Origin of the sequence: Providencia sp. PROV252 (assembly GCF_033676005.1) — a bacterium.
GTDB lineage: Bacteria > Pseudomonadota > Gammaproteobacteria > Enterobacterales > Enterobacteriaceae > Providencia > Providencia vermicola.
The window spans coordinates 4,029,195-4,144,537 of record NZ_CP096294.1; the positions used below are offsets into that span (position 1 = coordinate 4,029,195).

A 115,343-nucleotide genomic window follows, 5' to 3' on the forward strand; every position below is an offset into this window, starting at 1 on the left:
TCACTCAAAACCACTTTCATATGCACAATATCTTGGCGCTCAAATCCCGCGTCCTTCATGATGTTTAAACAGTTTTCGATAGCCAGTTTTGATTGTGCAATAATGCCGCCATCAATCACTTCACCATCAACCATCGGTGTTTGGCCTGACACATATAACCAGCCGTCCGCTAGCACAGCTTTCGAAAAAGGTAATGATTGCCCACCAGTCCCTTTTGAACCTTCAACGCCAAATCGTTTAATCATTATTATTTCTCTCTTTTATTTATTTCTTTCTAAGAATTTACCTGCTCTATCCCCAGTCATTTCTTTTGCGGTATAGGTCAGAACACCATTAACAAAAACATATTCAATGCCATCTGCTTTCTGCTTTGGATCTTGGAACGTCGAGGTTTCATTAATTTTTATTGGGTCAAATAAGACGATATCTGCAAAAAAGTTTTCTTTGATAAGCCCTCTATCCTTCAAAGAAAAACGCTGAGCCGACATGCCCGTCATCTTGTAAATTGCGGTGGTCATTGGGAACAGTTTCTCATCACGGCTGTAGTGACTAATTACGCGTGGAAAGGTGCCCCATAAACGTGGGTGCGGATTAGGGTCGCGGGGTAAGCCATCTGAACCAACCATGCTGCTTGGGTGCTGCAATACACGGCGAACATCGTCTTCATGCATTTGAAAATAAATAGCGCCCGCAGGGACAATTTTTTCCGCCACTTGGTAAATATCGATATTCCACATTATGGCGATATCTTTTAGTGTCTTACCTGCAACATCAGGGAATGGCATTGACCAAGTCACTAGGATGTCATAATCCTCAGTGACTTGCGTGATATCTAAGTTTGAAGAGCCCGCTCTATAGGGGTAGCAATCACAGTTAATATCTTGCATTGCTTGATATTTTTCGATTAACGCAAGCGTCTCTTTAGTACGTCCCCAGTTTTTTGCCCCAGCACACTTATGGTGAGAAATTTGCACAGGTACTTTTGCATGGCGGCCAATATGAAAAGCTTCATGCATTGCATCGATGATTCCATCATATTCAGTACGCATATGCGTGGTGTAAATGCCCTGATGCTCTGCTAATAATTCGGCCAGCTCACAGATTTCTTCCGTGGATGAGTTAATGGCATTACCGTAAGACAGCCCTGTGCTTAGCCCTAAAGCACCTTCATTTAATGCAGATTCTAAAACCCGCTTCATCTGTGCAATATTGCTCTGGGTTGCAGGTTTTAATAAATCCGAAACACAGTTATTTCTTAATGTGGTATGGCCAATCAATGTCGCTACATTAACGGTCGGCGTAATTTCATTAATTTTCTGCTTATAGCTAGCCAAATCTACGAAATTAAATTCATTTAATTCCCCCAGCAAATTAATTGGGTCAGGAACTTCATCTTTTAATGTGGCGCATGCAGCACTGATCCCACAGTTACCAACAATAATGGTGGTAACACCCTGTGATGTTTTTTCAATATATTCTGGTTTATCTATGACAATTAAATCATCATGCGTATGAACATCAATAAACCCAGGCGATAAAATTAACCCTGAACAATCAATTATTTTTTCAGACTCTTCGTTAATATTTTCAGCAATTTTAATAACACGGCCATTTTTAATTGCCACATCGCTAATAAATTCATTTTTACCACTGCCATCAATAACAGTGGCACTTTTAAAAACATAATCGAATTTCATTTTAATATCTCTTTTAAATTAATAATTTTAATTTTTAAATGCGATATATGCAGATATAAATGCTTTCGCGTTTTCTCTGGTTTTCTCTGGTGATTGGCCTGCACGGTAAAGGTCGTTCCCAAGCCCTGCGCCATAACAGCCTATGCTTAGGTACTCATGTAAATTTTGTGGCGTTACGCCACCAACGGCATAAATAGCTATATCTTTAGGGATCACTGACATCAGTGACTTAACGTAGTTAACTCCTAGCGGCGCAGTTGGAAATATTTTTAAGTTACAAGCACCTGCATCAATCGCTGTAAATGCCTCAGTGGCTGTTGCACAGCCTGGGTATATTTCCATCTTGTTTGCTAAAGATGATTTGATCACCGAAACATTAATATTCGGTGTGACAATAATCTTTGCGTTCATTGCTGCTAATTTTTCAACATTCTGTTGATTCAGGACAGTTCCTGCCCCTATTTTTAATTTATTGCCATAGTGCTGAATAGCCAATGGAATACTCTTTTCCCATTCAGGGGAATTCAATGGAATTTCTATATATTGAAAACCTTCTTCCGCCAGTATTGAAATATGTTCTAAAACCTCTTCAGGTTTAATTCCACGCAATATTGCAATTAAAGGAATTTCATTTTCAAGATTCATATAATCACCTAATAACAAATTATTAAGAATGCTTATTTATATTCTGTAAGGTTTAATATTGAAATTGCACCTAATCCAGAATACGGCTGTTCCTTTTTATCTTTTAATACGCTGATTTCACCCGTGAAATAACTATCATTTTTAATTAATAATTGAAGCGCATTTGCTAAGATAGGTTTTCCACTAATCACAATTTTTATATCGTTAGTCACACATAAGGCTTGACTGTTTTTTATCGCAAGTAAATCTGATGCTAAAATCGCGCCTAATAAAAAACTCGATTTTTGGTCAAGAGTAGCTTCCGTAAAAAGATCTAATAATCTGACTGAAAAACAGCTTCTGGCAATCCCTACTTGCTGACTTAACTCGGCACCCTTAAGTAAATATTCGCGATCAAGTTGCTGAACAAATTGATGCTCTAATGAGCTTGCGAGTATCGTTTGGTGCGTCAGCGTATCGAAGATTTCCCCTGCCATCGTGGTTGCCAGTGCAATCACATTTTTATTGTCATCAATGCGAACAAACTTTGAATGCGAACCTGGTAAGATAACCAGCGAAGCGCCTAAATCTGGCTGCTGTGATAAGATACCGAAGATCTCAACCTCTTCACCGCGCATCACATCCATGCTTTCAATAGAGTCAAACGTTAATTCCGTGGTTTTATTTTTAATTCCTGGTATAAAAATAATTGGCTTTTCGCTAATTTCATTTATCACGCGCGCACTGGCCTTTTGTGCGAGCTGTCTCATCGAAACTGGAGTCACTTCATGAGGCAAATGGCATAACCCAATTTCTGAAGTAATCATACCCGATGCCACTAAGCGATAATTTTCCCTTTCTTCATCACTAAACTTTGCTAAAAGTTGTGCCAAAAGCGTTTTTATTGATTGAATTAAACGCACATTATTTCCATTTTTCGCACAATCCCGAATCCCAACTTCCGCGCTCAGCTCTCCCACAACCATATTGTTTCGCCATGCTCTCACGCGGGTATTTGTTGTCCCTGTATCAATGGTCACTATCAACATATTTATCCCTTTAAAATAACGGAACGCTGTTCCTTTTTTTATAAGATACATCAAAATATAGGAATGTCGTTCCGTTTTTATAAGAATGACGATCGTGATCACAATCAGTAACGTAAAGACAAGGCTTATCAATTAATTACAGATCTCCCGCCTTTACACACAAAAAGAGTCACAACAAGGAGAAAATGGAACGACGTTTAATTCACATGAAATTGTGCGTACAATGATCCCCAGCGCATGTAAGGAGCCAACAATGACGAAAGACAGCCAAGCAAACTCATCAAACATTGATAGAGTACTGACCATCCTTGAAGAGATAAGTAATCATTCCGATGGAATTTCATTGGCAGAATTAGTTAAAAACACAGGGATCGCCAAAACCACTGCGTTTCGGATATTAGAGACGTTAAAAGAACGCCAATATGTCAGTATCGATCACCTTACAGAGCGTTATAACCTTGATTTAAAAAGCCTTGAACTTGGCATTAAAGGTTTAATGAATGTCAATTTAGTTGAAGTTTCAATCCCTTATTTAAAAACACTATCGAGCTCAACATTCGAAACATGTTTTTTGGGGGTCTATAACAGCGGGCATGTGGTGTACCTGTATAAAAGTGAAGGTACCCTCTCAATTCAAACAACTGCAAAATTAGGGGCAAGGCTACCCGCCTATTGCACAGGGATTGGGAAAGCGCTTTTAGCGTTCCAACCGTTGGAAGAAATTGATGAGGTTCTGGATAAACCTCTGGTGAAATTCACGGAAAAAACCGTTGTCGATAGAATGAAACTGTATGAATTGTTGGCAGATATTCGTTTGAAAGGCTTTTCTTTAGATGATGAAGAAAATGAAGAAGGGCTAACGTGTGTTGCAAGGCCAATATTTAACTACACTGGCAACATTGTTGGGGCTATCAGTGTTGCAGGCCCAACACACCGTATGTTACCCAAAATAGATAGGGTCAACGATGAACTTGCCCATGTTTGTTTGCTGATTTCTCGCCGCCTGGGCTATATCGAACCCGCCGTCAGCAAATAAACACAAAAAAACCCCATCTAACATGTTAGGTGGGGTGCCAAAATAGCCATATTTGTTGTTTACACAAGAATCAATTACACAAGAGCAATGTACTGGCTCACTTCCCTGTGAAACCCGAACTTAGTGGCGATTTCTCACCAACTGATACCGACGACTTAGGTATTCGATAGGTGCACTCCAGATGTGCACTAAACGGCAGAATGGGAAGAGTAAGAATATTGTCATCCCCAACACGATATGTAACTTGAACACGATGCCAACGCCTTCAAGGTAATTCGACGCGCCCCAATGGAATGTCACAACTGATTGCGCCCATCCCACTAACTTCAACATTTCACTGCCATCCATGTGCTGTGCAGAGAATGGAATAGTGAGTAGCCCTAAACACACTTGCACCACCAGCAATACCATAATCATGATGTCACCAAAGGAAGATGTGGCGCGAATACGTGGGTTAGTCAGTCGGCGTTTCAGTAACATCGCTCCACCAATTAACATCATCACCCCCGCAGAGCCGCCCCCGATCATCGCCATCAACTGCTTGATATGCATTGGTAGGAAAGATTCATACATCCAATGTGGTGTTAACATCCCCAGAAAATGGCCGACAAAAATCCCAATAATCCCCAAATGGAATAAATTGGATGCCAGACGCATATTCTTTTTATCTAACATTTGACTCGAACCCGCACGCCATGTGTATTGACCGTAGTCATAACGCAGCCAGCTACCGACAATAAACACGGTGCCTGCAATATACGGATAGATGTCGAAGAAGAATTGATTGAGAAAATTCATTTTTGCACTCCTACATGGCTGCTCGTACCAAGGTCCAAGTATTGCGGCGTGACGGCATTGGCAAAACGGTGTTGATGGGCGGTGACTTCCCCACCGCAGGTTTTCTCATCCGCAAAAAACTTCACTTGTTCCTCTTCCCACACCGCATCAAGGGCTTGAGGCGTGTCATCCCGCGCTTCTGATGCCACTTTTTCGCTAAGTTGCTCAGTGGCAATTTCGCTATTGGATAACTCAAGTAATATCTCAAACAAGCTCGCAAAGCGGCTTTCACGCTGTTTTAATCGCTCCCCTAGTAACGCTAAGATTGGCGCGATATCGTGCAAGCCCCCCACAGTTTCTTGCGGTGGTAAAACAGTGAGATACTCCAAGTAAATAGGCAAATAGTCGGGTAGCTCTTTGCAATCAATTTGCAAGCCATGCTGCTGGTACTGCCCCATTAAATCGACCATTGCTTGACCGCGGTCGCGGGATTCCCCATGAACATGCTCGAATAACAGTAACGATGTTGCGCGCCCTCTATCAAACAGCTCACAATATTGTGCCTGCATATCTAACAAGTCGTCATTGAGATATTCGCGCACAAACATCATCAACTGAATAGCACGAGTAACAGGTAATTCATCTGCTTGCTCTAATGCTTCGATTAACTCATCGCGGTGCTGCCAAAGCGCCTCTGACGGGTATTCTAACAGCCGAGAAATCACTCTTAACGTCATCATAGTGTGTTCTCCTGCGCTGTTTTTGGCGTCACATCAATGGCATCAATACGTCTACTATTAAACAGATTGGTTTTGCTATCACTACCATGGCAACCATCACCAAAACTAAAGCCACAAGCTTTGGCTTCAGGGAACGCTTCACGTGCTAATTCACGATGACTGGATGGGATCACAAAACGGTCTTCATAGTTAGCAATTGCCAAGTAACGGTACATTTCTTGGGCTTGCTCTTCCGTTAATCCCACTTGCTCCAACGCACTGGTATCACACTGGTTTTCTACGGTTTCAGCACGTTTATAATGGCGCATCGCTAACATACGTTTTAGTGCTAACAGCACAGGCTCTGTGTCCCCAGCCGTCAATAAATTGGCGAGGTACTGCACTGGAATGCGCAGGCTTTCCACATCAGGCAATACGCCATTGTTAGCCAATAAACCCGAATCAGCGACAGATTGAATGGGTGACAGAGGTGGCACATACCACACCATCGGTAATGTGCGATATTCAGGATGCAGCGGCAGCGCTAGTTTCCACTCCATCGCCATTTTATACACTGGCGATTTCTGAGCAGCGTCGATCACACTTAATGGGATCCCCTGTTTTTGCGCTTCTTCAATCACTTTAGGATCGTGTGGATCAAGGAAGACATCGAGCTGACTTTGATACAGATCCGTTTCTTTTTCTACACTCGCCGCCGATTCAATTTTATCGGCGTCATACAGCAACACACCTAAATAACGGATACGCCCAACACAGGTTTCCGAGCAAACCGTTGGCATGCCAGATTCAATGCGAGGGTAACAGAAAATACATTTTTCTGACTTGCCGCTTTTCCAGTTAAAGTAGATTTTTTTGTACGGGCAGCCTGTCAGGCACATACGCCAGCCACGGCATTTGTCTTGGTCAATCAAGACGATACCGTCTTCAGAGCGCTTGTAAATCGCACCGCTTGGGCACGTTGCAACACAAGCAGGGTTCAAACAATGTTCACACAGACGTGGCAAATACATCATGAAAGTATTTTCAAATTGCCCATACATCTCTTTTTGGATGTGCTCAAAGTTTTTGTCTGCGGCGCGTTTCGCAAATTCGCCACCAAGGTCATCTTCCCAGTTAGGCCCCATTTTCACGTTGCTCATCCGTTCGCCTGTGATCAATGACCGTGGACGCGCAGTTGGCACATGTTTGCCTTCTTTGGCATTTTTTAAATGGCCGTAGTCATAATTAAATGGCTCATAATAATCATCCAAAGCAGGTACATCAGGATTAGCAAAGATTTTAGACAGCACGCCCACTTTGTTCCCCATACGAGGAACCAGCTTGCCTTTGATGGTACGGATCCAACCGCCTTTCCATTTTTCCTGATCTTCCCAGTGATGGGGATAGCCGATACCTGGTTTGGTCTCGACATTATTAAACCATGCGTATTCAACACCTTCGCGACTGGTCCAGACATTTTTACAGGTCACTGAGCATGTATGGCAACCAATACATTTATCGAGGTTTAGCACCATGCCGACTTGAGAACGAATTTTCATTATGCTTTCTCCTTTCCGCTCAGGGTCTGCTGATAGGCATCGTTTTCCCCATCCAGCCAGTCGACCTGTTTCATTTTGCGAACAACCACAAATTCATCACGGTTAGAACCCACGGTTCCGTAGTAATTGAAGCTATAAGCTAGATGGGCGTAACCGCCAATCATATGGGTAGGTTTCGGGCAAACACGCGTTACTGAGTTATGAATACCCCCGCGCTGCGCCGTAATTTCTGACCCCGGCAAATTGATCAACCGTTCTTGCGCGTGGTACATCATGATCATGCCATCAGGGATCCGTTGGCTGACGATCGCTTTTGCTGTCAGCGCCCCATTGCTGTTAAACGCTTCAACCCAATCATTATCTTCAATGCCTAACTCGCGAGCATCGTCCTCACTTAGCCAAACCACAGGGCCACCACGACCGAGCGTCAACATCAATAAGTTGTCGCTATAAGTGGAGTGAATACCCCATTTTTGGTGTGGCGTTAGGAAATTCAACGCTTTTTCAGGGTAACCGTTGGATTTTTTACCCATTAATGGCTGAGCCGCACGCGTATCAATTGGCGGGCGATATACCACGAGACTTTCACCAAAGGCACGCATCCATTCATGATCTTGATATAACTGCTGACGACCACTAAGTGTACGCCATGGGATCATCTCGTGAACGTTGGTATAACAAGCGTTGTAAGAGACATGTTCATCTTCTAAGCCTGACCACGTTGGGCTGGAAATGATCTTACGTGGCTGTGCCACAATATCGCGGAAGCGAATTTTCTCATCTTCTTTGTAGCGTGCTAAATGCGTATGGTCGCGCCCTGTCACCTTGCTTAACGCATCCCATGCTTTCACTGCCACTTGCCCATTGGTTTCGGGGGCTAAAGTTAAAATCACCTCGGCAGCATCAATGGCAGTGTCAATTTTAGGGCGGCCTGCATTAGCCCCTTCTGGCTGGGTTTTGTTCAGCTTTTTCAGGAAATCAACTTCATCTTGCGTATTCCAACTGATGCCTTTCCCACCGTTCCCTAATTTGTCCATTAATGGACCAAGGGAGGTAAAACGTGCGTAAGTATTGGGGTAGTCACGTTCAACACAAATAATGTGCGGCGCCGTTTTTCCAGGGATCAGCTCACACTGGCCTTTTTTCCAATCTCTCACATCAAAAGGTTGCGCCATTTCAGCTTTACTGTCGTGCTGGATCGGCAGTGTGACGACATCCGTTTCTTTGCCTAGATGGCCGACACTGACATCTGAGAAAGCTTTGGCAATGCCTTTGTAGATTTCCCAATCGCTTTTCGATTCCCAAGCAGGGTCAACCGCGGCGGATAATGGGTGAATAAACGGATGCATATCCGAGGTATTCATATCGTCTTTTTCATACCAAGTGGCGGTCGGTAAAATAACGTCTGAGAACAGGCAGGTGCTCGACATTCTGAAATCGAGAGTCACCACTAAGTCCACTTTCCCTTGTGCTGCTGTATCTTGCCATTCTACTTCCTCAGGTTTGACGCCACCTTGTTGACCTAAATCTTTGCCTTGAATACCATTTTCAGTACCCAGCAAATATTTCAATAAATATTCATGGCCCTTCCCTGCGGAACCCAATAAGTTTGAGCGCCAAATAAACAGATTACGTGGGAAATTTTGTGGGTCATCTGGCTGTTCTGCTGCAAAACGAATATTGCCGTCCTTCAATTGCTTAACGGTGTAATCTACTGGGGAAAGCCCCACGTTTTGTGCCTGTTTAGCAATTTTGATTGGGTTAACGCTTAATTGTGGTGCAGATGGCAACCAGCCCATTCTTTCAGCACGCACATTCATGTCCACTAAACTGCCGCTAAATGCTTTTTTATCCGCTAAAGGTGAGAGTAACTCTTCCGTCCCTACCGTTTCATAACGCCATTGGCTTGAATGGTTATAGAAGAATGATGTGCTGTTCATATGGCGTGGTGGACGCTGCCAATCAAGACCAAAAGCCAGTGGCGTCCAGCCTGTTTGTGGGCGCAATTTTTCCTGGCCGACGTAATGTGACCAACCACCGCCGCTTTGCCCCACGCAGCCACAGAAAATCAGCATGTTGATAATTGCGCGGTAAGTCATATCCATGTGGTACCAGTGGTTGATACCAGCCCCAACAATTACCATCGCACGGCCGTGGGTTTTCTCTGCGGTGTCCGCAAATTCACGGGCGATGCGAATGATATTTTGGCGGCTCACCCCAGTGACTTTTTCAGCCCATGCAGGGGAATAGGCTTTCATATCATCGTAATCAACGGCACAGTTTTCATCACCGAAACCACGGTCAATACCGTAGTTAGCAAGCATCAAATCATACACACTAGTAACCAGTGACTCACTGCCATCCGCAAGCTGAATGCGTTTCGCGGGTAATTTGTGCAACAAAACATCTTTCAATTCAACACGTTGGAAATGTTCGCTTTCTAAACCACCAAAGTATGGGAAGCCAACCTCAACAAATTCATCGTGCGTATCTGCAAGGCTGAGTTGCATTTTGATCTGGTGTGCATCTTGCCCTGCGCGCGGTTCTAAGTTCCATTTTTGGCTGTCATCCCAACGGAACCCCATCGAGCCTTGAGGGGCGCACAGTGCCCCTGTTTCTTCATCAATCGCGATGGTTTTCCATTCGGTATTTTTCTCTTCGCCTAAAGAATCAACGAGATCCGAAGCACGCAGCATACGCCCAGCAACATACGCACCGTTTTCATGTTTATCGAGCATCACCAACATCGGCATATCGGTGTAAGTGCGAACATATTCACGGAAATATTCCGCTTCACGTTTGACGTGGAACTCATTGAGGATGACATGCCCCATTGCCATCGCCATGGCACTGTCAGTCCCTTGTTTTGGGTTCAGCCAATGGTCGCAGAATTTGGTGATTTCGGCGTAATCTGGCGTGACAGCAACAGTTTTCGTCCCTTTGTAGCGGACTTCTGCAAAGAAGTGAGCATCAGGCGTACGAGTTTGCGGGACGTTCGAGCCCCAAGCAATAATATAAGATGAGTTATACCAGTCTGCGGATTCTGGTACATCCGTTTGCTCCCCCCACGTCATTGGGGATGCAGGCGGTAAGTCGCAGTACCAATCGTAGAAGCTCAGGCAAGCCCCACCAATGAGAGATAAATAACGGGCACCTGACGCATAAGACACCATCGACATCGCAGGGATTGGCGAAAAACCGACAATGCGGTCAGGACCAAATTCCTTAATCGTCGCCACGTTAGCAGCTGCAATTAACTCGTTCACTTCCTGCCAGCTGGAGCGAACAAAACCACCGCGACCACGAGCTTGTTTGTAACTCTGCGCTTTTTCTGGGTCGCTAATGATGGATAACCATGCTGCGACGGGGTCTTGGTGCTCTGCTTTTGCATCGCGCCATAATTTCAGTAAACGCTTACGCATCATCGGGTATTTCACGCGGTTTGCACTGTATAAATACCATGAATAGCTGGCACCACGCGGACAACCACGAGGCTCGTGATCAGGTAAATCTGGGCGGGTGCGTGGGTAGTCAGTTTGTTGTGTTTCCCACGTCACAAGGCCATTTTTGACGTAGATTTTCCAGCTACATGAACCAGTGCAGTTAACACCGTGGGTCGAACGTACGACTTTATCGTGCTGCCAGCGACTACGGTAACTATCCTCCCAATCACGGTTAACATTGAGCTCTTGCCCATGGTCGCCTGCGAAGGTATCACCCAGCTGCTTAAAATAACGAAATCTATCTAAAAATTTGCTCATTCGGATTGCCTCCAAAGAGACGGCGACCGCCGCCGTACATTGCTTAAAAAGGATTTTTTTAACTTGTTATTATTTGTGGGTACGTCCGTAAACTAACCACGTGATAAACACACAAGAGAGATAGAACACAAAGAACACTTTCATGGCATCAGCGGGTGAGCCTGTCAGGGTTAACGACGTCCCAAAGGCTTTTGGAATAAAAAAGCCACCAATTGCACCAATGGCAGAGATAAACCCAAGCGCTGCCGCACTTTCTGTTACTGCTTCTTTTTGTGCTTCTTGCTCTGAAGCACCTCTTAATAAAGCCTTGTCCATGGTTAATTTGCGAAAAACCACGGCAATCATTTGGAATGTGGAACCACTGCCTAAACCTGCCGTTAAAAACAGCACCATAAACACACCGTAAAACGCACCGAAGGAGCCGCCTTGGCCATTTTCTGGCAAGGTAAAGAACAGTAGCCCTGAAAAAATAGCCATGGCGATAAAGTTCAGGAAAGTCACTTTGACGCCGCCAAAACGGTCAGACAGCATGCCGCCAAGTGGGCGGGCTAATGCACCAAGGAATGGGCCAAAAAAGGCAAATTTCAAGATGACGATATCGGGAAACTGGGTTTTCGACAGCATGGCAAAGCCCGCGGAAAAACCGATAAATGAACCAAATGTTGAGAGGTACAACAGGCTTAAAATCCACAGATGTCCACGTTTTAAAACAGGAAGTTGCTGTTTTAAGGAGGCTTTATTTGCTGCCAAATCGTTCATGCCAAACCATGCCATCACCGTAAAGAACAGCAAGAATGGCACCCAAACCCACGCAGCATTTTCCAGCCAAAGTACAGAACCGTCAGGCTGAACCGCTCCTGTTCCACCCGCAAAAGCAAACACCCCCACACCGACAATAAACGGGGCGACTAACTGCATCACGCTAACACCTAGATTTCCTAGACCACCATTTAAGCCCAGCGCACCACCTTGGCGAGCTTTCGGAAAAAAGAAACTGATATTCGCCATGCTTGATGCAAAGTTTGCCCCAGCAAAACCACAAAGCAGGGAAATAATCACAAATACTTGGTATGGCGTTGTTGGGTCTTGAATCGCATACCCCAACCAAATACACGGAATAATCAGAAATACAGTGCTAATTGCCGTCCAACGACGACCACCAAAGATAGGAATAACAAAAGAATAGGGCACGCGTAATAAGGCGCCAGAAACGGAAGGCAGTGCGGTTAATAAAAATAATTGGTCAGTGGTAAAATTAAAACCCACTTTATTTAAATTAACAGCAACCGCACTAAATAGCATCCATACACAGAATGCAAGCAATAAACACGGAATTGAAATCCACAAATTACGTTTGGCAATTCGCTGGCCTGTTTGCTGCCAAAATTGGCTTTCTTCAGGACGCCAATCCTGAATAACACCTTTTGGCTGCGCAGCCGTATTATTAATCCTCTCTCGTTGAGACATAATTCACCCCGATAAATACGATTTTCTGAGCGCAGTGTGTGGCGAATAAGCCAGCATGAAGCTGATCTAAATCAAGGTAGATTTAAATCAAATTTGGCACGAAATTCAGACCGTCCACCAGAGGAGTATTAGGGGTATTTTTAGTTAACCAATTAAATATAAACGAATAATTTAATACATTAAAAACATTCATTGATGCAAATTTTAGCAAAAAGACTCGGCGAGATATTAGGGAGTAATACCGAAGTGGCATATTCAATTTTGTCTAATAGAGGAACAATAATAGCGTTATAAAAAATATTGAATAATGATGTCATGGAATTAAGGATTATGTATGCCAACTGCGAACCGCCGATTTTCAATCATTAACCAAGTTATTGGCTTAATGTTATTGATTGCTGTACTCGGTATTATTGGCATGACAATTTCCAACCAAATGATTATTAGCGTGCAAGGGAACGCTCACGCAATAAATAAATCGGGGTCGCTAAGAATGCAAAGTTATCACTTGCTTTCATTAACACCACTCAATACCTATTCGGATATTTATCTGAATGAACTTGAACATGATTTATTAAGCCCTGAATTAACCCAAGTGGTCGAAATAGAGGATTTAACTAATCTATTTAGCGAGCTTCACCAATATTGGCTAAACGACTTAAGACCTGCGCTAGCAAAAGCCAATTCCCCCAATGATGCACGTTTTGAGGTTATCACTTTTGTTAATAAAATCGATGAGTTAGTAAAAAGTATCGATGAAAAAACAGAACGTAAAATGACCTATGTCGCCATGACACAAATGGTGTTTATCGGCCTCGTTTCTCTATTATTACTCTTCACCATTTGCCATTTTAGGAAGAAAATTTATTACCCTTGGCTAAAACTGTTAAATATGGTGAATGCGATTAGTCATCGGGATTTTAACCAACGTTATCCAACGTATAAAAAACATGATGAGCTTAGCGCTCTTGGACAAACATTAAACCAAATGTCTGATGAATTAGCGCAAAGTTACCGTCAATTAGAGTCTCGTGTCGAAGAAAAAACGGCAGACTTACAGAATAAAAACAAAGTATTGCTGTACCTGTATCAATCAAATCGTACCTTGCATTCCATCGACCCACTGGCGGTACGCCTAGAAAAAGTACTGATAGAACTACAAAACCTAATCCCCCTTAAAAATATTAGCTTGCGGCTATATGAAGAAAATAACGATACCTATTTTCATGACATCCACTGTGGTGAATTTCCAGCCCCTGAAACCGTGGAACATCCAACAATGTTATCGTGGGATATCTCCGATAATTTACACCGCTATGGGGTTATCCTAGCTGAGATCTCAATAGATAGGCCTTTATCCGATGAGCAAAATAATTTAGTGCTAATGTTGGTCAAACAAATCACTGGTATGTTAGCAATGGCGCACCAATTAGAGCAGCAACAACAATTGCTAATTATGGATGAACGCTCGGCAATCGCCAGAGAACTCCATGACTCTATTGCCCAATCGTTATCATGTTTAAAAATGCAAATTAGCTATCTGCAAATGCAGCCAGAATCTTTGCCCAATAAACAACAAGATTTACTCAATGAAATGCGCAATGAAATTAACTCTGCTTATAGCCAATTACGTGAATTATTAACCACTTTTAGGTTAAAGCTCACTGAACCAGGTTTATTGCCCTCTTTAGAAAGTACTATCAATGAATTTAGCCAACGTGTTGGCTTTGAAATAAATTTGAATTACCAACTGCCAGCAAAAAGCATTTCGCCACACCAAGCTATTCATATCATACAGATAATCCGAGAAGCCTTGAGCAATATTCTCAAGCACGCCAATGCAAATTGGTCGCAAGTTTCGTTATTCGAAAATGCAGACGTTATCACCGTCACCATTGAAGATAATGGTGACGGTATTCAACCCCTGCCCACAAAAAATAACCATTATGGACTGATTATCATGAGGGAAAGGGCTCTGAGCTTAAACGGAGAATACCAAATTGCACCTCGTGTTCAGGGGGGAACAACAGTCAGTGTCACATTCCCACTCGCTGTGGCTTAATTAAATTGGAGTTACTTGTTGATGGAAAACAAAAATATCACCACTGGCCAATCCACAATTTTACTCATTGATGATCATCCGATGCTGCGTAATGGGGTTAAGCAACTAATCAGCTTAGAGCCGACATTGCGAGTCATTGGGGAAGCTGATGACGGAGAAACAGGCATTAAAATCGCCGAAGAATATGATCCGGATTTAATCCTATTAGACTTAAATATGCCAGGAATGAACGGGTTTGAAGTCCTCTGCAATTTACGCAACCACGAACTTTCTGGCCGCATTATTTTATTCACCGTTTCTAACTATGGTGAAGATTTAATTAATGCGCTAAAACACGGTGCTGATGGCTATTTATTAAAAGATATGGAACCCGAAAAACTTATTGTTGCATTGAAAGAAGCCGCCAGCGGTAAAATGGTTGTCAGTCCAACATTAGCCTCTGTTTTAGCCGAATCATTAAGAGATAATCGCACATCTACTGAACATAATTTATCGGTACTCACCCCAAGAGAAACGCATATTTTAGATTTAATCTCACGGGGGCTATCCAATAAGCAGATTGCCAATAAATTAAATATTACGGAGAGTACCGTTAAAGTACATGTGAAGCATTTACTGAAAAAACTCAATTTAAAATCGCGTATTGAAGCCGCTATTTGGGTTTTACAGCAAAAGTAATAATTAGGTTAATGCATCTAACCATGGCTGCTGTTTTGGATAACGCCGACGGTAGCCATGCATCGCCACCGATAGTTGAATCAAATCAGTGAATTTTGTTGGGTCTAGCCCCGTTTGCTTTTTAATTTGTTGTAGCCGATAACTTAACGTGTTGCGGTGAATACCAAGCTGCAAAGCGGTATTACCAATTTCACCATTTTGCGATAAAAATAACTCTAACGTTTCCAACAAACTTTCCCCTGAATCATGCAATAAAATTTTGTTGCAAATATCCAAAAAGAAATTAAATAAATAACTGTTTTCTAACTCATTAAATAAACAAAATGAAGCCATTTCTTTAAATAAGAAAACCTGTTTTTCAGGGACTGTCTGACGTCCCACATCAATCACTGAGCGAGCAAAATGCACCGCATCACGCACATGTTCTTCGCTATCGGCTTGCACACCAACACCAATATAGTACTGACTCAGTTGACCATCCAAAATAAAATGTAGGTTAGGAATAAATGATTCATTTTGATAGTGTTTTGAGGGAAATAGCATCAATACTTCACGGCTATTGAGTAGCAATACATCACTTTTTTCCATCGCCGATAATTCTGTAATGATGGTATCTAAGATTTCAGGGCGATATTGAATGGCTTCAATATTAATAATCACTGGGATCGTGGGTAGCGAAAACGAAAAACCTGAGTTATGCAGCTTTAATAATGCACTACGTCCCTGAATAGGTGTGGCACTTTCAATAAACTGAACAAATAACATATCCCGTAAGCGGTGCTGCCAATTGATGCTACGACGCTCAATTTCTTGCTGAATAAGTAACTCCGCGGTAAGAATCGCTAATTCCGCATAACGCTGAATAACCACGGGATCGCCACTCACGCCAATCACCAACTCCACTTTGTCAGCCACAATAATCGGATGATTGATCCCTGGGGCTACATTAGAATAAGCACGGGCTTCATTTTCATTGTAAATTGTGATCCGTTTGCCGCAGCGGATCACCTCCACTGCGGCTTCATGTGTTTCACCAATACGTTTTTTTTCACCTGAAGCGATAATCATCCCCTGACTGTTAATCACATTGACGTTGTGGTGGATGATCCCCATCGCACGCGTGACAATATCATTAGCTAATTTTTCAGTCAGTAGCATATTACCGCCTCATCTTATTGTTTTATTAAATTTTTTGGCTTGCTAATACTGTTCTTAGTAAGTTTTCAGCGGTATCCACTAGGTAACGCTCTCCATTAACCATCGCTTGCTCTAAAGAAACAGGTCCAGGGCAAAGTGACCACATCGCCGTAATCCCGTGTTGATACAAAATTCGACTATCCTCACTGTATCCACCGCATAAGGCGATTGTCGGCACACCAAAGCGGCTTGCCATACGGGCGACACCGACGGGTGCTTTACCGTTGGCACTTTGGCTGTCCATCCGCCCCTCTCCAACAATCACTAAGTCTGCTTGTTGAATATAAGCCTCTGCACCCAATAACCCGAGAACAAGGTCAATCCCTTTTTCGAGCTTAGCATCGACAAACCAACGCAATCCTGCACCGAGTCCACCAGCCGCGCCACTTCCCGCTTCTGATGAGACATCTTTCCCTAAGGTACTCGACATTAATTGTGCATAATGCGTCATACCTGCTTCCAGCTGGTCTAGTACAGTTTTATCAGCCCCTTTTTGTGGGCCATAAATATACGTTGCTCCATTTTTGCCGAGCAGCGGGTTTTCCACATCACAAGATACGTTAAATTCAACGGCCGCAGCACGAGGATCAAACTTATCCAAGTCAATTTTTGCGATATTAATAAGGTTCTCACCATTTATTGGCGAGCTAATCAGTTGATGGTTTTTATCGTAAAATTGTGCGCCAAGTGCTTGCGCAAAGCCCGCCCCGCCATCGTTTGTTGCACTTCCACCTATACCAAGAATAATGCGGTTGCACCCCAAGTCGAGGGCATATTTCACCATTTCCCCCAAACCGTATGTTGAGGCTTTTTCTGCATGGCGAAATTCAGGTTTGACAAGCTCTAGGCCACTGCATTGTGCCATTTCAATAAAAGCGGTTTTTCCGTCCAGCACCAACAGCCGTGCATCAACTTGGCTGCCATAAGGCCCTGTACACGTCAATATGTAAGGCGTTACACCAGATAAAACTGGACTATGCTCTAGTGACTCCAACAGGCCTTCTCCGCCATCAGATATTGGCAATAACGTCATATCCAAATCGGAGGATACACGCTTGAAACCCTCAGCAACTGCTTGGCATGCCTGCTGTGCTGAGCAACTTCCTTTAAAGGAATCAAGTGCGATAACAATTTTCATGTAGGCTTTCCTATTGTAAATGGCGATGTTGCGTTATTTTGCTTGTACCGATGTTGGCGTTTTTACTTTCTCGCTGTTGCTCATACCGTTGGTGTTCACTCGCGAAGCGATAAGTGTTCCGATAACCAACAAGCCAACACCAAACCATAATCCAGAGGTGGCAGTGCCTGTGTAATCTTCAAAGAAACCTAAAATAAATGGTCCTAAGAAACCGCCAAATAACCCTAAACAGTTCAGTAAGGCCAAACTCCCTGCCAGCATACTACCACTCATATACGTTGGTGGAAGTGAGAAAATAATAGATTGCACAACAAAGAACATAAAGGCAGTTAAGCAAAAGCCGATTAGCCCAACCACTGGCCCGCCAAGTGCCCCAATCACCAATCCAACAGCCATCACCGCATAACCCGAAATTAAAATGCGGGACGAACGACGCGGAGTATTCGCTTTTCTTGCCACAAAAATGCCGCCAATAGCCGCTGAAATCCAAGGAATTGCCGTTAATAAGCCTATTTGAATTGGCGTTAATTTACCGTATTCACCAATAATCGTTGGTAAAAAATAACTTAAGCCGTATACAGAGAATTGGTGCGTAAAATAAATCGCGACAATCATCATAAACGCTTTATTTTTAAATGCCGCCTTAAGTGAGAATTTGTTATTACTGACGCTAATGCTGTTTTGGTCTTGCTCGTGTTTATATTTAATATAATTCCGATCGTCTTCATCTAACCATTTTGCGTCTTCTGGTTTATTCGGTAAAACAAACCACACGACAAAAGCCAAAATAACCGCAGGTAAACCTTCAATCACAAACATCCATTGCCAACCATGGAAACCTAATAGCCCATCCATGCTTAACAATAAACCACTCAATGGTGCACCAATGATATTGGCAAGACACACCCCTAATAAGAATAACCCAGTTGCTTTAGCCCGTTCTTCTTGGCTAAACCAGTAGGTCATATACAGGATCACACCAGGGTATAACCCCGCTTCTGCTGCCCCTAATAATAGGCGCAGAATATAAAAAGACGTAGGCCCTGTAACGAATGCCATTGCGGCAGACAATAACCCCCACGTGATCATGATCCGCGTGATCCAAAAGCGCGCACCCACTTTTTCCATGATCAGGTTACTTGGGATCTCAAGAATTGAATAGGTCAGGAAAAATAACCCCGCGCCGATCCCGAATGCCGTGGCAGATAATCCGAGGTCTATCGACATCGCATGTTTTGCCATCCCGATATTCGTGCGGTCAATAAAGCTAATAATATAAGCCAAAATCAATAACGGCATCAGGTTGCGATATATCTTTGCGTTGGTCTTTTTACCCTGTGCCGCATAATCTAACTTTGCATTTGTAGAAAACATAGATAAGATCCTCATGTTGCAGTGAAACAGGCTTGGTGCTTTCTTACATTCCCCTACCTGTTGTTATTACCTCAGCAACAGCCCGACGCCCCACGTCGGGCTTTTTACTTGCGGTATTTCTTATTCTCTTTCGAACAACATTGATATCCCTTGACCACCACCGATACACATCGTCACTAACCCTGTAGTAACCTGACGGCGTTCCATTTCATACATTAACTTAACGGGTAAAATCGCCCCACTCGCCCCAACGGGGTGACCCAGTGCAATCGCGCCGCCATTCACATTGACCCGTGAACTATCTAATGACAAATCATTCATAACTGCTATCGCCTGAGCGGCAAAAGCTTCATTTAACTCAATGAGATCAATGTCTTTGACATCCATCTTTATTTTTTCCATCAAGCGGCGTGTCGCAGGTGCGGGACCGAACCCCATAATAGCGGCTTCACATCCTGCAACCGCCCAATCCACCACTTTCATCCGTGGCTTCAAACCACGTTTTTCCGCTTCTTCGCGGCGCATCATCACTAATGCCGCTGCACCATCATTAATCCCTGAAGAGTTGGCTGCAGTAATCACACCATCCGCTTTAAATGCAGGGCGTAATTTTGCCAGTTTTTCCCTTGGCGTATCTCGTGGGTGTTCATCCGTATCGAAAATACGTGTCCCTTTACGCCCTTCTTGAATTTCCATCGGCAGGATTTGATCTTTAAAGTAACCTGCTTCGATGGCTTTCAGCGCTTTTTGCTGACTATCCCAGGCAAAATCGTCCATTTCCTCACGGGAAATATTAAATTGCTCTGCGACATTTTCCGCCGTCATCCCGTTGTGGTATGGGCCTTCAGGCCAAGTTAAAATCGACGTCAATCCATCTTCTAAAACATCATTGCCCATGCGGTAGCCATAACGCGCTTTACGCAAGTAGTACGGCAGCATGGTCATGTTTTCCGTTCCGCATGCCACAACCACATTCGACTGCCCTGTTTGCAACAACATCATGCCATCTGCCAGTGCCTGTAGCCCCGAGCCACATTGGCGGTTAACAGAATAAGCGGTAGTTTCTTTTGGTAAGCCAGCACGTAGTTGACAGATCCGCGCAATAAAACCGCTTTCTGCGATTTGCCCCACGTTTCCGACAATCACTTCATCCACATCTTCTGGTGCGATCCCTGCACGTTTTACGGCTTCGCGGATCACTTCAGCCCCTAAATCGTGTTGGTGCGTGTTCGCAAAACTGCCACCCATGGTACCAATCGCCGTTCTCACACCACTGACAATCACAATATCATTTGCGTTTTTCATTCTGTTCTCCTACAGCACCATACCGCCGCCAACGTTAATCACTTCGCCATTGATATAGCGCGCTTTGTCTGACGCTAAGAACGCCACACATTGCCCAACGTCTCGTGGGTCACCCGCAAAGCCCGCAGGGATTTTGCTGATCATGATGTCCCACACTTTTTCAGGCACACCCCGGGTCATGTCAGTATCAATAAACCCAGGGCAGATAGCATTGACGGTGACGCCTTTACGCGCCAATTCGCGACAAGCGGTTTTCGTTAAGCCGATAACCCCTGCTTTTGAGGCTGCATAGTTAGCTTGCCCCACATTTCCTAACCAGCTTGCGGAAGAGATATTCACAATGCGACCACTTCCTTGCTCGCGCATCAATTTTGCTGCTTCTTGCATACAGTTAAACGTGCCTTTCAAGTTAATGTCGATAACCTTATCCCAATCGTCGTCACTTAACTTATGCAGCATGCCATCACGGTTGATCCCTGCGTTATTGACAATCACGTCAATGGCGCCAAAGTGTTCTTTAGCTTGTGAAAAGAGTGCATTTACTTGCTCGCGTTTGGAAATATCACACGGGATAAACACGGCTTCAAAGCCTTGATCCTGTAGCTGTTTTGCGCTTTCTTCACCAGAGGACATCGCGAGGTCGGAAATCACCACTTTTGCACCTTCTTCTGCCAGTACCTGTGCAATAGCAAAACCAATACCTCTTGCTGAGCCCGTGACGATGGCAACTTTGTCTTTGACTAACATAAATAAATTCCTCTTTAATATTGAAACTATAAATACGAAACCAAACCAAAAGGCGCTTCTTCAAATAATGAAGAGGACATCACTTTCAAATCAGGGGAGATTTCTGGCACGAAATCCATATGGGCAAGAATGTCACGCTCAATGTCAATCCCTGGTGCGATTTCAACCAATACAGGCACTTTTCCACCCAAGGTAAATACCGCACGCTCCGTGACAAAATGCATGGTTTGGTTAATCTGGCGTGCCACATCTGCGTTCCAAGAAATCTGCCTAACGTTATTCACCAACTTACGAATATCCCCTTCACGGGTAATCTTTAACTGCCCGTTTTCACAGTGGATATCTAACCCTTTCGCAGTAAATGTTGAGCAAAAAACCACATGGCGGGCATTTTGTGTGATATCAATAAACCCACCTGCTCCTGGGCAAATATTGCCAAGTAAAGTGGCATTCACATGGCCGCTGGCATCCATTTCCCCTGCGCCCATATAGGTGATATCTACCCCCGCCCCGTTGTAGTAAAGCATCTGATCTTGGTGGCTGATCATCGCAGACAGGTTGCGGCCAATACCAAAATCAATCCCCCCCGCTTGAACTCCGCCCCAAATGCCAGATTCCACAGTGATATCCACGCATTTCGTGGCCTCTTCCTCTTGAATGATTGAACCGATCACATCATTCGGGATCCCTGTCCCTAAGTTAATCACACAGTTTTCAGTGAGGTAACGACAGGCGATACGCCCGATCAACTTGCGAATATCGAGCGGCAATGGTGTGGTTTGCTGTACAGGCGTGCGGATATCACCGCACAGTGTTGGGTCAAAGAACCAACTTGAAGACTGGCGGTGGTCTTCTTCTGGGTTATCACAAATCACAATGTGGTCAATAAAACTGGCAGGAACAGTAACGCGTTTCGGGTGCAAAGTGCCTTCTTCCACGCAATACTTCACCTGAGCAATGACTTTCCCACCGAAGCGTTTTGCCGCTAAAACCGCATGCAACACTTCCAACGACATGGCTTCTTCATCAGTGGTCAGGTTGCCTTTGCTGTCTGCATGCGTACCGCGGATCACCACAACATCCAGCGGAATTTCGGGGTACCACAACCAATCTTCCCCTTTAAAACTCACTTTTTCGACCAGCGGTGGCAGTGCTAGCGTTTTAGCATTCATTCGGCCGCCTTCTAAATCAGGGTCAATAAATGTCCCTAAACCGACTTTGGATAAACGACCAGGAAGACCTGCTGCCATCGCGCCATACAAATGCACCATTTGCCCTTGAGGTAAGCAGTAGGCCTCAACTTCATTGTCGTTGATCATCTGCATCCAACGCGGCGCTAATCCCCAGTGAGAGCCAATAATACGTTTCACCATGCCTTGATGTGCAAAATGTTGATTGCCGCGAATACGGTTACATTGCCCTGCCGCATGCACTAACGTTAATTGTTTTGGCGAACCTTCTGATAAAAAACGCTGTTCAATGGCAGACAAAATAGACTCAGCTGCGCTGGTTAATGTCATTCCCACAGTACAAATTGTATCGCCATCATTAATTAATTCAGCGGCTTCTTGTTTAGAGATAAACTTATTATTCATGATAAAACCTACCTAAAGGCTAATATTTCATAGCCCTTTATTTGATAAATTAAAAAAGAATTAGCTATTAGCTATTTAAAGAATAATATCGCTGTTTTAAATCTTTCTTACTTATTTTCCCATTCCATGTTCTTGGGAAATTACGGGTAAACATAATTTTTACAGGGACTTTATAATTAGGTATCCGTTCTTTTAGCCATTCCATAATTTCTTTACTGGTTAAACACACTTGGCTTTCTGGAATAATAAACGCTATCGGTTCTTCACCATAAATTGGGCTTTCTACTGGAATAACGGCGACTTCATTGACACCAGGGTAATTGGAAATTAAATCTTCAACTTCGATAGAATAAATTTTTTCCCCACCTCGATTAATCATATCTTTAATTCTATCTTGAATATAAAGAAAGCCGTCTTCATCCAGATAACCAATATCCCCAGTAAAGAACCACCCATCCTGAAACGACGTGGTATTTGCAGGGCTATCAGGCCAATAACGCTGGATGACAACATCCCCTTTAACCCAAATATTCCCTGTTTCATTTACCTGTTTTTCTTCACCCTTTTCACTTCTAATCGAAACTTTCAGCCCTGGAACTGGTGTGCCTGAACTGGCTTTTTTCGGGCTGTTTCGAATATCATCTAAATATACCGTTGCAGGGGACGATGTTTCCGTTAAACCATATATAGAATGAATTGATGTTTTTGCAAAAATATAAGATAGCTCTTTAATCGTTCCTTCATTTAAATGCCCTGCACCGCAGGCAATCATTTTCAAAGAATTAAATCTTTCTAAATTAATGCTTTTATTTTCTTTTATCTTTTGAACTAATAAAATGAAAACTGTCGGTGAGCCATGTAAAAAAGTAATTTTTTCTTTCGCAATTGTTGAAATCATTTCTTTAGCATTAAATTTTTGATGTAGAAAAATAGTTCCACCAATATGAATAAATAATGCCAAAATAGCCGATAGCCCAGTAATATGGTAAATCGGTACGGCTAATATCGTTTTATCATTTTCAGTTAATTTTAATGTTTGTTGATAAGCATAAACCGCTGACAAAATATTTTTATGCGTAATGACTGCACCTTTTGGTGCCCCTGTTGTCCCTGATGTAAAAATAATGACGGCGGGGTCTTCTTCATTAACATGATTCACAAACGTCATTTCATCCGTCAGTGTTAATGCTTTCCATTGAGAAAGGCTGATACCTTTCACATTAAAGTCCCCCAACCACGGCTGGTAGGTATCATCCCAAAAAATGGCATCTGCATTAATACGTGAAAGATGCTCTTTGCCCTCAAACTCCTTCATTTTGGTGCTTAATGGAATAACCTGAATACCCAGCCCCACCGCCGCATAAAATAGCTGGCAAAACTCTATGGTGTTTCCCCACCCCAAAATAATACGGTCGCCTTTTCGCAATTGTAGGGTCGATGTTAGCCAAAACATCGTTTGGTTGACCTTCACCAATAACTGGCGATAACGCCAATGCTGCTCTTCAAAAACAATAGCGACAGCATCAGGCTGCGTGTTTGCCCTATTTAATAGGCTTTGATAGATATTTGAATTTGATGCAAACATGGGCGCACTCCAACCAACGGATATCTCTTATTGGTATTCAATGTATAAAATGCCCCCTGCGAAATTAGTGCCAATGTTCACATATTGTTCACATCCTTTTTTTAATTGGATTAGTTATTTGCACAATTCGTTTGTTAAATATTTTTCGCTTAAGTGTCAATTAAAGGTGTTTTTTTGATTGCCGAGATAAATATTTACCTTTAGTTATCAACTTAACACTTAAGCTATCTCAGCTTAAGGGCGATTTTTTTACTGACTCGTTGTGCGCATTAACAACACCAGCGTAATTTCACCAATCAGATTTTATGCAAAAAAAACATTCTGTTTAAAGATGAAGTTCATGCACGCTGCACAGTTCACAACCTGATCACACCTAAAAATCGATAAAAAAGCTGGCGAATTGGCAATGGCTTGCTACAGTGGAACCATTAGCAATGGGATTATTGAATCAAATTCTTCGAAATAATTAAGGAGATAATCAATGGCAGACACACCGTATATTCCACCAAAAGTATGGCAATGGCAGCAAGGCAATGGCGGCAAATTTGCCAATATTAACCGCCCTGTTTCTGGTGCCACACATGAAAAAGAACTTCCAATTGGTAAGCACCCACTACAGCTCTATTCACTAGGCACACCTAACGGGCAAAAAGTGACAATTATGCTTGAGGAGCTGTTAGCGCTGGGTATTCAAGAAGCCGAATATGATGCTTGGTTGATTAATATTGGTGAAGGTGACCAATTTGGTTCTGGCTTTGTGGATATCAACCCGAATTCAAAAATCCCTGCATTAGTCGACAGAAGTGGTAAAGAACCTATCCGCGTGTTCGAGTCAGGTTCAATTCTTACCTATTTGGCGGAAAAATTTTCTGCCTTTTTACCTACCACACAGCCTGAGCGCGCCGAAACATTATCGTGGTTATTTTGGCAGATGGGCTCAGCCCCCTTTGCGGGAGGCGGTTTCGGTCATTTTTACGCCTATGCCCCTGAAAAATACGAATACCCAATCAATCGATTTGCCATGGAAACCAAGCGCCAGCTTGACGTGTTAGACAAACGCCTAGCAGACAATAAATACGTGGCAGGTGATAACTACACTATCGCTGATATCGCCATCTGGCCGTGGTATGGCGCCTTAGTCAAAGGCTGGCTATATGACGCCGCCGAGTTTTTATCAGTGCATGAGTACAAAAATGTCATTCGCTGGGCAGATGAAGTTTATGCACGCCCTGCAGTACAACGCGGCCGCCGCGTCAATCGCTTACAAGGCGATCCCGCACAACAAGTACGCGAACGCCACGATGCGAGTGATATTAACTAACCAATATCATCAAGGTGGCATATTGCCACTTTCAGACTGCTGACAAACCGATCAGGTTTGACTACAGACTGGATAGGTTTTGAAAATAAATTAGGAAAATCAATTTATTGATTTTCGGCTGATAACACAAAGCAGGAAAAACCACGCTTTATCCTGCTTTGTCAACAAACTAAAGGTGGCATATTGCCACCTTTAGTTCTTCCACATTATTCTTTGCTATACCGCCCCTGTACCCATTGTGCGCACAGCATAAAACTTAAACTGATCAACACTGCGATGCAGGCCATCGCCATGCCGCTGCCGATGGAGCCTTGCTCAAACTGCCGCCACACAAAGATAGATACCGTCTGCATTCCTGCGGGAGCGAGTAAAAGTGAGGAAACGAGTTCCCTCGATGCCACGGCAAATACCAACATCATCGCGGCCAATAAGCTTGGCAACACTAATGGGAACAGCACCAAACGCAATGTCGTTATTGCAGATGCGCCGTGTACCCTCGCCGCATCCGCTAAACTACCACCAATTTGTGTTAGCGCTGCGCTGCAATACCGCACGGGATATGGCAACAACAAACAACTGTAAGCAAGCAATAAAATGCCCCAAGTATGGTATGGCGTGACAGGCCAGAAAGGCTGATTCCACGCCAAAATCATCCCTACGGCAATCACTATCCCTGGAATGGAAATGGGTAATAAAGACAAGGCATCAATGATAACAGCCCCACGGATACGTTGAGAAACCACCAGCCACGCAGATAAAAACCCTAAAACCCCCGTTAATATCGCTGTTGCGCTGGCTAATGACACACTGGTTAATAACGCATCTAGCGCTTCCGCTTGGGAGTCAACCAAACCAGAGAAATGCCTTAAGGTTAAATTATCCCATGCTAAACCGCCTGAGACCGTCGATGAAAATGCGGTACCAAACATTGCCAGTAGCGGCATCCCGACGGCTAAAAAGCTCACCACTGCAAATACCCCGACAACAGGCCAACGCCATACCCCAAGAGAGCGTGTCACCAACGCCGCGGCTTTCCCTGTCGTCGTCGCCACATTTTTCCCCGAAACAATAGAACGTTGTAGCGTATAAGCAAAAATAGCCACACTCGCCAAAATCAACGATAACGACGCCGCACCAGGTAAATCAATCGGCCAATCCGCTAAACGCTGTTCAATATCCGTTGTTAATACACGAATACCATTCGGTGCACCTATTGCAGCAGGGATGCCATATTCTTCAATCGCTAAGGTAAACACCAACAATAACCCAGCCGCTATTGACGGTAAGGATAACGGAAAGGTAATCCTGAAAAAGGCCTGCCAAGGCGGTGCGCCATGAACTCGAGCCACATCAGCAAGACGGTTACCATTTGCCGCCATACTGCGTGAAACGGCAAAGTACAGCACAGGAAATAAATTCAGCGCCATGATTCCCATCATACCACCTAAGGAAAATATCGCGCTTCCTGGGCTAACACCAAACAACTGTTGGGAATACCCATTCGGCTGCAATGTCAGCATCCATGATAACCCTGCAATATAGGGTGGGATCAAAAATGGGATCAGAAAAAGTAAATCCCAAGTCTTGGCAAACGGCAAATTAAATAAGCCTCGCAACGCCCCTAAAGGGATCGCAATTACCGCACTAATGAGTGCAACGCCGACGCGGAGCAATAATGTGTTTTGTAGTAGTTCGGGTAACTCAGGCTCATTAATTAAATGAATAATCGGCGCGAACGGTTGGGAAAATAGCCCTTGCCCGAGTTGTGGAAACAGCGCCTGTAGCACAATAAAGCACAGAGGGATCACCACTAAAATGGCGAGTGCAATAATGATGATTAAAGGGAGGAAACGAATTTTTATCATTAGAAACAACACTCCTGCTGGGTAAGAGGCCTACCCAGCGGTTTGCTAATTATTGCCGAAAAAACTAACGGAACAAGGCGCTTAAACGAGAGAGAACATCGCTACGTTCTGCGCTATCTGTTGTGGCTTCTGGCAATAATGTCAGTGTCGAGAAATCAGGACGTTTCCCTGCAATATCCGCTCGAGCAGGCATCAACCATGCATTGGCGACGATCTCTTGGCCCTCAGCTGACAGCACGTAGTCAATAAACGCTTTCGCTTCATCAGGCTGTTTGCTGCTTTTTAAAATCATCATTGGTCGCGGGGCTATCGCGGTACCGCTACTGGGGAAAATAACTTCAATGGATTCACCATTGGCAATGCTGCCATAAGCCACGTAATCCACCGCACCAAATACAGCGGCTTTCGCCCCTTGTAGTACTGGGGTGAGCGCTTGTGCGTTTGGCCCCGAAATCACCATACCATTGGCTTTTAAATCAGCAAAAAGTGACCATGCAGCCTCTTTTTTTGCATTTTGTAAACCCAAAACTAAATCCAGTGATGCCCCAGATAATGCTGGGTCTGGCATCGTCACTTTATCCTTAAATACAGGCTGTGCTAAATCTTGCCAATCCGTTGGTTTTGGCGTGCCGCTTTTACTGTTCCACACAATACCAAGAGCTGAAATCCCTTGGGCGACATAATAAGGGGTTTTAAATCGCGCAGGCACTTGCTGTGCATTTGGACTTTCATAGGCCAACAACCAGTTTTTTTGTTGTAAATCAACGGCGGTATCCCATGAAGCGGAAATCAGCACATCCGCACGCGGGTTTGCTTGTTCGGCCTCAAGCCTAGCCATCACTTTGCCCGTTGTGGCCTGAAATACATCCACCTTCGTGCCTGTTTGTTTTTCAAACCCTGCGGCCAGTTGTTTTGCCATCGCGCCAGGCCCCGCGGTATACACAGTAATGGCTTGCGTTGAAACAGAAAACAGTGCACAGGAAAGGCTAAGGCTCATGGTAATACCCTTTAGTGAAAAAACGTGTTTTGCGGTTAACTTTTGCATGGAATTTCTCTCTTCATAAGGTCGTCAAACGGTCAATTTTGCCATTTCGCATATGGGCGATTTGGTGTGCTAACGTATTGGCTTCCGCGGGATCGTGAGTGACATACACCGCAGTAATTTCCAGTGTCCTCAGCAATTGCGCCATTTCTTCACAAAGAGATTGGCGCAGGGCGATATCGAGGTTGGAAAGAGGTTCATCGAATAACAAAATTTCAGGTTCAGCAATAATGGCTCGAGCCAATGCGACGCGCTGCTGCTGCCCGCCAGACAAATCCGCGGGTTTTCGCTTGGCAAAATCCATTAATCCAACACGCTCAAGGGCCTGAACTACGCGAGCTTCAATCTGCTGGCGACCCACTCCCCGCATTCTCAAAGGAAATGCAACATTCTGCGCAACGGTCATATGCGGCCATAAAGCATAATCTTGGAATACCATGCCGAGGTTGCGTTTCTCTGGGGGGACGAGGTGGTGAGCACTTGCGACGATATTGCCCGAAAATTGGATAGTGCCATCAGTGGGCTGCAATAAGCCTGCTAACAGTTTGAGCAAGGTACTTTTGCCGCAGCCAGATGGCCCCAGTAGTGCTAAAACCGTGCCTTTTTCCACCGTTAAGTCGATGCCATTAAGCACATATTGTTGTGAAAAAGCCTGTGATAGATTTTGTATTGCGATCATGGGTAAGTCGCTCGCCGTTTGCCTGAAAGGCAAAATAGTCGAGCACTCACTCGATGAAGAGAGAGCCTGTTGCATCATCTTGGTATCCTCTTTGGGACTTAATCGTTGCCGATGATGCTACGGGGGTAATACGTCAGATTGATGAAGGTTTTGTGAATGGAAAATGACAACTTAATAAATCTATTATATTTATATAAATAATATTTTAACAAATATAAAACATTCAATTTGATTGAAATCACAAATTTAAATTTATTTTTTAATAGAAATATAAAAATATATTTTTAATTTTTAAATATCATCTAAAAACAACATTAATTCACTCATTAACGATGCGTGCAATCACATTAAAACACCTTTATTGAAAACAAATCAACAATCATCCACCCTATTGATGAATACTTTTTAAATGGATTCTATTCTGTACTAACTATTGCTATGCTTGCTACACCATAAAACGAACCAAAAAAATCAATTAATTACAGGTTAATAAAGCAATTTATTCACCATGGGGTTTATTTTCTTTTTTTAGCGAATTAATTCATATCCATAAAATTTAAATTATAGAAATTTTATTATTAATTTTTATAGGTACTCCAATTAATTTTAATTAAAATGAGGTTCACCTAATATGTCAAATAAAGAAAAAGATAATATTTTATTAGATTCCGAATATGAACATGTTCCCGTTCCCCTCGAACACCGAAAAAGTTTTGCCTCGGTTTCTGCTGTTTGGTATAGCTTCCCTTTAGTATTAACCAGTGCTGTTATTGGTGGCGTCGTCACTGCCATGTTAGGGTTTAAAATGGGCGTTACCGCTATTTTAGTGGGTAACTTATTACTGTGTTTAGTCATTGGATCTTTAAGTTATTTAGCTGGGAAAACCGGGGAAAATTTCGCGATCTCCGCAAAAAGAACCTTTGGGCAGCGTGGATATATCGCTGTTTCAGGTTTGCTTGCCACTGTTGTTATCGGCTGGTTTGCATTAATGGTCGGCCTTACGGGTGATACAATGTTCCGCTCATTTGGGCAGGACTTATTACTGATGACGATTTTAGGTGGAGTGCTATATGTTGGCGCAACCTTCATCGGCATTAAAGCCCTCGCCATTTTGGGGTATATCGCAGCACCAATGTATTTGATTTTAGGGTTAATCTCCGTTTACATTGCGATGAAAAGTGGCTCTTCAGATATTCTCAATTACCAACCGTTAGCAGGTGCTGGAGCATTATCTTTTGGTGTTGCAGTTACCATGATTTTCTCCACGTTTACAGATTCAGGCACCATGACGGCTGACTTTACTCGCTGGGCAAAAAATGGCAAACAAGGTTTTCTCGCTGCCTTTACTGCCTTCCCGATTTCCAAATTTTTTGCGGAAGTGATTGGTGCAATTATTGTGGCAACTGGAGTGGTCATGCACCCAGAAGTCACGGGGGGTGATTTCATCACTATTTTAGCAAATTCAAGCCCACTGCTTTCCGTACTCGCGATTATTTTTGTGTTTGTTAACTTGGGCGTTGGCTGTACTCACTGTTTGTACAATGGTGCGGTAGGTTGGTCTCATATTACTAAAGGTAAAATGAGAACCTTAACCATTATTCTGGGGGTTATTGGGATCATCGTTGCTGTAACAGGCATTTGGAATGCATTCCAAACATGGTTGAATTTACTGGGTTTAATTGTGCCGCCAATCGCTGCCATTATCATCATGGATCAGTTAGTACTCAAACGTAAAAATAACGAAGCAAAAAATTGGCAGCCCTTAGCGTTCGTTTCTTGGATACTCGCCTCTGGCATTGCGTTAATCGTGAATGCTTATGCTCCAGAACTCTCCGTTGTCGTTGCTGGGTTAGTTTCATCCTCGATTATCTATTTGATTGGCCATCGATTTTCGAAATAATTTTTAATGGTTGGGGGAGTATCACTCCCTCAACTTCTTCTATTTCAACCTAATCCCATAATCCTTATTCTGAATAACGAACAAAAAAATAATAATCCAATGATTATTAACGTTTCTATTGATTAGACTATTTTCATCTAACTCATCCCTATCTTTTATTTGACATTCATCACATTCCTGATTATTTTAGCGGTATAGACGTCTAGATATCCATTTGTGGATCTATGATATAACCAATACATCCAAGGGGATCAGCGTGATAACACTCAAGAATGTCAGCAAGATCTACAGCCGTAATAAAAAACAGACCGTAGCGGTTGATAACATCAACCTCAATATTGCGGCTGGGGATATTTTTGGCATCATCGGTTATAGCGGTGCAGGCAAAAGTAGCCTCATTCGTTTGCTAAATCGGTTAGAAGAGACTACTAGCGGTGAAATAATTGTTGGGCAACATAATATTACCCACAGCGATGAGAAAGCAGTTTTAAAAATACGCCAATCCATAGGCATGATTTTTCAGCACTTTAATTTACTGTGGTCACGGACAGTGCGAGAGAACATTGAATTTCCATTGCAAATTTCAGGGTTCGATAAAAAGAAACGTAAAGCCCGTGTTGATGAATTAATGGCATTAGTTGAGCTAACCGATAAGGCTGATGAATACCCATCCATGCTGAGTGGAGGGCAAAAACAACGGGTTGGTATCGCACGCGCCCTTGCCAACAACCCTGATGTTTTATTGTGTGATGAAGCAACGTCTGCGCTAGACCCAAAAACCACACAAACTATTTTGCAATTATTGGCACGTATTAACCGCGAGCTGAATATCACCATCGTGCTAATTACCCACGAAATGCAGGTCGTCAAGAGTATCTGCAATAAAGTGGCTGTCATTGATAAAGGCCGTATTGTTGAGGAAGGGCTCGTTAGCCAAGTATTTCATGACCCGCAACATACAATTACACGGCAGTTTTTATCACAAAGTGAGGTTGCGACAGATACCCCTGAAGACTTAAAGGCAATATTGACTGATGGCCCGATTATTCGCGTCGTTTTAGATGAAGAAAAACAGAGCCATTATTTGCTGTATGACTTAATTTCTCAATTTAATGAGCCGATTAAATTGATTAAAGGGGCGTTTAACCAAGGTACTGGCTTTTTATATCTTCAATTTCTACCTGAAACTGAAAAATTAACGGATGCTATTGAGTATCTTAAAAATAAAAGAAATATCGTTGTTGAGGTGATTTAGTCATGGATGATATACAGCATTGGGTTAGTGGCTATTTACCCTATTTAAAATTGCATGTTTTGGGCATTGAAACCCTCAATACGTTATATATGACATTGGTCTCTGGTGCGTTATCGGGCATGTTGGGAATTTTAATTGGTACTTTTTTATTTTTAACCGCACAAGAGGGTAAAAAAGAAAATATTGCGGTTTACCGTGTGCTTTCTTTTATTGTGAATATCTTCCGTGCTGTGCCGTTTATTATTTTAATCATTTTATTATTCCCTGTAACCAAATGGATCGTTGGCACTATTTTAGGGGTTAACGCGGCACTTCCTGCCTTAGTGATTTCAGCGAGTGCTTTCTATGCAAGGTTAGTGGAAATTGCCTTACGCGAGGTCGATAAAGGGGTTATTGAAGCTAGCCAGTCTATGGGAGCAAAACTGCACACCTTGATTTTTAATGTATTGATACCCGAGTCTTCCCCTGCTTTGATTTCAGGCTTAACGGTTACGCTGATTTCATTAGTGGGAGGCACCGCGGTTGCTGGTGCAATTGGTGCGGGCGGGTTAGGAAATTTGGCCTATTTAGAAGGATTCCAACGCAGCCATATGGATGTCGTTTGGGTCGCTACATTAGTGATTTTAGCCATTGTTTTATGTATTCAAGTGATAGGAGACACCCTAGTTCGGTGGATTGATAAACGTTAATAACATCAACCTAGGTCAACGAATTATTAATTTTATCTACACTCAGCTAATTAGGAATAACAGTATGAAATTATCATTATTAACACGTTTTGGGGCATTATTAATTACCAGTTTAGCACTAACTGCTTGCCAGCCAGACCAACAAGAAAAAAGCAATAAATTAACAATTGGAGCATCTTCAACACCCCATGCGGAAATATTAGAGTTCGTTAAACCACAGCTCGAAAAAGACGGAATTAATTTAGATATCCGTGTATTTAATGATTACATTATTCCGAACCAAGCATTGGCTGACAAAGAATTAGATGCGAACTTTTTCCAGCATGTTCCATATTTAAATAAAACATTGGCAGACCACCCAGATTGGAAACTCGTGTCTGTTGGCGCAGTGCATATGCACCCATACCGCTTTTTTTCGCAAAAACACAAGAGCCTGCAAGACTTACCCAATGGAGCAAAAGTACTGAGCAGCAACAATATTTCCCAACACGGTCATATTCTAAAATTGTACCAAGACGAAGGTTTAATTAAATTACGCAGTGATATTGACCCTGATGATGCAACCATTGACGATATTGTTGAAAACCCACGTAACTTACAGTTTTTATTTACTTATGATGCACCATTAATGCCGCAAATTTATAAAAATGGCGAGGCCGATGTTGCCTCTATTGATAGCCATTTTGCGATTAATGCCGGTTTAGATTTAACGAAAGACGTCATTTATAGCGAACCTGCAGCTAACAGTAAATTTGCCAATGTGGTAGTGACGCGTGAGGATAACCAAAATGACCCGCGAATTACGAAACTGATGGCTGCACTGAAAAGCGATGAAACGAAGAAATTTATTTTAGATAATTATAAGGGTGAGGCGGTACCAGTTCCTTAATTTTCCTACTCTAATGATTAAGTTGAATGAAATATTTTAGTTAAACTTCATTCAACTTAATCTTATTTATAAAGCATATCGATGATTACACTACTCTTCATCACTCCTTTTTCAATACTCTGAGCCTGAGCATAAGGTTTTGCATAAAAGCTAATATCAAACTGATTATTGTTATTCGCACTAAATCGCGTATTCGTCCCTGATAAATCAATGGGGGTGGCATCTAACCAAGATAAATAAATACCAACACCCGATAAGTTTGTTTTTAGTTCACCACCCGTCCCATTATTAAGGGCACCTTGGCTACCTGGGCGAAACTTAATATCGATATGACTGGGCTTAAAGCCACTTTTCTGGCAATCAACAATAAACTGCGTCTTTACCGCAGGTTGCTTTCCTGCCAATAAATCACCTTCATTAATGACTTTAAAATCAACGATTTTGTTAAACCCCTTTCCATCATTAATGTCGCAGGTAATATTCACGATATCGAGCGAAATCTTTAATATTGTATCGGGTAACACTTCATCAGAAAAAACGTAATGTGAATAGCCAATCAGAATAGTGGCAATTAAAGAAGCTGATATCTTTTTATTCATATTATTATCCACATTAAATATATTTAATCTTAATTGTAATATGTGTATTCCCACTGCCTAAATTGATAGACTGCCCTCCAAGCGGTAGTACAACAGGCTTTACTTTGATTTTTATCTTCATCAAAGACGCGCCTATTTTTTTAAAAAAGAGCTCTTGCCCCATAGGAACCCCCGAGCCAACAGTACCGACTTGGTCATCTTCCCATGAAACAAGGTAACCCAATGTCGTATTTTTTGAGCCAATATATCCCGAGGAAGCCATTGTTAAATGGGGGTTTGCTGGCTCAAACCGTATTGATATTCGCTGCGGCTTAATCGTTCCTGAGCAATCTAATGAAAGTATCGAATGCCCTTCAATTTCACCCGATAAAATCGTTGCAGCATCGAGAGATCCAAAACTCACATCATCTACAGTTGCAGGTAAACAAGTCGCTATTCTCACATTCATACTAAACTGCGATTGAATAGCTTCACCAACAATCGATGTTTGCTTTGGCACTTCACCATAACTTGGTAGCGCACTAAGTATGAAGAAACCAGCAAGCAAAATAGACCTGAACATAGTTGCCCTTAACTAATTAAATGTCAGCTTAATATTCAAAGCCGTATTTGCCGCCCCTGGAGAAACAACATCGCCCAATGCGATAGGCTTTACTTTAATTGGCACACTGAAACTTGCCGCAGTGGGCTTAGTGGTTGGCGTAATCACAGTGCCATTAATCGCTAATGCGGTATCGACTGGCTTAACCGTAGAACTTCCCCATTTTAATTGATATCCAACTGTTGAATTTCCTTTTGTATTCATTATTCCATTAGCCACATCTTTCACGCCATCAGCGGCCGTAAACGCTAACGTATAATTTGCGAGCGTTGTATCGCAGGTCACTGTTAATGTCATTACTTTATCTGCCACAGTTCCCTTCTTGATATCCCCCGCCGCTTGGTCACCAAAAGCCACATCAGCAACACTAGCACTACAAGATGCTTTTACGGTCATACTTAAATTTGATGTTACGGTACCGCCAGTCACATTAGAGGCAAAACTGGTCGCGTTAGCAGAAACAGAAAATAGAAAGCCAAGAGAAATAAATAACGTTTTCTTTATCATGATTCACTCCTTTTAATTTAATTTCACATTAATCGTTAATGCGGTGTTCGCTAACCCAGGAATAGGCTGTGTTGATAAAGCAACAGGCTTTACCGTCACTGGGATCGTAAAGTTATTGGTTGTGGGTTTTGAATTAGGGGTAATTGCCGTGCCATTGATCACCACCGCACTATTAACTGGCTTCACAGTGTTATTTCCCCACGTAAATTGATAACCAACCGAACTATTCCCTTTTACATTAATAATGCCTGTCGTTGCGTTGTTTACGCCGTCTCTACCTGAAAAACTTAAAGTATATGCAGGAAGTACTGCATTACAGGTAAATGCAATATTGATTGTTTTAGCGGCAATCGAATTCGCTCTTACTGAACTCGCTGTTTGCACTCCAAAAGCCACATCGTTGACAGAAACTGCACAGGAGGCATTGTTTATCAGTGTCATCGATGTTGGTGCACTAAAAGCCACGGTTTCTTTTTGTAATGTCCGGCTGTTTTCACCAATTCGTGAATAAAAATTTCGGGTTAACATATATGTCGGGTTAACGGTTGTTTTTCCTGGGGGTGGCTTCTTTTGTAAATAGACAACACCTGAGTCTGTACTGCCACCTGGCCCAGCTAAGTTGGTATAGCCTGTTCCGCTTGTTTTATAATCCGCCAGTAATAACCAAACCGTATTTCCACAACTTCCAGTTGAACGAAATCTTAAATAACCATCCGCCGAGTTTTTATCTACAGTTCCATAAGAACAGTCATTAGGAGAGGCTCCAAATTTATCAACGATATAAATAAAGTTGCCTGTTGTATTGCCTGCTCCACTTGATGCTCGTAGACATTGCCCTGCAAACGTAATTGGCGCCCCAGGGTTCCCAAAAGAATAGAGTTGGTCACCGACTTTTTTGTTCGTAACATCAATTTGCGCTGGAAAGTTATATTTCAACGATAAGCTTCGACACCTTGCCGCAGAGGCATCGAGTGAAAAAAGCAAAATCATTAATGCGATGAAATAATAAGACTTTTTATTCATGCTAATGTCCTTAACGAAGCTCAATAACACGCCTAGCCCCGTAATCATCAATGGCCTCAACCGTGACTTTCCCAGATAACGATTGCTGTAAATTCACTTCACTGAAAGGGGGAAATAAACTCATTGATTGCTCAATTTCTTTTGATAAAGCCAATGGACGACCATTCACAAACACCTGAGTCAATGCAAAATAATAGGGTGTTGGGTTTTTCAACACAGATCCTGAATACGTGAGGTTTTTCTCTGCATCTTCACGGGCCTCAGCGAGTACTTTGGGGCGATAAATCAGTTTCACTTGCGTATTCAAAGCAACAGCGAGGACGTTACCTTCATCAGCAGAAGCAATAGGGGGGATTTCCTGAACATTTAACCAAAACAAAGACTCTTTATCTTTGGGTAAAATATCATTCACATAAAGTAAGCGGATTAACTGTTTTTCTTCACCCGCAATTTTAAACAAATTAGGTGCTGGTATAAAAAAAACATCATTGCCACTTAAATTATCAACCCAAACCTGACCGCCATAGGTTTTATCGCTATTATTTTTTACTTCAATAGCAATATTTTTACGCCCCTCATCATAGATAAACCGAGTCCCATTCAAAGTAAATGCAGAATAAGCATTTGCGCAGGTAAACAACGATATCAATATAATAAAATGCGATGCCATTTTATTAATTACATTCGACTTCCATAATTTTATTTTCATTTGATTCTATATTTTCCAAATTTAATGTACATACCTCATTATCTGAGGAAGAAATAAAAATCTTTTTCGGTTTGTTAAGTAAGTTTAAAAGTAACACTCCACCATTAGAAACAAACCCGACATATTCATTACTTTCTGTTCTTGCCGAACTACCCGCTGAAACAAATTGACCGTCTGATTTTTTCAGCCTTAATATATATCTATAAATCGTTGAGAATTTAAACTCACGATAAATAATCGCCTTATCAGTTGGCACAAACCCCTGTACTGAATCCAGCAACTCTATGTCATTAGGAACTTCTTCTGTATTGATTTTTAAATTATTTTCAACGTAAGGTGATACCCCAATGACCGTATTACCATTTCTATCCGTAGGGGGGGAGTCATTAAAGGTAATATTTTTAATATTGCTAATATTCGCAATGGCGACCGTATCGCGCCGAACATTACTCAACAATAATCCCGTTTGCTGGGTTGCAAGTAAGCTTCCTGATGCATTTATTGAGCCTGTTGTTTTATTCTCATTTTTCGAAATTGCGAACCCCGTATTAACAATATCTTGATTAACCCCGAAATAAGCAGAATTAGACCAACTTTCGCGGTCTTTATTTGTATTTACGCTATAGTTGATTTTTTCATTAATATTACCTGCAACACCTGAGTTAAAACTCGATTTATTTCTACGGTCATAATTCACCGAGTTTGTCCAATAATGATTCTTATCAAATAAACTAAATGGAATATTCACACCAACAGATAAAACATAGTTATCACGGTCATAATCATTTAACTTTTGGTAATCTGCCGATACAGATAAATCCACACCTTTCAAAGTTGTGTTGTAGGTAATATTCGCACCGACTTCATTATGTATTTGGCTACGATATGTTTGAACCCAACCTGAAACACTGACAAAACTATTATCAAAATTCTGCGATAAGATAGTTTCATAACGTTCTTTGCGATTACTTCGATGATATAACGCATTTGAATTAAACTCATTAAAATCAACATAGTCCTTACCTGTATAACGGTAAGCTAATAACTGTAAATTCGTATTATTGGACAATGAGTTAGCATATTTAAGCATATAACTAATCCCAGATTGCCGAGATTCTGACATAGTTGGAGTTTGCTTTTGAAACGTACTCACGGCTGTATTTAAATTAAATGAGATCGCACCAAATTGACCTAAGTCTTTACTCGCACCTAATCCTGCACTTTTATAATCATTATGCAAAATACCTGCGGTATGAAAGGTAAAGTGAGTGAGTCCATAATCGAATGCACCAAGAAAAAACAAACGGTTTTCTCGCTTTCCCGTAACCTCTCTTTCTCCTACTGCGACGTTATAATTAATTTCATTGGCACGCAGTAAAGATGGAAGCGTTGCAACAGGGTAATAACGAACTGTTTTTGTTCCGTTATTTTCTTCAACTGTCACCGTAATATCACCATTACTCACTGGTGATATATCTTTTAACTGATAGGCACCCGCAGGAACCACTTGTGAGCTTAAAATATACCCATTTTGCGATATGGTAATTTTCGCATTCGAATTAACAACGCCAGAAATAATAGGAGCATAGCCTCGCATTTCCCAAGGACGCATATCTCTTTCAGAGCGTAAAGACAAACCATAAAAAACAAAATTAGGTAAAATAGATAAAGATGTTAACGTCTTACCGACAATAAAACTGCCTTGTATTGGCTTAATTGCAGTAGATATAGTGGCTTCAGACGTTTCAGTTCCTGAATCATTAAGGTAACTACTACGGACATAGGCCACCCATCGGCCAATGTTAGAATATAAATCAAAATCACCATAAACTTGAGTTTTTTCAGAAGACGTTTTTGATATATATCCTGAATAATTCACCTTAATGCCTGGAATGCCATAATCCCATTCTTGCTGATTTTTGGTCTCATCCAAAGCAATTTGAGGTACACTAAAAGACAAAGTCTGCTTTGCGTTATCAAACAAAACTTCGGCGCCTGGGTACTGGCTAATCTTGTAGCAGTTTCTCGCCGCGTCAAAATTATTTGCAAGCAAAGTCAGGTTAATCGGTAATGATAACTCTGATATCCAGTCTGAGTTTAAGCATAAAACCTCTTTATCCTCTGGTAAAATAATGAGTTCTTTTCGATTAATAGAACGACGATTAAAAATGACTTCAACAATATAATGACCTGCAGGGTATTTAACACTTTCATCAAAAACGCTTGCAGCTTGCGGTTGAACTCCTCCATGTAAGAAGTCCATATTTAAATTTGCATCTGCGTAAAATGGACTTACTAACAGGGATAACATAAAAGCATTAATCGGTTTTAAACGCATTGATATTATCCATAGCTATTTGTAAGTTAAAATAAGGGTCAAAGACCCTTTTTATTTATTAATATTAATTACTTATATGCTACGGCATATGTTGCGCTTGAAATCACTGTACCTTCAGTCACAGTTTGACCTGTCGTCGCTAACATTCTTGCTTTGAATTTCATGTTTCCAATAGCATCAGTACCATTGCCAAAATCAACGGTTTGGCTGTTATACGTGACATCTTGGTTAGGCGTTGTCGAGTTGGTTGCTGTCAGTTGGATTGACACGCCATTAGCAGTCCCTTTCATGTTTGCAAGGCCTGAGTTAGTAAACCCTGCGCTCTGCCAACCCACTTGGCCGCTAGTTTTTTTCAAGCATTCATCAGTACGTGGGACTAAATCAAACTCAACATAATCACCATTTTTATCTGCAGTGGTCATTTGGCCTAGATCGATAGTTGATTTAACTAGTCCACCCACTTCTGTATCGATATCACAGGTTTCTGATGTCACTGCGCCAATGAACTGAACTTCACCGGTATTAGCAAAGGTATATCCACTGAATAGCGCGCCACTTACCATTAATGGTAATAATAATTTTTTCATTAAATAACTCTCCATATTTGTATACATATTAATTTTTTAATTAATAATCAAACTACGAAATAAAAACTTAAACATTAAGAATTATCATTTAACTCATTAAATGATAAAAATTCTTCCCAAGATACATCTAGTATTTTCAATATGTCATTTAACATTGTAACGGTAATGTTTGTTATTCCATTCTCATACCGGGATACTTGCTGCTGACTCACATTCAACATAACACCTAAATCCTTCCCGGTTATGTCCATGCGTTTTCTTTTATTTCTAATAAAACATCCAATTTTTTTATTAAAAATATTTGGTCTTATAAAACTAGAGTGTTCATTCATTCCTACCCCCTATTTAATTATAAAATTCAAATATTCAACATAAGTAGGATTTCGCATAATATATTGGCACATGATATTAGAGTAAAAACGTTTGTGCCGATCGATAATATAATATTGATAGCTACCACCTATCACAATAGATTATTTGATCGGAAATACCGATCATCTAAATAAATAAAACTCAATTAACTAACTGATAATAAACGGTTGCTTTATTTTTTGATAATATATTTAATGTTATATTTTTAATTTTTTAATTACAAAATTTAACATATAAATTGATATTTTAAATTGATTGTGAAATATAATATTACATATAGTTACATTTATTTTTATATAGAAACATGGGAGAGAAATAACATTAAAATAAAACCAAATAGCATTTAAATCATATTAACAAGGATAAAATGACAATATTTTCCAATGGAAAATTAAATATCAAAGGAATACCAAACTCATAACCCATTTTATGGGTAATGTAAAAATAAAAAAATTAACTTATTAAATGAGTATATTTTAGATAAGTAAAATGGAATAGTGATGCATTTGTTTCATAATGAAAACAAATTAAGCTGTTACACGAAAATGAATATTATTAGTGATTACCATTCTATTAAATGATAATCACTAATAAAAACTACAATTTACAAAAAAATAACAGTACCGAAATCAAAATTTATAAGTGCACCCCAACATATCGCTGATAACGTATTGGCTTTAGCTTGGTTAAATCCACCAACACCAAACCATCGATACAATCATTGAATGATGGGTCTGTACCAAAATCCATAAATTGCACGCCACCAGGCTCACATAGCTCAGTGTACTGCTTATAAAGTGTCGGGATAGAACAACCGATGTTATTTAATAAGCTTTTGAGTTTTACCAAGTCTTCTTGGTAATTATCACCAGTGAATTGCGCTAACACCTGCGGTAAAGAGGCTGGATAGGGCTTGTGGGATTGTGCCATTGACTGTTCAGCAGAAAAATATAAGCGGTAAAAAGTGATCAATAAATCACGCGCGGCGATAGGCATCGCCCCCGAAATGGAGACAGGGCCAAATAGATAACGGTATTGGGGGTATTTGGCTAAATAGGCCCCAATGCCTAACCACAAATAATCCAACCCACGTTTTCCCCAATATTTCGGCTGAATAAAACTACGGCCTAATTCAATACCTTGAGCAAGAATGGGAAGCATGCCTTCGTCATAGTGGAATAAGCTAGAACTGTAGATCCCCGCTAACCCTTTGGTTTCAATTTGCTTTTCAGTGGGGATAAAACGATAAGCGCCAACGATATCGAGCTCATCGTCATCCCACAACACCAAGTGATAATAATCGTCATCATAGCTATCTAAATCACGGCGCTTGCCTGAACCTTCCCCTACCGCACGAAACGAAATCTCACGAAGTCGCCCTAATTCACGCAATATGGGCGAGCGAACTTCTTGATGCCGTTGATAAAGGTAAATCGCTTTGCCATCTGGCGATGTCCCCAAACGCTCACAAGCCGCCAATGCTTTTTTCAGCTCAAGTCGGTCTTCAGGTAATGCAATTGCCGCTTCACTGCTAAACAGCCCTTCTCTTTCTTTTCCTAATAAATAGACATGGCGGCGAAAGCGTTCTGCCAATTCGTGGGCTTTCGTGTGGCCATCATACCAATGACTAAAAGGAATACGCCCCCCAACACGAATTTTGAGTTTTTTACCCCGTTGCTGAAACATTTCTCTGACTAACATCAACGTGGACAACGGCTTGTAAACCAATGATGCCAAATAAAACAAATGGCTATTTCGCCCCTGAATATGCATTGGCACAATCGCAGCGCGCGCTTTCGCGGCTAAGCGTAAAAAACCCGTGCGCCAGTGATTATCGCGAATGCCTTTACTACTGAGCCGTGAAACCTCCCCCGCTGGAAATACAATTAGCGCCCCGCGGTTATCCAAGTGCTGTTGCATTGCTTCCACTTGCTGGCGATTGGTTCGGTTGTTGATATTATCAACGGTAATAAACAAGCTTTTTAGTGGTTCAATATAGTTAAGAAACTGGTTTGCAACAATTTTCACATCAGGGCGTACGGTTGCCACGGTTCGTAATAATGCTAGTCCATCTAACGAGCCTATTGGATGGTTTGCCACTAAAACAACAGGGCCTTCTGCGGGGATATTTTCCAAATCACCATCCGTTAATTCACAGCGAATATTGAAATGCTCAATGACTTGTTCAATAAGATCCAACCCTTTCAAATGAGGGTAGTCTTGGGCAAATTGACTAAATTCTTTTTCGAAAAGGAGGCGTTTTAATACACTGCGTTTCCATGCAGGTGGGGCTTGATGTGGGTATATATCGTGGAGTAAGGCATCGACACTAAACATCATGTTATCTCCATCCGAGCTGAGTTACTGCGAACTTAAGTCAGATGCATGACAACATGATGGTAGTTTTATGACAAAGTGATGAAACAATGAACAGACTACGCCTGCTGGCGAGTTGCCGCTAGAACGATCTCACGGATACACACCGATTGTGGCTGTTGATAAGCAAAACGAATGGTATTGGCAACATCCTCTGCTGACAACACAAGTCCCCCCATCTCTTTTTTCCACTCTTGGTAACCTGATTTAATCCCTTCATCTGTGGTATGGCTAAGTAATTCTGTTTCAACCGCTCCTGGTGCAATGGTGATCACACGAACATTATGCGGGGCAAGCTCTTCGCGTAAATTTTCAGAAATACCGTGAACAGCAAATTTAGTGCCCACATACGCCACATGGTTTGGAAAGGTTTTTCGCCCTGCAACTGAACTGATATTAATAATCGTGCCACTTTTACGCGCAACCATGCCATCCGCAACTGCATGAATGCCATTCAACACGCCTTTAATATTCACCTCCACCATGATATCCCATTGATTTGGATCTTGATTAGTCATGTCACCTAAAAGCATAACACCTGCGTTATTGACTAAGCCATCAACTGGGCCAAACTGCGCCTCTGCTTCTTTAACGGCATTCACAAATGCGGTTCTATCCGTAACATCTATAGATTTACATAACGTATTAGGTAAATTTAATGCCAACATTGGCTCAATACGGCGTGCCAGTAATAAAAGTGCATGACCTTCATTGGATAACATTTTTGCCGTCGCAAGACCAATACCTGAGCTCGCGCCAGTAATCACCACTAATGATTTTACATTTTGCATATTGCGTCCATATAAATTTAATTGATGTCTAAAACCATGAGCAGACTATATTTCATCCGTAAGTTGCATTAAAATGGTTTATTCTTCTCACAGACATCAAAAAAATCTATGGATTATCGCCAACTTCACGCCTTTATCGCCGTTTTCGAAGAACGCAATATCACCACGGCTGCACGACGGTTATTTCTCACACAACCTGCGCTCTCAGCAACGATCAAAACGCTGGAAGATAACCTAGGCACTCAGCTGTTTAAGCGCTTACCAAGAGGCGTTGATGTCACTGAAGATGCACGAATTTTATACCCTCACGCACAACGCATGGTGGCTGAACTAGACACGCTGGCAAGCAGCTTTAAACGTGAAAAAAACCGCCAGCCTCTGCAAATTGGCATTGAAGAGGATATCGCTAATCAGCACATTTGCGCGTTCCTAAAACAAGTTCAAGACCCTGATTTTCATTTATTAATTGTCCTAGAGTCGGGTTGCAAAGGGGATATCCGTCTTGCTTGCGAAGAAATGCGCTGTGAAGATGAGCTGTTTATTCCACTCATTAGTGAGCCCTTTGTTTTAGCAATGTCACCTGAGCACCCGCTCGCCAGTAAAAAGACCATGACATCCGCTGAGTTACACGGATTGTGTTGGGTTATGTGCCCTGAGCTCACTTGGCATCAGCGTTTTTTACCGATTTACGGCGCGACGGCAAACTCCCCTTCTGCTCATGCCAGCACCTTTTCCCTCGCGCTTGGTCTAGTCGCGCTCAACTTAGGCGTAGCAATCGTGCCGCAATCCCTTGCCAGTGAACATGCCAATATTGTTTTTCACCCTTTGCCAACTCATGCACTTTCTCGGCGTATTGGCGTATGTTATGCCATCCAATCATTATCTTCCCCTGCGGTAGAGCAGCTTATCAACCATTTAGCTCGTCAATAGCCGTCGACACTTTTGACGATCACGGAGTTCGCCAAACGCTACAAGACGATGCTAGACAAATCAAAAACAATAAATTCAATCAGTTAGATAACAATAAATTTACCTTAAAAATTGGCATAAACCCTGCATTAGCTTAAGTGTTAAGGCGGCAATGACCGCTACATAAAAACACAGGAGCAATGTTGATGGAAAAAGTCATCACCGTCTGCCCGTATTGCGCCTCAGGCTGTAAAATATACCTGAAGGTGGAAAACGGGAAGATCATCGGCGCAGAGGGCGCAAATGGTCACACCAATGAAGGGGAGCTCTGCCTAAAAGGTTATTATGGCTGGGACTTCATTCACGATACGAAAATCTTAACGCCTCGCTTAAAAAATCCGATGATCCGTCGTGAGCGTGGTGGCAAACTTGAAGTGGTTTCATGGGAAGAAGCCATTGAATTTGCCAGTTCTCGATTACTGGCAATCAAAGAAAAATACGGCCCTAAAGCCATCATGACGACAGGTTCATCCCGTGGTCCAGGGAATGAAGCCAACTTTGTGATGCAGAAATTTGTTCGAGCGGCAGTCGGTAGCAATAATATCGACTGCTGCGCACGTGTCTGACACGGCCCTTCGGTTGCAGGTCTGCAGCGTTCGGTCGGTAATGGCGCAATGAGCAACTCAATTGTTGAAATTGAGGATACCAAATGTATTTTTGTCTTCGGTTACAATGCCGCGGACTCACACCCTATTGTCGCTCGCCGAATTTTAAAAGCGAAAGAAAAAGGGGCTCAAATTATTGTTTGCGATCCGCGTTATATTGAAACTGCGCGCATTGCAGATATTCACTTACCTTTGAAAAACGGGTCAAACATTGCGTTACTGAATGCGTTTGCCCACGTGATCATCGAAGAAAATCTGTATGACAAAGCGTTTATTGATGCACATACTGAAAAATTCGATGAATATCGTACCTTAGTCGCACCTTATACTCCTGAATCAGTGGAAGAAACGACGGGTATCAAAGCAGAAGACATTCGCAAAACGGCTCGCATGTACGCCAAAGCAGAAAGCGCGACAATTTTGTGGGGCATGGGTGTCACCCAATTCTATCAAGGTGTTGAAACCGTTCAATCCCTTACTAGCCTTGCGCTATTAACAGGGAATTTAGGTAAACCACATGTTGGTGTTGGCCCTGTTCGTGGTCAAAATAACGTGCAAGGTGCCTGCGATATGGGGGCACTACCAAATACTCTGCCAGGCTATCAATATGTGTCGGATACCGCTGCACTGGAAAAATTTGCCAAATTCTGGGGGATTGAAAGCATGCCTGCAGAAAACGGTATTCCACTGAGCGAAGTACCACACTTTATTGATGAGGGCGTATTAAAAGCCCACTATGTGATGGGGGAAGACCCACTACAAACAGAGCCAGACCTTGCCACTATCCGCCGTACCTTCGATAAGCTCGAGCTGTTGATTGTCCAAGACATCTTCATGACCAAAACTGCGTCGATTGCCGATGTGATTTTCCCTGCCACCTCTTGGGGGGAACATGAAGGGGTATATACCGCCGCTGACCGTGGTTTCCAACGCTTCTATAAAGCAGTTGAGCCTGTCGGCGACGTGAAAACAGACTGGGAAATCATCAGCCTAATGTCAACGGCCATGGGCTACCCAATGCACTATAACAACACCAAAGAAATTTGGGATGAGTTACGTGAATTGTGCCCGATTTACTATGGCGCGACCTATGAAAAAATGGCGGACTTAGCCTATATTCAATGGCCGTGTAAGACATTAGAAAGCCCTGGCACGGAGTATTTGTACGAAGGTGGTCAATTCGACACGCCAAATGGCAAAGGCCAATTCTTTACCTGCGACTGGCGTCCACCGATTGATCAAGTCAGCACGGAATACCCAATGGTGTTAGCTACAGTGCGTGAGGTGGGTCACTACTCCTGTCGCTCAATGACGGGGAACTGTAAAGCGTTGGCAGCATTAGCGGATGAACCTGGTTTTGTGCAAATCAATACCGCAGATGCAAAAGCGTTAGGGATAAAAGATCAGGAGCTGGTTTGGGTGGCATCACGGCAAGGCAAAGTCATTACTAGAGCCAATATCAGTGACCGACCCAATAAAGGCGCGGTATATATGACTTATCAGTGGTGGATTGGTGCCTGTAATGAGCTCGTGGCAGAAAACCTCAGTCCAATCACCAAGACCCCTGAATATAAGTACTGTGCAGTGCGAGTTGAACCGATTGCGGATCAACAAAAAGCCGAGTACTTCGTTGTTCAGGAATACACTGGAATTAAACGTCGTTTACGCGAGGCCGCAGAAGGCCTTTAATTTGCGTTAAACAATCAATTAAGCCAATGGTTTCAATCAAACCATTGGCTTTTTTATTTAGTTAATTAATAATGAATATATTAATAAAATATTGGTAATTTGTTATTCAGTCTGATTTCAAAAAAATTAAATTATATTTGAATAAATTTAATCACAGTAGTGACTTTCAAATATAAATAATAATTAATTTCATTAAGGAAATTATTATTTATTTTCATATGACTACCAATTATACAAAAATAACAATAACCAGCCTGATAAATATAATCAAAAAATAAAGAATTAGAATAAATCTTGAACCGAGATCCCTAACCGCTGCATACGTGATAATAATGTGGTGCGTTTTAACCCTAAGCGAGTTGCCGCCCCCCTCGCCCCAGCGACCACACCGTTTGTTGCCCGTAACGCCGCAATAATTCGATCCCTTTCTTCATCATCACTTTCGGGGGCAGCTGTTTGCATGCGTTTTTCTATAGCGCTTGGTTTTTCAAAAGCATTTTTAAGGCGTGAAGGCTTTGGGATACTGAGTTCATGCAGTTGTAAATTCAAGGTATTTCCGCGGGTTAAAATCACTGCCCGCTCAATGACATTTTCCAACTCACGGACATTACCAGGCCATGGATACAACGATAGCTGCGCTAGTGCATCACGGGGGATACACTCAATTTTACGGTTCATACGCTGCGCAATTTTTTGCGTAAAATGGGTGGCAAGTAGTGGAATATCTTCAGGCCTTTCACGTAGCGGAGGAATCATAATCGGAAACACATTCAGCCGATAATACAGATCTTCGCGGAACTCACGCTCATCCGTCATGCCCTTTAAATCACGGTTAGTTGCCGCAATCAAGCGCACATCCACAGGAATGACTTTGTTACCACCAATACGTTCTATTTCACGTTCTTGCAGCACGCGAAGTAATTTTGGTTGCAATTCCAATGGCATATCGCCGATTTCATCTAAAAAAAGCGTGCTTTTATCCGCCATTTCAAAGCGGCCAATGTGCGTTGTCGTTGCCCCAGTAAACGCACCTTTGTCATGACCAAATAAGTCACTTTCCAACAAGCCTGAAGGGATAGCGGCACAATTCATTTTAATAATTGCACGGCGATGCCGGTCACTTAGCCTGTGAATAGCGCGAGCAATTAGCTCTTTGCCTGTCCCTGTTTCCCCTAAAATCAATACGGTACTGTCGCTGCGTGCCACTAAATCCACTTGTTCGAGCACATTACGCATGGCTGCACTTTGGAAAATAATTTCACTAAAGCTTTCATTGCCGTGAATTTGCTCATTCAGCCAGAGATTTTCATTTTTTAGGCTATCTTTTAAACGTGTAATTTCACCATATGCCGCTGCATTATCCACTGCAATCGCAAAACGCGCCGCAATCTGCTTGAGTAAATTGCAGTTATCGTCGGTGAAAATGCGGGTATCTTCATGGGATAATACCAAAACACCAAGGGGTTTATGGTTAAATGCTAACGGCAATAATAATGTTTCCGTCATCCCTTGAGCACACAGGTGCTGATACAGCGGGTCTTGGGTAGATTGGTCAAGAGTCAACCGCATAGATTGGTTATTTTCAAGTACTTGGGTTAAATCAGGATGTAATTCGTTTAAATGATATTGGGTCTTTTCAACGGGTTTTCCGCGGCAATAATAGCTTGAATAACAAAGGTATACCGCTGAGCTATAATTATCACACAGGGCGATACTAATTTGGCTAATACCGAAAAAACGGTAAATTTCCCGAGACACTTCTGCAACTAATCCATCCATTTCTAAGTGTGATAAAACGGAATTAGTAATATCTACCAGTATTCGATATTGGTCGCGTTCATGGCGTATACGTTCATTGCTTTCAGAGATCCCCACAAATACCCCATTCTTTTTAATCATTTCCTTGAGATGTTATAAACACTCAAACTAATGGCCATTGATATAATTGAACATCAATACGACACCAAATAAGATTATTGTAATGACTCTAAAGAAAAATAATATCATTGACTGATTTAACTTTGATCCAATCCCCTATTTTTTTCTGCAAATTAAAATGTAATATATTTTTTTATATAGCGATTAAAATTAAACGTCGTCATTATTGTCGAATGACGTGTCGAATATATTTTTCTCCGCAGATAAAACACCTCGTTATTTATTAATCTACTGATTTAACTGAATTTAATTATTCCATCAATTTGGCACGATCCATGCTTATAACTGAGTATCTAAATTGAAAACAATTACATCGGAACGTTGAATGTATTGTCTCATCTATCATTCAGGAGAGTAGGATGAACCGTTTCATCATTGCAGATCCAAAAAAATGCATTGGCTGCCATACCTGTGAAGTCGCGTGTGTGGTGTCCCACCAAGAACAAGAAACGGGGATCGCCACGGTCGTCAAAGATGAATTTTTCCCGCGTATTCATGTATTAAAAGGTTATACCGTCAGTACGGCGGTGGTATGCCGCCAATGTGAGGATGCCCCCTGTGCCAATGTGTGTCCAAATGGCGCGATTAGCCGTAAAGATGACTTTGTCTATGTTAACCAATCAAAATGTATTGGCTGTAAAACCTGTGTCATCGCCTGCCCTTACGGCACCATGGAAGTCATTAGCCGCCAAGTCGACCAGCAAGTGACCGCCCTCAATACCATTCCACAATACCGCGCTGAAGCCCATAAATGTGATTTGTGCCATACCCGCGAGGGCGGGCCTGCCTGCGTAGAAGTGTGTCCAACCGAAGCGTTAATGATTGTCGATAGAAACCGCATGGATGAAATCGTTAAAGAACGTCGACGCCGTGCTGCCTTTGAAATTCCCCCTGAAATCTTATTGTAAGGAGCGTGCCATGCATGAGGTCGCATTATGCCAAAATGCCTTTGAAATCATTGAGCAACACGCTAAGCAAAACCATGCACAGCGCGTCACAGGGGTTTGGCTCGAATTAAGTGCGGTCTCTTGTGTTGAAGAATCTGCGGTGCATTTTTGTTTCGACATTATTTGCCGCAATACCCTTGCGCAAGGGGCTATGCTCCATGTGTCTACCGTGCCCGCACAGGCACAATGCCGCGATTGCCAACGTACCGTGCAAATTACCCAATTTGAAGCGGGTTGCCCACACTGTGGTAGCCGAAACTTGCACGTAGACAGCAGCAGTAGCATGCAGGTCAAACAGATTGAAGTTGAATAATATTCTATGTAGGAGTTTGTTATGTGTTTAGGCATCCCAGGGAAAGTGGTCAGCGTAGGCGAGTCCCCAATGGATACCGCCCAAGTTGAAGTCTGCGGCGTCAAACGCGATGTGAATATTGCGCTGGTGTGTGAAGGGGAAACTGCTGCAATGGTTGGCAAGTGGGTGCTTGTTCACGTGGGCTTTGCGATGAGCATCATTGATGAGCAAGAAGCCAACGATACGCTAGCCGCACTCATGGCGATGGAAGAAGTCGAGGAAGATGTAGGCTACTTTTTACGAGGTAATGCTTAAGCCGAGGACAAATCGCAGCGCCTCACCGCACTGCGACCCTCCCCCCTTAGGGGCTGTTTATTCCCCTTCAAATAGGGTAAACCCACCTAACCCTTGCCACTGCGGCAGCGCGGCATACACTTGCTGAACAGCTGAAATCACTTTCTCGTTCATTGGCATATAAAAACCCACTAGATCGGGTTGAATACCTAAGAAAATAATCTCCTCAATATCCTCTTTTAATTGGTCGATTAAAAAATTGAGCGGCAAATTATGGGTGCTCATAATAAACATTTCAGCGATATCATCGGGATCAATAATTCGTATTTCCCCTGGGGCTAAACCAATATCGGCGGCATCCACAATCAACAAGCGCTGGGGTTTTAATGCACGTACTTGGTGAGACACGCTTTCAGGGCTGCTCCCGCCGTTAATTGCCTGCCAGCCCTCAATGGGGTTGGCTTGCATTAAATCAAATAGCATCGGTCCTGCACCGTCGTCCCCCATCATGCTATTCCCCACCGCTAACATTAAGTTTTGCACTGGTGATTGATTTTGCGAAGGCAATTGATTTTGCGAACGTAATGAATTCTTTGCAGAAGGCTCATCGTCGAATAACATCGAACTTTGTCGGGTTGTATGCCCCACGCCCTGCCGCTTCACAATCAAATAAATGGCGGGTTCCCGCTCAATTTCACCTAGCAGCTGAATCAGCGTTTCGCTCCACGCTTGGTAAGGGGACTGCGGGTCTTTGGCAAAACCATCTAATGCCAGCGCTAACATATTGGTATGGGTCGAGTCGATATTAATTTCGCCAAAGGTGATTAAGCCTTGTAACTTACGACGAGCCTCACCCTCTGGTAAGGCTTGAACCCATGATTGATAACCCGCTAGCGGACAAACTAACTCCGTTTTTAGGCAATCAATCATCCCAACGTGATGACCAATCGCCAACGAGTAATACATCACTTGCTGGGCATCTTCTGGAATGTCATCGTCACTGTCGACAAACTTTTGGCGCAAAGACCAAAAAAAGACTTCGCCTTCCGTTGGCGAAGGGCTAGCCGAAGCTGGACTACTCATGAATGCCTCCTTGCTTCAACACAGTGACTAAACGGTTAACAATGTCACGCAGACGAGGGTCTTGTTCTTCGTTAAGCCACGCTTGTAGCGTACTTTGCACTTGGGCAGGGCTTGCGCCATCCAATAAGGATAAAAATCGATCACTAATTTCACGGCCTTGGTAATAACCCGCTTGGCGGCGTGCTTCACGTTCGATCATCACCCGAGTGGCTAATGGAATTGATGGCAATAAAAGTTCTACTCGTTCACCATCAGCTTCATGGTGGTCTTGCGCTGATAATTTTTGTTTCAGTAAACCCAGTGCCACGGCAAAGCCATAAATGGTCGCCGCAGGTGTTGGCGGGCAACCAGGGATCCACACATCGATTGGCACGATGTGCTCGCTACCGCCCCACACGCAATACAGATCATGAAAAATACCGCCGCCGCAACCGCACGCCCCATACGAGATACAAATTTTTGGGTCGGGGGCGGATTCATAAGCCCGCAGTGCTGGCATGCGCATGGCGCGAGTCACTGCGCCAGTAAATAGCAAAATATCCGCATGGCGCGGGGAGGCAACCACTTTTATCCCAAAACGTTCTGCATCAAAAACGGGAGTAATTGCCGAGAAAATTTCGATTTCGCAGCCATTACAGCCACCACAGTCAACACGATACACATAGGCAGAACGCTTGATGTCTTTGAGCAGCGTACTTTTCAGTTTAGCCACTTGCTCATCCAATTGGATAGGCTGGCTAACATGGTGATTAATAGGAATATCTGGCAGACTCATTATTTATCTCCCTCAATGTGCAAGCGGAAATTTTGGCGGCCATTGTTCAGCAAATTGTTTTTTTGTTTACAGGATGGACAGGTTTCATACATCGGGCGTAGCGCTTCAATACCGCTTTCTTCGATACCTGATGCCACCATTAACGCCATCGCGTAATCCACCGATTTTTTAGGGGCGAATGCTTCGCCACATTCGCGGCAATGTTGTAAGCGGAAAGTGCCTTTCATGTACAAATCAGCCTTGTTCATGACTGCTGTTTCAAATTCTTCCGTTAAATGGATAGCGCGAGTCGGGCATACCTCTTCACAACGGGCACAGTAGATGCAGCGCCCGAGGAATAACTGCCAACGACGCTCACCACTTGCTAAGTCAGTTTCCATGGTTAATGCATTGGCGGGACAAGCCGAAATACAAGCCCCACAGGCAATACACTGCTGTGGGTCATACTCGGGTTTACCGCGAAATCCGTGTGCCACTTCGAGGGGCTTGAACGGGTATTTCACCGTTGCCGTTCCTGCATTTTGAAGGGTTTTAAACAGTTTAAACATAATATGCCCTCCGCCTATTTCATTATCGACGTTTTACGGTCGATGCTGTGCTGCTCAAGTTCTTTGTATGCCACTGTTTTCGCTTTACGTTTTTTCACGTCCACCAGCGTCACACGGTCGGTACAAGAGTAACAAGGGTCAAGACTACCGATGATCAGCGGCGCATCAGAAACGGTATTGCCCTGCAGCATATAGCGCAGCACTGGCCAGTTGGCATAGGTCGCCGCACGGCAACGCCAGCGATACAGTTTTTGGTTATCCCCTAACATGCTCCAGTGAACATCTTCCCCACGCGGCGCTTCGGTATAGCCCAACGCAAATTTATGTGGTTGATAGGTAAAGCCTTCTGTGAGGATTGGCCCTTCTGGCATATTATCCAGCGCGTATTCAATCATCGACAAGGAATCCAGTGTTTCTTTAATACGCACCATCACCCTTGAATACACATCGCAGCCATCAAGACTGAATAAGGTTTTTGGTAAGTTGCCATAATCGGCAAATGGGTGATCAAAGCGCACATCACGTTTAAAACCACTCGCGCGGATCATGGGCCCGACAGGGCTGTAGTCACGGGCAACTTGTGGCTCTAAGCGACCAACACCCACGGTACGCTGCTCCATATTTGGCGTGCTCAGTAGCATATCCACTAATTGAGTAACGTCGCGGCGCATTTCTTGTACCAATTGAATAGTTTTTACGCGCTGTTCTTTGAGAAAATCACGGCGAACACCACCAATCAGGTTAGTTCCGTAAGTTTTACGCGCCCCTGTCAGCAACTCCGCCATGGTCATGGATTTTTCACGCACACGGAAAAACTGCATAAACCCAGTGTCGAACCCTGTAAAGTGGCTCGCTAGGCCAATATTCAACAAGTGGCTGTGAAGACGCTCAACTTCTAAAAGGACACTGCGAATGGTGTGCGCACGTTGCGGCACGTAGATACCAAGGGCATTTTCTACGGATGAGGTATACGCCACACTGTGAGTAAAGCCGCAGATCCCGCAGACACGGTCAGATAAAAACGTCACTTCGTTATAGCCCATGCGAGTTTCCGCAAGTTTCTCCATCCCACGGTGCACATAGAACATACGGTAATCCGCATCGACAATACGCTCACCATCGACGAATAAACGAAAGTGACCTGGTTCATCAGAAGTAATATGCAATGGGCCGATTGGCACAACACGGCTTTGGGTTTTGCTGTCGTTAATAAACTCGTAAGTTTCAGTGTCTGTGGTTGGCGCAGGGCGCTGGCGATAGTCCATCGTGTCTTTGCGCAGCGGGTATAAATCTTCAGGCCAATCATCGGGCAGCACTAAGCGGCGCTCATCAGGCAAGCCAACAGGGCGCAGGCCGTACATATCACGGATTTCACGTTCTCCCCACACTGCAGCAGGGACACGCGGCGTTACAGACGGGAACTCTTGGGTGATTGGGCTAACAAAGGCTTTCACTGTCACCCAACATTTTTCCCCTTCTTCCATCGAGAGTGCGTAATACACCGCGAATTGGCCGTTAAGTGGGCGTTCATCATTGCCCCATAAAACAGGCAGCCAACCGCCACAGCCGTAGTAAAGAAACTCTACCACGTCAGGTAGCATATCCGTTTTTACGGTAATGGTGAGCTGATTAGCGGTTTGCCACTCTTCATCCAGTACCGCATGGGGAAATTTCTCGCGGACTTGTGCCAGATAGCCAACGCCTTTACGAACGCCTTGAAGGGTATCTGTATAGTTCTGATAGCTCACGTTATTTCTCCTGCACTGATGCGGTAGAGGCGCTAACACCCCACGGCCATTGATAATGTAATTGAGTAGATTCTGTTGGTGCTGTGCTATCGGTTAAGACAATGGTGGCAGCATTTTCAAGTAAGCGGCTTACAGGCTGCGGAATATGCGTTCCCATCACTAACATCAATACGATGAGAATAGCCATTGGTAAGGTAGTTAAAATACCCAGCTCACCACGGGACACGCAATCAGGTTGCGCGCCAAATAAGGTTTTCGAAATCATGCGTACTAACCCACCTAACACGATAGTGATCAATACTAAAACCAACAGTGTTAACCAAAAATGGTCAGCTGCGATCCCCGCAACCACAATCATGAATTCACTGAGGAAAATATTGAATGGCGGCATCCCGCCAAGGGCTAATGCGCCTCCCGCAAATACCACTGCCGTAAATGGCATGGTACGCAGTAGACCTTTCACCACGGTGATATCTCGCGTACCGTATTTCAATAGAACATTCCCAGAACCACAGAACAGCAAGGTTTTACCCAAACTATGGTTCAAGGTATGCAACAGCGCTGCTAACACGCCAAGTGGGCCACCAATACCTAACGCCACCGCAATCAACCCCATGTTTTCCACGCTGGAATAGGCCAGCAGGCGTTTCATATCTTTTTGCACTAAGATAAAAAATGCCGCAACCGCCACAGAGAGCAAACCAAACACTAGCAGTAGCGTTTGAGTGAATTCACCGCCGATCGCCGAGGTTACAATGATGTAATAGCGAATGATGATCAGCAGCGCGCAGTTAAGCAGTACCGCAGAAAGTAATGCAGACGTTGGGCTTGGTGCTTCACTGTGCGCATCGGGTAACCAAGCATGCATTGGGAATAGACCCGTTTTGGTACCAAAGCCAATTAGCACAAAAACAAAGGCTAAGTGCATTAAGGTTGGGTCGAGTAATTCAGTGTATTTCAGCACTTCGGTCCAGAAAATGGCCAGTTCAGGGTTTGGCATCACATTGACCGCATTCGCATACACTAAAATTGTCCCGAACAGACCAAATGCAACGCCTACGCTACAAATAATGATGTATTTCCACGCCGCTTCCAGTGAAGAACGCTGCCCGTAAATACCCACTAAGAATGCCGAACTAAGTGTGGTTGCCTCCACCGCTGCCCACATTAAAATCAAGTTATTACTGGTGATCACCAACAGCATGGTAAATAAGAACAAGTGGAAGAAACCATAGTAATTACATAATGTTCCTACACTAATTTCACCATCTGCCACTTCATGATTCATATAGCCGATGGAATACAAACCCGTTAAGAATCCGACAATACCTAAGATGGCGAGAAATAACCCTGCAAGGCTATCCAAATGGATCCAATTCCCTGCCATCAGTAAATCACCAACCTCATTGATGGTATTGACCATCCACAATGACAAAACCAACAGCGCCACAATGCCGACGATATGCACCAGTGTGACAACTGGCTTTGCACCGTTGCCCAGCAATCGGCACGCAAAGGCCAGCAGTGAAATAACCAGCGGCGTTGCCATTAATAATGTTAACAACATACTTTGACTCATCTCATCACCCCTTCAGCGCGGTCAGTTGATCCACGTTCAGTGTGTTGAGCGTGCGATAGATTTTACGCGCCAGTACCGCCATGATAATCACAGCGAAAATCGCATCAGTAGCAATACCGATTTCCACTAGCTCAGGCGCTTTATAAGCAAGTAAGGCCAAGGTTAGGTGAGAGCCGTTTTCCATCAAGCAGTAACCAAACGCCTGTTTAAGGATATTGCGCTGCGTCACGATGCACAGTAGGCCTAACATAAAGTGACCGAGGGAGACTGCCAACGCAGGTTTAAGCTCTGTGGCAATCGGCAATTTGATAGGCTCGACTACAAACCAGCACAACACCACAATCACTGCTGCCGCTAGCATTAACCACGCAGGGCTGATCACCCCACCGTTGGCTGACGGGTCAGACAGCTTGCGAAATGCATAACCTAAAATCACAGGAACTAAAATGACCTTGGTGATAAAAGCCGAACCTGCCCACATGGCTAATTCAGGCGCATTGAGGGTCTGGGACAAGGTGCCAAAAATCGCCACTAACACCAGCGATTGCAAGGCATAGAACCAGCACGAGGTCACCGGGCGCTTCGCCCCGATAACCAACAGCGAGGTGATCATCATCAATCCCGCTAAATTATTCACAATCATGGAACCAGTCATACTTTCTCTCCCTTAATTGAGCCAGATGACAGCGATGACACTCGAACAGAAGGACATCACGATCAGCAAACCAATCACCCACTGCATTGCCCATGGAACCGCGCTACCATTCGCCACTTCCTCACTTGGCTCACCAGGCACCACTTTACCGAACCAGTACAACAGCCACGCAAAGCTCGCGACCGATTCAATCAACACCAGCACCATGATTGGTGTGAGTATCCAGAAGTGTTCAGAAAGGGCGAAGCCTGCTGCGAAGATAGGGAATTTACTGAAGAAGCCGTTAAGTGGTGGTACCCCTGCAATTGCCAGTGCGGCAACGCAGAACCCCACGCCCAACAGTGGGTAACGTTTTGCTAAGCCACGTAAACGTGGCAACATCCTTGTTCCACAGCTATAACTCAGCGCGCCTGCAACCAAGAAGAACAAGCTTTTGGCAAATGCGTGGTTGAAGATATAGGCGATCCCCCCTTGGAAGGCCTCCTTAGAGCCAAAAACAGATAACGATAAGGCAAGGAAGATATAAGCCAGTTGAGTAATGGTTGACCATGCAAGCAGACGTTTCATGTCTTTTTGTGGCAGGTACATCATAAAACCATACACCAGAGTGATGACTGCCATCACCACGCCTACCCAACCAATGATTTCAGGCACATGATCCGAAGACATCAAGCTACGGGCGAAGATATAGACCCCTACTTTCACCATTGATGCGGCGTGTAAGTAAGCACTCACAGGGGTGGGTGCTTCCATCGCATCGGGTAGCCAAGCTTGCAGAGGCAATTGGGCTGATTTCCCCCATGCCGCAAACAAAATTCCGCCAAACACAATCAAACTTGCAGACTCATTGAGCTGGCCAATGGCACTCAACGCGAATGTCCCTGTGTTGATAAATAAGGTGGCAGCAGCCAAGTACAGCCCTAACGAACCAATGTGGGTGATAAGCAGTGCTTTCATCGCACTGCGTTGGGATTTTTCGGTTTGGTAATAACCAATCAATGCCCAAGAACATCCCCCTGTAATTTCGAAGAAGACCAACTGACCTAAAATAGTGGACGATAACACCACGCCAGCCATTGCCCCGATAAATACCAGCAAGAACGCATAATAACGGCGGGTTGGCCCATGGGCGTGTTCACGGTTCCCCTCAGTTAAATAACCCGTTGAATATAAACAGATTAAAAAACCCAAGAACACCACGGCAAACGCAATCAGGGTACTGACACCGTCAATTGTGAAGCCAAATAGTTCGACCTCCCCTGCTTGAATTAGCGTCAGTGAGGTAGCGGTTTTGCCACCCGATAAATACAACCAGCCGAGTATCCCTGTGCCGATTGAAGCAATCAATGCAACAATGGTGCTCAGCCACGGTGCCATGCGGGTGGGTAAGCTACTCACCAGTAACGCACCAATAAATGGAATAAGTAGCGTGGCGAGTGCAATATTTTCTAACATGCTGTGTCGCTCCTTATAGGCCAGTGAGGTAAAAAACGAATCCGAGTGCCGCAACACCGAATCCTAGCCAAGTCACATGGTGTGTCAGTAAGAAACGCCCACGCGCCAAACTGTTTTCCACCAGCGACGCCAGCACAAAAATCACCAGTAATTTCACCAGCAACAGCACTAACGCAATCAACAAGCTTCCCACTGTCAACACACTGGCATTACCAAATGGGAAGAAGATGGATAAAAACAGCACCGCCACAATCACCTGTTTGAGGCCAATGCCCCATTTCACTAACGCTAAACCTGAACCTGAATACTCCGTTAATGGCCCTTCTTGTAGCTCTTGCTCTGCTTCTGCCACGTCAAACGGGATTTTCCCCATTTCAATAAAGGTGGCAAAACCACACGCTAACAGTGCTAAAAAAGTGGCGGTGGGCGAAATCCAGCCTTCGCTCATCACTGAACTAATGGTGCCGATATTGGTTGAGCCGGCAATCAGCGCCACCACCAAGAGGCCAAGGAATAGAATTGGTTCGACTAACACCCCAAGGGTAAGCTCACGGCTTGCGCCAATTCCTGCAAATGGACTGCCAGTATCCAAACCTGAGAGTGAAAAGAAAAAGCGGAAAAGCGCAAAAATATACAGCACGATAATTAAGTCGCCCGCACCACTAAACAACGAGTTCAGGGTAAAAACGGGCAAAGCCATCGCTAACAGCAGCATACTGCCAAGCAGCACATACGGCATGATGCGAAATATAGCCCCTGAGTCACGTGGCGCAACAGATTGGCGTTTTAGCAGTTTGGTAATATCGCGGTAATCCTGCCAAATACCAGGGCCTTGGCGCGAGTGCATTTTGGCGCGAATTTGCCGTGAAATACCCGTAAATAGCGGGGTTAGCAGCAGCAAAATAACAGCTTGAATTACGGCAAAGAAGCCCATCATCAATGTCGGTGTTTCTTGAATTGTCATGATTTCTCCCCTTACGCCGCGATCACGACGAGCAGCACCACCAACGCAGCAACGACATACAGGCAATACAGTCTGAAGTCCCCACCTTGTAAGCACTGCATGCGCTTCGCAATTCGATTGATACAACGGACGAATGGGTAAATAATTTTTTCATCCCAGAAAGGCTCGACTTGCCCCGCCCCTGCTTTCGTCACTTCTAAGGTTTGTGCTAACCGTGCCGATGGGTCGAGTTGTTCACGCATGCGATATAGTGGCGCAAACATAGAACGCAGCGGTTGAGTGAAGCCCCCCGCAGATACAGACATGTCTTTTTCCCATGCATAACCACATGCCCACGCATCGCCTTTGCGGCGAAAGCCCATTTGCTTGCCTTTGAATACCAAGTAAATAATGAACGGAATAAGCGGTAAGGCGAGCAACAAAACGAAGGTCATCGCTGGGGAGATCATCGCTTGTGCCGCGCTATCAGGCATTAACATCGCTCCTTGGGCGACGGTAATATCCGTTGCGCTAGTTAATGACATCGCCACATTTGCCAATACTGGAGCAATCACGCTGGCACCCACGCCTAAGATCACGCAGATAACCGCTAAAATCAGCATCGCCGCGGTCATTGTCCAAGGCACTTCCCGTGCTTTAGTGGCTTGTTCGCTGCGCGCGCCTCCACAAAAACTGACACCGTACACTTTCACAAAACACATCGCCGCCAACGCCCCTGTGATGGCTAACATTACAATGGCGATAGGGCCACTGATACGCATGATGAATGTGCCTTCATGGCTCATTGAGAAAAGGGATTGATAGGTGTACCACTCACTGACAAAACCGTTTAAGGGTGGCAACGCTGAAATCGCCATACAGCCGATTAAAAAGGCCGTTGCCGTTAGTGGCATGAGTTTCGCTAACCCACCCATTTTCTCCATATCACGGGTATGAATGCGGTAAATCACCGCCCCAGCCCCAAGAAATAACAGCCCTTTAAATACCGCGTGGTTGAGCAAGTGGTAAACCGCACCGAGCAGGCCAATGGTCGCCAGTACTGGCATATTATTTGCCATACCGACCATGCCAACACCAACCCCCATCAAGATGATCCCGATATTTTCAACGGTATGCCAAGCGAGTAAGCGCTTAATATCGTGCTCTGCCAGTGCGTACATGACTCCAAGGACAGAAGACACAGCACCGAAGGCCAACACCACAATACCCCACCAGCCTTGGGTTGCACCTAATAGGTCGATACCCACTTTGATGATCCCAAAGATACCGATTTTCACCATCACCCCTGACATCAAAGCGGAGGCGTGTGACGGTGCTGCGGGGTGAGCTTGCGGTAACCAACTGTGTAATGGGAGCATCCCTGCCTTGGCGCCAAAGCCAAAAAATCCCAATAAAAACACGACGGATGCCATGGTTGGCGAAAGGGTGAGTTGGCGGAAGGAATCGAAATCTAAGCTGCCACTTTGTCGCCACATTAAGAAGAACGCTATCATGATCAGAATCGACCCTGCGTGGGCGATAAAGAAATACAGCAGGCCAGCACGAATCGATTTATCGTCTTGGTCAGCAATGACGAGAAACCAAGATGCGAGTGACATCATCTCAAATAAGATAATGAAATAAAACGCATTATCCATCACCACCAAGGCCACCATCGAGGCGATAAACAGATTGAGGAAGAAGCCCATGCTCCACGCCCCACGTCCGCAATATTCTTGAACATAGTTCAATGAATACAGGGCACTAACGGTAACCAGCAACGAAATCACCATCACCATAAAGGCGGCTAAGCTATCCATCCGCACCACAAAATGGGCAAATGGGAATGGCCCTTGCGCCATATACGTCAGAACCTCACCGTTCATTAAGACAGGGATGGCGCTGCATAGTCCCAATAATCCACCAATGATTGCCGAAATCCCCGCCACATAAATAGCGATTTTTTCTTGGCGCTTAAACAGCAGTGAAGCAAACCCACCGACGGTATATAAGGCAATTGACCACAAAAGTAATTGAAGCGCTGTCATGTTAAAGGTTCTCCTGCCGTGAGACAAAAATGTCGAACTCAGGCGGCATCGCATCGACAGACGCATTGCGGCGTTTCGCACTTTCGTGTTCCAATTGGTTTTCCTCAACCAGATGGAGGGCATCGGTTGGGCAAACCTTCACACATGCAGGGCCATCTTCGCTAAAGTCACATAAATCGCATTTCACGGCGATATTGCGAATACCCGCATTCCACGCTAAGAATGGGTTCATGGTCGGCAAACTGTCTGGCACATCGAGCAGCATTTCTTTTGGCACATATTGCTCAAAGAAATCAGGCATATCGACAGGTTTACTGCCTGATGGCGTAATCGCCCCAAACGGACACACTAAACCACAGAGCTTACACCCGATGCACAGGCTTTCATTCAATACGATCATGTCATTTTCATGTGTAATCGCATTCACTGGGCACACCCGCGCACACGGTGCATCGTCACACTGACGGCACAGCATCGGGGCGGTTAGCTCTCCTACTTTCACCACACTCAGTCTCGGATGTGATTGTAATCCCTGTGCTTTATGTGTTTCTGAGCATGCAGCCATACAGGTATTACATCCGATACAGAGTTGCGGGTCGGCAATCACAAAGCGATTCATTCGCCTTACCCTCCAATCAAATTGGTCGAATTATTAATATTGATAGGATGGTATTAGCATATTTCATGCCATGATTATTTTTGTTATTTATCAATTAATTAAATAAAAAACATTAAAAGTTCGACACTAATGACGATGAAGTTAGGGGGGTAAATAGCCATTATCGACACACATCTGCAATCGCAAGGATTTTCGAAGGAAATGAATTTTAGAAGAGAATTTACTGACTGAATCATTTTTAACGATTTTTCGGTAATAAAATAAAAATAATTCACTATTTTTACATCATTATTTTTAATTTACGCTTTATTTATTTCTTTATTTGATTCATTTTAAATATGCATTTAATTTGCAATAAACATAAAACCTGACTTAAATTATATTGAGATTGGTTAAATTTACTTAATTTATTTGAATTAACAGCAAAGTCATCATTAATGACCAGTCAGTAACAAATGATAATTTCAAATAAAAATAAAATCACGAAAATAAATATAATTCAATAAAATCAGCAAACTACAACAAACAAAAGACGATAAAAATATATTTTATTCTTATTGATAGGTAAATCTTATTTCAGCAATCGATTAAACCAATGGTTATCATTGATAAAAATCAAGAACCATTGCGCTTTATTTATCCATCATAGTCCAGCTATAGAATTATATTAACTAAAAATATTTAATTATATTTGACCGCAATCTTCCAAGGATAGTGTAATGAAAAAACTTACTCGCATTACGGTCGCTGTCATATTTTTGCTTTTACTCGGTTATTTTGGGTTATCGGGATATGTGTGGTACCACGATGATCAACGAAGACAAAATAATGACATTCAGACATCTAAAATTGCAGAAAATAATCAAGTCCTCCAATTCTTTGCCGAAAAAGGATGCGATTACTGTCACACGCCGTCAACTGACTTACCTGCTTATGCCTCATTTCCAATCGCTAAACAACTGATGGAATACGATATCCAGCTGGGTTATAAATCCTTTAACCTTGAAGCCGCTCGCGCTGCGTTAATTGCGGGAGAACCCGTTCCTCAGAGTGAATTGAATAAAATTGAGTGGGTGATGCAGAATCACACCATGCCACCAACACGCTATGTCGCACTGCACTGGGCAAGTAGCGTGAGTGATGAAGAACGCACTAAGTTACTCGGTTGGATTGCGAAGCAACGTGCTGAGCATTATGCCACTGAAGACACTGCTGCGGAGCACCGCAATGAGCCAATCCAACCTATTCCAAAATCGATGGAAGTGGATGATAAAAAAGTCGCACTAGGCTTTCGCCTTTACCATGACGCTCGCTTATCGGGAGACAGCACCATTTCTTGTGCTCACTGCCATGCGCTAAACGCAGGTGGAGTTGATGGTCGTAAAACTTCTATCGGTGTTGGCGGGGCGGTAGGTCCAATCAACGCACCAACCGTATTTAACTCCGTGTTTAACGTTGAGCAATTCTGGGATGGTCGAGCCCCTGACTTACAAGCACAAGCAGGTGGTCCGCCATTAAACCCAATTGAAATGGCGTCCAAATCATGGGATGAAATCATTGTAAAACTGGATAAAGACCCAGTATTAAAACAGGATTTCAATGCGGTTTACCCTGAAGGATTCACAGGAGACAACATCACTGATGCCATCGCGGAATTCGAAAAAACCTTAATCACCCCTGATTCACCGTTTGATAATTGGTTACGTGGCGATAGCACTGCACTGACGGCGCAACAGTTGCATGGTTACCAATTATTTAAAGAGAATAAATGTGCGACTTGCCACGGCGGCGTGATCCTCGGTGGTCGTTCTTTCGAACCGTTAGGCTTGAAGAAAGACTATGAATTCGGTGAAGTCACTGCACAAGATATTGGCCGTATGAATGTCACCTCTGAAGAGCGCGACAAACTACGTCAAAAAGTCCCAACACTGCGTAATGTTGAGTTAACCGCGCCGTATTTCCACCGTGGTGACGTAGCAACCTTAGATGAGGCAGTGAAACTGATGCTGCGTTATCAAGTCGGTAAAGAGCTACCACAAAAAGATGTCGACGATATTGTTGCTTTCTTGAAGAGCCTAACAGGTGTTTACACACCGTATGTCCCACAAAGCGAAGCACAATAAGAATTGATTGAATTGTATCTCAATAGCACCGCAGGCTTAGGCTACGGTGCTATTTTATTTGCCTCCCCCCGCTATTTTTATTATATTTCGAGCTGTGCATCTGCCATGCATCCATCCGCGGAAAGAGCCCTGCTCAGGCTAACTCACTTATTCATTTATCTTACGGCCCTACCTGAATGCGGATATCGGTAATCAAGGAGCTCGTATGCCAAAATTTCCTGTTAATAACGGGTTAATCAACCTAAATTTTTTTCGTAAAAAAGCCAAAAAGCTACTGCAACAAATGAAAGCGGGGCAAGCTTCAGAGCAACGTTTATTGCTTGAGCAAACCCATCCTCACGCTGATATCACTTTAGCATCTGCACAATGGTTGGTTGCCAATGAACTTGGCTTTTCAAGCTGGCCAAAGCTAAAAGCCCATGTCGATACGGTTTTATTTGCCGCAAATAACCCAAACTTTAGCGCCGATAATGAAAGCCAAACAACGCATTGGCGCTGCGGTCATGATATTGAACATAAACTGCGGGTGGCGGGTTTTACTGGAGCTTTTGTCCCATTTACTGACCCCTTTTGCCTTGGTCCCGTCCCTTCTCTGCCTTTTGATCAGTATCGTTCGTTGCGAACTCATACACTTAGCCAATATTTTTCTATCCCACTTAAGAAAATTACCCAGCAATTTGATCAAGAATACCATGCTCTATCTCAGCTAGCGGAGAGCGAAAAAGTCATTTTCTGGTGTGAAGCAGACCCATATGATCAACTGTTTTTAATTCGTGTTCTGGCAAACCTCAACCCGACTTATCCTTCACTTGAACTGATTGATATAGCTAGCATTCCTGGCATAAAACGCTTTGTCGGCTTCGGCCAGCTTTCGCCTGAGATTTTACCTTGGCTATGGGCACAACGAAGAACTATCGGACGGACAGAAATTGAGATTGCCAAGCACGTCTGGGCAGCATTTACCGATGAGAACCCAACAAATTTTGCCAAAGCCGCGCGGCAGCATTACCCCACTCTACCACTGCTTGCGCCTGCATTATTCAGAATGTTGCAAGAGTATCCCAATAACCAAACAGGGCTGTCCCTCACAGAATCCCTAGCACTGCATTATCTCCGTGATAACCCTGGTGCGACCCTTGAGGATACGTTTAAAACCCTTATTGAGCACCTGGAACCTTTGCCATTTTTAGGGGATTTGATGTTTTATTGCCTACTCAAACCTTGTTTAATCGGTGCCACACCACTATTAACATCAAACGACCAACAACGACCTTTTGAAAAACAACCTTTATTCCTTAGTGATATAGGCGAAAACGTACTTAATGGTCACGCCTATGCACTCAATTACATTGAAGAAACACGATGGGTTGGCGGAGTGAGTTTTTCAGGAAAAAAATCACATTGGACGATAGATAACAGGCAAGAATTGGTTTGGCGGTTGGTTTAACGGTCCAAAAGAAAGAAAGCCAAAAATTTGGCTTTCTTTTCAGGTATTACTCCGGCGCATTCCCTTTGTAATACACCGTTTTTTGCATAACGGGTAAAGATAATTGCTTTTGAATTCCCGCTAGCGTTTCTTGCGTTAGCATGGCGAGACCACGGTAAAAATTGCTATTGGCTTGCGTGGCGAAAACATCAAGAAAATGTGCTGACCAAGGTAGCAAGTGCCACCCTAGCAATTCCTCAAGGTCATTTCGCCTATCTTGTTCCGCCAGCCAGGCGGCTAACATCAAAATCAAACCAATGTGGTCTTCAGGCTCTTTTTGCGTTGTGGCAGGTTCAATACCTTTTGAACGCATCCATTGGCGCAGCTCAACGGTAGAATCCCCAAAAATAATATTTTCTTTATCTAACCACACAGAGCCCCAAGGTGGTGCAGGTAAGGCATAGGGGCCGATAAATAACCGCTGCCACGCTTCATCAAGTGGCTCATTTTGTTTTGTTGAATCTGCAAATAATGCGTTAATTTCATTGAGTGATGCCAACGAAAATGGCCACTCTTCATGCCATGTTGGCTCTCGCAAAATCGCGATGAGCTCCGCGTTATTTTCACTGTCTGGAGCAAAATAAAATAAAGAACCCAAAACCCGCCCCGTTACAGCAACGTGTTCAAGAAATTGCGCATCATGCATATTGATTGTCTCTGCGTTTTCAACGTAGGGAAACTGGCTCCCTACGTTGAGATGTTTTACCGATTAGGCGACTGCCATTCCTACTGTCATATGTAGACCATAGAACAGCCCGCGTCCAATTAATTCGCCGAACAACACCAACAATGTGCCGATGAACAAACTGATAACGGATGGCTGGTTTTGCTTCATTAGCGGTAAAATCCATAACATCAAACCAAGGCTTGTTGCCACTAAACGCACCATTTGCAGCGAACCAAAATCAGGAACTAAAGCACTCGCACGTTGTACCGATGATGCTATCAGTGCGATTTCACCACTTTGCACCAGCACAGAGGCAATCGTAATCACATACGCCACAATGCTGATCAGTGCGAGCCGCCCACTGTGGCACGGAAATTTAGCAATACGTAATAACAACGTACCTAAAATCGGCCCAACGACAAAGGCAGTCATAAAGAAGCCAATCGTGGTATGTGGCGTGTTCCATGTCGGTACTGTGCTTATCATATAGACACGAGTCATCGCCCAGACGAATAACAGTCCCATCGCCATGGTGAGAAGCAACCAAATTTTACCGAGCCCTTCAGGCATTTTCTTCAGCACCGCCAGCAGCCACCATAAGCCCCCCAGTGCAAAAAAGAGGGAGCCAAACAGCACTTCATTACTCAGTGATGATGAAAAAACACGGTTCATTGAGTTAAATGCACGTAACGGCGACCCCATATGCATCATGGACGCCAAGAAACCTAACCCCATCAGCACCCACAAAGCCAGCATTGCATTCACAATACGCTGTTTTTGCTGTTTATCATCTGTCGATAACCACGCAAGGCCAGTCACAATCACTGCCCCCGCAATACTTTGTCCTAATACTGTAAACAGGATCAGCGGCCATTCATGTAATCCGTTGCCCATCTTATACCTCCCTTGGGTTAGCTAAGTGACCCGTGGTGTCGTTCACAGGGCGGCTATTCGCATTCGGCTTAATAACAATATTTGGCTTGGTGTAATGCGCTTCAGGCAATGGCGCTATCTCCGCCAAGGTGCCATACGTTTTGCGCAGCTCCTCGATTGGGCCAAAATCCAATGCACGCAACGGGCAAGATTCAGCACAAATCGGTTTTTTCCCTTCGGCCACACGTTCATAACAGCCATCACATTTTGTCATATGCCCTTTTTCAGCATTAAACTGTGGTGCACCATATGGACAAGCCATATGGCAGTAACGGCAACCGATACAGACACTTTCATCCACAACCACAAAGCCGTCTTCACGCTTGTGCATCGCCCCGCTTGGGCACACTTTGACGCACGCGGGGTCTTCACAGTGATTACACGAAATTGACAGGTAATAACTGAAAACATTTTGGTGCCAGACGCCGTTATCTTCTTGCCAGTCACCGCCTGTATATTCATAAATACGCCGAAAATTCACTTCGGGAGATAAATTTTTGTAGTCTTTGCACGCTAATTCGCACGTTTTACACCCCGTACAACGGGCTGAATCAATATAAAAACCATATTGTGTTGTCATAATTTATCTCCTCCCTATACCCGAGCCACTTCAACAAGATTGCTGTGCTGCGGGTTGCCTTTTGCCAGCGGCGACGGGCGCTGCGTGGTCAGGACATTAAGGCTTCCCCCGTGGTCTATCTTGTTTTCATCTGGCGCATACCATGCCCCTTCCCCCATTGCCACAACACCTGGAATAATTCGTGGCGTCACTTTCGCATTGATATGCACTTCACCACGGTCATTGAATATACGTACCATATCGCCATTTTTAATATTACGGCGCGCAGCATCAATTGGGTTGATCCACATTTCCTGTAGGCAAGCGGCTTTAATCACATCTACGTTGCCATATGTAGAGTGAACACGGGATTTATAATGGAAGCCACTCAGCTGCAGTGGGTATTGCTTAGTCAGTTTATCCTCATGGCTTTCAAAGCCAGGGGAATACATCGGGATAGCCGAAATAAGATCCCCTTCTTCAAGAGTCCATGTTTTAGCGATATCGGCTAGACGGTCGGAGTAGATCTCAATTTTGCCTGATGGGGTATTTAATGGGTTCGCAATCGGGTCTTCGCGGAACGCTTTATGTGCCACCACGTGCCCCTGCGGGTTCATTTTTTTGTAGATCCCTTGCTGCTGGAAGGTCTCAAAATCTGGTAACTCAGGCAGTTTTTCCCTTGAAATTTCATATAAATAGCGCAGCCATTCTTCTTGAGTGCGCCCTTCAGTGAACTTTTCTTCAACCCCCATACGGCGTGCGATTTGCGTACACATCTCATACACAGTTTTACTTTCAAAACGTGGCTCAATGGCTTGGCTGGCAAAAATCACATAGCCCATATTACTCGCAGCACCATCGAGACAGAAATCCATTTGCTCAGAAGCCGTGCAATCGGGCAGAAGGATATCCGCGTATTTTGCCGATGCGGTCATGTGGTTATCAATGACCACAATCATTTCACATTTTTTATCATCCTGAAGAATGTCGTGAGTCTTATTAATATCAGAATGCTGATTAATCAAGCTGTTACTAGCGTAGTTCCAAATAAATTTAATCGGTACGTCCAGCTTATCTTTACCACGCACACCATCGTGAGTTGCGGTCATTTCAGGGCCACGTTCAATAGCATCCGTCCATAAGAACACCGAAATACTGGTTTTAACTGGGTTCTCAAGGGTTGGCATTCGCTCAAAGGGGATATCGTAATTTCCTTCACGCGCCCCTGTATTACCTCCGCTGATCCCCACGTTCCCCGTTAAAATCGGCAACATAGCAATCGCACGTGCGGTTTGTTCCCCGTTAGAATGGCGTTGTGGCCCCCAGCCTTGGCTAATATAAGCAGGTTTCGCACTACCGATTTCTCGTGCTAATTTGATGATTTTATCGGCTGGAATACCCGTAATTTTTGCTGCCCACTGAGGTGTTTTTTCAATGCCGTCATCCCCTTGCCCTAAAATATACGCTTTATAATGGCTATTTTTAGGCGCATTCGCGGGGAGTGTTTTTTCATCATATCCAACACAATATTTGTCTAAAAATGGCTGATCAACCAAATCTTCAGTGATCAACACATAGGCAAGCCCTGCCACTAATGCGGCATCAGTACCTGGACGAATAGGGATCCACTCATCTTCACGCCCTGCGGCAGTGTCAGTATAACGAGGGTCGATAACAATCATTCGTGCGTTAGAACGTTCACGGGCTTGTTCTAATTGATAAGTGATCCCCCCACCGCTCATCCGTGTTTCCGCAGGGTTATTTCCGAACAACACCACCAATTTTGAATTTTCGATATCGGACACGCTATTACCCGCACCACTGCCATAAGTATATGGCATTGCACAACTAATTTGTGCTGTGCTGTATGTTCCGTAATGGTTTAAATAACCACCCGTGCAGTTCATTAAACGCGCAATTGGCGAGTTTGCTGGCGGCCATGAACGCGCAACTGTCCCCCCTAAAGTACCTGTACCGTAGTTTAAATAGACCGCTTCATTACCGTAATCTTTAATAATGCGCTTGAGGTTACCACTAATTAGGTCGTAAGCTTCTTCCCAAGTGATTTGCTTGAATTTTCCCTCCCCTCTCGCGCCCACACGCAACATTGGGTATTTTAAACGATCAGGGTTATACACGCGGCGGCGCATAGAGCGACCACGCAGGCAGGCTTTCACTTGGTGTTTATCGCCATACACGTCATCACCCGTGTTATCGGTTTCAACGTATTTAATTTCCCCCTCCACCACATGCATACGCAGCGGGCAACGGCTTCCGCAGTTAACGGTACACGCACTCCAGACAATTTTTTCTTCCGGGGTTGGCGTCGCTTCATTGGCATTGGCAACATTGCTAAAAGGTAAACTTAATGCACCGCTAGCAAGCGCGAGCCCGCCCACCGTACTGGTTTGCACTAGTTTTCGACGGCTGATCTCCGATTGGAGTAATCCATCAGATAATGCTTTATCCATATCTGCCTCACTTAACATTGCTTCTTAATGTTATAAATAATTTTTTTTGAAATTTATTTTTGGTATTTTTCACTTCTCTGATTTCAATAGTTATTTTATAGCGGGCATATAGATGGGTATTGTGCGCGATCAATAATGTATGACAAAAGTAAGGAGGGTGACCTTGATTCAGAAATTAACATTAAATAATTTTATTTCAATAAGTTACATAGAAGCCGTATTTTAAAATGATTGTGCCTCTAGTAACCGACTGAGCTAATAGGAGTGATGAAGAAAAATAGGAGTAATGAAGAAAAAATGGGAATCGACCAAGAAAATAGCGATGTTCAAAACCCCTTTATGTGAAGGCGACAAAGCAGCAGCCGAGCTGCTAGGCTTTAATGAACCTGCTGAAAATCTAGCCTATGGTCTTATTGATTTAGGTATATTAGTTTTAGGTAATTAAAGCTAGCTTCAAAGCCAGATGAATACGGTAATCCAAATAAACGTTCATTCAAAAAATATGTGAAAAATGATTTTACAAATATTAAATTTAGTTAATTAAACTTTTATTACTATTTTAGCGGATAGAAAATGAACTTTTATTTCACCTATAGAATAAAATAATTATATTTATCTAAAAAGTAATGTGTTAGATGGAATAAGTTAGATATGATTGGCTTTTTCTGATTAAAATGGGAAATGTTCATGTCCACTCGTAAATATTTAACTCACCAAGAAATATCTCGTCTTTTAGCTGCTTGTCGTTTATCTCGTCATCCCGAACGTAATTCTTGCTTAATTTATATGTGCTTTATACATGGATTAAGAGCAAGCGAAGCTCTATCGCTAAAGTTATCTGATCTTAACTTAGAAAGTAAAGAGCTATATGTACATCGCTTAAAGAACGGTTTTTCTGTTAATCACCCACTGATTGATGAAGAGATCCCGCTGATTAAAGCTTGGTTAAATGTAAGGCGTACATGGAAAGGAGAAGAAAATCAGTGGTTATTTTTATCTGAAAGAGGGACTGCCATGACTCGCCAGCGCTTTTATCAACTATTTTCACGACTCGGTGAGCTAGCTAAGCTGACTTTAGGTATTCATCCTCATATGTTACGGCATGCATGCGGTTATGCATTAGCGGATAAAGGCGCCGATACACGTTTAATTCAGGATTATTTGGGACACACGAATATACAACATACAGTGCGATATACAGCAAGTAACCCAGCAAGATTTCGGGGGGTATGGTAAGAGAAAACCACTAGAAGAGTTGTCAAAATGCACCAAATTGACAAACGTAACGAATTAGGTGCATCTTAAGTTAAATGAAAATACTCGTCAAATACGTAGCGTGTAAATAACGCTATGTATATATTACTAAAATCAAGTACACCTCATTATGAAAAATCATTGAATTCATTAATTTTTTCATCTATTTAAACTCTTCGTAACACTCCAAGCTTACACGCTGTAATATTTTGAAATAATTTTTTTGAATTATTTAACCAATAATTCATTAAATAAAAAATTAAATACAAAATAATAATCAATATTGAAAATATTACTCTAACAAAGCATTACTGTTGTCAATTTGGTGCATTTTGACAATAGTTAAACAACCGTTAATAGATAACTTATTTATTTCACGGAGAGAATTTTATGCCATCTAACTTATCTCCTAAGGAAATTGTTGGGAGCAATATACTTAGAGCCCGTAGAGCAAAAGGCTTAAGTGGTTCTGATCTAGCTGATTTACTTTTATGCTCACAACAACATGTGTCACGTATTGAGCGTGGAGTTATTCGGCTGCATTTAGAACAAATTCAGCAAATTGCTAGCTCGCTTGATGTCGATATTAATTATTTATTAGATGGCGTTGGATTTCAAAATAGCTCAATAAATTATATCCATAATATGGAGTGTTATTTTAAATCTGAAGGGTTGTTTTCCCTATCTAGTCAATGTCTGAAATAGGTTTGACATTATGTTAATAATCACAAAAACACAAAAATTTAATATTATTGTCGGAAAGAAAATAAAAAAATATAGAAAGGAAATGAAATTAACCGCTGAGGAGTTAGGGCAATATATTGGCGTAAGCCAGCAACAAATTTCTCGTTATGAATCAGGCGCAAACCATATAAACATTGATTTTCTAGCTCAGTTTTCAGAGTTATTTAAGGTGCCAATTCAAGTTTTTTTAACAGACGACTAAATATATTTTTTGATTTTAATTTTTAATTAATAACTCAATTTTATTTATTAGGATTTGATTTTTTTGAATCAAGTCCTCGGGCTTTGCTTTTTCCAGTTCATTGCAAATAGAGTGTCTGCAATGAGCAATGAAAACTGACACTCATTCTTTATTTAACAAAAACATAGGACTTTATATTCATGAAAATGAAATCTATTGCAATGGCAACTTTTATGGCTCTGGGATTAGCTTCTGCAGCAAATGCAGCAGATCAAGGTCACGGTAAAGTAACGTTTAAAGGCGCTATTATCGATGCTCCATGCTCAATCTCTCCTAACTCAATCGACCAAACTGTTGAATTAGGCCAAATTTCTAATATGGCATTAGTTGATGGTGGTAAATCAACGCCACGTCCATTTGAAATTACTTTAGAAAACTGTGATATCACGAAACTGACTAAAGGCGTTCAATTAACCTTTAGTGGTGCTGCTGCATCTTTCGACAATACCAATAAAACATTAGGTATTGTTGGTACTGGTGCTGGTGCGGGGGTTCAGATCACTAATGGTAGCGGTAATGTGGTGACTTTAGGAACAGCGGCACCATTCCAACAAATTCAAAATGGTAATAACACCTTGAATTTCGCAGCTTACTTAAAAGGTAATGGTGGCGATATCAGTACGATCACTGCTGGTGACTTTAGCTCAGTAGCGGATTTCACTCTGTCTTACGAGTAATTCATCCTGAGCCAACAAAATTCATTTGTTGGCTCATTTCGACTGAATTGAGTGTAAGAGAGGAAGCAATGAATAATTCGATAACCTTTGGAATGTTTTCATTGATCTTAAGTTTAAGCCTGTTAACCGCGGTATCAACTGCAAAGGCTCAAGGCTCAGTGAATATGAATGGAAGCATTATTGAAACAGCATGTGCTATTGATGTCGGCAGCCGTGATCAAACTATTGATATGGGAAGTATTGCACTGACTCAAATTCGCCGTGATGGGCAAGGACCTGCTCGCCCTTTTGTTATCCGATTAGTGAATTGTGTTCTTGAACGCCAAAATCCTGATAAGCCGAATTGGCAATACTTTCGTATAACATTTGATGGCTCCCATGATAGAGGGTTATTTGGTGTTAACGGACAAGCTCAAGGTGTTGGATTACAAATTCAACGTGAGGGGGATGGTGAAATTGCCATACCAGGCCAAGGAATGTCCGTGAATTCACTGACGGCAGGAACAAAAGATCTCACCTATCGGCTGCGATTGGTGGCGAATAATCGCCCATTAGCATCAGGTCAATACTACAGTCAATTACGTTTCAAACTGGATTATGAATAGTCGGTTCCTCTCATCAATGAAGATCGCCTTTAACAGGTGAGCTTCACGAGCGAAATGACATTACGGATAAAAGAACGCAAAAGAAGGTCGAGATGATGACCCTGAATTTCATTCACACGCCTGTGTTACGGATAACTCGGCCTTGCAGATTAGGGCTTTTAGTCGCATTGGCAATTAGCTTTGGTGGTCACGCATCCGATATTAAATTTAATATGGAAATGCTAGACGTCAATGATCGTAGCAACATTGATTTAAGCCAATTTTCACGCCCTGGCTACCTCATGCCTGGCGAATACAGTTTTACAGTTTTCTTAAATAAGCAAAGTATGCCTGAAGAAACTGTCTTTTATTATGCACCTGAAGATAAATCGGATGAAAGCCTACCTTGTCTGAGCCCCACTTTAGTTGAAAAATTTGGTATCAAGCCTGAGTTGATGTCGACATTAAAGTGGTGGCACGATGGGCAGTGTTTATCACTTGAAAGTTTACCAGGAACTGAGGTTAAAGCTGATCTTGCGACATCCGCTATGTACATTAGTTTGCCGCAAGCCTACCTCGAATATACCGCTGAGAATTGGGATCCCCCTGCTCGCTGGGAAGAAGGCTTACCTGGTGCACTATTTGATTACAACCTCAATGCCCAAGTCGGCCAACAAACTCGTTCAGGACAACAAACCAACTACAGTACCAGCGGTAATGGTGTTGCTGGTGTTAACTTGGGCGCTTGGCGTGTTCGTGCAGACTGGCAAATGCGCATTGATAAGCAACAAGGGCAAAGTACAACTACGTCCTTAGATTGGACTCGTTATTATTTCTACCGAGCCATCAAATCATTAGGCGCAAAACTCACCTTAGGTGAAGATTATTTAACCTCTGATATTTTTGATAGTTTCAGATTTACAGGGCTTAGCTTGGTTACTGATACCAATATGCTACCGCCTAATCTGCGTGGATACGCACCAGAAATTACTGGGGTCGCAAAAAGTAATGCGACAGTTATTGTGAGCCAGCAAGGACGAATTATTTATCAAACTCAAGTCGCTGCGGGCCCATTTCGTATCCAAGACTTGAACGATGCATTAGCTGGGCAAATCGATGTTGAAGTTAAAGAACAAGACGGTTCAACACAGAATTTCACTGTAAATACTGCAAGTGTTCCCTATTTAACACGACCAGGACAACTGCGCTACAAATTAGCCGCTGGACGCCCAACAAATTGGCGTCACCATGTGAGCGGCGATACTTTTGCAAGTGGCGAATTCTCTTGGGGGGTTAACAACGGCTGGTCACTGTATGGTGGTGGAATTGGTGCGGAAAACTATGCATCCGCAGCTATAGGGATTGGTCGTGACTTAATGGTATTTGGTGCATTATCATTTGATATCACTCATGCCAGAGCACATTTAACCAACTTAAGTGATATTGGAAATAAAACGCATCGAGGAAGTTCATACCGTTTAAGTTACTCAAAGCGTTTTGACACTTATAACAGCCAAGTGACATTTGCAGGATATCGATTCTCTGAACAAGGTTTTATGAGTATGTCTGAGTATTTGGATGCGCAGGAAACAGGTGCTCGCCAATACAACAGCAAAGAAATGTATACCATCTCTTATAACCAACAATTTTCAGAGTTAGGGCTAAGTGCATTTATCAACTATTACCATCAAACCTATTGGGATCAGCCTGATAATGACCGCTATAGCATTTCATTAGCGCGCTATTTTGATATTGGTAAATGGAAGAATCTTAGCCTCAACTTGACGGCATATCGAAATCGTTATCGTGAAAGTAATGATGATGGCGTATATGCGTCACTCACGGTGCCTTGGGGAGAAAAAAGCTCTGTTAGTTACAACAGTAGCTGGGATAAAAATGATAACTCACAGCGTGTGAATTACTACAGCACTATCGATGAAAGAAATAATTATCAACTAAGTACGGGGTGGGCGCGTTCAGGTGCACTCGTGAGTGGCTATTACACCCATCAAGGAGATTTAACACAGCTCAATGCGAATGCAACTTACCAGCAAGACCGTTATCGGTCAGCGGGATTCTCTTTACAAGGTGGCTTCACAGCAACGGAAAAAGGCGCCGTACTACATCGTAGCAGCCAAATTGGCGGTACTCGCATATTTGTTGATACCGATGGTGTACCTAATATCCCGTTACGTGGTTATGGCTCTATTGTACGTACTAACCGCTTTGGACAAGCCGTTATTAGTGATGTGAATAGTTACTACCGTAATCAAGTTAGTGTTGATTTGAATGCATTACCAGATGAAGCGCAAGTCTCCCAATCAATAAAGCAAGGTACTTTAACCGAAGGGGCGATTGGTTACCGTCAATTTGATGTTGTCGCTGGAAGCAGTGCAATGGCGTTGTTAAGGCTGTCGGACAATAGCACACCGCCTTTCGGAGCAATCGTATTAAATGGCCGTGGCCAACAAGTCGGTATGGTGGGTGATGATGGAAATACCTATCTCACTGGTTTAAAAGCAAAAGATACCTTGCAAGTCCGTTGGGATGACCAAGTGCAGTGTGAAATCACACTCCCTGATACCTTGCCAGAAGATGAATATTTACAGGCAAGCTGGTTATTACCGTGCCATAAACCGGGAGCAAAAGCCGCATCGCCAGCGACCATAAAGACACCATCAGCCAGCCGTGCATTAGAAGCAATGCCGAAAGCAGCAGAACTTGTTGTGCCTGTTGTTGAAAGAACTGCGCCAAAGTCATCAGGTCGCTGGTTACAAAAATAATAAAAATGGTGGTACGCAAAGAGAGATGAATGCTCCTTAACCATAGAAGATAACAATATGATGAATAACATGATGAAAAATAAAATGATGAATAAAAAAAATGCCCATAGAACAGCATTAGCGTTGGTTGGCGTTGTATTAACTTCAGCAACGCTATCTTCTGCTCAAGCGGCGGTTGCATTAGACAGAACTCGAGCGATTATCACGGGAGATGAGAAATCGATCAGTTTAAATATCAGCAATGAAAACAAACAATTACCTTATCTCGCTCAAGGTTGGGTGGAAAACGAGAAAGGTGAAAAAATAAGCGACCCATTTACGGTATTACCACCAGTGCAGCGTGTTGAACCTGGCGCAAAAAGCCAAATCAAAATCCAAGCACTGCCAAGTGCTGCTTCACTGCCGCAAGACAGAGAATCTGTGTATTACTTTAATTTGCGTGAGATTCCACCAAAAAGTGATAAGCCGAATACGCTGCAATTGGCATTACAGACACGTATCAAATTGTTTTATCGACCAAAATCAATTATTCCAACACGTGAACAAATGGATAACCCATGGCAGGAAAAAGTGACTCTTACGCGCCAAGGTAACCAATATACGATTAATAATCCAACTGCGTATTACGTTTCTTTTGTCGATGCTGTCCCCAACAAAAATGGACAAACGGTCGCAGGATTTGAGCCAGTGATGGTTGCTCCCAAAAGTAGCAAAGCACTGAACGTCAGTGCAGATGCATTAGGTAATAAACCTGTGCTGACCTATATCAATGATTATGGTGGTCGTCCAACGTTGTCGTTTACATGTCAGGGAAATAGCTGCCATGTGGTACCTGAAAAAAAATAGACTGATTTGAAATGCGCGATGAGATAGCAGGAGAATATCATGGCAAACACAAGCAGGATGCTCCGTTATGTGGGCTTAGGAAGTTTAGCGCTGAATTTATTCAGTAGTATGGCGATGGGAACCGCCCTAAATAAAGTTGATAACTGGGATGTCGATGGTTCACATGGCACGCTATATGTCCATGGAGCCCTGACGGAAAGTGCTTGTCGCTTAGCAATGTCATCAGCGTATCAAACTATTAATTTAGGTACTGTGGGAACAGGACAGCTTCAACATGTCGGGCAAACAGGTAACCCTGTTGCGATTGAACTGCGTTTAGAAGATTGTCTAAGTGGCGAAAGCCGCAGCCGCACTGCACAGGGGAATTTGTTGTGGAGCCAGCAGATGCCAGCGATGAAAATTCGCTTTTTAGCGCCTATCGATATTCAAGACCCGCGCTTGGCAGAGGTTATTGGTGTTCAAGGAATTGGCCTGCAATTAAGTGATGCCTCGCGTTCACCAATTAACTTAGGTGAGTACAGTACACCACAGTTGATTTCACCTGGGCAAAACCAATTAACTTACTATGTGACGCCAGTGCGTACCTCCGCCCAACTAAATGCAGGGGCTTATCAGGCGTTAATTAGATTCCAGGTAAGTTATGAATAGGGGCATGAAGATGAGAGAAGCTTATTTTCTTACGATATGCTTTAAAGCGCTTGCCCTCTCAGGGGTAATACTCTTTGGTGCTCTGATTTCACTCAGCTTTTCTTACAAAGTTATCGCTGCAAACTTAAGCACTAATATTCAAATTCGTGTGACAGTATACGGTGAGCCAGAATGCACCCTTGGCGGTGCAACAACGACTTCTGTAGATTTTGGCGATATACATCAGGCAAAGATTGACGGCACTTATGGGCGCTCACCTATTAATTACAATTTGGTATGTAATGGCTTATATAAAAATACATTAAAGATGACGCTGAAATGGACTGATAGGCAAATTAATGGTGCCTCATCGGTGACCACCAATCTCCCAGATTTAGGTATTGCCATTTACCGTGATGGAACCCGACTCAGTAATGGCGCGACACTCAATTTTAATTATGGGAGTTCACCTTCTTTATATGCCGTCCCCGTTAAACCTACAGGGGTAAACTTAACATCGGGTGGTGATTTTACGGGCAATCTTACGATGGTATTGGATTACCAATAGGATGATATCAATGAAATTATTCCGTTATCTTCTCTCGGTCTGCATGATGCTTAGCCTGTTTGGCCAAAGCCAAGCATCAACACTTAGTATCCAGCTAAAAGGTCGATTATTGGTGACACCGCCCGAGTGCATTTTGAATAACAACCAACAAGAAGCTATACATTTTGGCGATATATTGCTCCCACGTATCGATGGAATCCAATACAAGCGTATTGTACCGATGAGACTCAGCTGCACAAACCTAGCGAAAAACGCTATAAAGCTCACGCTTATCGGTGATGATACATCATTTAATAGCAATGGCGCATTGAAAACGAGTAACCCAAAACTAGGGCTTTCCTTTTATGTGAACAATGCTAAGCAAGTTATTAACCAGCCTTTCAATGTGTTATATACAGCGCTGCCAACCTTGGAGGTTGCGCCGGTAAAAAACAGTAACGCCGATTTTACGAATACCGATGGCGGATTTTTTACCGCGCTGGCAACACTGAAAATAGAGTATCAGTGAGAATGATTATGTGGAATAACAAGCAAATTAAGCATTGGATGGCAGGGTTTATAATGGTGATGTCCATATCTTCAGCGCAAGCAAATTGGGCATTTGATGGCACGTTAATTATTCCTCCTGTTTGCCAATTAAGCCATGACGACCCGATAAAAGTTTCATTCGGTAAAGTGGGCGTACGAAAAATCAATGGTACCGCCTTCAAGCAACCTATTCCTTTTCAATTAAATTGTGTTGGCGATATGACACAACCGTGGGATATCAGCTTGATATTCGGAGGAACACCGGCGGGAAGTGGATTTGATAATGCGACATTAAGAACGGTGACACCGTTGAATAATGGCAAATTAGGAATTCAAATTCAGAAAAATGGCCAACCTCAGCCATTGAATGAAGCTTTTTTGATTAATGCAGCTTCTCTGCCATCCCTTTCAGCGGTTCCTGTTATGCGTTCGGGAAGCGAACTCGTTGGGGATAATTTTACTGCATCAGGCACATTAACCATTATTTTTGAATAGGAGGCAGCTGTCATCACTATGAATATTAAACGTAATATGAGCTTTGCCTTTGCCTTTGGCTTATGGTTTTTGGGTACCACCATGGCCTTTTCTGCAAATGTGGAATTTGATGGCACGTTGATTGAAGATGCTTGTGACGTTTATCCAGGCGACGAATCGATTGAATTAGATTTCGGTACGATAGTGGATAAATACCTGTATCTGAATACTCAAACAAATAGCCAACCTTTTACCATTCGATTAATTAATTGTGATTTAGCATTAGGCCATGAAGTAAAAGTCACATTTATTGGCGCAGAAAGTTCGGCTTTGCCTGGTTTACTAGCGCTAGATGCAGGAAGTCAAGCATCCGGAGTGGCAGTTGGTATTGAAAGTATTTCTGGCGCAGCTATCAAAATTAACAGTGGTAGTTATACCCAAGGGCTGTATACCGGAAATAATAATGACCTACGATTTCAAGCGTATGTGAGAGCTGAGCCAGCTGCATTGCAAAATAAATCAATTGTGCTCGGTTCATGGGCTGCGAGTGCCACATTCAAATTAGATTATGAGTAAATCATTATGTATGCGAAAAAAGCAAAAATATACGGAATGTTAAATACAAGCCGTTTGAGTATTTTATTATTAATCATCGCGTTAGCATCTCTATTCCCATCTCGCCCAGCCAATGCGATCGCGTATGTAATGCCTGTAAGTATGACCTCTGGAGCTTGGCCTCGTGTTGAGATGGATATTCTTTCTTGGTCTGAAGCAAGTGGTATAACTAACCCTTGCTATGGGTCAACAGAATGCTGGATAGGCCCAGATGTTCTGTATGCATCTGGCGCACCATCGTTGAGTGGTTCTTGCTTAGATTATGGTAACTGCATTCGAATTAACCAATATCGAACAGCGCAAGAAGTCGCTGAGGCTTTTCGATCTGCAAAAGGGATCCCTTATCGTGCATCATTTGTTATTGATAGCCCAAATGCAACTTGTATAGGATTATTCTATGTTAACCATAGACCAACTGCGGGTGTTAGGAATGCAATCCAATGGCCTGGTAGTGTCTGTGGTAAAATTCCACCGACAAATCAAACATGTAGTATTTCTTTACCTTCTTTTGTTAGTCACGGGGCACTCAGTAACACAAGCTTAAATGGTAAGAGAAACTCAGTTTCTGGCAATATCGCCTGTACACAGGCTACAAATATCAACTTATTTGCTCGTTCAACGACGGGTGAGCGTTATGTATATTTAAATTCGACTCCTAACTTTTATTCAGACCCATTAATTAACAATCAAAGTGGCTGGAATGGGGCAAACATGAATATTTCTGGAAATAATGCGGCGAATTCATTTACATTCACGTCTGAATTACATGCATCAGGAACGGTAACTCCTGGATATTACACTGGCAATGCCGTAGTCATCATTGCATTTAATTAGTTAATAAGAAACTTAAAACCCAACCATTCACCAACTTGATATTTGAGCAGCGTATTTTAACTAATATACGCTGTTTTTATCAATATTAATAAGTTTTAGTCATCTTCATTCCTGCTAAGTTTTCATATAATTAAACGTGTATTTAGTAGCTTGGGTTTTAAAAATAGGATCACGTAACTACATGACTCCTTTAAGTAAATTACTATCATAGCACTCTATTTATTTTTCTATTATATCAAAATCACCGACAGTCACTCTTATTTATTGTAGTTAGATAGGTGATTAAAAATAATATTTAAGTAAAAAAAGGATAAATATACTAATAGGATATTTTACGAGTAAATAATAAAGCAACTTGTGATGGACATATTTTAGCGAGAAACAACAGAATATAATATGTATGATGTTTTAGGTATTTTTGAAGGCTATCTATAACTTTAGTTAAATAATTAAAAGATAAATTTAAGACTATTTTCCATAAAAATATTTTTTATATTTTTCAGACATATTTTTATGGCGTCATTAGTGAAAATTATTTATTATAATCACATTATTTCAAAAACCTTATTTGCAAATTTAAATTCAAATAAACATCACCTAATTCATCTTCATAAAGTTCACCAAAAGAGTGCTTACTTGTACTCGCAGTGTCTAATTTGGTATTAAAAAATAAGTAATCTTCAAATTCATTTTTATTATATAGATGATAACACAATATATCCCCATCATTCTTAACAACTAAATACCCACCTGTAGCATCATATTTACCGCTCCATACTTTCGTCGGCATTAGTAGACCTACCGCAATATCTGTAAGTAATCGCTTTATTTTATAAGTATAAAAAAGGTGTTTTTGTTTATTATCAAAATTCATAGGATTTGATAATTCTAATTGTTCAACTAAATCTTTAACTTTTGAAATACTTGAAGTGAAATAGCTCAGAAGAATGTGCCCTATTATTTGGGGTAGCAAACTATCAATTAGCACTAAATTATTTGAAAATGTATCGCTAACGACTTTGTTGAATGTTAATTCACCACCTAATTCAGTAATTTTAGCAATTCTATTTAGAATTTTTTTTGGATTTTGTATATTATTAATTTTTTTTATATCGGAAGAAGCGAGTCCATCGACTTTGAATCTAAAGTTAGTTGCTTTACTTGAATTTAATAATGTAGAAGCAGAACCAATCTGAGATTTAATACTGAACCCAAGCATTGGCTGCTGATTCGTTCTCTCATCATGAATAACAATAATTATATCTGTTTTCTCTCTAGAGGAAGCTTTCAAAGACTTACAGTATATAGCCGCCATAAAAGCTTCAATTTCAGGAATAGAAAAAGTTGTATTTTTTTGTTTTTTGTTCTCAATGATCTTTTCAAGTGTTTCTTTTGCCTTTTGAGCAAACTCAGAAATAGGTAATCTTAGCAGTTCCCTACCATCATGGGTAATAAACACAACATTTCTATTTATCGAGTACTCAAATTTACCCGCAGACTCTTCCCTTAGTATTTTAATGACTGGGTAAACCACTCCTTCTAATTTTTCTAACGACTCGTTACCTGCAAAAAGTTTTTCATCCCCTAATATCTTTAAAAACGCATATACCTCACTCCACTCACCAATATTTCCTGTTATACTCATTTGACACCTAATAATGTTAAAATTTCTTTAGCAATCGCTTGGACAACGGGAACTGCAACTGAATTACCAAATTGTTTATATGCTTGAGCATCTGATACAACAATTTCATACTCATCAGGAAAGCCTTGTAACCTTGCCCATTCTCTTGGCGTCATTTTTCGTATTCCTTTACGGTTAACTTCACCTTTTATTTTAGTTACAGGCGTAAAATTAGACAATTTATGATCTATAACTAAATTACGTTCACGCCCCATTCCACCACAAACAACGGCATTTGCAATACCCTTGCTATCTAAAATTTGATATCCAAAACCGTTGCCTTTATCTTCATGTCGTTTTTTATGGTTCTCTAATGTGGATAAATATTGTGTTGAAAGGTAATATTTTACGGATACCTCTTCTTTTTCTAAAATATCATTCACGCAAGTGGTAATATTAGTAGGCTTAGGATACTTAAATGTATCAATATTCAAATCCTTTCTAAAACCAACAATAAATATTCTTTCTCTATTTTGAGGAACACCAAAATCTTTAGCATTTATAATTTGAGGCTCAGGAATAAAGTAATTTAAATCTTCCCTTAACACATTGAGGATCGTTGCGAGTGTTCTGCCTTTATCGTGATTTGTTAAACCTTTAACATTTTCAAGTAAGAAGACTTTAGGGTTGTGTTTTTTAATAATTTCAGCAACATCAAAGAAAAGTGTTCCTCTGGTATCTTCAAATCCTCCTCGCTTTCCTGCAATGGAAAATGCTTGGCAAGGAAAACCAGCACATAAAAAATCAAACATCTGAGGTATGGCGTTTTTTGTTTCGGGCAAAGTAATATCACCAAATGGTAATTCACCAAAATTAGCCTTATAGGTTTTCTTTGAATACTCATCCCATTCACTAGAGAATACACATTCCCCACCTAAGTTTTGCAACGCAAGTCTAAATCCACCGATGCCTGCGAACAAATCAATAAAAGTGAACTTTGAGTTATTTTTTATCATTAACAACACCATCTAAAAAGCCATCTGTCATTATCATTAATAAACCCTACTATCATTTACAACACCCAATAACTGTATATAAAACCAGTATAGGCCTATTTTGATAGCATAGTATACCTTTATTTTGATTATTCCAACATTAGTTCTTAACGAGGGAGTCATTATGTCAAGTGCTATTATAGACACCATCAACAATTTGATTTATCAATCTTTTTACTAACTGTTGTTAAGCGAAATACACTAACGATATGGGTTGACCTTAGTATACTTGGGAAGACTGAAAAGCGGGGAAAAGCCTTGTAAACTTAAGATTTCAGATACAAAAAAAGACGTCGGTTGACGTCTCTTGATGTTCTTATGGTGCGAAGGCCGGACTCATACATAATACTTAACCTCATGATCTAAATTAAAATATAAAAGTATAAAATTATTTATACCAACGCATGTACCAACAGATGAAATTCTTACTTTTTCTGATGGTTATCCAATTCAGGTAATTGTGATTCTAGTAAGCAGACCAACATCACTAACTTTAACATGGTATTATTGCATTATACCCTGTAAGAGACCTTATTTAAGTAAAGTATTTTACTTTACTCTTTCTCGGAATCATTAAACCACTTAGGCATGGAGCTCCCATCTATAGGTAATCTTATATATCTATCATCACCAAGTTCATCCTTGATGCATCTCAACTCTTCAAAGCCCCACTTTCCATCTCTATCAGAAAAATATACGGTGTATTTATCAACATGGAAGCCAAAGTATCTTTCTTGAGGTTCTGAAATTTCCAATTGACCGCAATGTGCTGAGACTCTCCACTCATAATCAGTAGAAATATCTAGAGCTAGCACCATGAAATTTGGAATCCACCGTAAAACTAATGATAATACGATGGTAGCAGCAGCCAAAAGAAGTACTGTAGTCATGAAGCGAATTCCCTTCAATTTACCAGCCATTTTCAAAAAGAATATATACAAAAGCGGCTGAAGAACTAAAAAGAAAATAAATACCATGGATGAGAATGTCCATATTAACTCAAGAAATGGTGAATTAGTTATATCCATATTACTTATTTTCATGAAAAAACTAGCTGCTATAGCGCTTACAACAAAATATACTATAGATATTACTGATAAAAGAAAAAACCAAAATCTCGAAATAAATTTATTCCCCTTTCTTTCAAGATCATAAAAGAAAAAAACACCATTAAACAACACTAAAATGATAAATACGAGAAGAACATATCTAGCAATTCCCACTTCATTCAAATTAATAAGTACCGATAGTAATAAAAATGAAAAACAAGAAAGTAACGTTAAGAACTTAGAGTAATCAATTTCTATTTCATCTTCATCTATAACTAAAAACCTTAGAAATGAATATCCCATTTTAAAACACAGGACACAGAAAAGTATAATTATTATAAAAAAAGAAAGAATAACAATTTCGTATTTAAGTGGGAAGCTAAAATTAACGATAAGAAAATTAAAGGTCAATAATAATAAAAATACAATTAGATAAATATTTTCTTTTATTTCTTTAAATATTTTCATGTGATCCTTTCATCTTCAATATGTTAAATTAATAAACCTTATAGTTTGAGAGTAATGCTGACGAAACCATCAACATTACTAACATATCACTTTCCTGCTACCGAAACCTTAGCCAACTCTGGATTATTAGCCTGAAAGATCGATAGCGGTAACTCAACCTTACGCCCATTCTGATCTTCCACCGCTTTAACGACTTCAAACTCAGCGACGTCCTCGCAAGGAATTTCTAATCCAGTAAACGTGGCACGAGTAGCGCTAGAATCGCCAAAAGGTTCCACTTCCAGTATCGTATCCCCTAATACTTTTCCTTTTCCATCTTTCATTCGCAGCGTTAGTTCAAGCGCACCAAACTCCGCATGGTCTAGAACCATATGGCTACCACCATTATCGAGGGTAAATGAGTAACCACAGTAACCTTGGTTAATAAAATTTGAGCTGGTATGTGTGATGCTCGCATAACGCTGTTGTTCTTCAGCCAAACTAAATGCACTGACTGCTAATAAACTCATCGCAAATATACTTTTTATCTTATTCATTCCGTTACCTTTTGTTATCTTGTATAGTCCTCGCTACCGCAAGTAACGGTAGCGAGAATGTTATTTATTGTTGGTTGGTTTGGAATCCACCTTTAGTACGATCTTTTTCTTTCCAGCGCGGTCGATTCTTGCCTGATAATTCTTTTTGCTGGTTCCAATAACCTATCGGATAGCGTTTGACGATAGTACCGCTGACACCAATGTCAACTGACGAATATTGCCCGTTATTAATGTATCCTTTTTGGACATAAGCATTAGGGCTACAAGTGCCTGTATCACGTTGTTGCCAGTTTCCGTCAGTTCTTGCCACGATATAAAAATCACCAAATGCGCAACCTGACGCAGATTTATGATTCAATATAGCAACATAGTGCTTGGTTGAACCAACAATCCTACAAGTACTATTTTGGCTTCCACACACTTGCCATAAGGTTTTACCGCCATCGCCTTTATATTCCCAAATGGTATTTTTAGGGGGCCGGCTGGTGGCAGAGGCGGATGATGTCATCAACCACAGTGAGGCCAATACAGTTACAACTACATATCTTTTCATTATAAATTCCTATCAACATAAATAGAAACGTCAGATTGACGCTTGATGAACACCGTCTAATGGGTGCTTGGTTTTCCCTGATATGGCGTATTCGATGGTTATCGGGTGAATGGTGAATAAGGTATCCACAACAAAAATTGCTGATCATGTTTAATGTGATGACTGACGGTTAAGTCGCACTAAAATCCAGTGACGAATTCGCCGATGAAGATAAAAGGCAATACCAGTGGCGATAAGCAAATCAACCAGTAATATCGTGGTGGCGATACCTTCAGTAAAACCGTATAGCCAACCGGATGACATGATGATCAGTAGGCTAGAGAGGGCTAATCCGATAATGATGGACGAGATAATGGCAATTAATTTGGGATTGAAATGGATTTTATAGTCAATCCCCTTAAAAGCACTCAAAACCCATAAGCCTAATTGCGCCAAGAGTTGTGGGGTAACCAAAGCTAAGAGATATAAAACGAAGTACATCAATGTGATCCCATACGGATTCATGATGAGAGCGATAAGTTGGAAATGTGTTAACAATACGCCAGTGATCCAAAGGCATAACAAAATACTGATAACAATAGCGATGCGTTCTAAACCCCGTTGTAAGTGTGAAATGGTGTTCATATTTTTAAGCTTCCTTATGTGATGATGAATTCACAGTGTGATGGTGACTTTGAATGGGCATGGCCCATTCGTGACCGCAATCGCGACATATCCAGCCCGTACCCCATGCAATGATGTCTTGCTCAGAAGAACAGTGAGGGCAATGTGTGGGATGCGATGCTGGTGGGGTTAATAACGTCATGGTCGGTTCCTTTCTTTGTGTGATGGAAGAGAGGTAAGTACTTGTGATATCAATCGAAAATGCGGTAAGGCTGCGATAAAACTGTTTTGTTGTGACAGTTGCATCACTGCGTGTTTCGGTGTGAAGGGGGTATTGAGTGATTGAACTTGCTGGATATCCTCTAACAACAAGACATGTACTTGCTGGTGGTATTCCGCCAATAAATACCACTGGCCTTCACGATAAATGAGTTGATAAGGTTGTAGTGGATTAAAACGACGCTCAGGCGTGAGTAAGCTAATGGATTGCTTACTGGTAATGGCATACACCAATTGATAGAAATGGTCGGCATGCAAAGCCGAAATCTTATGGGCATGATGCCAAATCAAACAAGGCGCATGGGGCTGCTGGGTTAACAGTAACCCGAGTAAGCGGCTATCTAGCCCCGGAAACAACCGAGTCATCCCAATCTGTTTCACAAAGGTAAGAACATCTTTGTCTCGATAAGCTTTTAGTGTATTGATGGGCAAGCGATAGCAACCTTGCCGACCTTCTACCCCCAGATAAGCCAAGCGTTCACGTAGATCGCGCTGTAACGTGCGTTCAGAAACATTGAACTCTTGGGCTAAACATGAGAGCACAAGGCTTTCTCCTGCCATTAAGCGGGCAATCAACGCAGAGAGTCGCACAGCCATGCGGTCATATTTTCGGTTAGTCTGAAACATAACGTATTGCTCTCAATAACAGGCGTTAGGAAATTAAGAAGTGAGGGAGTTTAACTTAGGGGATTGACAGGTTATGTCTGTTGGGAAAAATTCTCATTGGACTTTTTAGTGAAAAATCACTATAAGTAATTCATTGATAAATAACGTTATGCTTTTTATTTGAACGATAAGAAAGTAAGGCGTAACGACACAACCTGTCAGGGCGGGAAAATTAGTTGGGCTGGCGAGGGGCGAGTTGGTTAAATAAAGTATCCGCCATCACCCACAGGGCTTTATTGAGTTTGATATCGCCATCAATCCCATTTACTGAACGAGTACGAGCACGTTTTCCTTTTGCGGTTCTGCCTGATAATCCCCCTTTAATCAGGTTTTCTTGTAAACGTTGGTATACCGTCCAAAGGTCTTCTTTCTTATCTTCAACGCGCCGAGGCTGTAGAATTTGCTCTCGTGTGACTGGCTGGAACTCTTCACCAAAGCGGTAGGTCAAAGCCGCTTCAGCAAAGGCTTGCTGGGCTGGTGGGGGTAACAATAACGACTGCATACTTTCGCGTTTTTCAGCCACTTGCTCAAACGTATCGAGTACCTCATACGCCCCTTCAATTACTTTCCCCACCACATCCCCTTTGTGAAGTACTCTCACTTCCCCTAATACATCGCCGCACACCAAACCGTTGGAGCATACGGCTCTAAAGAGTCCCGGCAACATCTGATAGCTGCTTGAGCCATCATGGCTATTAAGCAGAATAATTTCAGGGACTTGTATACCCGTGATTTGGTCATGTCGTCTGAGCCGTAACATATGCTTGGTGTGCTCTCGACGACTGATATCCCGTACCCGAGTCTGGCAGGCAAAGAACGGATAGAAGCCTTCTTTTTGCAGGCTATCTAACAAGGTAATGGTCGGAATGTAGGTATAGCGTTCACTGCGAGAATCGTGCTTTTCTTCAGAAAACACACTCGGTACAGTACGGAATAACTCTTCGATAGTGAGTGGACGCTCACGACGAATACTGTTAGCAGAGCCAAAACGCGAAGCTAATAAACTCATGATAGACTCCTGATTAATCAATTAAGCGGAAAATGGCAGCGGATTCGGGATGTTGTGAAGCGTAGTCACGCAATTGATAAAAACGGTCGCACATCACTTCGCTTTCCGTTTGGAACGACCAGATGCTGTACAGGATCAGACACACCACAATCCCTGCCGCTTCTTGACTCACAGTGGCTTCATTGCCGTTGTGCATGTTGAATAGGGTTAAGGTGTCTGCGTTGATATCGGGGAATATAAAGGCACCGCCATTACTGAGCACGCCGTACTCCCAGTAACCGCCATGATATTCGTCGCAGAATTGACCCATCGTGGTGAAGATCACCACTTCAAAGGTAGCCCAGCCTTTTACTGCACCAAAATGGTTGAACCAAAAATCTAGGCGTTGCTCATCAGGGACTAATTCCATTGTGATAGCAGATTCAGTTGAATGATTCATTAGTTGATACTCCATTAAAAAGAAATAAAAAAGCGCCAATCCCGTTAAGGAGTGGCGCTAGATGTCATTAATGTTGCGTTAATTTAAGAAGCTAAAAGAATACGCTCCACAGGGACTTAGCGACGGAAACGATGCTGTTTTTGACTGTACCAATCGTGCTTTTTATCAAGACAGGTAGGGGAAGGATGTCTATCAGCGTATCGACGATATCACTGACGCATTGCCCAAAATCATTACGTGCAGAGTTCTCTACGGATTGCGTCCGGTAAGTGCTGCTCAGTTGTCTAGCTACCCCGCTACTGGCTTGCACCGGTAACGCCTGTATTAATTGCTCTGCTAATACAGTCAGTTGATAGTTTTCGATTGCAGATACAACCATCACAGGGTGATTCGGCTTAAATGCTGTTATCACGGCTTGTTGCTTCAATTCTAAGTTAGCTGCTTGCTCTAAGGATGGCTGGTGAGACAGTTCATTCCACTGGCGACAGGGTTCTATCTTGTCAGCTTGATTCAGCACAAATAGAAAGCGGTTTGGTTGATAACCACATTGCTCAGTGAGAAAGCGATAACACTGTTCATCAGAAGACCATGCCCTATCATCGGCTTTGAGTACCCAGATAATTAAATCCAGTTCTGGTAATAAGTTACGATATAGCTGGTGGTACTCTTTATCTCGTTCTATGCTTTCCCCCAGGCCGGGTAAATCAACAAAGGTGAGTGTATGGTTGTTCATCGTCATACTGTAGCGTTGGGCTTGGCGCGTACAACCTGAAACATTACTCACAGACGATAGACGGGATTGGAACAGAGCATTAATCAGACTGGATTTTCCAGCCCCTGTTTTACCCATTAAGCCTATGGTGGGGGAGTAATTGATAAGTTTATTCAAATGGGATAAAAACATATCCTTAACCCCTTTAGGGAGGAAAAGAAAATGATTTTCGAGTTTATTCATCGTTGCAACCTTAATATATGTTAAGTTCGCATAGATGATATATATTTGAAATTTATTTCATTTTTTCATATTCATCAATAATGAAGCTATTTAACCACTCCGACGCGGGTACACCATAGTTAAGGGCTAACTCTGTCAATTTAGTTCTTGCCTCTGCTGAAAGTTGAATATCTTTCGGTGTTTTTTTTGGCCTTACCGAACCTTTTGATTTAGTAGTTGTTCTGTGTTTTCGCTCATTTCGAGCTAGAAGTAATTTTTTATAGCGCTTATCTTTTTCATCTTGGGGTGATTGCCATAAATAAAAACCAGTCACAATGTAAAGATAAAGCTCTTCACTATCCTGATATTCGGTTTTAGTCAATGCTTTACTTTTGACCAGATAGTTATAGGCCCACTTGCACATTTTTATATCGGATGGTTTTAACCAATCAAAGTACTTGTAATGGCAGGTTTTCTTAATTACGTCATTTCTTAAGTAGTCAAGCATACTATATATATCAGTAACATAATCTGAGTATTGAAAAGCATTAAGCCTAGCTACAACAAAGTTAATATATTCAATAGATTCTACATATCGCCCTTCATGACTCTTCGGTGCAAAAATAAATTTCTTATCAAAAAAACCGTTCGTTACTGTTTTTATAACACTACTAAAGTCGTCCTTAACTGTGAGATCTGTTAAGTAGTTTCGTATTTTGAACATATAAAAATTAGCGTCTTTGCTGTTGCTCAACACACGCCATATGAGGTAACAAAAAACTTTATTCTTTCTCATATAACCATAAATTTCATTCTCTATATATGAATAATTCATCGTCATGAAAGCCTCATTTTTTCATCAATTAAAATATGATTATTATTTTATAATACGGTAATAAAAAACTATTAAAACCACCAATAAATAGCTAATTAAAACACATTTTTATTCATGATTTAATCGTGATATTCATGTTCTTTCATTCCTTAATTTTAAAGGGTTATACATAGATTATTAGGCTTATACTAATACAATAGTGCTGTTTTTATTGATAAGCATACTAAAAAAATAATTCTAATATTGTGAAAGTGACGCTGTTATCCATTTCGCGTTAGAAAATTAATATCAGAGTACTTTTTAATGAGATGAGTCACTGAGTCTCTGACAAGCAGGACTTCTGTGTGTAAAAACGGTGCTGGTATAGTTATATATTTAATAGAGTAAGAATGGCATTTTATAGACCTAAAGATCACTCAAACAATCTTGACTAACTTATCTATTTTTTACATCCATCGAACTAGATATGACTTAAAAAACCTTAAGGAATAAATCATGTCTAGTTATACCTACAATGAGGACTATCTTCGTCAGATAGACCGAACAGTCCGTAAATCACTCCTCACCAATAATCGTGTCACAGCTATTCGCGTAGATTTACGCTTCCCGTCATCGACAACTTGTTACCATGAGGATTCAACAGTCATAACTCGTTTTATTGAATCCCTAAAAGCCAAAATAGGCGCAGACCTAAAACGCAAAAATAAAGTATGGGCTCGTAATTATTCATGCCCCTTATCTTATGTTTGGGTGAGAGAGTTTGGTGAAATCAATCGCAGAAAGCACTATCACTTATTGCTGCTAGTCAATAAGGACGTCTATTGGAGTTTAGGTGATTACACTAGAGCGGAAGGAACGCTTTATGCATTAGTACAACAAGCATGGTGTAGTGCAATTGGTGTTAACTACTCTACGGAGCGTTATTTAGTTCATATCCCAGATAACGCTGTTACTTGGCTAGATAACAATAATGCCAACAATGAAAGTACGATATTCGAATTAAACCAGCGCTGTCGTTACTTAGCCAAAGAACATACAAAATATTATGGTGATGGTGAGCGTTCATTTGGATGTAGCCGTTAATCTACCAATAAAAAACATGAGGGGGATATCTTTTGGAAGAGAGATATCCCTAAACACTTATCGATATCCCTTCTGCCTTTTAACTTTAAAGACAGGAGTTCAATAATGAGCACTCAAGCTATTCCCTTATTAGATGATCAATTCGTTGATATGAAATTTATAACCCGTTTAACTGGACTAACTGATAAATGGTTTTATAAGTTGATACAAGATGGGGAGTTTCCAAAGCCGATAAAACTGGGGCGTAGTTCTCGTTGGTTAAAGAGCGAGGTTGAAAATTGGCTACAGGCACGTATTGCCGAATCCAGAGCTTAACCCATCTCCCCGCCTTCCGTATCAATCGCATCAGCTTTTAAATCACACCGAAAATTCAACAATAAAAAAGTATCATGACTCTCATGAGGTATAGCTACACTACGACTAGAGCTAGCTGGCTTTACCAAAATCGCCATTTATCGGTGAAGGAGACATCCCTAACGAAAATAACCGCCAGTGTATGGCAGCTGATATATGCTTTCATGACACCGACAACACACTCGCTGTTGTTCCGGTATAACTGTACCGCTTGATACTTACTAAAATGCTTCCTGAATTATTATCTGTCCAAGATGAAATGGATGTCAGCTTAATCACCGATAACCCCCTGCTAAGATCCCCCCCGATGCTGGAGAGTATCTTTCTCAACGAGTACGTGAGGATTGGACAATGTTTATTTGCCAACAAACTTATTGGTCTGTTTAACCAGTACAATAACTCTGAGCTAGGCCCCAAACTGATGTGGTTGTGCTGGTATGATTTGATGTTAGGTTTTCCTTTAGATGATGGGCTGAATACCCTGAAGATGAAAACTGAAGAACAGTTGGTAAAACGGATAATTGGCAGGCAAATGGAGAACTGGGGACTGACGAGGATAATGGATGATTATGTGTTGTTTGGTTGATAAAGAAAACGTCTAGAATATCCCCACAGTAACTTAGTCCGTCAATGAATCTAAAGCTTCACTAGGAATAAAAACATTTAAAACAAATTATTAGGGCTTTAATTTTAGGAAAATAGACACTAAAAACAGCGTTACCTAAGTACACGAAAAACAATCCTATATTCAGAAAGAATTAAAAAATATCGTTCATATCTATTTTAGAATGGCAAAGCAGGATAGATCTTAAATAATGGCACTCACATTCAAAAGAAAAATGTGAAAAAAAATGATTGAACACATAATCTAAATATCTATCCATGTTGTCGGAGAGACACAAATCAAGATTGTGAATTTTTATACTTGTGCTCCCTCACTGACACGGTATGATTTTATGCTTTGTTTCGCCGTATTATGCTTACCGCCTTTACTATTCATAAAGCGCAATGAAAAGCATCATTATCAGCTAAGGATATTGAAAATGAGTTTCTGGATATTTATTTTTGCGCTGTTCGTTATTTGGTCATTATTTTTCAAAAAGAAAAAACCGGTGGCTCCTAAGGTGAATAACAAAAAACCAATTAACAAAGTATCTTCTGGTAAATCAACTAACAACTTATCAAATATACACTCTCGGGCACCTGACGAAGATGAACTAGCAACTTTTACTTTCATTAACGAGCAAGTAGTTGATTTTCACACTAGGCAAGAACAACCACAAAAAAATTTATCCCAACGCCATACAACACCCGCACGATGGATAAAACCAGATGAAAGCGTAACAATTGAAAATATCGTCATTAATGGTGGTTATTTTTATTTCGGTGGACAGTTAAAAGCGGGTTCATCAGGAGAGCATCACTATCGTTATAACGACAATTCCGATGCATCTCTAGTTAACAGTGCTTTATCAATCCAACATGCTTCGGTACATCATCAGGATGAATCACTGGGATACTGGCCTAGCTTTTCAACACTATCTCCACCTTCTCGAGGGGCTTATCTTAGCTGGTTAGCAAGCGATAGAAATGATGCAAGCTGCCCTATTGGTTATGTTTTTATCTATTTCTATGGTCTTGAACGTCGCATACTGGTAGATGGAGCACAGAAAGCAATACCTGCCGATGAATTCAAATCATTATTTGGAGAAGTTTCACGTTTAAGGTCGATATTTAAATTAAACAACTCCTTCTATCGGTATTCTACTCAATTAATAGAAACCATGTTACTTCTTCGACCTGATGTTATCAAAATTGAAAATGAGAGCGATTACTTTGCATCAGGGAGTTCACTTTTGTTCCGATTCCGCCTAGCTACAGTAGTGGAACAAGGGGAACCATTGCCAGTCGATCTGGCTTTGGCTTGGGTAAAATATTACGCCGAATATGCTCTACGAACTCCAGCAAGACGTTGTGTTAATGAATTTACGGCTCTATTTAAACAACGTTATGCAGATAAATTCAACAATGGCCTTATCATCAAGCCAAACAAGACCCGTTTGGAGTTAAATTATTATCCAGCAAGCAGTACACTACGTGGAATTAACATTGAGCATCTTAATCTACCTGACCCTAGCGTATTAAGAGCTCCGGTACAGAAATTAATACAAATTGCAGAATCTTGTACCGATTCTTTGGATGCTTATAGCCGCTATCTCGGCAAGAAAGAAGCGTCAAGAAGTGATATTGCCGCCATAATGCTTCTCCCTGATGAAGTCCTAAACGAAGATGCAGAACATACGTTTACGAAGTTTAAACGCTGGGCTGATGAACAAATTAGTGAAAATGCAGGATTAGTAAAAGTTGCTAGCTTTTGGGCAATACTTGATATTCCTGCCCCAGATAAGATCAATAAAAAAGAAGCCGAATTGATACAAAATTTTATTCAACGCACAGGTTACGGCGTTGCACCAGATACACGTTATCACCATGTAAAACCTGAGCCTGACGGAAATATCGTTTTATTTTTAGAGGGTCATGGTGAATTCTTCACGCCCTCTACAGAGTTTTTGTCAGTGTCTGTAGCACTTCGATTGGGTGCAATGATTGCGCAAATGGACCAAGATGTAGACATTACTGAACAGATTGTACTGGAAAAAACGATTGATCATAATGGCACCTTGTCACCAACTGAAAAACGCTCGCTACATGCCTACCTAAGATGGTTACTCAATACACCTGCCAATATGGCTGGCTTGAAAAATAAAATTGAACAACTGAACGATAAAGAAAAATCTACTATTGGTAATGTAATTCTTAGGGTCGCTTGCGCTGATGGAAAAATTGACTTAGCTGAAATTAAGCAACTAGAAAAAATCTACTCCAGCCTTGGCTTAGACAGCAAAGCTGTTACTAACGATCTCCATCATCTGTCAATGACAGGAAAAACTTCAGAGCACAGAACACAAACAGTATTGGAAAGAAATAATATTTTCTCACTTGATGAACACGCTCTTGCCCGTCATGAATCCGATACAGCAAATGTTCATCAGTTGCTGAGCACAATTTTTGAAGAAGATAGTGCCACAGAAGAGCGACCAAAAGATATTCCATCAAATTCAACAGTTACTCTTGATGAAACACACCATCAACTCTATCAACTTTTGTTAGAGAAAAATCGCTGGGAAAGAAATGAAGTCGCTGAACTATGTCAGCAACTTAATTTGATGTTAATCGGTGCAATCGAAGCTATTAATGATTGGTCTTTCGAACAGGTTGATGCACCTCTTCTTGATGAAGACGATGATGGCATTTACGTCGACTTAGAAATTGCACAAGAACTCAAAGGATAATTTATGTCTGATATTCGTATTCGACTCAAAGAACGAGACGCCATTATTAACTCATTGAAATCAGGCGTGACCCCTAAAATTGGTATCCAGTATATTCAAGTTGGTCGAGTTAACGAAATAAAAGCTTTGTATCAAGATATCGAGCGTATTGTTGATGGCGGTGCGTGTTTCCGACTAATTATCGGAGATTACGGTTCAGGTAAGACATTTTTTCTAAGTGTCGTTCGTTCAATTGCATTAGAGAAAAAGCTAGTAACTGTCAGTGCTGATTTATCACCAGAGCGCCGTATTCATGCTACAGGAGGGCAGGCTCGCAACCTCTATTCAGAACTAATGAAAAATCTATCCACTCGAAGCAAACCGGATGGCAATGCTTTATTAACCGTGGTTGAGCGGTTTATCACCGAAGCTAGAAAGGAAGCCGATAGTAAAAACTCCTCTGTTCCGACAATCATTCATCAAAAACTTTCTGAGCTCTCTGATATGGTTGGTGGCTATGACTTTGCTAAAGTTATTGAGAGTTACTGGCTGGGTTATGAGCAAGATAATGAAACATTAAGATCAAATGCTATCCGGTGGTTGAGGGGTGAATACACGACAAAAACCGACGCTCGTATCGACCTAGGTGTACGTTCCATTATTTCGGACTCTTCCTTTTATGACTCACTAAAGCTAATGAGTCTATTTGTTCGACAAGCTGGATATGCTGGTTTGCTGATTAATTTGGATGAACTAGTTAATTTATACAAACTGAGTAATACCCAAGCCCGGGTTGCTAACTATGAGCAAATACTTCGTATTTTAAATGATTGTCTACAAGGAACGGCTGAGTATATTGGTTTTTTACTTGGCGGCACACCGGAGTTCCTATTTGATCCACGTAAGGGATTATACAGTTACGAAGCGCTCCAATCACGATTAGCTGAAAATAGTTTTGCTCAGCGAGCGGGAGTTATTGATTATTCATCTCCATCACTACATTTAGCAAGTCTGACACCCGAAGAATTATATATCTTGCTAAAAAATCTTCGTCACGTTTACTCCAGCGGAAACATGGATAACTATCTTGTTCCTGATGAGGCATTAACAGCATTTTTACACCATTGTAGTAATACTATCGGTGATGCTTACTTTCGTACACCACGAAACACCATTAAAGCTTTCCTAGACATGCTAGCTGTACTCGAACAAAACCCTTCCATTCAATGGACTCAATTAATTTCAAATGTCACCATTGAGAAAGAGAAGCCGAGTGATATGGATGAAATTATATCAACAGGGAATACTGATGAGGACGGCCTCGCGGATTTCAAATTATGACGGCTGAATATCAGTTGTTAGATCCACGCATACAAAAGTGGATATATCGGCAAGGCTGGACAGATCTCCGAGAGCTGCAAAAAAAAGCAATTCCTTCAATATTGTCTGGTGATAGAGATGTGTTAATCAGCGCGGCTACCGCCGCGGGTAAAACTGAAGCTTTTTTTCTACCAGCCTGCTCTGTGACTGCAAACATTAGGAATGGCTTTGGAATTTTGTATATTAGCCCGTTAAAAGCCTTAATTAATGACCAGTACCGACGATTGGAAAGCTTAGGTGATACACTAGAAATGCCAGTCACACCTTGGCACGGCGATGTTACACAAAGCAAAAAATTAAAGATTAAAAAAAATCCTTCTGGGATTTTACTGATAACGCCTGAATCACTAGAAGCAATGCTTATCCGTAATACAGGATGGCTAAAACAGGCTTTTACTCCATTATCTTATATCGTCATTGACGAGTTTCATGCCTTTATCGGATCCGAGCGAGGTATGCAGCTTCTCTCTTTATTAAACCGTATCGACCATCTTCTAGGAAGGATTAATAATCCGATACCCAGAGTCGCGTTAAGTGCCACTCTAGGTGAACTGGAACAAGTACCATTATCTCTCCGACCGAATCAAAGTTTGCCCTGTGATATAGTTACTGACAATCAAACTCACTCTACACTGAAGGTACAGGTTAAGGGCTATTTGGAACCTCTAGTCATTTCAGGCAAGCAACCCCCTATGTCAGCCGAAATACAAATCTGCCACGATATTTTTCGATTTTGCCGTGGTGATTCCCATTTAGTGTTTGCTAATAGCCGTAAGAGAACAGAAAGTATTGCAGCTACACTTAGCGATCTCAGTGAAATGAATATCGTCCCCAATGAGTTCTTTCCTCATCATGGCTCATTATCAAAAGAGCTGCGAGAAACGCTCGAACAACGGCTCCAGAAAGGTAATATCCCTACCACCGCTATTTGTACAATGACTTTAGAACTCGGTATTGATATTGGTAAAGTTAGCTCTGTAGTGCAAGTTACTGCCCCTCACTCCGTCACTAGTTTACGCCAGCGAATGGGCCGTTCAGGCCGACGTGGTTCTCCCGCTATATTAAGAATGTTAATTGCCGAGAATGAACTGGTGCCTACATCAGGTATAGTTGACCAACTCAGGCTTCAGCTTGTTCAGTCATTGGCAATGATACGCTTACTTATTGGCAGTAAATGGTTTGAGCCAGCGGATATTCGTCAAATGCATTATTCCACGCTGTTTCACCAAATATTGGCGATTATTGCACAATGGGGAGGTGTACGAGCAGATCAACTCTGGCTACAGTTATGTCAACAAGGACCGTTTCGAAACGTTTGCATCGATGACTTTAAAATGCTGTTACACCATATGGGGAAACATCAATTTCTGACGCAAACTTCTAGTGGTGAATTAGTTCTCGGAGTAGAAGGTGAATATCACGTTAATCAGTACACTTTTTATGCCGTATTCAATACCCCAGAAGAGTTTCGTATTGTTGCAGGAAATAAAACACTAGGTTCCATTCCTGTTGATTCACCACTAATGCCAGAACAGCATATTATTTTTGGTGGGCGACGCTGGAAAGTGACTGATATCGACGATGAAAAAAAAATTATTTATGTCGAAACAACAAAGGGAGGGCAACCACCTATTTTTGGCGGTGAAGGAATGTCTATTCATGATATCGTTCGCCAAGAAATGTTTATGATTTATCAAGAAGGCGACTACCGTATCGCTATTGATGATCGTAAAGCTGATTTTGCTGATACTACAGCCAGAGCATTATTTGATGAGGGGCTACAATGTTTTCGTAGTAATAATCTAGCTTCGGAATATTTTATCCAACAGGGACAGCATGTTTATATTTTCCCTTGGTTGGGCGATCAAACTGTAAATACTCTGTCAGCATTGCTTATCCTACATGGCTTTAAAGCAGGCTCATTCGCAGGTGTTATTGAAGTTGAAAAAACAACAGTTATTGAAGTTAAACAGATGCTAGCTAACATTCTTCGAGAGGGATTACCTACAGAATCAGTCTTAGCGGAAAAAATCTCAGAAAAATGCCTTGAAAAATATGATGAATTTTTACCAGAAATATTACTTAACAAGGAATACGGGCTGCGAGCTTTCGATATTAATAGCATATCCAATTGGATAAAAAAATATTGTTAGAAAATACAATGCCACAATAAAAAATAGCCACAAATCGAAAGTGGCTAGTATAGTTATGACTTGTGACATATATAAATTATATTATCATTTTATAACATATTGTTTTTATAGTTATTCGTCTATGGCGAAACAAATATTTTAAGATCCACATCATAGTCATGAGCTGTCGCTAACCAACTATTGATTAATTGAAAAGCTTGTAATGTTTCACCATTTGCCTCTGGGCCAAGTTTTAATTGATTTTCAAAATGATCAGCAGAAAAACTATTTGCTGATACAATCCAAATTTCTTTCTTAACGGCAGTAGAACGTCTTCTTGCAGCGACAGTATCCCAAAGTTCGTTGAGTCTTTCTTGCCTATCCTGTTCATTATGGGCACTAAACAAATCACCGTTAAAAATTCGAATCCTTTCACGAATGCATTGAGTCGCTCCTGATGAAGGCCAAGCAGTACTAAGTCTTCCCCAATTACTTGGTCGTAAGTTGACATCACTGCTAATAAGCATTTCGATATTTTTAATAGCTTGAGTACCAACTTCCGCAAGCGCGCCTGCAGATGATTGAGGATTAACAGAACTACCGCATTTTACATGAACAAAAACCAACTTATTTTTAGATGAAACAATAAAATCTGCAGGTTCAGTGCCCATGTCAGTAATAATTAATAAATCGGCTTCTGGGATATATGGAGCAAATGGACCTAGATCACGTAGAGTGGGATTAGCTAAACCATTAGATTTCAATTGATCTACCAAATAAAAAATAGAGTCAGAACAAAAACCTTCATTTATAATTTGATAATTATTGTTTTGATAGCCTTTCTCATCTAGATTATCTCCAAGCAAAGAATCAAGACCTATAATTACATTAGCAAGGTTAGAAGTACCTAGTTCAAAAGTTTCCGCCAATGGTAACTTTAATTGATAAAATTTTCCTTGAGAAAATCCTATTCCATCAGCAAGCAAAGCTTTGTATAATTTTTCATTGAGAAGATTTTTTATTTCTTGATAATTTTCACCATCTATTGAATAAAGCATATCTGTTTCTGGCACTATATTTAAAAATGGTTCTTCACTTTGTAAATTAACTAATATTTTACTCTCATCAATACCCTCAACAAGTAAAGCACCATCATTATATTCCAAATATAAAAATGAATTATCCAGAGAGTATCTATTGCCATTTATCAAAAGATGAATAGGTGAATTGAAATCAGTTAAAAAATCAAAAATCAAACTCTGTACTTCAAAAGTTTCATCAACTAGAATTGGTTTTGCATATGAGTGAACCAATGCATTATTTAGATTTATATTCGCAGATATCACATTATCAATACCCAAAAGCCAGTCATTCAAGTCTGCTAAACTAAATGATGATTCCTTTTGATCTGATATACGGCCAGAATCAATACCTACGTAATAACTACCTTTCTTTTTTTTCCACTGATCATATGTATCACATCTCATAGTCGCTAGCCTATATGATGCATTTGATTGTATGTCAATCATTTGCTCTAAATTACGACCTTTTACAGCAATACTCTCTGGTCGTTTTCTTGCAGAACTGATTGATTTACTGCTCGTTTCCTTTGCTGATGACGACTCACCCAATGACATCACATTAAATAACTTATCTTGAGACAATACAGAACCAAGATTTAAATCTTTATCGCCACTAAACCGACGTCCACGGCTATCATAAATAGCAACAACATTATTTGATAGTTGTTTAAACAATGTAATCTCAAGCGATGGTTCGAAGAAAAACTGATCTGTCAAAAATCTAGATTTATTAAAGGCAATAGATATAATGCCACGAATACCCATTTCAGTATCAAACTCTTTCGCAAGCTCACCTTCTTTATTGCAACGCCAATAAAGCTGATCAGACATTAGCTGACTACAAAAACCTGTTGATTGGTTTAGAAAACAGATAGAAGCTGTTGGAATATTTAATGATTTTATTGGATCAAATGTGTTTAAATCAAACTTGCTTACAAAACGATTTCCATAATAGCTAGCATTAGGGAATGCTTCCAAATACCGCTCAATCAGTTTATTACTATCTAAGGAGGCTATAAATTTTTTAACCGCAGCTGAACTATTAAGTGAACTATCAAATTGTCTGTAGTTTTGCCACATTTTTTCATTTGCATCATTATTTATTTCTAAAACTATTGGTTCCACTTCCTCGTATAAACGAACAACCCGCCCAATAGTTTGGACTAACTCTCTCCCACTATTTACCGTATAAGTCAATACTAACAATTTTGCTTGAGGGATATCGATACCTTCATCAAGTTTTCGCTGATGAATAATTACTTCATAGCTAGAATTTTTAATATCTGCAGGAACGGAAACTTTTACATTTTCCCTTTCGTCTCTCATAAACTGCTCATGAATTGCCAGAACATTAAATTCATCAGTTAACAGCTGGTAATAGTGACTTATATCTTCAAATTTTTCACATTTTATTATGCATTTTATCCCTTCATTCATATCTAAGAACTGACGAATATTTGAGACTAAATTATCAGGGGCCACAGATATAAAAGTAGGATCTTTTAAAACATTATCAGCCAGCGCTCTTTCAAAAGTATAAATATAACTAGCATCAGACGTAATATCGAATTGAAATAGATCATTACGGTAAGGAGTTGCCGTAATAACAATTTTGTGAGCATCAAAACCTCGAACTAAAGTGCTCCAAACTGGTGAAGGTTCAGCATGTCCTTCATCAATAATAATAAGGTCTATATTTTGCTTTAACAGCTCAAGTTGATCACTGGTAAAAGTTTGCAATTTTTGGAAAGTGGAAACATAAATTCCATTTTTAGAAATATCATTTACACAATCAAATACTGGCTTGAGTGTGATTTCTTCATTTTTTGCTCTATCGTTAAAAAATTTTCCATTTATCTCCTTGAAAAGCTGATCACATACAGCTCTTCGATGACATAGTACTAAGACTCTTTTTTGTGTAGCCTTATGTGATAAAATACTGATTACACCAGATTTTCCAGCACCTGTAGGTAAACTAATTAAGCAAGAATTAATATCTTCATTTAATGGTTTTCTCAAGTAACTAAGTGCAGTTCTAATACTTTCTTTCTGACAGTTTCTAAGACTTTGCCATAAAATAGGATTAATAGTAAAACCACTCACATTCATATCAATATCCTCAAACTAGTCCATTAAAGATGAATTCAATTTTGTGATATATTAAAGAATTAAAATATATCTGAGCTTAATTTTTTATAATTAATTACAATTTATTTTGATTAAAATATTTACCTGTATACTACCACAAATAAGGATAGCTAGTTTTAGTTAAAAGTTCCCCCAAATTACGCCCCTCCCCCAACTCATCCATGTAATCTACATACCATTGCATAATTTTACACCCTCCAAATACTGAGCATAGTTATACGCGCCACGAATAACATTCTTGTCAATATGCACGAGCTGAATTTCAATCCATACTGAATTAAATTCCTTCTCATGCAATATCAACTCATCATGCCGCGGAAACCATTCTTTATACTCTAATAAATCAATAACCTAATTTAAATCTCCTTTAATGAGTCACCCAACTTAGCAAAACTAAACGGTGAAATCTCCCTCTCCCTATTCGCATCCAGATAATCCGCCCACCACTGTACCATCAGCCGCCTTTCCTCAATATGCTCCGCCTTATGAATATAAGCAGCCCTGACTGAATTACGCTCTTGGTGGCTCATCTGCCTTTCTACAGCATCCTTCGACCATAGCCCTGACTCAATTAACGAACTACATGCCATCGTTCTGAAACCATGACCACACACCTCCGTCTTAGTGTCATAGCCCATCACACGTAATGCGTTGTTTACCGTGTTCTCACTCATTGGCTTTCTAGGATTATGATCGCCGATAAAGATCAGTTCGTGGTTGCCGCTGAATTGATAGATCTGTTTTAAGATCTCAATGGCTTGTCGACTTAAAGGTACTAAGTGAGTAGTACGCATTTTTGATCCGCGATGTGAGTGTTTAACGCCTTCTATCGCTTCTCGTTCAGCAGGTATCGTCCACATGGCATTTTCAAAATCGATTTCATCCCAACGTGCAAAACGCAGTTCGCTGGAACGAATAAAGACTAATAAGGTAAGTTTGACTGCAAGTTTAGTTAAAGGTCTTCCCTTATAATCATCGATGCGTTGTAAGAACTCAGGTAGGCGTTTAAGCTCTAATGCCGCTCTATGAACTCGTTTGCCTGTCGCAACTGCGCCAGCCATATCTTGTGCAGGGTTATAGTCGATTAAACCGCTTTGTACGGCATAACGCATAATAGCTGTCACACGTTGTTGTAAACGTGCAGCGACCTCAAGACGTCCAGACATCTCTACAGCTTTAATCGGTTCGAGGAGATCACGAGTTTTCAGTTCGGCAATATTACGTTTACCAATAGCAGCGAAGATATTGTCCTCAAGACTTTTTAGAACTCGATGGCTATGCCCTTCCGACCACTTCTTATTTGTTGCATGCCAATCACGTGCAACCTTCTCGAATGTATTAAATTCTTTTTGTTGCTCTTCTTTCACTTCTTTGCGTTTTTCGCTTGGATCAAATCCGTTAGCAATTAACTTTCTGGCGGCATCTCTTTTCTCTCTGGCTTCTGCGAGTGAAATATCAGGGTAAACACCCAGAGCTAACATTTTTTGCTTACCGCCAAAGCGATACTGTAAACGCCAATATTTTGAGCCGTTGGTATGTACCATCAAGTGCATACCATCACCATCAGTCAATTTATACGATTTATCCAAAGGCTTGGCAGCCCTGACTTTAGCATCAGTAAGAGCCATAATTTATCTCCTTGCGTTGGTACAAACTATTATCGAATCGAGAGATACCAACACATATACCAACAATAGGTACTTGATGTGGGTTGACCTTAGTATACTTGGGAAGACTGAAAAGTGGGGAAAAGCCTTGTAAAACTGGGATTTCAGATACAAAAAAAGACGTCGGTTGACGTCTCTTGATGTTCTTATGGTGCCGAAGGCCGGACTCGAACCGGCACACCCGAAGGCGGTTGATTTTGAATCAACTGCGTCTACCAATTCCGCCACTCCGGCACTGAAGTGATGTGTTTCTTGGAAAACGCTGCCATTATACTTGCCTTGTGTCTACTGGCAACACTTATTCGTACAAGGAGCGATTGTTCGATTAAAAATAAAGCATATTGAACAATAATATCGTGTGCGAGTAGGAAAGCTTCTTTTGTTTATATATTCATTTATGAGTATGTTAGTTTTTTGCTAATTATTTTTATCGTATCCATGCTTGGGTGGCTAGCGATAGCCTATTATTTTTGTTAGTTTAACCGCAATCTAGTGCAATGTTGAAAGGCTTTATCATGGGTTTTGTTGGGTGGATAGCAACAGGTATCTTTATTGGCATCTTAATTGGTGTGGTGATGAAGATTTTCGCTAAGAAAAAATAAGATTGGCTGAAAAGCCACTTACAAACAATCATATCGGCTGGCTCCAAACATGAAGAAATCATTTCTAAAAATTCTGTCTGTATCTGCGTTGTCCCTTGCTTTAATGGCATGTTCAACCAAGACAGAGAAAACACCTAAGTTTTTACAAGGTAATGATGTTGAATCCTCAGATTGGCAGGTTTTTGAGGGAGATAGAAGGACTTACGAGCGCGTCGCTAAGATTGTCGATTTATATGCTAATCGTATTTTTAATGAAAGTGATGCGCGAGGTATGGCGATTATTGTTATCGATAATAACCAAACGTTATCTCGTTATTATGGGGAAACTGCACCGGGTAATGGAAAAAAACCCGGCCCAAATTCATTAATTCGCATAGCATCAATTACCAAATTAATGACAAGCGAAATATTAATTAAGCTTGAACAAGACAAAAAACTGCTAATTACAGACCCACTACAACAGTATGCTTATCAAGGTGTTACCGTGCCTGACAACGCCAGTGGGCAGCCAATTCGCTTATATCATCTTGCTAGCCACACCAGTGGTTTGCCGCGTGAACAACCTGGTGGAAAATGGGGTCGCCCTGTGTTTATTTGGCCGACACAAGATAACCGCTGGACATGGCTAAAAACAGGCAAGTTAGATGCAACACCAGGAACAGAAGCCTCCTATTCCAACCTTGCTTACGACTTATTAGCTGACGCGATGATAAAAGCCACTGGACAGCCATACCCGCAATTATTTAGCCACTATGTCACCTCACCTGCAAAAATGACAGAAACCACCTATACCCCAAGTAATGCGCAATGCGCCCGTTTAATGGAAGGGACTAAACCAAGTCCTTGTCATAACACCCTTGCGGCGGCTGGCAGTGGCGGTGTGTACTCAACCCCTGCGGATATGCAAAAGTGGATGCAACAGTTTTTATCCACTGATACTAACCTGCGTAAAGCTACAGCTGCGCGAGAACAGGGTATTTATTTCCCTCGTGAAAAGCTGTTAGAAATTAAAGGAATGGATGTTGCGGGTCATGCTGATGGGTTAGGCCTTGGTTGGGTGTATATGAAACCGAAAAATGGCATTCCTGGCATTTACCAAAAAACAGGTGGTGGTGGTGGGTTTAATACCTATATGGCGATGATTCCACAACAAAATATTGGGGTCTTTGTGGTGATGACGCGCAAGGATAGCAGTAAATTTAGTAAGTTAACTATTGGCGTCAATGACCTGGTCGCATCCCTCTCATCTAACCATGCGTATGGAAAACATTGAAAGGGTACCGTCGACGCTTTGCAGTCAATGGCGAGCTATACCCCTACCCTAAAACGCGGGTTTACCCGAGTTCTCACGTTAATTGCAACAACAGCCTGAGCCATTCAGGCTGTTTTTCCTTTCAGCGTTTTGTGTAATACCTCGTCCAATCTAAACGATATTCTTAAAACCTCTTCGGCCACAAAAGACAGGATTTAAGATGAAAATCGCATCTTTTTTATTACCTCATGTACTCCGCCCCAGCGCCACTAAGCAAGGAAACGTCTCTGAATTAGCGCAGCAGCTCAGAAAGAGCTGCAATCACCAACATGCTTTTCCTGCCCCTAAGAAACCCACTAGTATCGAAATAGACCTTAACCAATTAAATTGTCATCAATTAAAAACATGTAAAATTAAGCAGGAAGACACAAAAGAATATAAGCAATTGGTCAGTGATACACGCCAACAAGTACAGGAAGAATTTGCAAAAAAAGAGTGGAAAAATGCCTATCGTATACAGCAATCCTACACAGCCAATGGTGGTATTTTCTCTTATGCGCAGCAATTAGCCAATAGAAGCGGTTCGAACGTTATTGGCGTTAAAGGGGAATATATCAGGGCAACGGAAGGAAATAAGCAGCAATACATCTTGTTTCGGCCACAAACTAAATTACTCCAACTCATCAGCAACTTGGGTAATTATTTTCTGAGTAAATGGTAATAAAAGAAAAAGGCTGTGAAATCCGAAGATCCACAGCCTTTTATCAATAACAAAACGATTATTTTCGTTTGACTAATAAGACAATACTGACAATTAAGAACAGTAAACTTGGCAAGATAGCAGCAATAATGGGTGGAACCGAATAGACAAGGCTCCAGTTACCAAACCCTTGGTTTAGCACGTAAAATAAGAAACCGCCGACAATCCCCGATACGACTCGCACACCCATGGGTACGGTACGTAATGGCCCAAAAATAAAGGAAACCGCCATTAACATCATGACCGCCGCAGATAACGGAGCTAAGATTTTTTTCCACAAACTCAGCTCATATACCGCCGCCACTTGGCCACTCTCTTTAAGGTATGAGACGTATTGATACAGTCCGCGGATTGATAACGAATCCGCATTCAGAGAGACAATTCCCAGTTTTTCAGGGGTCAGATTCGTTTTCCAATCAACACTAAGTCGTTGTGAACCTGTGATTTTTTTCTCACTGCTTAAAATTGACTCATCCACTTGAGATAACACCCACTGCTGATTAGCGGTATCATACTCACCACTTGAAGCAAACATCACCGATTTTAATTTTTGTTGTTCATCAAAGCGATAAACAGAGATGTCTTGGATCGATGTTGAATTGTTAATGCGCTGAATATGGATGAAGTCACGACCATCTTTCGCCCACATTCCTTCATCTGTCACGACTAACGAGTTACCGACAATTTTTTCTGCACGGTAATTTCGCGCCCATTGCTCACCCGCGGGCGCAACCCACTCGCCAATAAACATCGCGACAATCACCAGAGGAATAGCCGTTTTCATGACAGACAAGGCGATTTGCAAGCGTGTAAAACCCGAGGCTTGCATAACGACTAACTCACTACGCGAGGCCAATGCGCCAAGTCCCATTAAAGCACCTAGTAACGCAGCCATCGGAAAGAAAATGTCGATGTCTTTTGGTACGGTCAAGAGGGTGAACACCCCTGCACTCAACGCAGTGTAATCACCATCACCGACTTTGCGAAGCTGCTCGACAAATTTAATGATCCCAGACAGCGAAACCAATAAAAATAGCGTCACCAAAATGGAATTTAGGATGGTTCGCCCGATATATCTATCTAAAACTCCAAACATCAAGCTGCCCCTTTACTCAATTTAAGACGCATACGGCGCATTGGGACCGTGTTCCACGTATTGAGGATCACCGCCAAGACCAAGTAGCCTAAATTCACCGCCCACATAGTATAACGCGGGTCAATATCACCCTTATCTGCACTATTACGTAAGGTACTTTGCAGCAAGAAGAAAATTAAATACAGCAACATTGCAGGCAACATACTGAGCACGCGCCCTTGACGCGGGTTCACTTCACTTAATGGCACCACCATCAAGGCCATGACCACCACAGAGAAAACAATCGTCAAGCGCCAGTGAAACTCTGCATTGACTTCTGGGGTATTTTCCTCCCACAGTTGCAGCATATTTTTTTGCTCAACACGGTCATTACGTGTTTCACCTGATTGATGATCCACAATTGCTTGATAATTCACAAAATCTGTAATACGAAAATCTCGCAGCAATGCCGTTCCTTCGTAGCGAGTTCCTTCATTAAGAACAACCACTTGGCGACCGTCTGGATCTTCTTTCATATAGCCGCTATCTGCCACGACAACTGAAGGGCGCTGTTCGTTCGCCGCACGTAACTGGGCGAGGAAAACATTTTTAAAGTTGCTTCCTTTAACATCACCAATATACAGCACATAGTTGCCATCTTTTGTGGTTTTAAATTGCCCTTCCACCATTGCCGCAAGCCCTGGATTTGCTTTTGCATCCGCAAGCACTTGTTCTTGATATTGCGATGACCATGGCAACATCCATGTAATATTGGCAATCGCGACCATGGCGGTGATCGCGGCAAGAACTAACGCGGCTTTAATTAACACACTTTTGCCCAAGCCACAGGCATGCATCACCGTAATTTCGCTTTCAGTGTAAAGTTTACTGTATGTCATCAATAGCCCAAGAAATAGGCTTAAAGGCAAGATAAGCTGCGCCATTTCAGGCACACCTAACCCCAACAAAGGAAGTACTAAGTTTGAGGGAATATTGCCCTGAACAGCTGCGCCCAGAATGTCTATCGACTTCTGGCTAAAAAAGATTAGCATCAATACAAAAAGTATGGCTAACTGACTTTTCAGGGTTTCCCGTACCAAATATCTAATAATGATCACGCTTATTACGCCTGTGAAAACTTGTCTTTTGGGAAGAAAATGGCTAAGTTCGTTAAATGTCTGCCATTTACTAACATATACTCTGGTTTATTGTATGGCTAGAATGATATAAAAGCATTCTCTATACTGATTGAAATATCAGAACATGCTTAATATTCGTGAAACCAGATATACTTGCCATACTTCACGTTGTTTCGCGATAAACAGCATACAACGTGAGTTATTTCGCGTATAGATGGTTAGTTTAACATAAAGAGTTTATTCTCTATGAGGTAGATCATGCGAAACGCTAATTTTAGCGGGAGCATCGGCCTTTGTCTTTAAGATTCAGGAGAACGCATGGAGTTTAGTGTAAAAAGTGGTAGCCCGGAGAAACAACGCAGCGCATGTATCGTTGTCGGTGTCTTTGAACCACGCCGTCTGTCCCCAATTGCTGAACAGTTGGACAAAATCAGTGACGGATATATCAGCGCCCTGCTGCGCCGTGGCGAACTTGAAGGTAAAGTAGGTCAATCCCTGCTACTCCATCATGTGCCTAACGTTCTGTCTGAACGCATTCTACTTATCGGTTGCGGTAAAGAACGCGAGTTAGACGAGCGCCAATTTAAACAAATTATTCAGAAAACAATTAGTACTCTGAATGAAACAGGCTCAATGGAAGCTGTGTGCTTCCTAACTGAATTACATGTAAAAGGCCGCAATAACTACTGGAAAGTCCGTCAAGCCGTCGAAACTGCAAAAGAATCGCTGTATGTGTTTGATCAACTGAAAAGTAATAAAACAGAACATCGCCGTCCACTGCGTAAATTGGTGTTTAATGTACCAACTCGCCGTGAACTGACCAGCGGTGAGCGTGCAATTTCTCACGGTCTGGCTATCGCCTCGGGTGTTAAAGCCGCTAAAGACTTGAGCAATATGCCGCCAAACATCTGTAATGCGGGTTATTTAGCGTCTCAAGCACGCCAATTAGCAGACCTTTCAGACAGCAAACTGACCACTCGCGTGATCGGTGAAGAACAAATGAAAGAATTGGGTATGAATGCCTATCTCGCAGTGGGTCAAGGTTCACAGAATGAATCCCTGATGTCCATCATGGAGTATAAAGGCAATCCAGACCCAGAGAGCAAACCAATCGTTCTGTTAGGCAAAGGCTTAACCTTTGACTCAGGCGGTATTTCAATCAAACCTGCCGATGGCATGGATGAAATGAAATACGATATGTGTGGTGCCGCGTCTGTTTACGGTGTGATGCGCTTTATCACTGAGTTACAGTTGCCTATCAACGTGATTGGGGTACTGGCTGGCTGTGAAAACATGCCAGGTGGCCGTGCTTATCGCCCTGGTGATATTCTCACAACCATGTCAGGCCAAACGGTTGAGGTGTTAAATACCGATGCGGAAGGTCGTTTAGTGTTATGTGATGCGCTGACCTACGTTGAGCGTTTTGACCCAGAATTGGTTATCGATATCGCAACCCTAACAGGTGCGTGTGTGATTGCTTTAGGTAGCCACTACACCGGTTTGATGTCGAATCATAATCCTCTGGCGCATGAGCTGTTAAATGCCTCTGAGCAAGCAGGTGACAGAGCATGGCGCTTACCGTTAGCGGATGAGTATTTTGACCAAATCACGCCGAACTTTGCGGATTTAGCGAATACGGGTGGGCGTCCGGCGGGTGCGATCACTGCGGGCTGCTTCCTGTCTCGTTTTGCGACCAAATATAACTGGGCGCACCTCGATATCGCAGGAACAGCATGGCGTTCAGGCGCAGCGAAAGGGGCAACAGGTCGCCCTGTTTCCATGTTAGCGCAGTTCTTATTGAACCGTGCTGGCTTAAATGGTGACGAATAATCCCGTTTAGGTGAAATCGCTGTACTTCGACCATAAAAATATCCCGATGAGCAATAGCGATTCGGGATATTGTTTTTTTGGTTTTCGCTACACGCATAAAGCCATTTTGAGGCAGCCACAAAAAAGGATATAATTCAGCATAGATATCATCTTGCGCTAGGCGACTTAAAAAGTGTCGCCAACACCCCTACAAATTTAAGTATGGCATTTTTAGCTATACCCTAAATAATTGAATTTGTAGGTAGGCGGCAAGGGCCTGAGGCCTTAGATGCATACAAAAGACTGTGACTAAGGTGAAAGCGCGAAGCCAACACCCCTACAAATTTAAGTATGGCATTTTTAGCTATACCCTAAATAATTGAATTTGTAGGTAGGCGGCAAGGGCTTGAGGCCTTAGGTGCAGACAAAAGACTGTGACTAAGGTGAAAGCGCGAAGCCAACACCCCTACAAATTGAAGGATAGCCATTTAAGCTATACCCTAAATAATTCAGTTTGTAGGTAGGCGGCAAGGGCTTGAAGCCTTAGGTGCATACAAAAGTATGTGACTAAGGTGAAAGCGCGAAGCCAACACCCCTACAAATTTAAGTATGACGGGTATAACGGGTATTATGAAAAAAGGTACATTCTATCAACTTGACCAGCCCTCCCCACAAGCTGAATACGAAGCCCACGAATGGTTAGCGTGTGAGCTTGCCGCACAAATGTGGCGTCATGGGAAGCGGGTTTTGATTGCTTGTGAAACACAGCAGCAAGCCGAAAAGATTGATGAAGCTTTGTGGCAACGTGACCCTCATCAGTTTGTGCCGCATAATTTGGCTGGAGAAGGCCCTCGTTATGGTGCACCCATTGAAATTTGTTGGCCAACAAAGCGGGGTAATACGCCGCGGGATATTTTGATTAATTTGCAGTCGAAGTTCGCAGATTTTGCAACAGCTTTCCATGAAGTGATAGACTTCGTACCTATTGATGAAACTTTAAAACAGTTGGCGCGTGAACGGTATAAAACATACCGTAGCGTCGGCTTCAATTTGACTATGGCGACGCCGCCAACTTACTGAATATAAAGACGATGGAAAAGAAACCAGATAGCCCAATGAATGAGCCTTCGCTCGATAAAACCTATAACCCCGCAGAGATTGAGCAAAACTTGTATGCTCATTGGGAGAAAAGCGGTTATTTTAAACCTAATGGGGATACCACCCAGGACAGTTTCTGTGTCGTCATTCCACCACCGAACGTCACGGGTAGCCTGCACATGGGGCACGCTTTCCAACAAACTATCATGGATACCATGATCCGTTACCAGCGTATGCAAGGTAAAAATACCTTATGGCAAACGGGTACTGACCATGCGGGTATCGCAACCCAGATGGTGGTTGAGCGTAAAATCGCGGCAGAAGAAGGTAAAACTCGCTACGATTACGGTCGTGAGCCGTTCATCGACAAAATTTGGCAGTGGAAAGCAGAATCAGGCGGCACAATTTCCCAACAAATGCGCCGTTTAGGTGACTCTGTTGATTGGGATCGCGAGCGCTTCACCATGGACGAAGGTCTGTCCAAAGCGGTTAAAGAAGCTTTCGTACGCATGTACAAAGAAAACCTGATTTACCGTGGCAAACGTCTGGTTAACTGGGATCCCAAACTGCATACCGCGATTTCTGACCTTGAAGTCGAAAACCGTGAAATCAAAGGTTCCATGTGGCACCTGCGCTACCCTCTGGCTGATGGCGCAAAAACGGCTGAAGGCAAAGATTATTTAGTGGTTGCAACCACTCGCCCTGAAACCATGTTAGGGGATACGGGTGTTGCAGTTAACCCCGAAGATCCACGTTATAAAGATTTAATTGGTAAAGAAATCATTCTACCAATTATTAATCGCCGTATTCCAATTGTGGGTGACGAACACGCAGATATGGAAAAAGGCACAGGCTGCGTGAAAATCACCCCAGCTCATGACTTTAATGACTATGAAGTGGGTAAACGCCATCAGTTAACCATGATTAACATGATGGACTTAGACGGTAACGTTCGTCACGAAGCGGAAGTTTTTGATACTAACGGGCACCCATCTACCGCGTACAGCTGTGAAATTCCTGAAAACTACCGTGGAATGGAGCGTTTTGCTGCACGTAAAGCCATCGTTGCTGAATTCGATTCACTCGGCTTATTAGTTGAAGTTAAACCACACGATTTAACCGTACCTTATGGCGACCGCGGTGGTGTTGTTATCGAACCAATGCTAACTGACCAATGGTACGTGCGTACTGCACCTTTAGCGAAAGACGCTATCAAAGCCGTTGAAGATGGCCGAATTCAATTCGTCCCACGCCAATACGAAAACATGTATTTCTCTTGGATGCGCGATATTCAAGACTGGTGTATTTCTCGCCAATTATGGTGGGGTCACCGCATTCCTGCATGGTATGATGAAAAAGGCAATGTTTACGTCGGTCGCGATGAAGACGAAGTTCGCCGTGAAAATAATTTATCGGCAGATGTTGCACTGCGCCAAGACGAAGACGTGCTGGACACCTGGTTCTCATCAGGCCTATGGACGTTCTCGACACTCGGCTGGCCAGAAAATACCGATGCCCTGAAAACATTCCACCCAACAGATGTATTAGTCAGCGGCTTCGATATCATTTTCTTCTGGATTGCCCGTATGATCATGATGACCATGCATTTCATCAAAGATGAAAACGGCGAGCCACAAGTACCATTTAAAACCGTCTACATGACAGGTCTTATTCGTGATGAAGAAGGCCAAAAAATGTCGAAATCCAAAGGGAACGTGATTGACCCATTGGATATGATTGACGGGATTTCACTGGAAGACCTGCTAGAAAAACGTACGGGCAACATGATGCAGCCACAACTGGCTGAAAAAATTGCTAAACGTACTCGCAAAGAATACCCAGAAGGTATCGAAGCTCATGGTACTGACGCCCTGCGTTTCACCTTAGCGGCACTGGCTTCAACGGGTCGTGACATCAACTGGGATATGAAGCGGTTATCTGGCTACCGTAACTTCTGTAATAAGCTTTGGAACGCAAGCCGTTTCGTGCTGATGAACACAGAAAATCAAGATTGCGGCCAAAACGGGGGCGAAATGAGCTTCTCATTAGCCGATCGCTGGATCATGGCAGAGTTTAACCAAACGGTTAAAGCTTACCGTGAAGCGTTGGATACCTATCGTTATGATATCGCAGCGAATATCCTGTACGATTTCACATGGAACGAATTCTGTGACTGGTACTTAGAGCTGTCTAAACCTGCGGTTCATAAAGGTAACGAAGCCCAAGTTCGTGCAGCACGTTTCACGCTGATTGAAGTGCTTGAAGGCTTACTGCGCCTTGCACACCCTATCATTCCGTTTATCACTGAAACTATCTGGCAGCGGGTGAAAGTGGTTAAAGGCATCGAAGCCGATACCATTATGTTACAAGCGTTCCCTGAATTTGATGCGGCGAAAGTGGATGAGCTAGCGCTCAACGACCTTGAGTGGATCAAAGAAGCGATTATTGCAGTACGTAATATTCGTGCTGAAATGAATATCTCCCCAGGTAAACCACTGGATGTCATGCTGCGCGGCGCTTCAGCAGATGCACAACGTCGCGTTGAAGAGAACCAAAACTTTATCAAATCGATGGCTCGCCTTGCAACAATCCGTGTTTTAGCGGACGGTGAAGAGGCTCCTGTGTCTGTGACCAAACTGGTTAACGGTGCAGAGCTGTTGATCCCAATGGCGGGCTTAGTCGATAAAGACGCAGAATTAGCACGCTTAGATAAAGAGCTGGAAAAAGTCACGAAAGAAATCGACACTATCGAAAGCAAGCTGGCCAATGACGGTTTTGTCAGCCGCGCACCTGCTGCGGTTGTCGAAAAAGAACGTGAGCGCCTCGCTGCCAATATTGAAGCGAAAGCGAAAATTGAAGCGCAGAAAGTGACGATCGCCTCTTTATAATCATTGATTAATCAATCAGTTTGAAAGCCCTTATTCGTTCGCGGATAAGGGCTTTTTCTTGCTGACTAATTCGCGTATCATTAAAAGACTGCGTTCGCAGTTCTCAGATTGAAGTGCCCTTCAGGTTCTCTCTACACTGAGTTGTACACAATAATAATCAAGAGTTTCACATGACAACACAAAACTACAAAGTTCGTCTTATCGAGCAACAAGACAATGCAGGGATTGCCTCAGTAATCCGTGAGGTTTCTGCAGAACATGGTTTAACCGCGGACAAAGGCTTCGCAGTGGCTGATCCTATTTTAGACACCTTATTTGAAGTTTATAGCCAACCACGTAGCGCTTATTGGGTGGTGGAAATGGATGGGGAGATTGTCG

101 protein-coding genes, 1 tRNA gene and 1 pseudogene (2 of these 103 cut by a window edge) are annotated in these 115,343 nt (G+C 42.1%); 41 read left to right on the top strand and 62 right to left on the bottom strand.

What is annotated here, in order from left to right; translation table 11 throughout:
- The 4 genes in view from M1F05_RS18570 to M1F05_RS18585 are tightly spaced (at most 32 nt apart) and all read right to left on the bottom strand, a layout consistent with a single transcriptional unit that may run on beyond the window.
- Nucleotides 1–248, bottom strand: the 5' portion of a protein-coding gene (locus M1F05_RS18570) for a RidA family protein (RefSeq protein ID WP_206083793.1). The gene continues 148 nt to the left of window position 1, outside the view; only the first 248 of its 396 coding nucleotides appear in the window; its start codon is at nt 246–248; the stop codon falls past the left edge of the window.
- Between the two features lie 12 nt (nt 249–260).
- The gene (locus M1F05_RS18575) at nt 261–1,697 is read right to left on the bottom strand and encodes an N-acyl-D-amino-acid deacylase family protein (protein WP_206083364.1); all 1,437 of its coding nucleotides are present in this window, start codon (nt 1,695–1,697) and stop codon (nt 261–263) included.
- A 27-nt stretch (nt 1,698–1,724) separates the two neighbouring features.
- Nucleotides 1,725–2,342 (bottom strand): 2-dehydro-3-deoxy-6-phosphogalactonate aldolase, encoded by a 618-nt coding sequence (locus M1F05_RS18580; protein WP_206083363.1) that lies wholly within the window; start codon nt 2,340–2,342, stop codon nt 1,725–1,727.
- Between the two features lie 32 nt (nt 2,343–2,374).
- Complete coding sequence (locus M1F05_RS18585) at nt 2,375–3,370, bottom strand: 2-dehydro-3-deoxygalactonokinase (protein WP_206083362.1); 996 nt, start codon at nt 3,368–3,370, stop codon at nt 2,375–2,377.
- A gap of 253 nt (nt 3,371–3,623) precedes the next feature.
- Between M1F05_RS18585 and M1F05_RS18590 the strand changes: the two genes are divergently transcribed.
- The gene (locus tag M1F05_RS18590) at nt 3,624–4,406 is read left to right on the top strand and encodes an IclR family transcriptional regulator (protein WP_225820483.1); all 783 of its coding nucleotides are present in this window, start codon (nt 3,624–3,626) and stop codon (nt 4,404–4,406) included.
- 120 nt (nt 4,407–4,526) lie between these two features.
- On the opposite strand, the gene narI is transcribed toward M1F05_RS18590, so the two are convergent.
- The 5 genes from narI to M1F05_RS18615 form a co-directional block, all read right to left on the bottom strand.
- Nucleotides 4,527–5,204 (bottom strand): respiratory nitrate reductase subunit gamma, encoded by a 678-nt coding sequence (gene narI, locus M1F05_RS18595; RefSeq protein WP_206083360.1) that lies wholly within the window; start codon nt 5,202–5,204, stop codon nt 4,527–4,529.
- Nucleotides 5,201–5,923: a nitrate reductase molybdenum cofactor assembly chaperone gene (narJ, locus tag M1F05_RS18600; RefSeq protein WP_206083359.1), complete on the bottom strand. Its 723-nt coding sequence runs from the start codon at nt 5,921–5,923 to the stop codon at nt 5,201–5,203. The genes narI and narJ overlap by 4 nt, the downstream gene beginning before the upstream one ends.
- Nucleotides 5,920–7,461, bottom strand: coding sequence for a nitrate reductase subunit beta (gene narH / locus M1F05_RS18605; protein WP_206083358.1), 1,542 nt, complete (start codon nt 7,459–7,461; stop codon nt 5,920–5,922). The genes narJ and narH overlap by 4 nt, the downstream gene beginning before the upstream one ends.
- On the bottom strand, nt 7,461–11,222 hold the full coding sequence (locus M1F05_RS18610; protein ID WP_206083357.1) for a nitrate reductase subunit alpha: 3,762 nt from the start codon (nt 11,220–11,222) through the stop codon (nt 7,461–7,463). The genes narH and M1F05_RS18610 overlap by 1 nt, the downstream gene beginning before the upstream one ends.
- Before the next feature lie 69 nt (nt 11,223–11,291).
- Nucleotides 11,292–12,689: a NarK family nitrate/nitrite MFS transporter gene (locus M1F05_RS18615; protein ID WP_206083356.1), complete on the bottom strand. Its 1,398-nt coding sequence runs from the start codon at nt 12,687–12,689 to the stop codon at nt 11,292–11,294.
- A gap of 334 nt (nt 12,690–13,023) precedes the next feature.
- Here M1F05_RS18615 and narX point away from each other — a divergent pair, with 334 nt between their 5' ends.
- Complete coding sequence (gene narX, locus M1F05_RS18620; RefSeq protein WP_206083355.1) at nt 13,024–14,751, top strand: nitrate/nitrite two-component system sensor histidine kinase NarX; 1,728 nt, start codon at nt 13,024–13,026, stop codon at nt 14,749–14,751.
- A gap of 21 nt (nt 14,752–14,772) precedes the next feature.
- A complete protein-coding gene (narL, locus tag M1F05_RS18625) occupies nt 14,773–15,429 on the top strand; it encodes a two-component system response regulator NarL (RefSeq protein ID WP_206083354.1) in 657 nt (218 codons plus the stop codon).
- Nucleotides 15,430–15,432: 3 nt separating this feature from the next.
- Here narL and M1F05_RS18630 read toward each other — a convergent pair whose 3' ends face one another.
- The 7 genes from M1F05_RS18630 to M1F05_RS18660 form a co-directional block, all read right to left on the bottom strand.
- A complete protein-coding gene (locus tag M1F05_RS18630) occupies nt 15,433–16,587 on the bottom strand; it encodes a CdaR family transcriptional regulator (protein ID WP_206083353.1) in 1,155 nt (384 codons plus the stop codon).
- A 25-nt stretch (nt 16,588–16,612) separates the two neighbouring features.
- Nucleotides 16,613–17,764 carry a glycerate kinase gene (locus tag M1F05_RS18635; RefSeq protein WP_206083352.1) on the bottom strand — a complete coding sequence of 384 codons (1,152 nt, stop codon included), beginning with the start codon at nt 17,762–17,764 and terminating at the stop codon, nt 16,613–16,615.
- 33 nt (nt 17,765–17,797) lie between these two features.
- The gene (locus tag M1F05_RS18640) at nt 17,798–19,138 is read right to left on the bottom strand and encodes an MFS transporter (RefSeq protein WP_206083351.1); all 1,341 of its coding nucleotides are present in this window, start codon (nt 19,136–19,138) and stop codon (nt 17,798–17,800) included.
- Between the two features lie 120 nt (nt 19,139–19,258).
- Complete coding sequence (locus M1F05_RS18645) at nt 19,259–20,443, bottom strand: thiolase family protein (RefSeq protein ID WP_206083350.1); 1,185 nt, start codon at nt 20,441–20,443, stop codon at nt 19,259–19,261.
- 9 nt (nt 20,444–20,452) lie between these two features.
- Nucleotides 20,453–21,190: a 3-oxoacyl-ACP reductase FabG gene (gene fabG / locus M1F05_RS18650; RefSeq protein WP_206083349.1), complete on the bottom strand. Its 738-nt coding sequence runs from the start codon at nt 21,188–21,190 to the stop codon at nt 20,453–20,455.
- Between the two features lie 26 nt (nt 21,191–21,216).
- Nucleotides 21,217–22,785: an acyl CoA:acetate/3-ketoacid CoA transferase gene (locus M1F05_RS18655; RefSeq protein WP_206083348.1), complete on the bottom strand. Its 1,569-nt coding sequence runs from the start codon at nt 22,783–22,785 to the stop codon at nt 21,217–21,219.
- A 67-nt stretch (nt 22,786–22,852) separates the two neighbouring features.
- Complete coding sequence (locus M1F05_RS18660; protein ID WP_206083347.1) at nt 22,853–24,370, bottom strand: class I adenylate-forming enzyme family protein; 1,518 nt, start codon at nt 24,368–24,370, stop codon at nt 22,853–22,855.
- A 481-nt stretch (nt 24,371–24,851) separates the two neighbouring features.
- On the opposite strand from M1F05_RS18660, the gene yghU reads away from it, so the two are divergent.
- Nucleotides 24,852–25,691 (top strand): glutathione-dependent disulfide-bond oxidoreductase, encoded by an 840-nt coding sequence (gene yghU, locus M1F05_RS18665; RefSeq protein WP_206083346.1) that lies wholly within the window; start codon nt 24,852–24,854, stop codon nt 25,689–25,691.
- 206 nt (nt 25,692–25,897) lie between these two features.
- Here the strand turns inward: yghU and M1F05_RS18670 are convergent, their stop codons facing one another.
- The 3 genes from M1F05_RS18670 to M1F05_RS18680 all read right to left on the bottom strand — a co-directional run bounded on the left by M1F05_RS18670 (nt 25,898) and on the right by M1F05_RS18680 (nt 29,277).
- Entirely contained in the window at nt 25,898–27,556 is a 1,659-nt protein-coding gene (locus tag M1F05_RS18670; RefSeq protein ID WP_318825897.1) for an iron ABC transporter permease, read from the bottom strand.
- A gap of 64 nt (nt 27,557–27,620) precedes the next feature.
- On the bottom strand, nt 27,621–28,553 hold the full coding sequence (locus tag M1F05_RS18675) for an ABC transporter substrate-binding protein (protein ID WP_375084323.1): 933 nt from the start codon (nt 28,551–28,553) through the stop codon (nt 27,621–27,623).
- A 61-nt stretch (nt 28,554–28,614) separates the two neighbouring features.
- Nucleotides 28,615–29,277, bottom strand: a complete 663-nt coding sequence (locus M1F05_RS18680) for an ABC transporter ATP-binding protein (RefSeq protein ID WP_206083792.1) — start codon at nt 29,275–29,277, stop codon at nt 28,615–28,617.
- A gap of 631 nt (nt 29,278–29,908) precedes the next feature.
- On the opposite strand from M1F05_RS18680, the gene M1F05_RS18685 reads away from it, so the two are divergent.
- The 4 genes from M1F05_RS18685 to M1F05_RS18700 all read left to right on the top strand — a co-directional run bounded on the left by M1F05_RS18685 (nt 29,909) and on the right by M1F05_RS18700 (nt 34,010).
- A complete protein-coding gene (locus M1F05_RS18685) occupies nt 29,909–31,177 on the top strand; it encodes a cytosine permease (RefSeq protein WP_206083343.1) in 1,269 nt (422 codons plus the stop codon).
- A 256-nt stretch (nt 31,178–31,433) separates the two neighbouring features.
- Nucleotides 31,434–32,432, top strand: a complete 999-nt coding sequence (locus M1F05_RS18690; protein WP_206083342.1) for a methionine ABC transporter ATP-binding protein — start codon at nt 31,434–31,436, stop codon at nt 32,430–32,432.
- A 2-nt stretch (nt 32,433–32,434) separates the two neighbouring features.
- On the top strand, nt 32,435–33,121 hold the full coding sequence (locus M1F05_RS18695; RefSeq protein WP_206083341.1) for a methionine ABC transporter permease: 687 nt from the start codon (nt 32,435–32,437) through the stop codon (nt 33,119–33,121).
- Between the two features lie 64 nt (nt 33,122–33,185).
- Nucleotides 33,186–34,010, top strand: coding sequence for a MetQ/NlpA family ABC transporter substrate-binding protein (locus M1F05_RS18700; RefSeq protein ID WP_206083340.1), 825 nt, complete (start codon nt 33,186–33,188; stop codon nt 34,008–34,010).
- 62 nt (nt 34,011–34,072) lie between these two features.
- On the opposite strand, the gene M1F05_RS18705 is transcribed toward M1F05_RS18700, so the two are convergent.
- The 10 genes from M1F05_RS18705 to M1F05_RS18750 all read right to left on the bottom strand — a co-directional run bounded on the left by M1F05_RS18705 (nt 34,073) and on the right by M1F05_RS18750 (nt 43,913).
- The gene (locus M1F05_RS18705; protein WP_206083339.1) at nt 34,073–34,609 is read right to left on the bottom strand and encodes a fimbrial protein; all 537 of its coding nucleotides are present in this window, start codon (nt 34,607–34,609) and stop codon (nt 34,073–34,075) included.
- A 13-nt stretch (nt 34,610–34,622) separates the two neighbouring features.
- A complete protein-coding gene (locus M1F05_RS18710) occupies nt 34,623–35,171 on the bottom strand; it encodes a fimbrial protein (RefSeq protein ID WP_241016807.1) in 549 nt (182 codons plus the stop codon).
- A gap of 12 nt (nt 35,172–35,183) precedes the next feature.
- The gene (locus M1F05_RS18715) at nt 35,184–35,717 is read right to left on the bottom strand and encodes a spore coat protein U domain-containing protein (RefSeq protein WP_206083338.1); all 534 of its coding nucleotides are present in this window, start codon (nt 35,715–35,717) and stop codon (nt 35,184–35,186) included.
- Nucleotides 35,718–35,729: 12 nt separating this feature from the next.
- Nucleotides 35,730–36,740, bottom strand: coding sequence for a fimbrial protein (locus tag M1F05_RS18720; RefSeq protein ID WP_206083337.1), 1,011 nt, complete (start codon nt 36,738–36,740; stop codon nt 35,730–35,732).
- Between the two features lie 10 nt (nt 36,741–36,750).
- The gene (locus tag M1F05_RS18725) at nt 36,751–37,410 is read right to left on the bottom strand and encodes a fimbrial chaperone (RefSeq protein WP_371007297.1); all 660 of its coding nucleotides are present in this window, start codon (nt 37,408–37,410) and stop codon (nt 36,751–36,753) included.
- A 4-nt stretch (nt 37,411–37,414) separates the two neighbouring features.
- On the bottom strand, nt 37,415–39,787 hold the full coding sequence (gene pefC, locus M1F05_RS18730; RefSeq protein WP_206083336.1) for a PefC/AfrB family outer membrane usher protein: 2,373 nt from the start codon (nt 39,785–39,787) through the stop codon (nt 37,415–37,417).
- A gap of 68 nt (nt 39,788–39,855) precedes the next feature.
- Nucleotides 39,856–40,374, bottom strand: coding sequence for a fimbrial protein (locus M1F05_RS18735; RefSeq protein WP_206083335.1), 519 nt, complete (start codon nt 40,372–40,374; stop codon nt 39,856–39,858).
- Nucleotides 40,375–40,448: 74 nt separating this feature from the next.
- Nucleotides 40,449–40,706: a helix-turn-helix domain-containing protein gene (locus tag M1F05_RS18740; RefSeq protein ID WP_206083334.1), complete on the bottom strand. Its 258-nt coding sequence runs from the start codon at nt 40,704–40,706 to the stop codon at nt 40,449–40,451.
- Nucleotides 40,707–41,382: 676 nt separating this feature from the next.
- Complete coding sequence (locus M1F05_RS18745) at nt 41,383–43,083, bottom strand: lysophospholipid acyltransferase family protein (RefSeq protein WP_206083790.1); 1,701 nt, start codon at nt 43,081–43,083, stop codon at nt 41,383–41,385.
- A 98-nt stretch (nt 43,084–43,181) separates the two neighbouring features.
- Nucleotides 43,182–43,913 carry an SDR family oxidoreductase gene (locus M1F05_RS18750; protein ID WP_206083333.1) on the bottom strand — a complete coding sequence of 244 codons (732 nt, stop codon included), beginning with the start codon at nt 43,911–43,913 and terminating at the stop codon, nt 43,182–43,184.
- A 108-nt stretch (nt 43,914–44,021) separates the two neighbouring features.
- Between M1F05_RS18750 and M1F05_RS18755 the strand changes: the two genes are divergently transcribed.
- Nucleotides 44,022–44,843, top strand: coding sequence for a LysR family transcriptional regulator (locus tag M1F05_RS18755; protein WP_206083332.1), 822 nt, complete (start codon nt 44,022–44,024; stop codon nt 44,841–44,843).
- Between the two features lie 185 nt (nt 44,844–45,028).
- Entirely contained in the window at nt 45,029–47,176 is a 2,148-nt protein-coding gene (fdhF, locus tag M1F05_RS18760; protein ID WP_206083331.1) for a formate dehydrogenase subunit alpha, read from the top strand.
- Between the two features lie 282 nt (nt 47,177–47,458).
- On the opposite strand, the gene M1F05_RS18765 is transcribed toward fdhF, so the two are convergent.
- A complete protein-coding gene (locus tag M1F05_RS18765) occupies nt 47,459–49,075 on the bottom strand; it encodes a sigma 54-interacting transcriptional regulator (RefSeq protein ID WP_241016806.1) in 1,617 nt (538 codons plus the stop codon).
- Nucleotides 49,076–49,473: 398 nt separating this feature from the next.
- Between M1F05_RS18765 and hydN the strand changes: the two genes are divergently transcribed.
- From hydN to hybG, 3 genes are read left to right on the top strand one after another with little or no spacing between them, the layout of a single operon-like run.
- Nucleotides 49,474–50,022: an electron transport protein HydN gene (gene hydN / locus M1F05_RS18770; protein WP_206083330.1), complete on the top strand. Its 549-nt coding sequence runs from the start codon at nt 49,474–49,476 to the stop codon at nt 50,020–50,022.
- A gap of 10 nt (nt 50,023–50,032) precedes the next feature.
- Complete coding sequence (gene hypA, locus M1F05_RS18775) at nt 50,033–50,374, top strand: hydrogenase maturation nickel metallochaperone HypA (RefSeq protein ID WP_206083329.1); 342 nt, start codon at nt 50,033–50,035, stop codon at nt 50,372–50,374.
- Nucleotides 50,375–50,395: 21 nt separating this feature from the next.
- Complete coding sequence (gene hybG, locus M1F05_RS18780) at nt 50,396–50,668, top strand: hydrogenase maturation factor HybG (RefSeq protein ID WP_206083328.1); 273 nt, start codon at nt 50,396–50,398, stop codon at nt 50,666–50,668.
- Between the two features lie 57 nt (nt 50,669–50,725).
- Here hybG and hycI read toward each other — a convergent pair whose 3' ends face one another.
- From hycI to M1F05_RS18835, 11 genes and pseudogenes are all read right to left on the bottom strand, one after another.
- Nucleotides 50,726–51,178, bottom strand: coding sequence for a hydrogenase maturation peptidase HycI (hycI, locus tag M1F05_RS18785; RefSeq protein WP_241016816.1), 453 nt, complete (start codon nt 51,176–51,178; stop codon nt 50,726–50,728).
- A gap of 180 nt (nt 51,179–51,358) precedes the next feature.
- Nucleotides 51,359–51,730, bottom strand: a pseudogene (locus M1F05_RS18790) (formate hydrogenlyase maturation HycH family protein); the annotation flags it as partial.
- The gene (locus M1F05_RS18795; RefSeq protein ID WP_206083326.1) at nt 51,723–52,505 is read right to left on the bottom strand and encodes an NADH-quinone oxidoreductase subunit B family protein; all 783 of its coding nucleotides are present in this window, start codon (nt 52,503–52,505) and stop codon (nt 51,723–51,725) included. The pseudogene M1F05_RS18790 and the gene M1F05_RS18795, both read right to left, overlap by 8 nt.
- Nucleotides 52,505–53,053 (bottom strand): hydrogenase 4 subunit H, encoded by a 549-nt coding sequence (gene hyfH, locus M1F05_RS18800; RefSeq protein ID WP_206083325.1) that lies wholly within the window; start codon nt 53,051–53,053, stop codon nt 52,505–52,507. The genes M1F05_RS18795 and hyfH overlap by 1 nt, the downstream gene beginning before the upstream one ends.
- 14 nt (nt 53,054–53,067) lie before the next feature.
- Nucleotides 53,068–54,801: an NADH-quinone oxidoreductase subunit C gene (locus tag M1F05_RS18805; protein ID WP_206083324.1), complete on the bottom strand. Its 1,734-nt coding sequence runs from the start codon at nt 54,799–54,801 to the stop codon at nt 53,068–53,070.
- Nucleotide 54,802: 1 nt separating this feature from the next.
- Nucleotides 54,803–56,380 (bottom strand): hydrogenase 4 subunit F, encoded by a 1,578-nt coding sequence (locus M1F05_RS18810; RefSeq protein WP_206083323.1) that lies wholly within the window; start codon nt 56,378–56,380, stop codon nt 54,803–54,805.
- 4 nt (nt 56,381–56,384) lie between these two features.
- Nucleotides 56,385–57,035, bottom strand: coding sequence for a hydrogenase 4 membrane subunit (hyfE, locus tag M1F05_RS18815; RefSeq protein ID WP_206083322.1), 651 nt, complete (start codon nt 57,033–57,035; stop codon nt 56,385–56,387).
- Nucleotides 57,036–57,047: 12 nt separating this feature from the next.
- The gene (locus M1F05_RS18820) at nt 57,048–58,490 is read right to left on the bottom strand and encodes a hydrogenase 4 subunit D (protein ID WP_206083321.1); all 1,443 of its coding nucleotides are present in this window, start codon (nt 58,488–58,490) and stop codon (nt 57,048–57,050) included.
- A gap of 13 nt (nt 58,491–58,503) precedes the next feature.
- Complete coding sequence (locus M1F05_RS18825; protein WP_272516206.1) at nt 58,504–59,454, bottom strand: respiratory chain complex I subunit 1 family protein; 951 nt, start codon at nt 59,452–59,454, stop codon at nt 58,504–58,506.
- An 11-nt stretch (nt 59,455–59,465) separates the two neighbouring features.
- Nucleotides 59,466–61,481: a hydrogenase 4 subunit B gene (hyfB, locus tag M1F05_RS18830; protein WP_206083320.1), complete on the bottom strand. Its 2,016-nt coding sequence runs from the start codon at nt 61,479–61,481 to the stop codon at nt 59,466–59,468.
- A gap of 1 nt (nt 61,482) precedes the next feature.
- A complete protein-coding gene (locus M1F05_RS18835) occupies nt 61,483–62,100 on the bottom strand; it encodes a 4Fe-4S dicluster domain-containing protein (protein WP_206083319.1) in 618 nt (205 codons plus the stop codon).
- A 719-nt stretch (nt 62,101–62,819) separates the two neighbouring features.
- Between M1F05_RS18835 and M1F05_RS18840 the strand changes: the two genes are divergently transcribed.
- Together M1F05_RS18840 and M1F05_RS18845 are read left to right on the top strand one after the other, a co-directional pair.
- Nucleotides 62,820–64,223 (top strand): cytochrome c peroxidase, encoded by a 1,404-nt coding sequence (locus M1F05_RS18840; protein WP_206083318.1) that lies wholly within the window; start codon nt 62,820–62,822, stop codon nt 64,221–64,223.
- Between the two features lie 205 nt (nt 64,224–64,428).
- Entirely contained in the window at nt 64,429–65,670 is a 1,242-nt protein-coding gene (locus M1F05_RS18845; protein ID WP_206083317.1) for a DUF1835 domain-containing protein, read from the top strand.
- Between the two features lie 46 nt (nt 65,671–65,716).
- On the opposite strand, the gene dmsD is transcribed toward M1F05_RS18845, so the two are convergent.
- The 4 genes from dmsD to M1F05_RS18865 all read right to left on the bottom strand — a co-directional run bounded on the left by dmsD (nt 65,717) and on the right by M1F05_RS18865 (nt 70,339).
- Nucleotides 65,717–66,355 carry a Tat proofreading chaperone DmsD gene (dmsD, locus tag M1F05_RS18850; protein WP_206083316.1) on the bottom strand — a complete coding sequence of 213 codons (639 nt, stop codon included), beginning with the start codon at nt 66,353–66,355 and terminating at the stop codon, nt 65,717–65,719.
- A 63-nt stretch (nt 66,356–66,418) separates the two neighbouring features.
- Nucleotides 66,419–67,270: a DmsC/YnfH family molybdoenzyme membrane anchor subunit gene (locus M1F05_RS18855; protein ID WP_206083315.1), complete on the bottom strand. Its 852-nt coding sequence runs from the start codon at nt 67,268–67,270 to the stop codon at nt 66,419–66,421.
- Nucleotide 67,271: 1 nt separating this feature from the next.
- The gene (locus M1F05_RS18860; RefSeq protein WP_206083314.1) at nt 67,272–67,889 is read right to left on the bottom strand and encodes a DMSO/selenate family reductase complex B subunit; all 618 of its coding nucleotides are present in this window, start codon (nt 67,887–67,889) and stop codon (nt 67,272–67,274) included.
- 14 nt (nt 67,890–67,903) lie between these two features.
- Nucleotides 67,904–70,339 (bottom strand): DMSO/selenate family reductase complex A subunit, encoded by a 2,436-nt coding sequence (locus tag M1F05_RS18865; RefSeq protein ID WP_206083313.1) that lies wholly within the window; start codon nt 70,337–70,339, stop codon nt 67,904–67,906.
- Between the two features lie 286 nt (nt 70,340–70,625).
- Here M1F05_RS18865 and M1F05_RS18870 point away from each other — a divergent pair, with 286 nt between their 5' ends.
- The 14 genes from M1F05_RS18870 to M1F05_RS18935 all read left to right on the top strand — a co-directional run bounded on the left by M1F05_RS18870 (nt 70,626) and on the right by M1F05_RS18935 (nt 81,114).
- Complete coding sequence (locus tag M1F05_RS18870; RefSeq protein ID WP_206083312.1) at nt 70,626–70,784, top strand: hypothetical protein; 159 nt, start codon at nt 70,626–70,628, stop codon at nt 70,782–70,784.
- A gap of 242 nt (nt 70,785–71,026) precedes the next feature.
- Nucleotides 71,027–71,575 (top strand): tyrosine-type DNA invertase, encoded by a 549-nt coding sequence (locus M1F05_RS18875; RefSeq protein ID WP_206083311.1) that lies wholly within the window; start codon nt 71,027–71,029, stop codon nt 71,573–71,575.
- A gap of 408 nt (nt 71,576–71,983) precedes the next feature.
- On the top strand, nt 71,984–72,298 hold the full coding sequence (locus M1F05_RS18880; RefSeq protein WP_206083310.1) for a helix-turn-helix domain-containing protein: 315 nt from the start codon (nt 71,984–71,986) through the stop codon (nt 72,296–72,298).
- Nucleotides 72,299–72,308: 10 nt separating this feature from the next.
- Entirely contained in the window at nt 72,309–72,539 is a 231-nt protein-coding gene (locus M1F05_RS18885; protein ID WP_206083309.1) for a helix-turn-helix domain-containing protein, read from the top strand.
- A 179-nt stretch (nt 72,540–72,718) separates the two neighbouring features.
- Complete coding sequence (locus M1F05_RS18890; RefSeq protein WP_206083308.1) at nt 72,719–73,255, top strand: fimbrial protein; 537 nt, start codon at nt 72,719–72,721, stop codon at nt 73,253–73,255.
- A gap of 68 nt (nt 73,256–73,323) precedes the next feature.
- Nucleotides 73,324–73,860, top strand: a complete 537-nt coding sequence (locus tag M1F05_RS18895) for a fimbrial protein (RefSeq protein ID WP_206083307.1) — start codon at nt 73,324–73,326, stop codon at nt 73,858–73,860.
- A 92-nt stretch (nt 73,861–73,952) separates the two neighbouring features.
- The gene (locus tag M1F05_RS18900; protein WP_206083306.1) at nt 73,953–76,622 is read left to right on the top strand and encodes an outer membrane usher protein; all 2,670 of its coding nucleotides are present in this window, start codon (nt 73,953–73,955) and stop codon (nt 76,620–76,622) included.
- 57 nt (nt 76,623–76,679) lie between these two features.
- Complete coding sequence (locus M1F05_RS18905; protein WP_206083305.1) at nt 76,680–77,468, top strand: fimbria/pilus periplasmic chaperone; 789 nt, start codon at nt 76,680–76,682, stop codon at nt 77,466–77,468.
- A gap of 39 nt (nt 77,469–77,507) precedes the next feature.
- Nucleotides 77,508–78,116 carry a fimbrial protein gene (locus M1F05_RS18910; protein ID WP_206083304.1) on the top strand — a complete coding sequence of 203 codons (609 nt, stop codon included), beginning with the start codon at nt 77,508–77,510 and terminating at the stop codon, nt 78,114–78,116.
- A gap of 10 nt (nt 78,117–78,126) precedes the next feature.
- Nucleotides 78,127–78,663 carry a fimbrial protein gene (locus M1F05_RS18915; RefSeq protein ID WP_241016804.1) on the top strand — a complete coding sequence of 179 codons (537 nt, stop codon included), beginning with the start codon at nt 78,127–78,129 and terminating at the stop codon, nt 78,661–78,663.
- A 10-nt stretch (nt 78,664–78,673) separates the two neighbouring features.
- Nucleotides 78,674–79,171 (top strand): fimbrial protein, encoded by a 498-nt coding sequence (locus tag M1F05_RS18920; RefSeq protein WP_241016803.1) that lies wholly within the window; start codon nt 78,674–78,676, stop codon nt 79,169–79,171.
- A 2-nt stretch (nt 79,172–79,173) separates the two neighbouring features.
- Entirely contained in the window at nt 79,174–79,686 is a 513-nt protein-coding gene (locus M1F05_RS18925) for a fimbrial protein (RefSeq protein WP_206083786.1), read from the top strand.
- 18 nt (nt 79,687–79,704) lie between these two features.
- The gene (locus M1F05_RS18930) at nt 79,705–80,241 is read left to right on the top strand and encodes a fimbrial protein (protein WP_206083302.1); all 537 of its coding nucleotides are present in this window, start codon (nt 79,705–79,707) and stop codon (nt 80,239–80,241) included.
- Nucleotides 80,242–80,247: 6 nt separating this feature from the next.
- The gene (locus tag M1F05_RS18935; RefSeq protein ID WP_206083301.1) at nt 80,248–81,114 is read left to right on the top strand and encodes a hypothetical protein; all 867 of its coding nucleotides are present in this window, start codon (nt 80,248–80,250) and stop codon (nt 81,112–81,114) included.
- A 550-nt stretch (nt 81,115–81,664) separates the two neighbouring features.
- On the opposite strand, the gene M1F05_RS18940 is transcribed toward M1F05_RS18935, so the two are convergent.
- From M1F05_RS18940 to M1F05_RS18995, 12 genes are all read right to left on the bottom strand, one after another.
- Nucleotides 81,665–82,759: an HpaII family restriction endonuclease gene (locus M1F05_RS18940; RefSeq protein ID WP_318825898.1), complete on the bottom strand. Its 1,095-nt coding sequence runs from the start codon at nt 82,757–82,759 to the stop codon at nt 81,665–81,667.
- Nucleotides 82,756–83,754, bottom strand: coding sequence for a DNA cytosine methyltransferase (locus M1F05_RS18945; protein ID WP_241016802.1), 999 nt, complete (start codon nt 83,752–83,754; stop codon nt 82,756–82,758). Before M1F05_RS18945 ends, M1F05_RS18940 begins: the two co-directional genes overlap by 4 nt.
- 593 nt (nt 83,755–84,347) lie before the next feature.
- On the bottom strand, nt 84,348–85,310 hold the full coding sequence (locus M1F05_RS18950) for a hypothetical protein (RefSeq protein WP_210815400.1): 963 nt from the start codon (nt 85,308–85,310) through the stop codon (nt 84,348–84,350).
- 86 nt (nt 85,311–85,396) lie between these two features.
- On the bottom strand, nt 85,397–85,846 hold the full coding sequence (locus tag M1F05_RS18955) for an IrmA family protein (RefSeq protein WP_154637183.1): 450 nt from the start codon (nt 85,844–85,846) through the stop codon (nt 85,397–85,399).
- A gap of 64 nt (nt 85,847–85,910) precedes the next feature.
- The gene (locus tag M1F05_RS18960; protein WP_154637182.1) at nt 85,911–86,399 is read right to left on the bottom strand and encodes a hypothetical protein; all 489 of its coding nucleotides are present in this window, start codon (nt 86,397–86,399) and stop codon (nt 85,911–85,913) included.
- Nucleotides 86,400–86,549: 150 nt separating this feature from the next.
- Complete coding sequence (locus tag M1F05_RS18965; protein ID WP_154637181.1) at nt 86,550–87,023, bottom strand: hypothetical protein; 474 nt, start codon at nt 87,021–87,023, stop codon at nt 86,550–86,552.
- Nucleotides 87,024–87,027: 4 nt separating this feature from the next.
- Nucleotides 87,028–87,204, bottom strand: a complete 177-nt coding sequence (locus M1F05_RS18970; RefSeq protein WP_210815399.1) for a hypothetical protein — start codon at nt 87,202–87,204, stop codon at nt 87,028–87,030.
- Complete coding sequence (locus tag M1F05_RS18975; RefSeq protein WP_210815398.1) at nt 87,201–87,908, bottom strand: helix-turn-helix transcriptional regulator; 708 nt, start codon at nt 87,906–87,908, stop codon at nt 87,201–87,203. The genes M1F05_RS18970 and M1F05_RS18975 overlap by 4 nt, the downstream gene beginning before the upstream one ends.
- 211 nt (nt 87,909–88,119) lie before the next feature.
- A complete protein-coding gene (locus M1F05_RS18980) occupies nt 88,120–88,956 on the bottom strand; it encodes a DUF932 domain-containing protein (RefSeq protein ID WP_154637192.1) in 837 nt (278 codons plus the stop codon).
- Between the two features lie 13 nt (nt 88,957–88,969).
- Nucleotides 88,970–89,395: an antirestriction protein gene (locus M1F05_RS18985; RefSeq protein WP_154637193.1), complete on the bottom strand. Its 426-nt coding sequence runs from the start codon at nt 89,393–89,395 to the stop codon at nt 88,970–88,972.
- Between the two features lie 91 nt (nt 89,396–89,486).
- The gene (locus M1F05_RS18990; RefSeq protein ID WP_154637194.1) at nt 89,487–90,350 is read right to left on the bottom strand and encodes a GTPase family protein; all 864 of its coding nucleotides are present in this window, start codon (nt 90,348–90,350) and stop codon (nt 89,487–89,489) included.
- 52 nt (nt 90,351–90,402) lie between these two features.
- A complete protein-coding gene (locus tag M1F05_RS18995) occupies nt 90,403–91,170 on the bottom strand; it encodes a hypothetical protein (protein WP_154637195.1) in 768 nt (255 codons plus the stop codon).
- Between the two features lie 489 nt (nt 91,171–91,659).
- Between M1F05_RS18995 and M1F05_RS19000 the strand changes: the two genes are divergently transcribed.
- From M1F05_RS19000 to M1F05_RS19025, 6 genes are all read left to right on the top strand, one after another.
- Complete coding sequence (locus tag M1F05_RS19000) at nt 91,660–92,247, top strand: inovirus Gp2 family protein (RefSeq protein ID WP_154637196.1); 588 nt, start codon at nt 91,660–91,662, stop codon at nt 92,245–92,247.
- 105 nt (nt 92,248–92,352) lie between these two features.
- On the top strand, nt 92,353–92,562 hold the full coding sequence (locus tag M1F05_RS19005; protein WP_066749988.1) for a helix-turn-helix transcriptional regulator: 210 nt from the start codon (nt 92,353–92,355) through the stop codon (nt 92,560–92,562).
- Between the two features lie 265 nt (nt 92,563–92,827).
- On the top strand, nt 92,828–93,187 hold the full coding sequence (locus M1F05_RS19010) for a hypothetical protein (RefSeq protein WP_195848352.1): 360 nt from the start codon (nt 92,828–92,830) through the stop codon (nt 93,185–93,187).
- Between the two features lie 457 nt (nt 93,188–93,644).
- Nucleotides 93,645–95,954 (top strand): TerB N-terminal domain-containing protein, encoded by a 2,310-nt coding sequence (locus tag M1F05_RS19015; protein ID WP_318825899.1) that lies wholly within the window; start codon nt 93,645–93,647, stop codon nt 95,952–95,954.
- Nucleotides 95,955–95,957: 3 nt separating this feature from the next.
- Nucleotides 95,958–97,274, top strand: coding sequence for an ATP-binding protein (locus M1F05_RS19020; protein ID WP_071548674.1), 1,317 nt, complete (start codon nt 95,958–95,960; stop codon nt 97,272–97,274).
- The gene (locus tag M1F05_RS19025) at nt 97,271–99,466 is read left to right on the top strand and encodes a DEAD/DEAH box helicase (protein ID WP_154637199.1); all 2,196 of its coding nucleotides are present in this window, start codon (nt 97,271–97,273) and stop codon (nt 99,464–99,466) included. Before M1F05_RS19020 ends, M1F05_RS19025 begins: the two co-directional genes overlap by 4 nt.
- 119 nt (nt 99,467–99,585) lie before the next feature.
- On the opposite strand, the gene M1F05_RS19030 is transcribed toward M1F05_RS19025, so the two are convergent.
- From M1F05_RS19030 to M1F05_RS19045, 3 genes are all read right to left on the bottom strand, one after another.
- Nucleotides 99,586–102,636, bottom strand: a complete 3,051-nt coding sequence (locus M1F05_RS19030) for a DEAD/DEAH box helicase (protein ID WP_154637200.1) — start codon at nt 102,634–102,636, stop codon at nt 99,586–99,588.
- 395 nt (nt 102,637–103,031) lie between these two features.
- Nucleotides 103,032–104,303 (bottom strand): tyrosine-type recombinase/integrase, encoded by a 1,272-nt coding sequence (locus M1F05_RS19040; RefSeq protein ID WP_154637201.1) that lies wholly within the window; start codon nt 104,301–104,303, stop codon nt 103,032–103,034.
- A gap of 188 nt (nt 104,304–104,491) precedes the next feature.
- A tRNA-Leu gene (locus M1F05_RS19045) sits at nt 104,492–104,576 on the bottom strand.
- A gap of 417 nt (nt 104,577–104,993) precedes the next feature.
- Here M1F05_RS19045 and ampH point away from each other — a divergent pair.
- Together ampH and M1F05_RS19055 are read left to right on the top strand one after the other, a co-directional pair.
- Complete coding sequence (ampH, locus tag M1F05_RS19050; protein ID WP_206083283.1) at nt 104,994–106,217, top strand: D-alanyl-D-alanine-carboxypeptidase/endopeptidase AmpH; 1,224 nt, start codon at nt 104,994–104,996, stop codon at nt 106,215–106,217.
- A 199-nt stretch (nt 106,218–106,416) separates the two neighbouring features.
- Complete coding sequence (locus M1F05_RS19055; protein ID WP_206083282.1) at nt 106,417–106,917, top strand: hypothetical protein; 501 nt, start codon at nt 106,417–106,419, stop codon at nt 106,915–106,917.
- Nucleotides 106,918–106,975: 58 nt separating this feature from the next.
- On the opposite strand, the gene lptG is transcribed toward M1F05_RS19055, so the two are convergent.
- A complete protein-coding gene (gene lptG, locus M1F05_RS19060) occupies nt 106,976–108,052 on the bottom strand; it encodes an LPS export ABC transporter permease LptG (RefSeq protein WP_206083281.1) in 1,077 nt (358 codons plus the stop codon).
- Nucleotides 108,052–109,149, bottom strand: coding sequence for an LPS export ABC transporter permease LptF (lptF, locus tag M1F05_RS19065; protein WP_206083280.1), 1,098 nt, complete (start codon nt 109,147–109,149; stop codon nt 108,052–108,054). Before lptF ends, lptG begins: the two co-directional genes overlap by 1 nt.
- Before the next feature lie 339 nt (nt 109,150–109,488).
- On the opposite strand from lptF, the gene pepA reads away from it, so the two are divergent.
- The 4 genes from pepA to M1F05_RS19085 all read left to right on the top strand — a co-directional run.
- The gene (gene pepA / locus M1F05_RS19070; RefSeq protein WP_206083278.1) at nt 109,489–111,000 is read left to right on the top strand and encodes a leucyl aminopeptidase; all 1,512 of its coding nucleotides are present in this window, start codon (nt 109,489–109,491) and stop codon (nt 110,998–111,000) included.
- A 609-nt stretch (nt 111,001–111,609) separates the two neighbouring features.
- Nucleotides 111,610–112,059 (top strand): DNA polymerase III subunit chi, encoded by a 450-nt coding sequence (locus M1F05_RS19075; RefSeq protein ID WP_206083276.1) that lies wholly within the window; start codon nt 111,610–111,612, stop codon nt 112,057–112,059.
- 35 nt (nt 112,060–112,094) lie between these two features.
- Complete coding sequence (locus tag M1F05_RS19080; RefSeq protein ID WP_206083783.1) at nt 112,095–114,965, top strand: valine--tRNA ligase; 2,871 nt, start codon at nt 112,095–112,097, stop codon at nt 114,963–114,965.
- A gap of 170 nt (nt 114,966–115,135) precedes the next feature.
- Nucleotides 115,136–115,343, top strand: the start of a protein-coding gene (locus M1F05_RS19085) for a GNAT family N-acetyltransferase (RefSeq protein WP_206083274.1). The gene runs 287 nt beyond the window's last position; 208 of the gene's 495 nt are visible here — the first part of the coding sequence; the start codon lies at nt 115,136–115,138; its stop codon lies off the right edge, out of view.

What these genes read in the sequence shown, in the direction of transcription:
- M1F05_RS18955 (WP_154637183.1), bottom strand. Translation starts at nt 85,846, where the DNA reads ATGAATAAGATAAAAAGTATATTTGCGATGAGTTTATTAGCAGTCAGT.
- M1F05_RS18885 (WP_206083309.1), top strand. Translation starts at nt 72,309, where the DNA reads ATGTTAATAATCACAAAAACACAAAAATTTAATATTATTGTCGGAAAG.
- M1F05_RS18925 (WP_206083786.1), top strand. Translation starts at nt 79,174, where the DNA reads ATGATTATGTGGAATAACAAGCAAATTAAGCATTGGATGGCAGGGTTT.
- M1F05_RS18820 (WP_206083321.1), bottom strand. Translation starts at nt 58,490, where the DNA reads ATGTTAGAAAATATTGCACTCGCCACGCTACTTATTCCATTTATTGGT.
- M1F05_RS18740 (WP_206083334.1), bottom strand. Translation starts at nt 40,706, where the DNA reads ATGAATGAACACTCTAGTTTTATAAGACCAAATATTTTTAATAAAAAA.
- M1F05_RS19005 (WP_066749988.1), top strand. Translation starts at nt 92,353, where the DNA reads ATGAGCACTCAAGCTATTCCCTTATTAGATGATCAATTCGTTGATATG.
- M1F05_RS18615 (WP_206083356.1), bottom strand. Translation starts at nt 12,689, where the DNA reads ATGTCTCAACGAGAGAGGATTAATAATACGGCTGCGCAGCCAAAAGGT.
- M1F05_RS18875 (WP_206083311.1), top strand. Translation starts at nt 71,027, where the DNA reads ATGTCCACTCGTAAATATTTAACTCACCAAGAAATATCTCGTCTTTTA.
- M1F05_RS18635 (WP_206083352.1), bottom strand. Translation starts at nt 17,764, where the DNA reads ATGAAAATTGTTATCGCACTTGATTCCTTTAAAGGAAGTTGCTCAGCA.
- pefC (WP_206083336.1), bottom strand. Translation starts at nt 39,787, where the DNA reads ATGCGTTTAAAACCGATTAATGCTTTTATGTTATCCCTGTTAGTAAGT.
- M1F05_RS18945 (WP_241016802.1), bottom strand. Translation starts at nt 83,754, where the DNA reads ATGATAAAAAATAACTCAAAGTTCACTTTTATTGATTTGTTCGCAGGC.
- M1F05_RS18840 (WP_206083318.1), top strand. Translation starts at nt 62,820, where the DNA reads ATGAAAAAACTTACTCGCATTACGGTCGCTGTCATATTTTTGCTTTTA.
- M1F05_RS18825 (WP_272516206.1), bottom strand. Translation starts at nt 59,454, where the DNA reads ATGACAATTCAAGAAACACCGACATTGATGATGGGCTTCTTTGCCGTA.
- M1F05_RS18870 (WP_206083312.1), top strand. Translation starts at nt 70,626, where the DNA reads ATGAAGAAAAAATGGGAATCGACCAAGAAAATAGCGATGTTCAAAACC.
- hyfB (WP_206083320.1), bottom strand. Translation starts at nt 61,481, where the DNA reads ATGACAGCGCTTCAATTACTTTTGTGGTCAATTGCCTTATATACCGTC.
- M1F05_RS18755 (WP_206083332.1), top strand. Translation starts at nt 44,022, where the DNA reads ATGGATTATCGCCAACTTCACGCCTTTATCGCCGTTTTCGAAGAACGC.
- narX (WP_206083355.1), top strand. Translation starts at nt 13,024, where the DNA reads ATGCCAACTGCGAACCGCCGATTTTCAATCATTAACCAAGTTATTGGC.
- M1F05_RS19040 (WP_154637201.1), bottom strand. Translation starts at nt 104,303, where the DNA reads ATGGCTCTTACTGATGCTAAAGTCAGGGCTGCCAAGCCTTTGGATAAA.
- M1F05_RS19080 (WP_206083783.1), top strand. Translation starts at nt 112,095, where the DNA reads ATGAATGAGCCTTCGCTCGATAAAACCTATAACCCCGCAGAGATTGAG.
- pepA (WP_206083278.1), top strand. Translation starts at nt 109,489, where the DNA reads ATGGAGTTTAGTGTAAAAAGTGGTAGCCCGGAGAAACAACGCAGCGCA.
- M1F05_RS19030 (WP_154637200.1), bottom strand. Translation starts at nt 102,636, where the DNA reads ATGAATGTGAGTGGTTTTACTATTAATCCTATTTTATGGCAAAGTCTT.
- M1F05_RS18580 (WP_206083363.1), bottom strand. Translation starts at nt 2,342, where the DNA reads ATGAATCTTGAAAATGAAATTCCTTTAATTGCAATATTGCGTGGAATT.
- M1F05_RS19020 (WP_071548674.1), top strand. Translation starts at nt 95,958, where the DNA reads ATGTCTGATATTCGTATTCGACTCAAAGAACGAGACGCCATTATTAAC.
- yghU (WP_206083346.1), top strand. Translation starts at nt 24,852, where the DNA reads ATGGCAGACACACCGTATATTCCACCAAAAGTATGGCAATGGCAGCAA.
- M1F05_RS19015 (WP_318825899.1), top strand. Translation starts at nt 93,645, where the DNA reads ATGAGTTTCTGGATATTTATTTTTGCGCTGTTCGTTATTTGGTCATTA.
- hybG (WP_206083328.1), top strand. Translation starts at nt 50,396, where the DNA reads ATGTGTTTAGGCATCCCAGGGAAAGTGGTCAGCGTAGGCGAGTCCCCA.
- M1F05_RS19000 (WP_154637196.1), top strand. Translation starts at nt 91,660, where the DNA reads ATGTCTAGTTATACCTACAATGAGGACTATCTTCGTCAGATAGACCGA.
- M1F05_RS18935 (WP_206083301.1), top strand. Translation starts at nt 80,248, where the DNA reads ATGTATGCGAAAAAAGCAAAAATATACGGAATGTTAAATACAAGCCGT.
- narJ (WP_206083359.1), bottom strand. Translation starts at nt 5,923, where the DNA reads ATGATGACGTTAAGAGTGATTTCTCGGCTGTTAGAATACCCGTCAGAG.
- M1F05_RS18700 (WP_206083340.1), top strand. Translation starts at nt 33,186, where the DNA reads ATGAAATTATCATTATTAACACGTTTTGGGGCATTATTAATTACCAGT.
- M1F05_RS18995 (WP_154637195.1), bottom strand. Translation starts at nt 91,170, where the DNA reads ATGACGATGAATTATTCATATATAGAGAATGAAATTTATGGTTATATG.
- fabG (WP_206083349.1), bottom strand. Translation starts at nt 21,190, where the DNA reads ATGTTAGTCAAAGACAAAGTTGCCATCGTCACGGGCTCAGCAAGAGGT.
- M1F05_RS18685 (WP_206083343.1), top strand. Translation starts at nt 29,909, where the DNA reads ATGTCAAATAAAGAAAAAGATAATATTTTATTAGATTCCGAATATGAA.
- M1F05_RS18585 (WP_206083362.1), bottom strand. Translation starts at nt 3,370, where the DNA reads ATGTTGATAGTGACCATTGATACAGGGACAACAAATACCCGCGTGAGA.
- M1F05_RS18915 (WP_241016804.1), top strand. Translation starts at nt 78,127, where the DNA reads ATGAGAGAAGCTTATTTTCTTACGATATGCTTTAAAGCGCTTGCCCTC.
- hyfE (WP_206083322.1), bottom strand. Translation starts at nt 57,035, where the DNA reads ATGACTGGTTCCATGATTGTGAATAATTTAGCGGGATTGATGATGATC.
- M1F05_RS18705 (WP_206083339.1), bottom strand. Translation starts at nt 34,609, where the DNA reads ATGAATAAAAAGATATCAGCTTCTTTAATTGCCACTATTCTGATTGGC.
- M1F05_RS18575 (WP_206083364.1), bottom strand. Translation starts at nt 1,697, where the DNA reads ATGAAATTCGATTATGTTTTTAAAAGTGCCACTGTTATTGATGGCAGT.
- M1F05_RS18960 (WP_154637182.1), bottom strand. Translation starts at nt 86,399, where the DNA reads ATGAAAAGATATGTAGTTGTAACTGTATTGGCCTCACTGTGGTTGATG.
- M1F05_RS18930 (WP_206083302.1), top strand. Translation starts at nt 79,705, where the DNA reads ATGAATATTAAACGTAATATGAGCTTTGCCTTTGCCTTTGGCTTATGG.
- M1F05_RS18970 (WP_210815399.1), bottom strand. Translation starts at nt 87,204, where the DNA reads ATGACGTTATTAACCCCACCAGCATCGCATCCCACACATTGCCCTCAC.
- M1F05_RS18990 (WP_154637194.1), bottom strand. Translation starts at nt 90,350, where the DNA reads ATGAATAAACTCGAAAATCATTTTCTTTTCCTCCCTAAAGGGGTTAAG.
- M1F05_RS18745 (WP_206083790.1), bottom strand. Translation starts at nt 43,083, where the DNA reads ATGTTTAGTGTCGATGCCTTACTCCACGATATATACCCACATCAAGCC.
- M1F05_RS18640 (WP_206083351.1), bottom strand. Translation starts at nt 19,138, where the DNA reads ATGTTTTCTACAAATGCAAAGTTAGATTATGCGGCACAGGGTAAAAAG.
- M1F05_RS19025 (WP_154637199.1), top strand. Translation starts at nt 97,271, where the DNA reads ATGACGGCTGAATATCAGTTGTTAGATCCACGCATACAAAAGTGGATA.
- M1F05_RS18695 (WP_206083341.1), top strand. Translation starts at nt 32,435, where the DNA reads ATGGATGATATACAGCATTGGGTTAGTGGCTATTTACCCTATTTAAAA.
- M1F05_RS18675 (WP_375084323.1), bottom strand. Translation starts at nt 28,553, where the DNA reads ATGAGCCTTAGCCTTTCCTGTGCACTGTTTTCTGTTTCAACGCAAGCC.
- ampH (WP_206083283.1), top strand. Translation starts at nt 104,994, where the DNA reads ATGAAGAAATCATTTCTAAAAATTCTGTCTGTATCTGCGTTGTCCCTT.
- M1F05_RS18980 (WP_154637192.1), bottom strand. Translation starts at nt 88,956, where the DNA reads ATGAGTTTATTAGCTTCGCGTTTTGGCTCTGCTAACAGTATTCGTCGT.
- M1F05_RS18900 (WP_206083306.1), top strand. Translation starts at nt 73,953, where the DNA reads ATGATGACCCTGAATTTCATTCACACGCCTGTGTTACGGATAACTCGG.
- M1F05_RS18725 (WP_371007297.1), bottom strand. Translation starts at nt 37,410, where the DNA reads ATGGCATCGCATTTTATTATATTGATATCGTTGTTTACCTGCGCAAAT.
- M1F05_RS18655 (WP_206083348.1), bottom strand. Translation starts at nt 22,785, where the DNA reads ATGAATAATAAGTTTATCTCTAAACAAGAAGCCGCTGAATTAATTAAT.
- M1F05_RS18940 (WP_318825898.1), bottom strand. Translation starts at nt 82,759, where the DNA reads ATGAGTATAACAGGAAATATTGGTGAGTGGAGTGAGGTATATGCGTTT.
- M1F05_RS18715 (WP_206083338.1), bottom strand. Translation starts at nt 35,717, where the DNA reads ATGATAAAGAAAACGTTATTTATTTCTCTTGGCTTTCTATTTTCTGTT.
- hycI (WP_241016816.1), bottom strand. Translation starts at nt 51,178, where the DNA reads ATGTTAGCGGTGGGGAATAGCATGATGGGGGACGACGGTGCAGGACCG.
- hypA (WP_206083329.1), top strand. Translation starts at nt 50,033, where the DNA reads ATGCATGAGGTCGCATTATGCCAAAATGCCTTTGAAATCATTGAGCAA.
- M1F05_RS18890 (WP_206083308.1), top strand. Translation starts at nt 72,719, where the DNA reads ATGAAAATGAAATCTATTGCAATGGCAACTTTTATGGCTCTGGGATTA.
- M1F05_RS18975 (WP_210815398.1), bottom strand. Translation starts at nt 87,908, where the DNA reads ATGTTTCAGACTAACCGAAAATATGACCGCATGGCTGTGCGACTCTCT.
- M1F05_RS18670 (WP_318825897.1), bottom strand. Translation starts at nt 27,556, where the DNA reads ATGATAAAAATTCGTTTCCTCCCTTTAATCATCATTATTGCACTCGCC.
- narI (WP_206083360.1), bottom strand. Translation starts at nt 5,204, where the DNA reads ATGAATTTTCTCAATCAATTCTTCTTCGACATCTATCCGTATATTGCA.
- M1F05_RS18645 (WP_206083350.1), bottom strand. Translation starts at nt 20,443, where the DNA reads ATGAAAAACGCAAATGATATTGTGATTGTCAGTGGTGTGAGAACGGCG.
- M1F05_RS19075 (WP_206083276.1), top strand. Translation starts at nt 111,610, where the DNA reads ATGAAAAAAGGTACATTCTATCAACTTGACCAGCCCTCCCCACAAGCT.
- M1F05_RS18660 (WP_206083347.1), bottom strand. Translation starts at nt 24,370, where the DNA reads ATGTTTGCATCAAATTCAAATATCTATCAAAGCCTATTAAATAGGGCA.
- M1F05_RS18950 (WP_210815400.1), bottom strand. Translation starts at nt 85,310, where the DNA reads ATGAAAATATTTAAAGAAATAAAAGAAAATATTTATCTAATTGTATTT.
- M1F05_RS18680 (WP_206083792.1), bottom strand. Translation starts at nt 29,277, where the DNA reads ATGATCGCAATACAAAATCTATCACAGGCTTTTTCACAACAATATGTG.
- narH (WP_206083358.1), bottom strand. Translation starts at nt 7,461, where the DNA reads ATGAAAATTCGTTCTCAAGTCGGCATGGTGCTAAACCTCGATAAATGT.
- M1F05_RS18905 (WP_206083305.1), top strand. Translation starts at nt 76,680, where the DNA reads ATGATGAATAACATGATGAAAAATAAAATGATGAATAAAAAAAATGCC.
- M1F05_RS18965 (WP_154637181.1), bottom strand. Translation starts at nt 87,023, where the DNA reads ATGAACACCATTTCACACTTACAACGGGGTTTAGAACGCATCGCTATT.
- M1F05_RS18750 (WP_206083333.1), bottom strand. Translation starts at nt 43,913, where the DNA reads ATGCAAAATGTAAAATCATTAGTGGTGATTACTGGCGCGAGCTCAGGT.
- M1F05_RS18855 (WP_206083315.1), bottom strand. Translation starts at nt 67,270, where the DNA reads ATGGGCAACGGATTACATGAATGGCCGCTGATCCTGTTTACAGTATTA.
- dmsD (WP_206083316.1), bottom strand. Translation starts at nt 66,355, where the DNA reads ATGCATGATGCGCAATTTCTTGAACACGTTGCTGTAACGGGGCGGGTT.
- M1F05_RS18835 (WP_206083319.1), bottom strand. Translation starts at nt 62,100, where the DNA reads ATGAATCGCTTTGTGATTGCCGACCCGCAACTCTGTATCGGATGTAAT.
- M1F05_RS18610 (WP_206083357.1), bottom strand. Translation starts at nt 11,222, where the DNA reads ATGAGCAAATTTTTAGATAGATTTCGTTATTTTAAGCAGCTGGGTGAT.
- M1F05_RS18895 (WP_206083307.1), top strand. Translation starts at nt 73,324, where the DNA reads ATGAATAATTCGATAACCTTTGGAATGTTTTCATTGATCTTAAGTTTA.
- M1F05_RS18810 (WP_206083323.1), bottom strand. Translation starts at nt 56,380, where the DNA reads ATGAGTCAAAGTATGTTGTTAACATTATTAATGGCAACGCCGCTGGTT.
- M1F05_RS18860 (WP_206083314.1), bottom strand. Translation starts at nt 67,889, where the DNA reads ATGACAACACAATATGGTTTTTATATTGATTCAGCCCGTTGTACGGGG.
- narL (WP_206083354.1), top strand. Translation starts at nt 14,773, where the DNA reads ATGGAAAACAAAAATATCACCACTGGCCAATCCACAATTTTACTCATT.
- M1F05_RS18710 (WP_241016807.1), bottom strand. Translation starts at nt 35,171, where the DNA reads ATGTTCAGGTCTATTTTGCTTGCTGGTTTCTTCATACTTAGTGCGCTA.
- M1F05_RS19010 (WP_195848352.1), top strand. Translation starts at nt 92,828, where the DNA reads ATGCTTCCTGAATTATTATCTGTCCAAGATGAAATGGATGTCAGCTTA.
- M1F05_RS19055 (WP_206083282.1), top strand. Translation starts at nt 106,417, where the DNA reads ATGAAAATCGCATCTTTTTTATTACCTCATGTACTCCGCCCCAGCGCC.
- M1F05_RS18765 (WP_241016806.1), bottom strand. Translation starts at nt 49,075, where the DNA reads ATGATTAAAAAGAATGGGGTATTTGTGGGGATCTCTGAAAGCAATGAA.
- M1F05_RS18795 (WP_206083326.1), bottom strand. Translation starts at nt 52,505, where the DNA reads ATGAGTCTGCCAGATATTCCTATTAATCACCATGTTAGCCAGCCTATC.
- M1F05_RS18865 (WP_206083313.1), bottom strand. Translation starts at nt 70,339, where the DNA reads ATGGATAAAGCATTATCTGATGGATTACTCCAATCGGAGATCAGCCGT.
- M1F05_RS18880 (WP_206083310.1), top strand. Translation starts at nt 71,984, where the DNA reads ATGCCATCTAACTTATCTCCTAAGGAAATTGTTGGGAGCAATATACTT.
- M1F05_RS18920 (WP_241016803.1), top strand. Translation starts at nt 78,674, where the DNA reads ATGAAATTATTCCGTTATCTTCTCTCGGTCTGCATGATGCTTAGCCTG.
- hydN (WP_206083330.1), top strand. Translation starts at nt 49,474, where the DNA reads ATGAACCGTTTCATCATTGCAGATCCAAAAAAATGCATTGGCTGCCAT.
- lptG (WP_206083281.1), bottom strand. Translation starts at nt 108,052, where the DNA reads ATGTTTGGAGTTTTAGATAGATATATCGGGCGAACCATCCTAAATTCC.
- M1F05_RS18985 (WP_154637193.1), bottom strand. Translation starts at nt 89,395, where the DNA reads ATGAATCATTCAACTGAATCTGCTATCACAATGGAATTAGTCCCTGAT.
- M1F05_RS18910 (WP_206083304.1), top strand. Translation starts at nt 77,508, where the DNA reads ATGGCAAACACAAGCAGGATGCTCCGTTATGTGGGCTTAGGAAGTTTA.
- M1F05_RS18720 (WP_206083337.1), bottom strand. Translation starts at nt 36,740, where the DNA reads ATGAATAAAAAGTCTTATTATTTCATCGCATTAATGATTTTGCTTTTT.
- M1F05_RS18630 (WP_206083353.1), bottom strand. Translation starts at nt 16,587, where the DNA reads ATGCTACTGACTGAAAAATTAGCTAATGATATTGTCACGCGTGCGATG.
- hyfH (WP_206083325.1), bottom strand. Translation starts at nt 53,053, where the DNA reads ATGTTTAAACTGTTTAAAACCCTTCAAAATGCAGGAACGGCAACGGTG.
- M1F05_RS18845 (WP_206083317.1), top strand. Translation starts at nt 64,429, where the DNA reads ATGCCAAAATTTCCTGTTAATAACGGGTTAATCAACCTAAATTTTTTT.
- M1F05_RS18735 (WP_206083335.1), bottom strand. Translation starts at nt 40,374, where the DNA reads ATGAAAAAATTATTATTACCATTAATGGTAAGTGGCGCGCTATTCAGT.
- M1F05_RS18590 (WP_225820483.1), top strand. Translation starts at nt 3,624, where the DNA reads ATGACGAAAGACAGCCAAGCAAACTCATCAAACATTGATAGAGTACTG.